The following is a 115,343-nucleotide window of genomic DNA, read 5'->3' on the forward strand; positions in this document are numbered from 1 at the left end:
ACAGAAAATCATAATCAATTGATGTTCCTGTAAATATCCCGTTTGTGATTTCTAAAAAGTATTTGTTTAAATCAGGGTCATCTAGAGTATTAGGGAAGAACCATCTTACATTACCTAATGTAAATTGGATGGATTTTACTTCGGTATCATTAGAATAATAATTACTGAATATTTTTCTTTTGTCAACGATTTCTTTGAATTTGAAAAGATCTCTTAACCTTGAAGGAAGAATGTCCTCTATATACAAAAGAATTCGATATGCAGAATTGGACTTTTCATAAAATTGGAAATTAAAATTAAGATAATCATCCTCTTCACTTAGAATTTCAAGGATATCGTTTTCATTAGCTGTCAAAAATCTTTTATACTCTTTATTAAATGTAAATTTTTTCTCATTGAATTTCTCAAAAGTATCGAAAAGGTCCTCGTTAGTGCTATTATTAAGTAGCTTGGGGATAATGAGGAAATTAAACCCATAAAAACCAAAAGACATGTATTTTTCGATATATTCTCTTCCCGCTGTAATTTTCAAGGCACATTCGAGGCAAACGGGGTTATTTCTCCATGCCTTACTTTGGTCAAATCCTCCACTAACAAATCCCCGCTTATCTACGGTATAGAATTCATAAGGTGTAACAAAACCATAAACTTCTCTATGTGTTTTGCAAATAGAACATATTTTATTATCGGCTTTGGAGATAATACCATATTTACTGTAAAACTTGGAAGCCCCATTGTTCTTAAGGATCTTACGAAATACTTCAAAATCTCCGACATATCTGATGAAGTCATTTTCTTCAATAATTAAGGTTAATATCGAGTTCTCCTTTGCATCGATAGAATTAAGTTTAGGTTCAAGATCTAAAAGTATTTTATCTTCATTCTCTTTTATACACTTTCCAAGAAGCTCCAAAAATTGGACTTCTTCATTGTCTAATATAGGCTTTGCTTCTTTCAAGGGCTTTGAAAACCAGCCTATAATCTTATTAGAAAACGTTTTTTTGAGTTCTGTGACTCGTGCAGTAGGAGTAATGTCTGGACCATTAGACGATCCTCTTTTATAGAGATATTTTACAATTTTTTCTTTTGAGTACTCTTGATGCTCGATTTCTTTAAACTCAAAAATGTTTTGGCAAGAGACCAACTTAATGCAAAATACATGTTTATAAGTTTCATTGCTTGCAGGATTTTCAACTAGAATTGACACAAAATCATTTAAATCCTTATTTTCTTTTTCGAGCGCATACTCACCAATTTCTTTCATCGCTTCGATCACAGAAATTACACCCTCTTAATATAGTATAATAGACCCAATGTTTAATTTATCACAATTATGCATCTTTGAAGTTTTCTCCATGATTTGTGAACCATTAGGGTTCATAGTTAACATATTATATATACATTTCTAAAAATTAATTATAAAAATATGTATATACTGTTAAATATCAACCGAAGCCTATATCGGAAAACATTTAACCCAATCCCACAATACTAAGCACTTAATGTCAAAGCTTACACTTATCTCCACAATCTATTCCCTTGAGCCTGTTATCATCTGCGTGACCAGGCTTTCCCCTTCAAAAATTATACTGCTGTCAGAGGAAGGGGCGCCCGATAAAAAGGTGCAGTCTGAAGAAATGATCGAAAAAACGTTTAAAAACGCGCTTGAGATTGAGAAAAAGTACACGTCTGTTTATGACACCGTGCGCGTAGCGAAAGACGTTGCTGAACTGATTGAACAGGAACATGACAGGGGTAACCAGGTAATTGTAAATGTGTCTGGTGGGCGGAAACCACAGGCTTTTGGAGCGCTTTTCGGGGCTTATGCAAGAAACGATATGGTGCAGAGAGTTGTATATGTGACCGAAGAAGACAGTTTCATGATTGATTTTCCGGTTTTGAGTTTTAACCTTTCGGAAACAAAGAAACTGATACTTGAAGAGATCCAGAAAGGAGTTTCTTCGGTTACCCAGATTGCGGTGACTGCCGGAATTTCTAAAGGAATGACTTACAACCATATTCGAGAACTAAAAGCAATGGGATATATAACCGATGGGGAAAATGGATACATTATAACGGACGCGGGAAGAATCGCATCGATTTGATTTTAAGAACCAATTGTAAAAATCATTTCGATTAGACCAGTCAGAGAATACCTTTTTTGATCAGATAAAACTTTCAACAGCCTGTTTTCTTACTATTCTCCCTGATCGTTCACATTTTTTCTCAAAAAATGAAACTCAAGCCTCTTAAAAACCCCAAACAGTAAAAGAAATTTTTAAAATAAATCGATTTGGGGAGAACTTTATTATTAAAACGGTTAAAAGTGTTAAATTCGTATCATGTCTGGGTAAATAGAACAAAATACTTGTGAAGAGATCCTTTTAACTGTAACGTAGACCAAAATTGTGTGAATGAGCTCCTGCAGAATTGAGTTGCAGGCAAAGATACAGGAATATAGGGGAACACCCGGGGAGTAAGGGGCAAGATGCAGTATGGGGGTATTGTATCGGGAAAGCTCTTTACTCCCTTCCACCTCTAACTTTTCTTCTATACACTTTTTATCCAATTTCTAATATTTTCTCATTTTTCTGGTTTCTATAAAATTTCTCGGACTTTTCCCTGCTTTTTTCCGGAATTAGCTCTATTTTTTCCAGTTTTTTTCCATAGCTCTGGCTCTCAAATCTGGTGGCATTTTCTCGATTGCATATCTGAGGGCGGTTCTGGGCATCTCTTTTTTGTTATTCATCACGTATTCAAATACTTCCTGCCTGTGGGGTTTGCTGGCTTCTTTTAGCATCCAGCCGTAGCCTTTCTGGACCAGGTCGTCTCTGTCTTTGAGCAGCAGGTCGGATATTTCAAAAACGTCGTCAAGGAAATTGCCTTTTCGGGCAGGCAGGATCAGGGTTACTGCAGCCGCTCGCCTTACCCACCTGTTGTCCGACAGGGCCCAGGTCTTGAGTTTTTCCACATACGCTGGAAATTTTTCTATAAAAGAGCCCACTGCATGGTTGCATAGGGTATCACACTTTGCCCAGTTGTTAACGTAGTTTTCAACCCAACGCTCAAAGGTAAAGAAATCGTCCTCAGAGTAATTATTTCTTACCAGGTAGGCCCACTCGGCTGCAATAAAGGCTTCCTCGCAGTAATCGGACCTAAATAGGTCCTCGCACAGGCTAAAGATCTCTTTTTTGTCTTTGGACTTTATTTCGTTAAAGTAATTTTTCGCAATTCTTCCCACAAGCGCAGATTTTACTCCGTAGCAGTGAACTTCTTCTTTGAAAAAGCGAGATGAGCTGGCTTTTGTTTTCTCATCCACATTAAGGGCTAGTTCCTCTCTTATCCTGGGTATAATATTGGGTTCCACAGTTCTCTATTTATTGAGAGATGTACTTATATTTTGTTTATATATATTTACATTTTATTCATCTTAATTTACAGTCCACTTCTTTATTACTTTTAAAAATTTTCAGAATAATTGCAAAGTATATATAAAAACAGAGCCTGAAAACATTTTTCATAAAGAAATTCAATTTCTATTTATGCCCAAAGTAAAAATTCGTCCTCAAGAACTCTTTGATGCCAAATGTTTCTTTGATATAATTACACGTACAAATCTTGAGTTCATTGAGTTTCCTATAAAAACACTTGATGAAGAAAGGTATTTTCTGGGGCTAAATGAAACTAAAAGAAAGGCTAATTTTGAATACAACTTTTCCATTCTCTATTACGGAAGACTTGTGGGGGCCTGCGGGATAAAGATCGACCAGCATAGGCCCTGGATAGGAGAAATCGGATACTTCATTGACAGGGACTATCAGGGAATGGGAATTGCAACCGAAGCTGTAAGACAGCTTGAAAAGGTCGGGTTTGAGCAACTGGATTTACAGAGAATTGTCATCCTTATGGACACCCGGAACCTTGCAAGCGAACGCGTGGCCCAGAAATGCGGGTACAAAAAAGAAGGCACAATGAAAAAAGTTCATCGCATAGGTGAAGATTATTACGATTGTTTCCTTTATGCGAAAATCAGGTAATGGAAAAATTATGCAGGGCGAAAGAAATTAAGATATGTCCGGATGGGTGTTCGAAAGTTAAAATCAAACAGTCTGGAATCGTCTGAAATCGTTTGGAATTGATTGGAATCAATGGAATCGTTTGGAATTATTTGGAATTGATTGGAACAAATTAAAATAAATTGGAATTATTTGGAATTGATTAACATAAATTGGAATTACTTGAAATAATAATTCAGTTCAACCTGTAAACCTGTAATAAGGGACGGAAAAAACAGGCAGGTTGCACAGGTCTGACTGAATCAGACAAGCCCGATAGCCTGTATAAGGCTGTTTCCATACCAGACAACCATCAGATTATTTGCGGTTACAAAGACCCCAACGGATTCTATAATATGTTTTGTGAGATTCCATTTTTTCCCCGACGATTTTATCATAGGGGCTGTATAAAAAAGCAGGAAAATAAAACCTACTTTTACAAGCAAAAGGTGGTATATCCCGTAGTTTTCCAGAATCATTGCAGGAACCGGATTATATTCTGTACCCTGAGATAAAGCACAAACAGTGGAGACCCAATCTCCAATTACATAGAAAAGAATAATGAAACGTATCTCGTAGAGGTAAGAACTGAACGAACCCCGAGTGCTGTAGACTTCCAACAAAGAACCTCCCAGAAATCCCCATTTTCCGGTAAAGGCAAAACTATATTATAAGATTATATATACGTAAGAAACAAAAACAAGAAACTAAAATAGAGCTTAATAATTTTTAGAAAAGTCATGTCAAAAATTTTTAGACAATTAGGGGCAAGAAAACGCGTTAAATGAATATATTAGCGAGCTTGTTACAGTTATTAGATGATTGCACTTAGATAATTGCACTTAGATGGTTGTATTCATAGATTTATTCAGTTTTATTATTTCGGTTACCATATTTTAAAAAAGCTAACTGTAAACTTTAAACAATTATATCTGAAAGTATATGTTAGTCCATTCATAGAAAACAAACATTATATTCTTTGAATAACATTCACAATCAATGAAATTGCTTGCAGATGGCAGCATTTTCATGCTAATTGAATAAAATCTTAAACTTTTGGCATTCCCATTCATAGTGTTCATGAATCTTTTATCCACATTTTCAGATAGATGGTAAAAATGACTCAAAATATGGAATTTCCAGGGAAGACTAATTCTCCTTCTTTGCTTGAACTGAAAAATGTAACCGTTGTCAGGGGTGGTAGAAAAATCCTTGATTCGGTGTCCCTGTCAATTGGGCAGGGAGAACATGTTGCGATTATCGGGCCTAACGGTTCTGGGAAATCTTCTCTAATCAAGACATTTACAAAGGAATATCACCCTCTTGCAGCAGCCGATGGGCTTGTTCTCAATATTATGGGCAAAGGGACCTGGAACGTCTTTGAGCTAAGAAAACTGCTCGGGATAGTTTCAGGGGACCTTCAGCAGACATACTTCCGTCAGGTTAGTGTGCTGGATGTCGTACTCTCAGGGTTTTTCAGCAGCATAGGAATTTACTATAACCATAAAGTTACCCCTGAAATGGAAACTAGGGCAAGGGAAGTGCTTGAGTTTCTTGAGATTTCCCACCTTGAAGACAGGCTGATGTCCGAACTTTCCTCAGGAGAAGCCAGGAGGGTACTTATAGGGAGAGCCCTTGTGCATGACCCCGAGGCTCTGATTTTAGATGAGCCTGCAAACAGCCTTGACCTCAAAGCTCTTCACAGCTTCCGCGAAATTATTCGGAAAATTGCCGGCTCGGGAAAGAGTATCATTCTCGTTACTCACACCCTTGAAGATATTATTCCTGAAATTAACCGTGTGATCCTCATAAAAAACGGAAAAATCTTCAGGGACGGGAAAAAGCAGGAAATCCTGACCGACGCCAACCTATCTGAACTGTTTTCCATGCCGGTTGAAGTCGTGAAGAAGAATGGTTACTACCAGGCCCTTATCTGAAGACCATGCATGGATTAGGCGACAAACTTGACAATATAAGAAAGTATTAACGTAGGCATCTCAAGAACCCAGGCATATCAACAATGCAAGAATATCTGTTGTATCCTGAAATGATTTCGCAGACTCCAAACTATTTGGAAGTCCAATACATAATACAATAACAGGCGATGCAAAAGTTAAACACTGAGTAAGTTCCAATTCCATTTTGGTATTTTGGAATGATTATGTAAAATGAAACAAATTCGAAGTTGGAGTGTTGTATCCTGAAATGATTTCGCAGACTCCAAACTATTTGGAAGTCCAATACATAATACAACCTGCTTTCGGCAGGTCGACATAAAAATCCATTCAATTTTTCTATTGATATCGTTTTTTTCAGAACTTTTGAATTTCCATTTAAATCAAAAATTACTAAATGTTAACCATGATATAATTAATATATATTTATAGTAATTGAGATAAAAGACAAACCCTGCTATATACATAGTCCGTATGATACTGGTTATTAACTGAACCTACAAAAAATAACAATTAAAGATATTTCAATGTTGGGATGTGCTTGCTGCCGAATGTAGGATACAATAACAGGCGATGCAAAAGTTAAACACTGAGTAAGTTCCAATTCCATTTTGGTATTTTGGAATGATTATGTAAAATGAAACAAATTCGAAGTTGGAGTGTTGTATCCTGAAATTATTTTGCAGATTCAAAACCAATTGAAAGTTTAATACACGATGCAACAGCAGGTGCTACAAATAGTTAAACACCGAGCAAATTCCAATTTTATATTGATACTTTGGAATGATCGTGGAAAAGAAACAAATTCGAAGTTGAGGTAGAACGGTGGGTCACATGTATACGATATATAACGCAATAAAATAAATTAAAAAAGAGAAATAATTTTGGGATAAAACAAAGTATTTTCTTGCAGAAAATGCATTCTATCGGCACAGAATCTTCCGGAAAAATGAAAAATGTCCAAAACCCAAAAAACACAAGACAGAACTTTGAATTGTATGAAGAAAACAGAAGCTTGAAGCTCATATATACATTATAATATGTGTGCTTCTGTCATCTAAGGGATAAAATCTAAAAAGAAATTACTCATCATTCGCTGCTGCTCTGTGAAAAATTTAGAATGTCAGGTAATCCCAGATTAAATCTATATTTCTCAAATCTTGAGGTTTCAATAATCTGCTGCTTTATGTAATATAACGCGCTCAGCAGGCTATCACTATTTTCAGATTCTATCTCTCCTGCATATGGGTGAATATTTTCTGCAAGGACATCCAGAAGTTTTGGATCAAGGTCATTTATAAAGTAAGTATTCAGAATCAGCAGGCTTGAGATCTGCTCATAGAAACTTACAAGCTCCTGAAGCCACTCCGGAACTCCGTAGTCTGTTGCGTATTTCTGCCTGTTGAGGAACATAAGGTAACTGAAAATAGTATTTATGAGATCCTCGGTTAGCTTGTCATCCGGAAATACAATTGGAAAACGGCTCAGGACTGTAGGATTTGTGTAACTCGAGAAGATCATTTCAGACTTACACACTGCGGGAAAGAGTCTGGCAATAGGACTGTTAAGAACGGCAGTAACATAAGGATATCTATCCGAGTCTTTGAGAACAATCCCACACCCTTTTCTAAACACATGATTTCCAGTTGCATCGTATGCAGCCTGTAAATGATAGCCTTCAGTTGCAATGATTTTAGGAGTGTTAAGATACTCCAGAAGTTTACTTCCATTTATACTATAATCTGCTACTTTAAGAGAGGAGGTATCATGACGAAACTCATTTTTGAATTCCATAATTCTCTCGTAAGCCTGAGGAAATCTTGTCTTTATGTCTTCAGGAGGAATAGCTCTGTATTCTTTCTTTTTACTCCCATAGGACAGCTCATAAGGCAGCATAAAATGGTAAGGTGAAGGGCGAAACGCAAATTGATTGGAAAATGCTCCTGATACATATGGATAGACAATTTCAGGTTCTGAAAATACAGGTTTACACAGGCCTTCGCAAAGATAATATGAGTCCAAACCGCCTTCCTCAGGAGAGAGAAGCCTATGCATCATAATGTTTTCTGTACTTACACCTGAAAAGATGCTTTCGGAGACATCTTCAAGTGTAACCGGGATTTCACAAATTTTTTCTACGATTTTGTTTTCTTTGAGTAACATCTAGCTTCCACTTCTATAGAAGTACATCGAGGATGTATCTTCTTTTGTATTTTAGGACTTACGTAGTTGAACTGAGGAATCAATAACATCGAACTTTCAATTGTTTAAATGACGGCTTTAACCACAAAGTCTATTGCATTTGATTTTATGCATCGATTGCATAAGTTCTATTTTTATTTTCAGGACTTGATTCTCAGGATGGCACATATCAATCGATGGCCATTTAAGGATTGCGGACTTTTAGACCCCTAGTAAAAAACTATAAAGCCCTAGTTTAAAATATATAGAATTATATTAGTTACTATATGGAGTAATAAAACAATATAGTATATAAACCTATTCTCAGTGAAAAATATACTATAATTATAATTATAATTATAATTATTTTTATGATGAATAAGCATTTTCGAGCATGAAAAGTATTTTCGACATCTCAATCATCCCCTAGTGTCGAGTCAACTACAAAATGTCGTATAAAACTGAGTGCAATTATTCGGGATCATCGAATTCTTGATGATTGACTCGACACTAGTGTCATGGCAACTTAATTATTGAGCATAATTTTTAGTAGTTTCTTGTCAGCGCACAATGATTCTGAGCTTTAAATGACCAATAACTAAATTTTCTTGACACTAGCCTAAGAGCCTGTCTTAAAATTAAATTTGATCTAGAGCTCATCCCAAAACCAGTTCCTTCTTAAATCAATAAAAGTTTCAGAACCGTATTTCATAAAGAGAAACTCGATCTATCGTTCAAAATTCGCGACTCAGGAAACCAATTTTGAGTTTTGGGATGAGCTCCTACAATTGGGATATGACTTATGCATTTGAACTGAAAAACGGTAGGATTAAACAGTTAAATATTTAAGATGTAAGTTTAAATCATAATATACAATGTAATTGATTTTAGACCTCGTGTGCATAAGTTCTATGAAATAAAGTACTCTCTTTAAGGTCAATGTGTACCTGAATTTTGGAAAATTCACGATATGAATTTAAAGTTACGTTGACCATTATCCAATTGTAGAAATGGTTTGAATTTTAAGACAGCCTCTAAGTGAGGAATCATGAGAAATCACACTGATTTTCATAATAATTTAGAACCGTTTATTTTAATTATGTTAGATATCCAGCTAAAAAACTAGTGTTGAGTCAATCATCAAGGATTCAATGATTTCGAATAATTGCACTCAGTTTTATACGACATTTTGTGTTTGATCCGACACTAGTGTCACGTCAATTCTCAAAGATAAAATAATTCTGAATCATTTTAACCAATTATATACGACATTTTAATGCTGACGCAAAATTAGTGTTATGGCAATTTAATTATTGAGCAGAATGTATAATAGCTTCTCATCAATATGTAGTGATTTAGAGTAAACATGTGACCAATAACTAAATTTTCAAGACACTAGGAAACCAGCTAATTTCAATATTGACTTTCTTCGAGTTTATTTCCCTGTTTTGATCATTTCTTGAACCATTCGGATGTTAGCTATACCCTTTTTCTTAAACTCGATCATCTTTTCCATATCATTTATTTTTGTTTCCATCCATTGTATTTTCATATCAATCTTCATTACTGCAACTTTCTTTTTCTGTTCTTCAGTCAAAAATCCCCAAATATCAGACATCGGCTCATCATGCATCATTGGATGTGTTCCTGTTGAATGCTCTTTAAACATGTTTAATACCCCTTAATTTATATTAACAAATCGAATGTTATAGATCTTTTTAATTTTTAATCTCTTATGAAATCAAAACGTTCTCGTTTCTGTAAACCTATAAATGTAAATCGAGATGAATAGTTGATTGCAGTAGTCATTTTAACGTTAACAGATTTCTTAACCGAATGCAAATGAAAGGATACTATTAATTTTACTATTAATTTTACTAGCAATTGACTGCCAGTAAAACAGTAAATATTTTTTTATTTGTTTAATCATTTTATTCACCCATTTTCTTGCTCGTGAATTATTGTTATGTGAATTACTGATTTTAGATAATATGTATGAGATAGGCTTCTTGCGAAACTTATCCAAATAAACCGCTTACTTTATTTTTTTACGCTGCCTTCTGCGGCTTTTGTTGGCTCGACTTTTTCTTTTGCATCTTCCTTTGTAGGCTCTACTTTCTTATTGTCTATCATATATTACACTCCTTTGTTTGTTTACTTGAATTGTTTTTAAAATGTTGGCCAATTTCACTTTCAATCATATTACTATTCCATTAAACGGTAAGTCGAGTTATGATCGATCACCGAAATACTCGACTCGACAATCTATATTGTATTTCAGCAATCTATTCTAGATACATTTAGGTCTATATATGTATATGTATTCACTAAATATCTTACTATTTGAATATATAGTATTGATATGTACTATAAACATTTGAACACGTATGTTGATTTTACATTTTGATCCCCTCCCTAAAAAGCTACTTGTTTTTTTTATATATACAGTTCAGTACTTATTTTGCCCTATTCTGAATTAATTATTCAACCCTCAATGAAATCTCACTGGAAAATATGTTAAACTTTACAATATTTTTTATTAGTTAGGTCCAGAATTTTTAAATAATTGTGGGATTCAGCCAAAATCATTGATTTTGTTGAGCTTGTACCCCCTACAAATTTAATAAATATGTAAAGTTGTTGCAAAAATCACCTTATTTTTGAAAGAGGGGTCGAAATGTAAATTGATGTATTTGTTCAAGGAAAATAAATTTGTGTCTAATGTTGACGTTATCAACATGGACATAGGAAAGAGAACATATAAGAAAATAGCAGAACGTTTTGGAGTATCAAAAAGATACATGTTGGCTCTTCGCTGTATAATATGGGTAAGTTATTATATTAGTAATATAATATAAATAAGTATTATATTAGTTAGTACAAATAACTGCAGGAGTTTGATATCCCATTTGCGAAAAAACATTTGAAATACCTTTGAATGTCAAAGACCCTTGGCAAATAACCAGTACTGAATTTGATTTAACATCTGAAAAACTTAATATTTGGATTGATTTTACACGTGGTTCCAAATTTCCCTGTCCTAAGTGTGGCAAACTAAACTGCTCAGCTTATGATACTAAGGAAAAAGTGTTACGGCACATTAACTACTTTCAATATTCTACATATTTACACTGTAGAATTCCAAGAATATAATGTGAAAAATGTGGAGTTCTCCAAATAAAAGTTCCATGAGCTCGCGAAAAAAGCAACTTTACTCTTCGAATGGAAGCTCATATCCTGGAGCTCTCAAAAAGAATGCCAGTGTTACAAATTGGGAAGTTGCTTGGAGAAAATGACACGAAACTTTGGAGAGTCATAAACCATTACACTGACAATGCAAGGTCTAAAGAGGATTTATCGGATGTATGTGTTGTTGGTATAGATGAAACTTCATGCAAGAAAGGACATGAATACATAACTCTTGTTGTTGATATAAAAGATTCAAAAGTAATATTTGCTTGTGAAGGAAAAGACTCTTCGACTATTACCAGTTTTAGCAAAGATCTGCAAGATCATAATGGAAACAAAAGCAACATTAAATCAGTATGTTGCGACATGTCTCCCTCATATATCAGTGGAATTTCTAAAGAATTTCCAGATGCAAAAATTACATTCGATAGATTTCATGTGATGAAAGCGATGAATGAAGGATTAAATGAAGTAAGGATACAAGAACAAAAAAAACCAAGGAACTCAAAAATACCAAATTCATATGGATTACGAACAAGGAAAATCTAACTGATAAACAGAAAAAAAAGCTTTTAAACCTCCAAAATAAAAAACTGAATACATTCAGAGCATATAATATAAAAGAAAGTCTTAGAAAGTTCTGGGAATGCAAAAGCCGAGAGGAAGCTGAACAATATCTAAAAAAGTGGTATTTTTGGGCAACTCATAGCAGATTAGAGGCAATAATTGAGGTTGCTAAAACCATTAAAAGTCATTGGGATGGAATTCTAAACTACTTTGATTCCAGGATTACTAACGGAGTTGTGGAAGGTATTAACAGTATTGTACAGTTAATAAAAAGAAATGCGAGAGGGTATCGAAACACTAAGTATTTTATTACTATGATCTATCTAAAATTAGGAAAGTTAGATTTCAAACTACCCATATGAAATGACGAAGAGCCCAAATCTTGAAGACCTTATGTTTATAGGGTCTAGCATATTTTTCCAAAATGAAACATGGAAAAACATTTGAATATTCGATAACAGTAAGACTTGAATCAAAGTTGCGCTGGCGCACCCCGCTGCAAGCAACGGGGTATGTTCGCGCCACCGCTCGAAATTCCGTTAAAGGAAATAATAACCCTAAACAGTTTAGTTTGAGCAGAAGTTAACAACCGAAAAATGGAATTGATAAATTATGGCTCTTCGCTATTCTCTATGGGTAAGATGATTTTCAATTCAAGACCGCATTGGTTTTTATGAGGACGTTATGCGGATCCCCACACAAAACAACGAAGAGCCTAAATTATATAATCATCAACGATTACCGGGGAAGTTTCCATCCCCACAGCAAGCTAGCGGGGTATTCGACTGAAATAAAAATTTAATAAGAATACCCCCGATAATACAGAGGGAAATGCAGGTATAAAACAGTCTTTAAATCCGTTTCCTGAGAGCCAGGACCTGAAATCCTGAACCTTCAAAAAATCAATCTTCCACTTCAAGAGACTGAATTATATCATGGACTGTAAGTTCTCCTTTATTCACACGCTGGACAAGCGGATAAATAAACGAACAATCATCGATTGCCGCCCAGCGTTTTTCTCCGACCTCTCTGATAACTTTATTCATAATGGCGCCACATGTTTTACAATATCTGCCTTCACATTCTGCTTCACAAGATTCGCATTTCATTGAAAATACCTCATAACTTAACAGCACTTGTCAGTTTTGTAGGATTACTACTCGGACTTTTATTAATGGCAATTATCAAAATTGAGTCGTTGGGGTGAGGTATTGAAAAACGTAAGCATCAGAACATCTAGAACATCTTATTGTATTTTTCCCCAATAAGGAAATGTGCTCGCTTTTCATATTTGATCAAAGACCCACCCTTACTATCAAATAGAAGCCTACTTGCTTCTTACTTACAGGCATCCAGAAGACCTTTCTTTTTACCTCCCCTCATTTCAGAGGGATGTATTTGCTCAACTTTAGCATCTTCTTTCTTTGGTTCTGCCTTCTTTTCTTCTGACATAGATTAACTCCTTAATCAGCTTATACCTTTGAAAAACAATATTTTTATCTTAGTTTTCAATTTCATGTTCAAGGACCTAGTGTTCAAGGATCCAGTTAACCTTTAGAGGATTTTCAGTTTTCTTTAGTTAATCCCCGGCGCCAAAAGCGGCTTTAAGTTTGAGTTCCTCTTCTTTGGAAAGGGATGTTCTGACGATTGTTGCATTGAATTTATTTAGTTTTTCAAGAGACTTGTCTTCAGTCCATTTTGAGATCAATAGGAAGAGAGCGGATCCACCTGGCTGAATGGTTTCGCCCACTTCTTTGATGAAGTCATCGTTGATTCCATAGTCGGACAGTTTACCAGTTATTGCACCAGTAACAGCACCGATGGCTAGTCCTAGCCAAGGCACCCAGAAAAGAAATCCTATCAGCATACCCCAAAATGCTCCACCCACTGCGCCTGCACCAACGAGGTTTGTTGCTTGTTTCACCTTTATTTTACCATCAGGTTTACGAACAACAGTGGCAGCATCAGCAAGAACCATCAGTTCTTCCTTTTTAAGCTGATGGATAGTTTCATCCATCTCAGATGCACCGGTCTCACTAGGAAATGCAAAAACAATTAAATCACTCATGTTCTAAATCTCCTTTTATTCTTGATTTATACAAAAGTATGATGTTGAATTTCAAAAAACACTACTTTTACACGCTGTGCTGTGCAGTTCCTTGCACTATAACCTCAAGTAACCCCTTATGCTCCGCCAGCACGACGTTTATGCCAGGAGGTTATAAATTTAAAGTTATTTCGTACCACACATGATATAACAGTACTTGAACATATAAATAGCCACGGATATTTTAAATTTATTTTAAATGAGAAAACAATCAAAATTTAGTGTCTAAGTTGTAATGCAAAATATGAAAGATGTAGCGAAAAATGTAGCTTCTAATCCGAATCTTTGGGAATCGCTACCGAGTCAATACAAAATGAACTATAAACCGTTATGATAGCAACATTTTAGGGTAAATGTCGCTACCCACAAAAATCAAATTGCGGGCGGCCACCTCACCCTAAACAGGCTGTCCGATAATTATTGATAGTAATAAAAAAGTGCTAAAAAGAAAGCAAATAAGACCTTTAAATCAAAAAAAAGAAGGAATTCTTTTATTACCGAAGGTAATTGTCGGACAGCCTGTAAAGGATGGGGTATGCTTCGGGCCGCCCGCCCGGTTTCTGGGGATAGTTAAGTATCACATTTACAAGACTTTCTTAATGCAGAGTTGCATTACCAACTTCTGTAACCGTGACGTTAAGAAACCTTACTTTACAAAGAAGCAACGGTACAGAAGTTTAAACGAAACCAAAAAGAGGCGAGGGTTCACTTCATCCCCAATCTAAAGAATGGGGTATTCGTGACCCTCTGCACTCCCGATGTAATAAATTTAGTTTTATTGAACAAATACATCAACATACATGTTCAAATGTTTATAGTATCCATCAATACTATATATTTAGATGGAAAGATATTTAGTGAATACATATACATATATAGACCTAAAGATATATAGAATAGATTGCTGAGATACAATATAAATTGTCGAGTCGAGTATTTCGGTGATCGATCATAACTCGACTTACCGTTTAATGGAATAGTAATATGATCGAAAGTGAAATTGGCCAGCATTTTAAAAACGATTCAAGTAAACAAACAAATGAGTGTAATATATGATAGACAATAATATGGTAAGTAGAGAGAATTCACACTTTTTGTCAGCAAGTACACTAAAAGGAGATAAGGTTGTCAATAGAGCTGGAGAGGATTTAGGACAGATTGAAGACTTTATGATTGATTTGGAAAATGGAAGGATAGCATATGCAGTGCTTTCTTTTGGCGGATTCCTGGGTATGGGCGATAAACGGTTTGCTATCCCTTGGCAGGCTCTTAAACTGAGGCTGTATGAGCATGCTTTCATCCTTGATGTTAATAAAGAAGTACTGGAAAAGGCAGAAGGCTTTGATAAGGACAAATGGCCTTTAACTTGTGAAGAGCTATCCAGAGTGTATACTTACTACGGATATCAACCTTATTGGCAGAAAGGAGTGTTTGAGCAACCGATAATTCCAGGAGAGACATCAGCAGAGAGACTGGGGTCGGTTCAGTGAATTATTGAAAATCATAAACATGAGATTTTCTCTACATTTTCTCAAAAATGGGAGATATACTCGTTTCTGATAGGACCTACGTTGAGGTCCAAAATAAAGCACGAGGATATCTGTCATAAATATTATAATTTAGACCATTTGGAGCGTCATGCTACTTGTTTTCCAGTTCAACTGCATAAGTCTATATCTGCAATTTAATAGTTAACTTATCGATTAAAATAACCAGTGGGGGAGTGAAATATACCAGGGTTGGTAGGACTTGCAATATTCTTTCTGATATTAGCAATGATTGCATATATATTGGGCGCAAGAGGAATTGCCGGGTTCTCTATGGAGATTGCAAAATGGCTCATCATAATCTTTGTCATACTTGCGATTATCTCAATTTTTTATGGGTGCATGTGACATTATATCGGTGAATACACGATGAAATAACCCAATTTATACAAATCTAGACTTTCAATTCATTATAAAGAAGTTAAGGATAGAAAAGTAAAGGGAAGATTTCTGTACTTTTCTCAAACCGCTTTATTAAATAAATTGTGCTCTTCGTTGTTTTGTGTGGCTATCCTCATAATATTCTCATAAAATCCAGCGCGGTCTTGAATTGAAAATAGTATTATCCATAAAGAATGGCGAAGAGCCAAAATTGTATATTCAGCCGGGGAAAAACAACCTCAATAGCCATATTTCATAAAATTCAATGGACAAATTTTTCTGATCCGTTTCCTTTAATAAATCAATATCATTCAACTTATTTTGGGTAGGCTGAATAATTACAAATTTTATTTAATTGAATTTATGCAATAGATCCGAATTGTCTAATTCACATATGGAGGGTAAAGAATGAAAACTAGATTAATAGTTTCTCTGATAGTGCTATGCTTAGTTTTTTCTCTTGGCGCCGCGCAAGCATCAGAGCCTGCAGGAAACATGACTGGAAATATGAGCAACGTGACCGAAAATATTAATGGAACCATAATTTGTAACATGACTGGGAATATGACCATGACCGGAATCATGACTGGGGCCATGACTGGTATGAGTAATATGACCGGGAACATGGATAACATGACTGAAAACATGGGTAATATGGCCGATATGGGTAACATGACTGGGAATATGACATGTAATATGACTGGAACCATGATCGGGAACATGGGAAACATGAACGATATGGGTAATATGACTGGGAATATGACATGTAATATGACTGGAACCATGATCGGAAACATGAGTAACATGACCGAGATGGGTAACATAACTGAAAACATGAGTAACATGACCGGTATGGGTAATATGACATGTAATATGACTGGAACCATGATCGGAAACATGAGTAACATGACCGGTATGGGTAATATGACATGTAATATGACTGGAACCATGATCGGAAACATGAGTAACATGAACGATATGGGTAACATGACTGGAAATATGACATGTAATATGACTGGAACCATGATCGGAAACCTGAATAACATGACCGAGATGGGTAACATAACTGAAAACATGAGTAACATGACTGGAGTTATGACCGGAAACATGACCGGTATGGGTAATATGACCGGTAATATGACCGGAGTCATGATATGTCATATGACTGAAAACATGACCGATATGGGTAATATGACTGGAAACATGACCGATATGGGTAACATGACTGGAAACATGACTGGAAACATGACTGGAAACATGAGTAACATGAATGACATGATCAGAAACATGAATGACATGATCAGAAACATGAGTAACATGATCAAAAGATAATAACTACATCGATGACAGTAAAGACGATACCGATGACTATGACAGCAGACAATAACGAAGTTACAGAAAGACAACAACAAGGATAAGATCTCTTAAGTTTCTTATTCTTATGCCACATTGAGTTATAGGATATTCGATGGAGACAAAATTGACTGGTAGCAAAAGCAAGATTTGTCCTCCGCAGGGCGATGAGCATAAAATCGCTCTTCCCGAGTTTCTTCAAAGATTAGGAGTTGACGAAAGCGGACTTCGCGAGCAGGAAGCTGCAAGGAGACTTCAGGAATGCGGACCTAACGTTCTCGAAGAAACAGGAAAGGAAAGCATATTAAGTAAGTATATGAGGCAATTTCGGAATTTTTTTTCAATTTTGCTGATTATAGGAGCTATTCTGTCTTTCCTTGGAGAATACCTTGATCCTGGAAAAGGGAATCTGTATATTGGAATTGCTCTTGGTGTGGTCGTAATCCTTAATGGAACCTTCACATTTGTCCAAGAATACCAGGCTGCAAAAACGATGGAAAGTTTTCGGCAGCTCCTTCCTCCCCGTGCAAAGGTTTTAAGGGAAGGTAAAGTCAGAGATGTTCTGGCTTCGGAACTTGTTGTAGGAGATATCATCCTTCTTGAGGAAGGAGATAAGGTCCCGGCTGACGGGCGCTTAATTGAGACAAACTCTCTGAAAGTTGATCATTCGACCATAACAGGAGAAGCAGAGCCTCAACTACGCTCTCTTGAATGCACTAACTCGAATATACTTGAGTGCAGAAATATGGTTTTTTCCGGGACGCTAGTACAAAGCGGGAATGGAAAGGCTGTCGTCTTCGGAACAGGACAGAACACCCAGATTGGAAAACTTGCAATACTCACAGAACAGATTTTGAGGGTAGACACTCCCATCCGGAGAGAGCTCAATCGCTTCATAAAAATCATCTCTACAATTGCGATTTTAATGGGAGTAACCTTCTTCATTCTTGCGTTTCTTATTCAGGATACCTTTCTTGCAAGCCTCATCTTTGCGATCGGAATCATAGTTGCAAATGTGCCTGAAGGGCTTTTGCCCACGGTAACTCTTGCTCTTAGCCTGGCTTCCAGGCGAATGGCTTCGAGGAATGCCCTTATAAAGAACCTCGAATCCGTAGAAACTCTGGGCTCGACTACTGTCATCTGCACTGACAAAACCGGAACTCTTACCCAGAACAGGATGGCAGTAAATTCTCTCATCGTCGGTTTTGAAAATTTAGTACCTAAAATAACTTCAGGTCTCGAAAAAAGGGTTGTAGAGCAGGAGACAGAAGAAAGTACAAAACAAGGCATTGCAGGAAAAGTTACGGGTTCAGGAGCAAAAAGGGTTTATGTTGTAGAAAGTCCCATATGGGATCCTAAAAAGGTACCTCCTACTTTAATAAGGGTTGCAGGGCTCTGCAATAACGCAAAACTTCGCGAATTACCAACTGGATACACTGGCGATCCTACCGAAGGAGCACTTCTTGTTTTTGCAAACAGTTTCCAGGACATAAAAACACTTCAAAGTGATTATCAAAGGCTGAAAGAGTTTCCTTTTGATTCACTTACCAAAAGAATGGAAGTTATCTGCCGCACTCCTGAAGGTAACCTTGAAATCTATCTTAAGGGAGCCCCTGAGGTGGTTGTGAAGATGTGCGGTTCAGTTAGAGATTCAGGTGAGGTTAGAACACTTATCGAAAATGATAAAAAAGAACTTCTGGACAGGCACCTGGAACTGGCAAGAAAGGGAGAACGGATAATTGCCCTTGCGTACAGGCAAGCAGAAGAGCAGAAAGAGTATACTGAGGATTTTATTTTCCTGGGATTTATCGGGATTGTAGACCCTCCGCGGCCTGAAGTCAGAGAAGCTATTGCAAAGTGCCATGCAGCCGGGATCAAGGTTGTTATGATCACCGGTGATCACCCAGTCACTGCAGAAGCAATCGCGAAAAACGTGGGACTTGTGGATTTTGGAAACCTTGAAATTATTACTGGAGACGAGCTGGAGTCACTCTCACGTACAGATCTTTCTTCAAGATTGAAAAATCCGAGCATTGTATTTGCCCGTACTTCTCCTATTCAAAAACTGAAAATCGTACAGCTTTTCCAGGCTGAAGGGGAAATCGTGACCATGACAGGAGATGGGGTCAATGATGCTCCTGCAATTAAGAACGCAGATATGGGGGTTGCAATGGGCAGCGGCACGGACGTAGCTCGTGAAGCTGCGGATATGGTGCTTCTGGACGACAATTTCGCCACTATCGTGAATGCTGTAGAGGAAGGTAGAACTGTTTTTGATAATATAAAAAAGTTCATTGTATACATCCTTGCCAGTAATATCCCTGAGGTTCTGCCTTTCATAGCCTTCGTTCTCTTTGCTCTTCCCCTTCCTATGCAAGTACAGCTTATTCTGGCAATTGATCTGGGTACGGATATGTTACCTGCCATTGCTCTGGGAATGGAAAAAGCAGAAGGAGATATTATGAAAAGGCCTCCAAGGGCTAGGGACGAAAAGCTGCTAACGCCTCAAGTGCTTTTAACAGCTTATGGAATAAAGGGACCTATAGAAGCTGCAGCAGGCTTTTTCTGTTATTTTGCCGTACTTTTTGAAGGGGGCTGGAAATTCGGCGAGCAACTTGCAAACAGCAATCCCCTTTATATGCAGGCGATTACTGCTTTCTTTTCAGCGGTGATTATCTGCCAGATAGCTAATGTTTTTGCTTCCAGAACCCGGTTTCAGTCAGTGTTCACAATGGGCTTGTTCAGCAACCATACGATTCTGTTAGGGATTGCAAGTGAATTACTGATTCTAGTTTTTATTATCTGGAATCCATTTGCCAATCTTATTTTTAACACTTCGCCCCTTGACCTCAGATATTTATTATTTGCTGTTCCTTTTGCAATCTTCCTGCTTGGAATCGATGAGTTAAGGAAATATTTGCTTAGAAAAAACGTGAGCTGGGCGGCTAGATTCTTAAAGTGGTAACTTAAACGATGACTAAGGATGAACTATAAGGCTTATAATGTGATATAGTTGTGGCTTTGTAGAAAACCTATCTTAATCAGCTGCAAGAAGCTGAAAATAAGTGAGTAAAACACATCGGACAATTCAATTCAAATTAATGGAGATTGGTTCTTTTAGAGGATTTCTACATACCCATTTTTTAAAAACTAAATCTTGAAGAGCAGAAGATATTTTCATGGCATAGTAATGCTTATTTTAGTTCAAAGCTGATAATTGTATATGGATATTCCAGAGAGAAAAGACCTTCTAGGAGCTAACCTTGAAGGAGCTGACCTTATAGAGGCTAATCTTGAAGGAGCTAATCTTGAAGGGGCTAACCTTGAAGGAGCTCAACATTTATCACTTGACCCGCTTTCTACAGTGAAAACACTTCATAATGCAAAATTAGACAACGAGCTCCTCATAACCCTAAAAAAGAAGTGCCCTGCCCTTTTTAAAGTATCTGATTGAGCTCCATCCCCAAACCAATTCTTATATCGCCCTTTGATTAATCAAGCTCTGGACCTACTGCTCTCAGCTGGGTCATTAGCATAAGTCCTAGTTTATTCCCTTAATACTTGTCCTAAACTCAAAAACCTAAAAGCTCACATTTCTTTGAGTCTCTTAATTCTTTCATCAATGGGCGGATGTGTTGCAAATAGAGAATTTGCATTCTTTGAGAGGAATGGGTTGGTAAAATAAAGATGTGAAACAGCCCCATTTACCTTCGTATTAACATTATTGGCCTTAATCTTCTCAAGTGCAGAAGCAAGCCCCATCGGATTGCGCGTAAGGTACGCCCCGCTTGAATCAGCAAGATACTCCCTCTGTCGTGAAACTGCAAGCTGAATCAACTGCGTGAAAATCGGTGCAAGTATAGCAAGTACAACGCCAATCACTATAAATATAACATTTCCATCTCTTCGGTCTCTGTTTCCACCTGAGAACCACAAGCTTCTAAGGAAAATCTGTGAAGCAATCACAATAATACCGACAAGCACAGCAATCATAGACGCGAGCCTGATATCATAATTATTGATATGCGACATCTCATGTGCAATCACGCCCTCAAGCTCCTCTCTGTTCATGGTCTTAAGAAGCGCAGAGGTCACAGCAAGAACAGCATGCTCAGGATCTCTTCCCGTCGCAAAAGCATTCAGGTTAACCTCATCAGCTATAATCACAAAACGTGGGGCAGGAATTCCTGCTGCAATCGCAAGCCCTTCAACCACATTCGAAAGGTGTGCATTTTCAAGTGGTGTCGGCTCACGTGTCTTCGTCACAGCAAGCACAATCTTATCTGAATACCAGTAAGAAGCAATTGTGCCAAGAGTAGAAAGAATCACAGCGATAATCAGAAAGACAAAAACAAGCGAAGGGTCATAAATCTGCGCGAATACATAGCCCAAAGTTACAAGGACAATGCTTACAATTCCAATAAGGATAAACGAATCTCTCTTATTCGCAGCTATTTGCTCTTCCATAGTTCGCAAAGATATCACACCCACAAAATAAAGAAAATGGAAAACCTTAATATTAGAACTGAACCTTGACAGGCTCTCTTTCCTTAGACTCAATCTCAAGATAAGTCCTTGTCTTCTTACTAAGGATTCCAGCAAAAATCGAGCCCGGTAGAGTAGTCACAAGGTTGTTAAAAATAAGCACACTGTCATTATAGTGTTGCCTTGCATAAGCAACCTTGTTCTCAATTCCAGAAAGTTCTTCCTGAAGCATAAGGAAATTCTGGTTTGCCTTAAGTTCTGGATAATTCTCGGCTATTGCAAAAAGCGACTTAAGAGTCCCGGCGAGCACATTTCCAGCTTGATCCTTTTCTTCAATTGTCTTTGCGCCCATCATCCTTGCTCTTGCATCAGACACGGCCTCAAAAATTGATTTTTCATGCGCTGCATAACCCTTCACAGTTTCAACAAGGTTTGGCACAAGGTCAGCTCTCTTCTTCAGCTGAACATCAATCTGAGCCCATGAATTATCTATTATGTTGGAAAGCACATTAAGTCTGTTGAAATAATACACAAAGACTAGCACAAATACAAGCAAAATGCCTAAAATAATATACCCACTCATATAATTACCTCCCAATATAAATACAACCTACTATCTGCTATCTACTACATCCCACTTTCGACAGGCAACTTGTTTTTTCATAACATTTTTAATGATAGTGTTTTTGCTGGAAAGCACATATCCCTGATACTAAACATTATTGCAAAAATGCTTCATTGCTTATATATGTCGTAAGATTCGGGTTATATATTTACCAGCTTCAAAACCAATACATATTTATATACTGTTTGAAAAGCGCAATCAGTAAAATATCTCAAAATCTAATGTCGACCTGCCAAATGTAGATAGAAAGTAAAGATAAGACGAAATAAAAAATATTATGACGAAATAAATAATATTATGACGAAATAAAAAATATTATCAACGGGCATACGAAAAATTCGCCGACTTACCATTTAGGTAACGATTCAGCCTGGAAAAAACAATATCAATAGCTGTCTTTAGTAATCTTTAATGGGTAAATTTCACTTGGTTTATTTTTCTCTAATTGCTGGCTATTGATCATGTTTTTGCATTTCCCATAAGTTCCATCAGTTATCAGTTAGTACTCAAAAGTATCTATTAAGTGCCCGCAACGAAATAAACTATGCAACTTATAATTTATTGTAACTTTTACTGGCGACCTATATAGTGAAAATCAAAATGTCCAATCGGAAATCTGCAGAGGTTATTCTGTGACGGGGCCTAAGTCAAAATCGAGATCAACAATGATTTTTGGTAGGCTGAATAGTTACCATTTTAGAAAGCTGGTCAAATGTCAAATAATGAGCTTCTCTAAGGTTAACTCCATTAAGGTTAGCTCCGTCAAACTTAGCTCCTTTAATATTCGCCCATCTAAAGTTAGCTCCATCGAGGCTAGCCTTTATAAGATCAGCTCCTTCCAGATTAGCCCCTGTAAAGTTAGTCCCTTCAAGGTCAGCTTCTTCCAGGTTAGCTCCTCTAAGCATAGCCCAATTAAGATCAGCTCTTTCAAGGTTAACTTCTCTAAGGTTAGCCCTATGAAGATTAGCTCCTCTAAGATTGGCTCCTTCAAGATTAGCTCCTTCAAGGTTAGACCATTCAAGGTCAGTTCCTTCAAGGTCAGCTCCTTCAAGGTTAACTTCTCTAAGGTCAGCTCCTTTCAGGTTAACTTCTTTAAGGTTAGACCATTTAAGGTTAGCTTCGCTAAAGTTAGCTCCTTCAAGATTAGCTCCTTCAAGGTTAGCTTCTCTGAGGTTAGCTCCCTCAAAATGGGATTCTTTCAGATCAGCTACTCTAAGGTCAGCCCCTATAAAGTTAGCTCTTTTAAGGTTAGTCTCTATAAGGTTACCCTCATTAAAATTAACTTTTTTAATTTCATGCATATAATAACCACTCCCCTTTATCACAAAAATTTTGTTGTCTTGTATCAAGTTTGAATGTATATTTCGAACCCCTGCCATTATAGGCAAATAATGCCTGATTTCAGGTTATTTTGTAGACTTTATGTCAGCGAAATAATCCTTTTGTGCAGGATCTTAACACAAGAGTGCCAGGGTTCGAAATGTGCATTTGAATAGAAATAAACATAATTATTGGGGTTCTACATAAACACAAGACGCTTATATAGTTTTTGTATGTGTTCTATATTTTTTAAATGAATGATAAATAGAACAGACATATACTCTCTCCAATATGTTTGAGTTTTTCTTCTTTTGTCTAATTGATATTCTGTTAAATAATCGTAACTATTCAACCTATATAATACAGAATCAATAGTCATCTTTGTTAAAACTCAATAGACAAATTTCTGCAAATTGATTTTATGGAACTGTTGGCGATTGACTGCATTTTGTCCTCTTATATAGGTTATTTCTTTGATTTCTTGCTTTCACTATAATCAATATCAATAGACATGTTTTGATATGCTGAATAGTTACAAATAATCAATCATTTGTATTCGGTCAAGATACGATTATAAGAAATGTGTTATTTTCGTCGTCATTTCTGTAAACTTATGTTATAAATCGAGATGAATAGATGATTGCAGTAGTCATTTTAACGTTAATAGATTTCTTAACCGAATGCAAATGAAAGGATACTATTAATTTTACTATTAATTTTACTAGCAATTGACTGCCAGTAAAACAGTAAATATTTTTTTATTTGTTTAATCATTTTATTCACCCATTTTCTTGCTCGTGAATTATTGTTATGTGAATTACTGATTTTAGATAATATGTATGAGATAGGCTTCTTGCGAAACTTCTCCAAAGAAACCGCTTACTTTATTTTTTTACGCTTCCTTCTGCGGTTTTTGTTGGCTCGACTTTTTCTTTTGCATCTTCCTTTGTAGGCTCTACTTTCTTATTGTCTATCATATATTACACTCATTTGTTTGTTTACTTGAATCGTTTTTAAAATGCTGGCCAATTTCACTTTCAATCATATTACTATTCCATTAAACGGTAAGTCGAGTTATGATCGATCACCGAAATACTCGACTCGACAATCTATATTGTATTTCAGCAATCTATTCTAGATACATTTAGGTCTATATACGTATATGTATTCACTAAATATCTTACTATTTGAATATATAGTATTGATATGTACTATAAACATTTGAACACGTATGTTGATTTTACATTTTGATCCCCTCCCTAAAAAGCTACTTGTTTTTTTTATATATACAGTTCAGTACTTATTTTGCCCTATTCTGAATTAATTATTCAACCCTCAATGAAATCTCACTGGAAAATATGTTAAACTTTACAATATTTTTTATTAGTTAGGTCCAGAATTTTTAAATAATTGTGGGATTCAGCCAAAATCATTGATTTTGTTGAGCTTGTACCCCCTACAAATTTAATAAATATGTAAAGTTGTTGCAAAAATCACCTTATTTTTGAAAGAGGGGTCGAAATGTAAATTGATGTATTTGTTCAAGGAAAATAAATTTGTGTCTAATGTTGACGTTATCAACATGGACATAGGAAAGAGAACATATAAGAAAATGGCAGAACGTTTTGGAGTCTCAAAAAGATACATGTTTTTTATTTTTGTGGATAGCGATATTTGCCCGAAAATGTTGCTATCATAAAGGTTTATAGTTTATTACAACGGGAGCGCAGAGGGTCACGAATACCCCATTCTTTAGATTGGGGATGAAGTGAACCCTCGCCTCTTCGTATTTCTCTTTGAATATCTAAACCATAGCTTCCTTTTATAGATACATCAAATCTGATAGGAAACCGAGGGTCAAAATTTCAATCACTTATGTTAAGGAAACCTTGTTAAAGGATACTTAATCATCTGTCTCCAAGTAACCGGGCGGGCGGCCCGAAGCATACCCCATCCTTTAGGGTGGGGTGGCCGCCCGCAATTTGATTTTGTATTGACCCCGTGATGGTTCCCAAAGATTCGAACCAGGAACTACATTTTTCGCTATATCTTTCAGATCTTGCATTATAAATTTCATATTTTTCGCTACATCTTTTATATTTTGCATTCCAAATTTCATATTTTTCGCTACATCTTTTATATTTTACATTCCAAATTTCATATTTTGCATTTCAAATTTCACATTTTGCATTCCAAATTTCACATTTTGCATTCCAAATTTCATATTTTACATTATAACTTCAGCACTAAATTTTGATCACGTGCTTCAGTTAAAATAAATTTAAAATATACATGGATATTTATAGGTTTAAATACTGTAATATCATGCAGGATATCCAGTGAATTAAAATTTATTACTTTCCTGCATAAAAGGCTCATATGGAATATTTGAGAAAGCTAAAATTGGATATTTTGGTAGCCAAATTCATAAATCACTTACATAAAAAATATGTAAAGGTAAAAACCATGAGTGAAACAGACAAAAATATTGCGCCGGAAGTTGTAGGCAAAACTGATGCAGCAATAAAAGACGAAAAAGTATCAAATCCAGATGTCAAAGTAGAGACATCTAAATGAAAGGTTCATATGGGATATTTGAGGAAGCTATGTTGGAATATTTGGGGAGCTAAATTCACAAATTACTTGAATAAAAAATGTGCAAATATGAAAACCATGAGTGAAACAGACAAAAATATTACGCTGGAAGTTGTAGGCAAAACTAATGCAGCAATAAAAGACGAGAAAGTATCAAATACAGATGTCAAAGTAGAGACATATAGATAATAGATCTTGTCCGTGAGTTATTGATTAAGACTTACGCAGTTAAGAAACCATAAACTTGAGGCCCTGGGTTGTTAAAGTAAAATGCTTTTTCAAAAACTCAGGTGTATCCGTTTCTTTAAGTTGCATTGATTAAATCTGAAAAACCAAGCACAATTTTCATCACATAAACAAGCCCACATTTGGAAAAATGTAGAGATAGTATTGTGTTTTTGTTTTTCAATAACTCACCCTAACGATCCTAGGAATAATAACTGATGGGAAAGCAAATGTTTGACAGAATCAAAAAGATGCTGAGTATTAAAAAGATACTGTGTGTTTTCGTGGTACCCTTTTTTGTAGTGTCAGTAACAGCTGTGGTAGTACTCTTATTGGCATATGACGGGGGGATAAAATTTGCCAAGAATATATTCTTTCATAAATTAATATGGCCGATTAATTGGTAAAATAATTCCTACATTTAAGTTTTTTATATACCTCAACAGTTTCTATGTTCAACTATTTAAGGACAACAACGTTTAATACCTGAAATGTTGCTATCATAACAGTTTATAGTCTCTTTTGTATTGACCCTGTAGCGGTTCCCAAAGATTCGGATTAGAAGCCACATTTTCTCTACAGTTTTCATATTTTGCATTACAGCTTAGGAACTAAATTTTGATCGTTTTCTTCATTTAAAATAAATTTAAAAAATCAATGGTTATTTATATATCCAACTACTATTATAGTTTACTAGTTATTCAGGATCTTTAAATTTATATCTTTAATGCATAAAAGGCTCATATGGAATATTTAAAAAAGCTTAAATGGGATATTTAGAGCTCTAAATTTAAAACCTGTCTACGTAAAAAATATATATATGTAATGAGCGAAACAGACAAAATTATTGCACCATAAGCAGCAGGCAAAATTAATGCATCAGCAGCAGGCAAAATTAATGCATCACTAAAAGAGACGAGAAAATATCAAATCAAGACATCAAAAAAGAAACACCTAAATAATAGGTTTTGGCCATGAGTATTGATTGTGAGTATTGATTAAATCTGAAAAATCGAGCACAATTTACATGTTGGGAAAATGTAAAGGGGTTCTTGTAAGGGGTTCTTGTGTTTAAGTTTTTCAATAAATCCTCCACTAAAAGTTTGCACTAAAAGTTTGAGTAGTAATCCTATAAAATTGACAAGTGCCGTTATTTTAGTTTGGAGCTTATCCCAAAACTTGATTAATCGTTTAAAATTCAAGATTCAGGGAATCATTTAAAATTCAAGATTCAGGGAATCATTTAAAATTCAAGATTCAGGGAATCGTTTAAAATTCAAGATTCAGGGAATCGTTTAAAATTCAAGATTCAGGGAACCAATTTTGAGTTCTGGAATGAGCTCAAAATTAAAATAAAAATTCAAGGAGTTTTATTCATGAGAAATCTAAAAATGTGTCCAAAATGCCACGCTAACCTGAAATTGTGCTCAGATGGCGAGACTCAGTATTGTAGTATTTGCAAGTACTGGACAAAAGTAGGTACTGCAAGACTCGATTCGATAATGATTTACGGATGAGGAGTCTGCATGAAGAATACTGAGATTTTTAATATCTGGAACTATAAAATTTTATATTTTTTAAAAATCCATTGACTGAAATTTCTTATGTATGAGCTCATCCCAAAACCAATTTTCTTAAATCAATAAAAGTTTTAAAACTATATCCCATGACAAGAAACTCTATCGATCATTCAAAATTCGAGGTCCAGGGAATATATTTTGAGTTTTGGGATGAGCTCTTGATCTGGAATTTTATCTTAATCTAGATTTTGGTAGTATCCGTGAGTTATTGATCTATTTTGAAAAAATAGTACTTCCCCTGCATTTGAGGAAAATGAAGAGAGATTATTATGCTCACTATTTGTAACTACTCATCCTGCAAGAATAAGTTAATTGATATCGATTTTAATGAAATTGATATGTTTGATTTTAGCCAAGGAGAATTGAAAAGACGCAATCAATAGCTAACAATCAAATATAATCAATTTCCCAAAATTTGCCTATTGAACCATAATAAAGATGGCTATTGATGTTGTTTCACTCGAGATGAATAGTTTCCACTATTTTAAGTAACTCGTGGGCACGACCAGATATCAAAACGTCTATAAATGATGTAAGTTTGGAGGGATTATTTGAATAAGCAATTGAGAGTATTATTTATAGGAACTTATGTTCCAAAAGAATGTGGGATTGCCACATTCACGTCTGATCTTTTAAATTCAGTTTTGGGAGAAAACAACGACGTTCATTGTGAAGTTATTGTTTTGAGTGATCCTTCTGAAACTTATAATTATCCGGAAGAAGTTGTTTTTCAAATTCGGAGGGACAGGATCGAGGATTATTACTCGGCTGCGGATTATATAAATCAATCTGGTGCTGATATCGTATGTCTTCAGCACGAATTCGGGCTTTTTGGTGGGGATGCAGGAGATTACATTTTTGCTCTTCTATCTGGAATAAATAAGCCTGTAATAACCACAATGCATACTGTAATCCGGGAACCTGACCCTGAGTACCGGGCGTCCACAGAAAAACTCATCAGGTATTCCGAAAAGCTGGTTGTAATGAGCCAGTCTGCAGTCAATATGTTAAAAGAAGTTTATAAAGCTCCTGAAGACAAGATAGAATTAATATTTCATGGAGTACCTGACTACCCATTTAACAATTGCAGTAAGTACAAAAAGATGCTGAATCTGAAAGGGGCTCCTCTTATCCTTACTTTCGGCCTGCTGAGCCAGAATAAAGGTATTGAAAGTGTGCTCGAGGCTCTTCCTGGAGTTGTAAGCCAGTATCCTGACCTTATTTACCTTGTACTGGGTGCCACACACCCAATGGTCAAAAAGATTAATGGAGAATCATACAGGCATTATCTTGAGAACAAGGTTTCCGAACTCGGGCTTGAAAACAATGTAGTATTCCACGACAAATTTGTCGAAAAAGAAGAACTCTGTAATTATATCCTTGCCAGTGATATTTACGCATCCCCTTACCTTTCCAGAGAACAGATAGTAAGTGGCGCTCTGACCTATGCAATGGGTATGGGAAAAGCAATAGTATCCACTCCTTACTGGTACGCCCAGGAAATGCTTTCCGAAAATCGTGGGTTGCTTGTAGATTTTGGAGACACTGATGGCTTTAAAAAATCCCTGCTATACTTAATTGAAAATCCAGAAGAGTGTAATGGTATGCGCAAAAAGGCATACGATTTTGGCAGAAAAATGACATGGAAAAATGTAGGTAAAGAATATAATACTGTTTTTGATAAGGCTTTAAAGAATTACAATACCCATCCTGGAATACAAAACAGATTTAATTTCCTTCCGATTCAGCTTCCTGAAATTAAACTTGATCATCTTAAGTTGTTGACCGATGATGTGGGCATTATCCAGCATACCAATTTTGGTATACCGGCTCGCCGTTATGGATACAGTACTGATGACGTAGGCCGAGCTCTTGTTGCACTGACACAGCTGATAGACAGCCAGAAAAAAGCCGAAGAGTTTAGGAGGTTAATTACCACATACATGAGCTTTCTTGAACATGCCCAGACCGACACGGGTCACTTTCATAACTTCATGAGTTATAAAAGGGAATTTTTGGATGAAAAGGGCAGTGAAGACACTTTAGGGCGTGCAATTTACGGACTCGGACATGTGGTGAGCTGCCCTTACCTGTCAAAAAATATACGTACCCTTGCAAATACCCTGATCAGTAAATCCAGGCAGGAAATCAAAAATTTGGGTTCTCCGAGAGCAAAAGCCTATACGATGTGCGGTTTGTATGAGATGCTCAGGGCAGGCGTGGATGCAGATGAATTTGAATCTGTATTCAACTCACGCAGGGATACAGTCAAATCCATAGATTCTCTTGTAGACAAGGATAACTTTGAATCCATATTTATCACCCATGCGGATTCCCTGGTTGATTTATATGAGGCTAACCATAAAGAAGACTGGAACTGGTTTGAGCCCACAGTTACCTACAGTAATGCAAAACTAAGTGAATCCCTTTTACTGGCGTATAATTACACTAAAGACAGAACTTACAGAAAAATTGGCCTTGCTACCCTGGATTTTCTTACTGAGATTCAATGGAGAGGCGACTTTTTTGATCTAGTTGGAAATCACGGTTGGTATTCCTATAATGGAAAAATACCGCTTTTTGACCAGCAGCCTATAGAGGCAGGTTACCTGACTCAGGCTTATATTTCAGCCTATGAGATTGCGCATGAAAGGAAATATCTGGAACTCGCAAAATATTCTTTTGAATATTTTCTAGGCAGAAACCGCTTGCGAACTGTTATGTACGATTACTCAACAGGTGGGGTCTTTGACGGACTTGGCAGCGATGGCATGAACTGTAACCAGGGGGCAGAATCCGTAATTTGCTTCCTTATGGCTTTGAGCTCTTTAAATAAACACACAAATGAACCCATCATTGTGGCGTTCCAGCCCAAAGTAAGTGATGGGGGTCTACAAAAGAAAAAGAGCCTGCTATCAATAAATCAGGAAGAATGAGGGAGATTATTATGTGGAAAGACCAAGGAGAACTATTCCAAAGGTATAAGAAAAATCCTATACTTAATGTTGAAGATTGGCCGTATCAGGCCCATTCAGTGTTTAACCCTGCAGCGGCTATAGTTAATGGTATAACTCTATTAATGGTACGTGTCGAAGACCATCGAGGCTTTTCTCACCTTACAGTAGCAAGGAGTAAGAATGGAATTGATGGCTGGGAAATTGACCGCGAACCAACTTTGTCTCCGGATCCTGTAAACTATCCTGAAGAAATATACGGCATTGAAGACCCGCGCATAACTTACATAGATGAGATAGGAAAATGGGCTGTAGCATATACTGCTTATTCAGATTCAGGCCCCTTACCATCTCTTGCCCTTACTGAAGATTTCCGAAATTTTGAACGAATGGGAGCTATCCTGCCGCCTGAAAATAAAGATGCTGCTATTTTTCCTGTAAGGTTTAAAGACAGATGGGCAATGCTACACAGACCAGTATCTGGTATGGCGGGTGCGAAGGCAAATATCTGGATATCTTTTTCCCCGGATATGAAATACTGGGGAGAACACGAGGTTCTTCTGTATGCTCGGGAAGGTGGATGGTGGGATGCCAACAAGATAGGTCTATCCCCGCAGCCACTCCTCACATCTGATGGATGGTTAATAATGTACCATGGGGTACGCCAGACAACATCTAAAGCAAGTTATCGGCTTGGACTGGCTCTTCTTGATCTCGAAGACCCCAGAAAAGTGCTCCACAGGTCCGAAGGATGGGTTTTCGGACCTCGTGAAATGTATGAACGCAGTGGAGACGTTAATGATGTTGTTTTCCCTTGCGGATGGGTCTTAGTGAATGATGAAATCCGTATTTATTATGGAAGTGCGGATGTATCAGTATCAATGGCCAGTGCAAAATTATGTGATATACTGGAGTATATACATGGGTGCCCTGAGACACAATGCCCTGACGAATACTGCAGATGGTTTGAAGAAAACAGGGGAATTTCAAATGATCCAAAAAAAGGTGATTGTAAATTAAAACTAAATTTGGGGATCTGAGTATTTTGGGGGTATTATTATAAGAATTTCAATGTTATCTCCTCTTTTTATCCCGCCTGCACAAAGGCAAAGGTGCGAAAGACGCAATAGAAGTTGCAAAAAGACAGGAATAAAACTTAGAATAGCCGGTTATATTGCGGATCAGGCCTGTTATGATGGAGCCTTCGGGCTTGATGTGGTTGAAGCCATGGAAAGCGGTACTCAGGTAATTGCAATGAATAGGGCTCAATGCCTGAGCTGATCTTGGATGGAGAAACTAAATTCTTGTCAACAGTGTTGATGAACTTCAGAGGCTGTGCAGAGGGTTGTTTCCATATTCCGCAAAAATGTAGGTAATGTGTAGAAAAACGTTCCTCTGTTGACAGGATAATAGATGATTACATCAATGTGTACGAAACAATTCTGGAGAAATGCAAACGTGAGTCCAAAATGCAAAAATGAGTCAGAAAGGCCCTGGGGGCACTATGAGGTGCTTATGCAGAGGCCAGGATATAAAGTCAAAATCCTTACGGTTTTACCTCATAGTGAAATATCACTTCAACGTCATTCCCACAGAAGCGAGCACTGGCACATAGTCAGTGGAAAGGGAATTGTAACTAAAAATGAAAGTGAAATCAAGGTTCTTGCAGGAGATTCTGTCGATTTTCCGGTAAACGAGGTACATCGTGTAAAAAATATAGACAATGAAAATCTCGTTTTAGTTGAGATAGCGCAGGGAAATTACCTTGGAGAGGATGACATCGTAAGACTTGAGGATAAATACGGGAGGATCTAAAAAAATTTGTATTTATGGGATTGTATTTTGGAAAACCTATATCACAAACTCCATATACATTTCTCTAATTCTATGTTACATTTTCTTAACTGACTCTGGTCCAAAATCTAGTGATTTTTGGACTGAAACACTGAATTTGTAGGAGAAAAACGTTCTTCAATCAAATATATTATTTGTTATCTAAAGACTTCAATCAGGAAGATATGTTCAAAGGATTGTAACCAATTTTAAAAATCTAGTGATTTTTAATTTTATGTTCATCACTAGATTTTACATGAAAGTACATGAGGACATCTTCCTCAAGTACTCTCTTCTTCCTTTTTTTCCATAATCGCGATTATCCCACTAATAATTTTTATGCGTTCATCAACCGAAAAGATTTCAGTCTCAACAATTTTCCTCTTATGAACTTCTCCTTTTTGATATCCTGTTTCATCTTGATACATCTCATCGTTTGTGATAAGGTGCCAAATTATCGTAACTATTTTTCTTGCCAACGCAATAATTGCCTTAGCATACCCAATAGACTTCATTTTCCGGTTAAAAAACTCTTTTAATCTGCTATTTTTCTTTCTTGCTGCTGCCTGAGCTATCTGTGTTAGAATCCACCTTGCTACTTTCGACCCTCTCTTTGTGATTCTCCCTTTGTAGTATTTATCAGCAGATTGATACACATTTGGAACTATTCCAAGCCATGAAGCAAGTTTATCTCCTGAAGGAAAATCTCTTAAATTTCCAATTTCAGAAATTAGAGTTGCTGCACCTATTTCTCCAATACCTGGAATTGACATCAAAATATCGGCTCTTCGTTGTTTTGTGTGGATATCCTCATAATGTCTTCATAAAAACCAATGCGGTCTTGAATTGAAAATCATCTTATCCACAGGAAATGACGAAGAGCCAAAATATCCATTTCACGCTTATGCTTTCCATAAGAATAAATGAAGATTTCTTTTTCCAAAACTTCTATTTCATCGTCAAGGTGCTTTATTAATTTAAGACATATTTGAAGCCTTATTGCTGCACTTTGAGATATTTCTCTATCCAGAGTCTCTCTTATCTGAGAACTTTTTTTACGAACGTTTGGAGAAAGGCTTTCTATAATTTGGTCAACAGTTTTACCTGAAGAGATTCCTGATAGAATTGCTACGCCATTTTTACCAAAAATATCTGCCAGTACATCATGTAAATTAAACATTTCAGATGTAAGAATAGCATGAGCTTCATTTTTTATATCTGTTCTTTTTCTAACAAGTGCTAAACGAAGTCGAATGTATGAACGAAATTCCCTCTGATCTTTTGGGAAAACTCTTGATGGCTGAATCATATTATTAAGTGCAAGTTGTGCAATAACTTCTGAGTCAATTTTATCTGTTTTTTTGTGTGTAAATGCCTTCATATCTCGAGCATTTCCAATTATAACAGGTAGATGCTTTATCAATGAATCATGAATAGGTACCCAAAAGTCACTGGTTGATTCGCATGCAACAACATCACATTCTTCTGATACAACCCAATTTTTAAGAGCTAAAATTCCTTCATCATTCCTATCAAAACGTTGTTGCTGTTTTTCACCCGACTTACTAAGAATAGTAGCAATTAAAAAACGTTTATGGATATCTAAACCACAAGATTTGTTTACAATTCCAATCAACTTAAATCACCCAATTTTTTGGGCAGTGGAATTGCCTAAAAGGCAATTTTGCATCCGTGATCAAAGTCACATTTAAGCCTTCGATGACAATTCACTGATTAGTTTTGGAAAGGTTTTTAAAACCAAATCTAGTACAACCTTCCTGCCCAAGGTAATGATGAAATCAATAGTCAAAAAAGGTAAGGTAAAGGTACTTTCATTTCTTTGTGCCTGTTATTCGAAGAATTTCATGTTTGTTTTGGAACTGAGTCAGGATTGTGGAAAGCTGCTATGCGAAAACAAAAACGGCTGTACTTGATCTCGGCACCTGAAAAATCTCCTTGAATAATTCTTTTTCCTGTGTATCTCAAGCCACTTTTATTCTTTTTATCGACATCTTCAATAGATCCAGCGGCTTCTATGTTTATTCCTTTTTTTCTTTAATCTCTATCTTTAATCTCTACTATCTTCAGTTCTTCTAACAGGCCGTAATCATAAACTTAGATATTTCCGTCATACATCCTGCATCCCTTACAATTTTATCTTCCAATTGATACACTTTAATACTTATACGTGAATTTAAACATAAATTATAACTGAATGGCAAAAGGTCCTGGGGGATTAAAATTTGGGAAAACATTTTGTCATAATTGCCGGAGAAGAAGCAGGCCCTAAATCAAATAAAATGGGCGGGATCTGGAATGTTATTCATGAAGAAGCACAAACCCTTGCTTCTCTTTTCGATTCAGGACAATTGGATACAAAAGAAGATAAAGAGATCCTTGTTGTGGGCCCTTATTATGCTCACAGAGGCGCGGACTGGAATCGAGGATTAAACCGGATTACGGAGATGGAGGAATTTGAATCCCTGAACCCTGGCGAAGAACTCCGGAAAAGCCTTGAATCCCTTGAAAACTCAGGTATCAAGGTATTTACAGGATGCAAGTTCGTGGGGGGAATGAAGATAGGCTATTTGCAGTTTCAAACCTCGGATTTTGGAAAAATACGTTGCATGTATCAGGGAAAGGAGATGAACCTTGAAAGCAAGATCAAATCCGAAGCCTATGAGCACCTTGGGCTTGATTCCCTGAAATATGAAAATATGTCAAACGGGCCTGAGTATACCCATTACCTATGCCTGTCCTATGCGGTTTCCGAACTTGTCAGGCTCCTTCTAAGCACAGCTTCGGAAAATTCCGAAACCACTGGTGCAGCTTCAACTCATAATTTTATTCCCTGCCCAGGCGTCTCTCTGCACTGCCATGAATTTGGGGTATTTTATGCGCCAGCCAGGCTTAAGAAACTTGGAATTCCAGTAAATACTGTTGCAACTCTGCATGCAACTCTACCTGGAAGGACTGCAGGATATAATACTATCCAGAAAAGAAGGAATAATGACAGCACATGGCCTTCAGGCGTGCCTGAAAACCTGGCTGCCCTTGAAGCGCTGGCTGCATATGCCGATACGGTCACTGCAGTAGGAGAATCGACCCGACAGGAAGCCAGGCTCTTTTACGGGATTAACGGAATTGTGATCCGAAACGGAATAACCATAGAATCCGACAAGATAAACTGGGACCTGAAAGAAAGCTCCCTTGAACGGATCCGAAAATTCCTTTCCGAAAATCTGTATAAGTACCACGGAGGGGAAAGGATAGAACCCGAAAAGATAATTCCGATTTTCACAATATCTCGCCTGGAAGTGGAAAATAAAGGATATCCGGACCTTCTCGATTCCCTTGTTGCACTTGAGCACATAATAAAAAACAGCATTCTCGAAGGACATATGCAGGAGGGAATCAGGGTAATCTGTTTCCTTGTTACAGCCGAAGGGTCCAAAACAAACCTTCCGTCAGGATTTCCTGTGAACCTGCCAAAAGAGGTGCTTGTAGGAAACGAACTGAGAATCCAGCAGATGATTGAGAAAAGGGGGCTGGATTTTCCAAAAATGGTACGGGGGAAACGCTCGGTTGCAGCACTTTTATACCCACAGATTCTTTCAAGCTCGGACGGAGGTCTGGGCATGGAAGTTGGAGAATTTATGGCAGGCTGCTGTGCAGGTATCTTTCCCTCGCGTTATGACCCCTTCCTGCTCACCGGGCTTGAAGCCGGAAAAGAAGGAACCCCAAGTGTGGTCAGTAGGGTATGCGGCTTTAGTGATGCCATAAAGACAATTGAGTCCCTTAAAGAAGCGCTTGGTGGAGTGATAGTAGTAGACAATATAGGTCTTTCCTATTACGAAACAGTCCTTGACTACGCCCTGGCAGTCAGTTATTTTACACGGAATTTCATAGAAGATAGGGTAAAATATAAACTTCTCTGCAGGGAAGCCTTCCTCCTTGCAAAAGATATGGACTGGAAAGCTCCTACTGAACAGTATTATGAACTGATAAGCGGGGCTCGGTTCTGCAAACAGGAAAAATGAATATCAGGAAAAATGAATATCAGGAAAAACGAATATCAGGAAAAACGAATATCAGGAAAAACGAATATCAGGAAAAACGAATATCAGGAAAAACGAATATCAGGAAAAACGAATATCAGGAAAAACGAATATCAGGAAAAACGAATATCAGGAAAAACGAATATCAGGAAAAACGAATATCAGGAAAAACGAATATCAGGAAAAACGAATATCAGGAAAAACGAATATCAGGAAAAACGAATATCAGGAAAAACGAATATCAGGAAAAACGAATATCAGGAAAAACGAATATCAGGAAAAACGAATATCAGGAAAAACGAATATCAGGAAAAACGAATATCAGGAAAAACGAATATCAGGAAAAACGAAAAGAAATATGGTGAGGTTTTCCTGAAATGTCAGAAATCAGAAAGCATTACTTTCTTTCCGAGTACTGTATAATTGCCGAAGAAAGAGCTAAAAGGCCTTCGGACTTTGCAGTTGCGGACAAAGACCGCGGGAAAAATGGATCTGAAAACTGCCTTTTTTGCGGAGGAGCCGAGGAAAATACTCCTCTTGCCACTGCTGTCTATAAAAATGGGAAAATCTATTCAGATACCCCTGAAAAAAGGGTACGCAACTGGGATTTCCGCTGCTTTCCGAACCTTTATCCTGCCCTTTCACCTGTGTCTGGGTCCCCAGAGCCGGAGAAAAGTGGGCTGCAGGCTGAACCTGGATATGGGTTTCATGAAGTTATCGTAGAGTCACCTTTGCATGGGAGAAGGCTTGAGGACTTTTCTAAATCTGAAATTTCAGAACTCATGCAGGTCTATAGAGACCGTACATGCAATTATGCAACCCGTGAAAATATCCGCTACGTTTCCCTGTTTAAAAATTCAGGGGAGAAAGCAGGGGCTTCGATTAATCACCTTCACAGCCAGATTCTTGCCCTGCCGTTTTGTCCTTCTCCTCTTGCAAGGGAATTGAAGGTTATCAGGAAAATAAAGAAATGCCCTTACTGTGAAATCTTTGACCTGGAAAAAGCGTCTCCCCGTTTAATATCTGAAAATAGTGAATGGATAGCCTTTACTCCTTATTCCTCAATGGGACCATTTGAAGTGTGGTTCCTTCCCAGAAAGCATGTCAGTTCTCTTGGCGGTTGCAGTGACCAACTTCTTTTTGCTCTGGGAGATATTCTGAAAGCCATTCTCAAAAGTTATGGACGAATTCTTGGAAAACCGCCCTTTAATTACATGTTTTACCAGCTTTCCGAATCTCCTGAATATCACCTGAACATCCGTTTGCTCCCCAGGATTTCTATTCATGCGGGTTTTGAGCTCAATACAGGAACTTATATTAATACGGTTTCTCCGGAAAGGGCAGCCTCTTATTTACGGGAAGACCTTATGCATGGAGAATGAGGCTTGTAAAACAAACTGATTAAGAGGATTCAAAAGAGTTATTTTTATTTATAGCTTAAATTATAACAAAAATTTACAGATATATTTATCTACCATTAAAAAGGAATAAAGTTAGTAAAATATAAAAAATACGATTCTTTATACAAAAATTATCTTCATGTCACGTAAATCAAAGTCATACTCCTTTTGATTTATACGACTCGTTGAAGGCTTAAGGGGTATAGAATTATAGACAGATTCTAGTAAGCTGGATTCAGTAAACTTAAGATAAGTATAACTGAACTAACTAATATACTTTTAATAAAGGATTAATCCAACTAATTAATATATACTTTTAATAAAGGATTAATCCAACTAATTAATATATACTTTTAATAAAGGATTAATCCAACTAATTAATATATACTGTTACCATAAATTCTTAATGTAACCTATTGATAAATTAGTATAAACTATTACTATAAATTACTAATATCATAAACCAGTAATATGACCGAATTCAGCAAACTAAAGAATGTAATTATTAAAAAGGCAAGGAGGAGCCTGCATTCTTCGTTACTCCTTAACTCCCATTTTGATAAAAAGGGATAAGTGAGCTTATGAAAAAGATTCGAATAGGAATATTTACCTGGGAAAGTTTGTATTCGATACGTGTAGGGGGGATCTCACCCCATGTGTCCGAGCTCTCTGATGCTCTTGCGGCAGAGGGGCATGAGGTCCACCTGTTTACACGAGGCCATGAAAACAAAGATGAGGTGATAAATGGGGTTTATTATCACAAAATTGCCTGTGATCAAAATGGAGGAATCGTTGAGCAGATGAACCATATGTGTGATGGTATGTACTGCCGGTTCCTCGAAGTGAGAGAAAGTGCAGGGGAATTTGATGTTCTCCACGGTCACGACTGGCACCCTGTAAATGTGCTTTGCAGGATAAAAACCCAGTTCGGACTGCCCTTTGTGATGACCTTCCACAGTACGGAATGGGGGCGTAATGGAAATCGCCATGGAGACTGGTGGGAGGCAAAGGAAATCTCACACAGAGAATGGCTTGGAGGCTATGAATCTTCGGAGATTATCATAACCTCGACCATATTGAGAGAAGAAATCAAGCATATCTACAAAATTCCCGATTACAAGCTCTGGGAAGTTCCCAATGGCATAAACGTGGGAAAAATAAAAAGACAAATCGACCCCGGAGATGTGAAAAGGCACTATGGTATCCATCCATGTCTTCCAGTGGTGCTTTTCACGGGAAGGATGTCCTATCAGAAAGGGCCTGACCTTCTGGTGGAAGCTGCTGCTAAAGTACTGAAGAAAAGGAATGCCCAATTTGTGCTTATCGGTGAAGGAGAAATGCGCTCTCAGTGTGAAAATCAGGCTAATAGGCTTGGCATTGGAAATTCATGCAATTTCCTTGGGTACGCTCCGGATAATACTGTAATAGACTGGTTCAATGCCTGCGACCTTGTGTGCGTTCCCAGCCGGAATGAGCCCTTCGGAATTGTGGTGCTTGAAGCCTGGGACGCAATGAAACCGGTAGTTGCAAGCGATGCAGTTGCCCTCGTAGAAAATTTCAGGACAGGCGTTATCGCACATAAAGAGCCCTCTTCTATTGCCTGGGGACTTAATTATGTACTTGAAGGGCTTGGCCACAATAGAATGGGAGAAAAAGGTTATGATCTTCTTAAAAAGCGGTATAACTGGAAAACCATAGCTGAAAAAACTCTCGAAGTATACAAAAAAGTAATCGAAAAACATGAGACTGAGGCAGAAAAAGTCATTTGAAGCTCAGGAATTCGAGATAGAAGTACCTTTAAATATTTAATTTTTTAACACATTTTTCAATAATATTTAATTTTTTAACCACTTTTTTCAATAATATTTAATTTTTTAACCACTTTTTTCAATAATATTTAATTTTTTTAATTGATTTTTGAGCTAATATTTGGTTTTCGACAAAGTATTGAGTGCTTTAAGTCTATTTATCTCAAAATTTACTCATTTTACTTCAAGATTTGCTTCTCATAAATTTTCAAAGGACTTCCGTATTCCTAAAAACTGGAAACGGAATCCTTTGTTTGTAGGAGAGTTTAGGCTATATCCTCTTCATCCTCTTCATCAAATTCCTTGTAGCTATCGCTTCCTACCATTGCAGCCGAGATGGAGTCAATTCCATCAAGCCATTCTGCGACAATGCCGTAGGGAAGATCGGCCATAACCTCTTCAGGCAGGCTTTTTCCTTTCAGTACGAGTGCACCGCATTGTGCAGTATAGTCAAGAGCAATCTCAAGATTGTCAGAGGATTCTGCCTCAATGGCTGATTTTACAAGCTCTGCAATATTGGCTCCCTCATCATAGTCGCCCATAACGTAGCATTCGAAGGCGATAAGAGCCCCCATCAGAGAGGTCTGGACAGAGTCGATCATAAGGTTGATATCTTCTGAAATTGGCTCGACATCGGAAAGTACAATGTCCCGGATCTCAGCCAGGATTTCCAGAGCTGTTTCTCTGGAGAGCATACCCTTATCAAAGCGTGCAACTACTTTCAGGCAGGCCAGAATCACATCATCAACCATATTTACGAATATTGCACTTTCTTTTCCAGATTCATCTTCCGACTCTTTAATCTGGAAACCGCTCTCTCTTGCCCGTCCGAGCCAGTTTTCCCAGCGCTTTTGGGTATAAAATTCATAGGGGGGGACCTGGTTCATTCCTTGTTCAGGCACTTATAACACCGCTTCTTACCTTTTTTATTTATTGATAATCAATCTTACTATTACTAAAATGTGTTTGTTTACATTCACCAGGATAATTTCACTTTTTTCAGGGAATAGTTGGCTTCACACTTGGAATCAAGGTTTTCGAGGACCTCTACAATTTTGCATTTATCGCCTTTTACGAGTCCCTCGGGGTGGCAGGTCTCATAAATCTCGCATTCTCTCTTGCCACATTTTGGAGGCTCATACATGATTCTTGCCCCGTCGACTGCTTTTCTTGATTCCAACGTAGTCAGGATAGGTGCCTTGCTCACATCGACGGCAAGCACGCCGCTATCATGCAGGAAACATTCATGGATATCTTTGTTCCTTATTCTTTCGACTCTGTACCTGCGCCCGGGTTCGAGGTTAAGACAGGTATTTTTCAGCCGGCATTTCTTACATTCAGGCATCTCACCTTTAAATATGAATTCCAGCCCTTCCCTTGCAAGCCGTGATCCGATAAGTGTTATTTTGGTATCGCTTTCTGTCATAATAACTCTTCCTTTTAATTGTTTTTGGGCCTGTGCCCCATTTATCGGGGTCACCTGGAGCTTATTCCAAGATAATTTGAAGTTCAATATCTGGTTTGATTTGAGATATTTCTTTAATTGGAAAGTTAAGTGATTACTTGATTGGAAGTTAAGTGATTACTTGATTGGAAAGTTAAGTGATTACTTGATTGGAAAGTTAAGTGATTGCCTGATTGGAAAGTTAAGTTATTACTTGATTGGAAAGTTAAGTTATTACTTGATTGGAAAGTTAAGTTATTACTTGATTGGAAAGTTAAGTGATTACTTGATTGGAAAGTTAAGTGATTACTTGATTAGAAGTTAAATGATTCCCTTATTGAAATTTAATGGACTCCAGATTAACCGAATTTTTTAACCGGTACAGGTTGTTGGATTTCTGAACTGAAACCCACCTTAAACTCTGGTATCTTGAGCAGGCATTCATTATTGGCTTTAGACTGAATAAGAATAACTTTTCAATTTATGACCTTTGTGATTCTTGCAACTTTCTCAGCCGCGGAGGGATTAAGGCCACTACCGAGAATTGTATAACGCTCAGGGCGAATGCTGTGTGCATGTAACAGGGCTTCAATTATATACTTATCTTCTATACCCAGTTCTTCGGCAGTTACAGGAGCCCCTATCTTTTTTAAGGCTTCCCTTATTTCCTGCCAGTTTCCTCCGTGGAGGTACATCATCATAATTGTCCCTACTCCACATTGTTCTCCGTGGAGCGCGGGTTTTGGAGCTATCTTGTCAAGTGCATGGCTAAACATATGTTCCGAGCCTGAAGCAGGTCTTGAAGAGCCTGCGATACTCATCGCAACCCCGTTCGATACAAGAGCTTTTACCACAAGCCTTGCCGAGGTCTCGTGCTCAGGCTTAATCGAATCCGCACAATCAATAATAACTCGGGCAGCCATACGGGAAAGTGCTGCAGCATATGCCCCAAAATATTCATTCCTGAGTCTGCTTGCAAATTCCCAGTCCAGCACTGCTGTATAATTGGAAATTATGTCTCCACAGCCAGCCGCAAGAAAGCGGAAAGGGGCTGCTGAAATAATCTCAGTATCTGCAATAACGGCAATAGGAGCCTGGGCCTGTGCAGACGTACTTATCCCATTATCCACAATTGAGGCACGGGAAGATGCGATGCCATCGTGGGAAGCTGCCGTCGGCACGCTAATAAAAGGAAGTTCAAGTCGGGTCGAAGCAAGTTTTGCAAGGTCGATAGACCTGCCGCTCCCAACCCCAAGGAGAAAAGTAGCCTCTACTTCAAGGGCCTTTTCCATAACTTTTTCGACCTCTTCCTTAGTAGCTTTGCACGTCAGAACCGTTTCCGCACTACAACAACCCGCACTCTCAAGGAGGTTACCGACTCTCTTGCCTGCAATATTCTTTGTAGTACTTCCGGTTACGATCAGCGCATTTCCTTTCAGTTTCAGGTCCCTGCAGACATCTCCAATTTCCTCAAGCACGCCATGCCCGACAAGCACATCTCTTGGAAGCTGCATCCATTTTGCGCTGTTTTTGTTAATGGTCAATTTCATACCTGCATCAGTATTCAATTACGATAGATTGTAAATTGGCTCTTATAAACCCGAATATACGTACGAAGTCATAAGTTTAGAGTATCAATAAGTTTAGATTATCATAAGTTTAGATTATCATAAGTTTAGAGTATCAGCAGACTGCGGCATATCAGGTACATTCAATTTCGTTAACTCATTAACTTGATTCTTTATAATCCCAGTCTGGAATATGTCTCAAGTCAGAGATTTATTAATATTTAAAAATGTTTTCAAGTCTGATATGTTGTTTAAAATGTTTTTTGGGTCTGAGATATTATTTAAAGTATTATTTGGGTCTGAGATCTTATTTAAAGTGTTTTTTGGGTCTGAGGTCTTATTTTAAGTGCATTTGAAGCATGAGATATCAAAACTCATAATTTATAATTCTTTACTCATAACTTATTTAAGACTATTTCCAGGTTTATATTAGAATAATCTTTATGTTTACATCATTATAAATTCTCTATTCTTATCATTATATTATGTATGACAATTTTACTACTAACATATCATAAATAATTATAAAAATACAGTAATACATCAAAGCTTATATAATATTGCTAACGCTTATTGGGTAGAACCCTTCGGAAAGAAATATCTTATATTAGAACGAAGATCGAGCACCGGAGAAGAACACTATCCTCTTGATTAAGGAAGTAAGTTCGGCATATACATTGTAAGTATTGATTGTATTAGGATATTGCCATTTTGAATGAGTGATAAGATGAGTTTTTCAATAGATAATATCTCACAGTTTATTAATACCTATTATCTTGACCCCATAAGAGGTGATGAAGGGTATAATACTGTAAATACCATTACCTGGGCAATAATACTGGGTATTTGTATATTTGGGGTTTTCAGGCTGCTCGAAAAGCTTGAGGTAAAAATAACCCCTCGCTTTATTGCATCTGTCCTGCCTTTCGTACTTGCAGGGTCTTCTCTGCGTGTAATTGAAGATTCTCCTGCAGGTATCTTCCACCCGCCATTTAGCTATCTTCTCATAACTCCCAATATTTATTTCCTGGTTTTTGCGATAACCATAAGCTGCCTCTGGATTTCAATCCGCATGCAGAAAGCAGGGCTTGTAAAAGATTTTCATCTCACTTTTGCAGGCTTCGGACTCGCATGGTTTTTCATAAATCTCGCTGTCCTCCTCCATTTCGATAATATAGTATACCCTTACGTTCCCGTATTCGTAATCGTGGCAGGAATAGGTCTAACCTTTATTTTTTATCTTATTGCCCGTCATTTCAAGTCCTCAATATTCACCAATCCCCTGAACCTTTCTATCCTGATGGCTCACTTGATGGATGCTTCTTCGACATACATAGGAGTAGATCATCTTGGATACTTTGAAAAACATGTAGTGCCCACCTATCTTATTAACTTGACTGGCACCGCATTGGTTATGTATCCATTAAAGCTTATTATCTTTGTAGGGGTTCTTTATGTGCTTGACACTCAGTTTGAGGATGACGAGCGTTCCTTGAACTTAAAAATGCTAATAAAAATGGTCATTTTGATCCTTGGTCTCTCTCCTGCAACCCGGAACACGATCCGGATGATGATGGGAATTTGAGATAAAAAGATATTTAGCAGGCATCATATGTATTTGGAACAGAATTAAATGAGCTGAGAATTACTGGTGGGGATAGGTATGGAAAGAGAGGACGATTATAATTCAGATGAGAGAAAAACAGGAGTACAGACTGCAGGAACTCCTGAAGGAGAGATGGGAAACAGGGGATATGCTGCAGAAGAGAAAGGTTTCTTTCCCGGAAGCAGCGCGGTCGAAGCCTGGCACGATAGCAGAAAAGACCCAAAAAAAGGGTTTACAGAATATCTGCGATTTATCTGGCCTTATGCACTTCTTATGGCCTTTATATTTTTTGTATTTTTAGGTGTAGGCTATTATTCAGCTGCAAGTTTTCCTTCTATGGCTGAGACTCTCAGAGAAAGTTTTAGCTCCCGCTTTGCGTCAATCATGACACTGAACCCTCTTTTCATAATGTTTACAATTTTTCTTAATAATGCATTTTTAAGCCTGCTTTTTCTGGTGCTCGGGCTGGCTCTGGGAATTCTTCCGGTAATTTTTATAGCCTTTAATGGATATGTTGTGGGGGTTATCGTTTATCTTATAGCTCAGGAAAGAGGAATGTTCTTTATTTTGCTTGGTCTTCTTCCCCATGGGATACTGGAACTGCCTATGGTCTTCCTTTCTGCAGGAATAGGACTTCGGCTCGGATACCAGGTATTTTCTGCCCTTATAGGTAGACCTACCCAGATAAAAAGTGAATTTAAAGAGGGGCTTACGTTTTATTTCCACTGGATCTTGCCTCTTCTTCTGGTTGCAGCCATAATTGAGACTTTTATTACACCTGTTATCCTCAGGTCGATTTAAGTAAGTGTCAAAAACTGAAGGAAACTCTGAATTCGGAAACCAACTGAAAAGTGTCAAAAACTATGGAAACTCTGAATTCGGAAACCAATGGAAAAGGTTCAGATATCTGTTCTGGTCTAACTTTTTCTGGCTTTAGAGCTTTCTTGCTTTCTTTCATTATATAAATGATTACTTATATTAGAAAGGGATTTTATAGGTAAAAGCCGTTAATGGGGAAAACCTCTCAGGATTTTTACTTCATAATATCTGGTGAATAGTCGTGAGACCTGTATTTCGAGGAATCTCTATCGAGTGGCAGGTTTCAAAATCATATCTTAAAGTCATACCTATTACCATTTCATTGAAAGGATTTATTTCCAAAGCCAAGGAACATTAAATATGATTGACAGGAACGAAATTAAGGAAATCGTTGAAGGCTACTATACCCACGCTGATAAGATAAAAGTCGGAACTATAGGCTCTCACTCAGGACTCGACATCTGTGATGGGGCAGTTGAAGAGGAGTTCAGGACTCTTGCTGTATGTCAGGCTGGCAGGGAGAAAACATACAGCGAATACTTCAGGGCTCAGAGAGACCTTTCTGGAAAAGTAATGAGGGGGATTGTTGACGAGGCCGTTGTTTTCAAAAAATACAACGAAATTCTCCTGCCTGAAAACCAGCAGAAACTGGTTGATGAAAATGTGCTTTTTGTCCCAAACAGATCCTTTACTTCATACTGCAGTATAGATGAGATTGAAGAGAACTTCAGAGTGCCTCTTGTGGGAAGCAGGAACCTTCTCCGAAGCGAGGAACGCAGTGAGCAGCAGAGCTATTACTGGATTCTGGAAAAAGCAGGGCTTCCTTTTCCGGAAAAAATCGAGTCTCCAAAGGATATTAATGAGCTTGTAATGGTCAAGCTCCCGCATGCAGTAAAAAAACTCGAACGGGGATTCTTTACCGCTTCAAGTTACAGAGAATATACGGAGAAATCCGAGGCTCTAATTAAGCAGGGAGTTATCACACGTGAGGCCCTTGAGAATGCAAGGATAGAGCGTTATATCATAGGTCCTGTGTTCAACCTTGATATGTTTTATTCCCCAATCGAGCCGAAAATGAGCAAGCTGGAGCTCCTTGGGATTGACTGGCGCTTTGAGACCAGCCTTGACGGGCATGTAAGGCTTCCTGCCCCGCAGCAAATGTCCCTGGCAGAAAGCCAGTTAACTCCTGAATACACGGTGTGCGGGCATAACTCTGCAACTCTGCGCGAGTCTCTCCTTGAGAAAGTCTTTCAAATGGGAGAAAAATATGTAAAAGCTACACAGGAACATTATTCTCCTGGAATTATAGGGCCTTTCTGCCTGCAGACCTGCGTTGATAAGGATCTTAACTTCTATATTTATGATGTGGCCCCAAGAGTAGGCGGCGGGACCAACGTTCATATGTCATTAGGTCATTCTTACGGCAACTCGCTCTGGAGAAGACCAATGAGTACAGGAAGAAGACTGGCCTTTGAGATCAGGCGTGCCCTCGAACTGGAGAAGCTTGACGCTATCGTCACATAAATTTATTAAGGCTTTCCGGCATTAGTAGATATTAACTATGAAGGTACCGTAAACTTTAAAAGTATCACCTGAATCTGCAAGCTTTAAACCGTGATACGAAAACATAATTATAAAATTTACCCGAACTTACAATTCAGGAAATCCAGACTATGGGCCGGGGAATATTTCCGTTCCCCCAAACCCGCTTTAATTCAAAATTGCATTTTAAATTACAGACCAGATGAGTTAAGGGTTGGAATCTGCGGACCTACTGGAAAAATAATTCAAAATTTTATGGTTCAGGTTTAGAATGATAGACCTGCTTTATATCGGATCACTTCACTTTACTGGAGGAAATTACAACTTGAGTCAGCCTTGTGTTAATATCGGCATGGTAGGACATGTCGACCATGGAAAAACCACACTTGTTAAAGCCTTATCAGGCGTTTGGACAGATACACATAGTGAGGAAGTAAAAAGAGGGATTTCTATCAGACTGGGGTATGCAGACTCCCTGTTCATGAAATGTCCCAAATGCCCTTCTCCTCAATGTTATACTGTAGAAAAGACCTGCCCTAACTGTGGAGAAAAGACGGAAGAACACAGGACAGTGTCTTTTGTAGACGCTCCTGGACACGAAACCCTGATGGCTACCATGCTATCAGGTGCTGCTATTATGGATGGGGCAGTACTGGTAATTGCAGCAAACGAAGACTGCCCGCAGCCCCAGACAAAAGAACACCTTATGGCCCTGGATATTATAGGGATTAAGAATATTGTTATAGTGCAAAATAAGATTGACCTTGTATCCAGAGAACGCCTTCTTGAGAACTATCGTCAGATAAAGGAATTTGTTAAAGGCACGGTTGCAGAGAATGCACCTGTAATCCCGATCTCGGCTCAGCAGAATATCAACATCGATATCCTTATTGATGCTCTGGAAACCGTGATCCCGACTCCTGTCCACAAAGTAGACAAGCCTGCCAGCATGTTGATTGCCCGTTCTTTTGATATTAACAAGCCAGGAGCTTCAATTGAAGAAATGCGTGGGGGAGTTATCGGAGGAACTCTGACTGAAGGAGTCCTTCACCCCGGAGACGAGCTGGAAATAAGGCCAGGAATCAAGGTTACAACCGAAGGCGCCACAAGATGGATTCCGATTTTGACAACGATTTCGTCTATCTTTGCAGGCGCAACAAAGGTAGAAGAAGCAACTCCCGGAGGCCTTCTGGCTGTCGGAACTTATCTTGACCCTACACTGACAAAAGGCGACTCTTTAACAGGACAGATTGCAGGCGCACCTGGTACTCTTCCTGAGACCAGACATCAGTTCGTCATGGAATTACACCTGCTAGAGAGAGTAGTGGGAGTTACAAGAGAAGAAAAAATCAATGAAATCAAAACCAGCGAACCCCTTATGCTCAATATAGGAACAGCAACCACAGTTGGTGTGGTTACAAGTGCCAGGAAAAATGAAGCGCAGGTGGCCCTTAAACGTCCGATTAGCGCAGCCATCGGGTCAAGGGTTGCTATCAGCAGGAGAATCGACTCTCGCTGGCGGCTTATTGGAGTAGGGGTAATTAAGAGTTGAAAGTTATAATTGATACTAATGGGTTCATGATCCCGGTCCAGTTCGGAGTGGATATTTTCGAAGAACTGAAAAGGCTGGGATTTGACGAATTTTTTGTTCCTGAGGCTGTAGTATTCGAGATAGAAAAACTCATAAAGCGGGAAAGAGGTTCGGACAGAACAGCTGCAAAGGTTGCCAGGTCCATGATGGACAGGTGCGAGCGTATAACTCCTGCTGTAGGTCCTGCAGATGATGTAATTCTAAGGCTGGCAAAGGAAATGGAGGCAGCGGTTCTGACAAATGATATCGGGTTAAAGCGCAGGCTTGCCGAAAAAGGAATCCAGACCATATCCCTTAGACAGAAAAATAAACTGGACTTTGTCTGAACTATGGTATTTTACCGGGCAGCATTAAATTGATTGTTTTTACGGGTGATTAGCAGATGTATAAAATGATGAAGCTCGTTGATACGGTCCGTATCCCTCCGACCCTTTTAGGGGAAGAGGTGACGCAAACTGTTAAAAACGCGTTAAGAGAAAAACTCGAGGGGCAGGTTGACAAAAAACTTGGTTCTCTCGTTGCTATTTGCAAGATAGTCGAGATAGGGGAAGGGCATATCCTCGTAGGAGATGGGGCAGTATATTACGATGTTACATTCGAGGCAATAATGTTCGTGCCTGAGCTCCAGGAGATTATTGAGGGCGAAGTTGTTGAAGCTGTTGGTTTTGGAGTTTTCGTAGGGATGGGACCAATGGACGGCTTACTTCACGTCAGCCAGATTACTGATGATTTTATTTCATACGACGCCAAAAATGCAAGGCTTGTGACAAAGAACGGAGGCAAATCCATTGCTGAAGGTGACCATGTAAGGGCCAGGGTTGTCGCTGTAAGCATCAACGAGAGAGAGCCTAAAGAGAGTAAAATAGGCCTTACTATGCGTCAGACTGCTCTTGGAAAGTTGCAGTGGCTTGAGGAAGCCCGTATAAAGAAACAGTCCAATGAAGCTGTTCCTGAAGGAACTGTCTGAAAAGGAAAAGGATTTGTATGGCAGAAAAAGTGTGTCGACACTGCATGAGAGTTCTGGAAGGACAAAACTGCCCTATATGTGGGACTTCGGACCTTGCAGAGGAATGGAGTGGGCTTGTAATTATTCTGGACCCTGAACGCTCAGAAATAGCAAAAAAGCTTGGGGTTGACATTCCTGATAAATTTGCTTTGAAGGTGCGCTGATTTGAGTGTTCACATTGAGCTTCCAAGAGAGCTTCGTCCACTGATGAAGAAGCCCCTGGGTATACTTTACAGGGGCAAGGGCAGGGATACTATAGAGAAATTTGAAGGAGAGCTTGGAAGCCCCACAAAACTTATATCCGTAGGGGATGTTACTACCTTCCACCTGCTTGAGGTCGGGATTATTCCGGATATCTGTATTGTGGACAACCGTACCAAAAGAAAGCCGGTTTCCAGTGATGTCTCAGCCCGGAATATGGACAAGGTATATAGTGAAGTATCTGTGGACAACCCTGCAGGAATTATTACTGATGAGTTAATTAAAACTCTTTGTGAGGCGTTTGCTTTCGAAAAGCCTCTCAGGATCTTTGTAAGGGGAGAAGAGGATCTGGCAACTCTTCCTGTAATCCTTCTGGCTCCTCTGGACTCTGTAGTCCTGTACGGACAGCCCGATGAAGGCGTGGTCTTTGTAAAGGTCACTGAGGAGAAAAAAGGGGAGATAAGAACTCTCTTTGAGAAACTCATCAGCAAAAATCAGAATTATGAATTGGATAAGCTACGGAGAATTTTAGATGGACATAAGAATTCTTAAAGACAAGAATAATGCACTTTTAAACCGAAGGGAACTGGATTTCATTGTGAAATATGAAGGTTCGACTCCTTCCAGAAATGACGTCAGGAATAAACTCGCTGCAATGCTGAACGCCCCTCTTGAACTGTTGGTAGTCCAGAGAATCAAAACCGAGTACGGAATGCAGGAAGGCAAAGGATATGCCAAACTCTACGAAAATGCTGACCGCATGAAGGAAGTAGAACTGGAATACGTCCTGAAGAGAAACACTGCCCCAGGAACGGAAACTGAGGGAGAAGAGGCTTAAGCGAGGTGCATATACATGGCAGTAAAAGATTACTATAAAGTCCAGGGCGACTCCGTAACCAGAATCAAACAGTTCTGTCCCAGATGCGGACCGGGTACATTCCTTGCCGATCACAAGAACCGCCTCGCCTGCGGGAAGTGCGGCTATACCGAATTCAAGAAGTAATCTACTTCAATAATTGATCTTACTTTTTTTCAATCCGAGCCGCAGGAATTTCCTGCGGTTCTTTTAATTTTCTAGTTCTTTCACCCGAGTCCCGTCTCGGGAGGACGGGACCGTTTCGCTCACTTCGTTCGCTCAAGCGGGGTAATTTATGAATACAAAAGTTTTGCTTCACGAGTCCCGCCTCGGGAGGACTGTGTCCTTTTCGCTCACTTCGTTCGTTCAAGAGGGCTGAATCATAATGAAGATGTTTAGCTGAGCCCAGAGATGGATGATTTTTTATTGAATCTATTTTCATTATAATGTCCAGGCTTAAGTTTTAAGGAAATAGTGAGTTATTGAGTATCAAATCAGTAACTATCTTCTGCGCCCGTATTTATAATAGGTATCGTATATAATTTAATGAATTTTAAATTAGCTAAATTTTACTAAAAGATTCCGAGGGCTTATGAATTCTCTTTATGCCAGAGCCTGGTATAGTAAAGCTCTTGCTTTTTTGAACTTGAAAAATCAGATTGGCGCAGAGAAAAATTTTGAGAAGGCGCTTGAGGCTTTTGATGCCGTACTTGAGGTTAATCCTGAGGATAGCATTGCCTGGCAGTACAGGGGAAATATACTTCGCTATCTGGACCGTCCGGAAGAAGCACTGAAGGCTTTTGAAGTGGCGCTTGATTTTGATCCTGACAATATTCCTGCCCGATACCTCAAAGGGCTTACCTTCGGATATCTGAACCTGCCAGAACAGGCGCTTGAGGCTTTTAATGGTGTGCTTGGGAGAGATGAAAAGCACATCGGTGCCCTGTACTACAGCGGGCTTGCTTTAAAACAGCTCTCACGAGATGAAGAAGCACTTGAGGCTTTTACCAGAGCTTCCGAGTTAAATCCTGAAAACCTGAAAGCCTGGTACTATAGAGGGATAACCCTGTCCGTGCTTGGGAAAAATGAAGAAGCACTTGAGGCTTATGGAAAAACTCTGAAAATGGAACCTTCGCATTCGGGAGCATTGGAAGGTGAGGCAAAAGCATACCTTGCCCTGGGCAGAAGGAGAGAAGCTTTGAGAACCTGTGAAAAGGCTCTGGAACTCGAACCCGCGTCTGCCGTGGCCTGGGAAACCCAGGGAAGAATTCTCGAAGGCATGGGGAGAAAAGAGGAAGCCCTTTCAGCTTTCGAAAAAAGCCTTATCCTTGAGCCAGGAAATGCAAAAAACAGGCTAGAAAAGGGCAGGCTTCTCGGACAGCTTGGCAAGCCCCAGAAAGCTCTTGACGTGTTTGAAGGTGTGCTTGAACTGGACAACTCTAGCATAGAGGCAAAAGCCGGTAAAGGAAAAGCCCTGCTGGCACTTGGAAGATACCAGGAATCTCTTGATGCTTTCAGTAACGTTCTTGAGACCGAGCCTTTAAGTCCGGAAGGATGGAAAGGAACAGGCAACTGCTTTCTAGCAATGCGGATGCCTTATGAAGCTTTGCAGGCTTATGAAAAAGCCCTCTCTTCCGGAACTGAAAATTGTGGCATTTTGAGCGGTCTTGGAGAGGCATATTATACGCTTGGGGATTATTCAAGAGCTCTTGAAAGCTTTGAAGAGGCTCTCATACTTGATTCCGAAAACCTTTTTTCCTGGAACGGAAGGGGAAATGCACTCTATAAGCTTGGAAGATACGGTGAAGCTCTTGAAGCCTATGAAGCTCTTCTCGAACTTGACTATGAAAGTCTACCTGCACGATATAACCGGGGTGTCACTCTCTCCCGACTCAAACATTATAATTCTAATTTTGATTCTGTTCTCGTAAGTCAGCACCAGACAGCTTTTAAAAAATATCTGGAATTGTCTGGTGAGCTTTCTGAAGGAGAAATTGGAGATGAGAGCTGGAAGTACAGGGGTTTTGCTTTTGCCGAGTTGGGAGAGTATAGTGAAGCTCTTAAAGCCTTTGATAATGCTGCAAAAAAGGAATCTGAAAATTCTTTTTCCCTGATTTGTAAAGGAATTACTCTTTTCTGCCTAAAAAATTATGACGAAGCTCTGAAAACGTTTGAGGGTGCCGAAAAGGATCTTTACGCATCTCTGGATGCAAAGAAATCCATAAAAAGTGAGGAGCGCAAAGAATCTGGAATTTTGAGCTCTAATGAACTAAATTTCAGGCTGGAAATTCTCTTGAATGCTAAAGGGCTTGCTCTGGACTCCCTTGGTGGGTATCAGGATGCTTTAAAAGCTTTTGAAAGCGCCAGGAAACTTTCTGAAGCTGAAAATATTGCATGTTCCGGAAAAGGCCTGGTTTTTGCGCATTGTGGAGAGTGGGAAAAAGCCCTGAAAGTGTTTGATAGAATTCTTACCCTCGACCCTCAAAACACCCAGGCTTCAGTCATGAAAGCTTTTACCCTCATAAAGCTGCAGGAGTTTGAGAAAGCCATTTCAGTACTTGAGGAACTGACAACTAACGAGATTAACTCGGACTTGCCTTTCTGCCTTCTGGGCTTTGCCTGTTTCAAGTTGGAAGATTTCGAAGGTGCACTCAAGGCGTACAGGAAGGCAATCGATATAAATCCAAAAAATTTCCACGCAAGAAACGGACTTGCAGAGCTTTACTTCAGACTTGGAAACAGCAGGGGCGCATTTAAAGAGCTTGAAGATTCAATTGCAGAAGCCCCTGAAAATGCATTCTCAAGAAACCTGAAAGGCCGGGTAGAACTTGAAGAGCAGGCCTGTGAGGAGGCACTTGAGTCTTTCAGGCGAGCTCTTGCCCTGGATACGGAAGACCTGAAACTGCTGCTCTGGGACGTGTATGCGAGGTATATGTATGCAGAAGCGTCTTTTGAGGAGAATAGTGCACGTTTCAGGTCTATGCTCCTTGCAGCTGCAGGAAAACTTGAAAAAGCAGCTATCCGGCAAAGGTCCGAAGATAATGAACTGAAAGCTTATGCCCTTTATTTTCTGGGGCTTTTTTACTGCCGAGCGCATTACTTCCGAAAAGCTGCCTCTCGGCTTGATGAATGCCTGAGATTGGATCCCCCAGACGAAGTAAAAAAGCCTGCAGACTTGCTCCTGAAAAATCTTCGTACAGGCCCTCTGAAACCTGCCTGGTGGAAGTGGTGGCTTGATGCAAAAACAAACCACCTGCTTAAAAAGCTTAGTTTCGGGTTAATTTTCCTCTTTATATTCGGTCTTCTGCTGTCCCATCCGGCAGCGCTATCCCTTCCAATTATCTCCTGGCCCGCGGCTTATATAAATCACCTTTTCTCTCTCACAGGGAGTATTTCATGGCCGGTTTACGGCAGAGAATACATGGTCTTTATCCTGTTTTTAGTTCTCATCCTGCTCCTCCCCGGTTTCAGGCAAGTCAGGCCGAGTGAAGACGAACTTGAGCCTCTTACGCCTCCATACCCTGATCTCGATATTCCTGAATCCATACTTGAGGAGTTTGGTGAAAAGCTTGAGAGAAGCCTTTTCTTTCCTGAACCTATGGAAGAAAGCGTGAGAAAACTCGGAGATTTTTGAAGCCCTGGAAAAAATAAAAGTACTCTTGAGCGAGCGAAATGAAATCCTGTAAGTATTATGAATTATCCCTCTTGAGCCCAGCAAAAAGGGCTTCACCCTCCCGAGGTGGAACTCGTGAAGCGAAACTTTTGTGTTCATAAATTATCCCGCTTGAGCGAACGAAGTGAGCGAAACGGCCCCGTCCTCCCGAGACGGGACTCGGGTGACTGGACTCGGGAGATGCAAACGTATATAAGTTCTCTCCTGTATTATCGAAGGCAGTGACAGCAAAAAGGACTGGAAGGAGACCGTAAGCCTTGAAAAACACGTTCATCCTTGGAATCGAGGGCACTGCCTGGAATCTGAGTGCCGCAATCGTTACCGAAACCGAGATTATTGCCGAGGTCACAGAGACCTATAAACCCACAGTCGGAGGGATTCACCCCAGGGAAGCAGCCCAGCATCATGCAAAGTATGCAGCCAGCGTTATAAAGAGGCTTCTTGCAGAAGCAAAAGAAAAGGGAGTCAAGCCTTCAGAGATTGACGGAATAGCTTTCTCCCAGGGGCCTGGGCTTGGACCGTGCCTGAGAACGGTTGCAACGGCAGCCAGAATGCTTTCCATATCTCTTGGCGTTCCATTGATAGGGGTCAACCACTGTATCGCCCATATCGAAATTGGGATCTGGAGAACTCCTGCAACGGACCCTGTAGTGGTTTATGTAAGCGGTGCCAATTCTCAGGTTATTTCCTATATGGGAGGGCGGTATAGAGTCTTTGGGGAAACACTGGATATAGGGCTTGGAAATGCCCTTGATAAGTTTGCGCGAGGGGCTAACCTGCCGCATCCTGGAGGACCAAAGATCGAGGCATACGCAAAAGACGCAAAGAAATTTATCCATCTTCCCTATGTGGTAAAAGGCATGGACCTTTCCTTTTCCGGACTTTCCACGGCCGCCAGCGAAGCCCTGAAAAAAGCGCCTATTGAGGATGTTTGTTATTCTTACCAGGAAACGGCTTTTGCAATGGTTGTTGAGGTTGCAGAGCGAGCCCTTGCTCACACCGGAAAAAAAGAAGTCTTGCTGGCAGGAGGAGTAGGGGCAAACACAAGGCTTCGGGAAATGTTAAACGATATGTGCGAAGCCAGAGGCGCGAAGTTCTATGTGCCCGAAAAACGCTTCATGGGAGATAACGGGACAATGATCGCATATACGGGGCTTCTAATGTATAAGTCCGGAAACATTCTTTCCCTTGAAGATTCTCGCGTAAACCCCAGTTACCGGACTGATGACGTGAAAGTGACCTGGATACAGGAAGAAAAGATGAAAAGGGTTCCTGAAATTTCCCCCGAAACTTCTCTCAAACATGGGGAAATGCTGGATAATGGGGCCGAAGCTATTGTTTACCTGGAAGAAGGGCCTGAAGGGAAGAAGGTACTTGTTAAGGAAAGAGTCCCGAAGGTTTACAGGCATAAAGAGATTGATGAAAGGATAAGGACTGAAAGAAACCGGACAGAAGCCCGTCTGATGTCTGAAGCCCGGCGACACGGGGTTTCTACGCCGATTATCTATGATGTGGAAGATTTCAAGCTCAAGATGCAGTATATTGATGGTGTTCCCATAAAATACCTGGTTACCCCTGACCTTTCTGAAAAAGTAGGAGAACTTGTAGGAAAACTCCACAGTGGGGGTATAGTACACGGGGACCTTACGACCTCAAATCTCCTGCTTGCAGGCGAGAGGCTTTATCTCCTTGACTTCGGGCTTGCGTATTACGATAAAGGACTTGAGGCCAGAGGGGTAGATGTCCATGTATTTTTCCAGACTTTTGAGAGTACACACCGTAACCACGAGGCACTTATCAAGGCTTTCAAAAAAGGGTACCAGAGAACTTTTATAGATTCAGAGGATGTACTCAAGCGTGTTGATGAGATAAAAAAGAGGGCTCGTTATGCATAAAATCGTATTTGTTACGGGAAATAAAGGCAAATTTGCCGAGGTAAGGGACATCCTCAAGGCTTTCGAAATTGAGGTAATTCAGGACAAAAACGGCTACCCTGAACTTCAGGAGGACGACCTTGAGCCCATTGCATCTTATGGGGCGCAGTATGTTGCAAACAAACTGAACATGCCTGTAATGGTAGATGATTCCGGGATCTTCATAAAAGCCTTAAACGGCTTTCCAGGCCCTTATTCTCGTTTCGTAGAGGATAGACTCGGAAACCCTAAAGTGCTTAAGCTCATGGAAGGGGAAACCGACAGGACAGCGTATTTTAAGACTGTTATCGGATACTGTGAGCCCGGAAAAGAGCCTCTGGTTTTCCCTGGGATAGTTGAAGGGAAAATCGCGTATGAAGAGAGAGGTACGGGCGGTTTTGGATACGACCCTATTTTCGAGTACCAGGGCATAACCTTCGGGGAACTCGGAGATGCCGAGAAAAATAAAGTTTCCCATCGTCGCAGGGCTATCGACAGTTTTCTGGAATGGTATAAGGGTAGACTTGAAAAAACCTGACAGTAAGGCATTAAGATTTGACAAAACTTAACCTCAAGAATTAGTAAACTGCAACCACAGAAAAGCTTACTGGAAAGACCTGAAGGTAAGGTTTGACAGCAAGTTTAAAAGTAAGATTTGACAGCAAGTCTAAATGTAAGATTTGACCATAATTCTGACAGTATGAATAATTAATCTGCAACTGCAGAAAAACTGACTGGAAAGGATTGTTTGTATTAATCCTTCCCTTTTTCGACTCAGTACCAAAATCCAGTGATAAACGTGAAATTGAAAATCACTAGATTTTATAATTGGTTATAATCCATTAAATACGTCCTCTCGATGGAAGTCTTTCGATATCAAATATTGAGTTTGATTGAAGAACGAATTCTTCCTGCAAGTTCATGATTTCAATCGAAAAATACAAAAATCACTAGATTTTGGACCAGAGTCCCTTTTTCCCACGCTTACTCATTCTTTCAGTTTATCTTTAAGCAGGCTAAGGGCTACACTGAGCTGGTTTAGGCCCAGTTTCAGAGCAATAGTGATAATCCTGTTATTTGAAACATTGCCGAACTCTCGTTTGATTGTAAATAAATCCATAATACACTGCTGATCCAGAACGAGTGGTCCATTGAGCAGATCTTTTGAGGTTGGGCCCTTCTTTTGGCCTTTAAACTCAACTTTTCTTGGTTCTATTTTTAGTCCGATGTCCGTTTTTGCAGCGCCTTCTATGGCTTCAGGGGCTTCTGTTTTTTCCCCATAAAGACATTCCATTTGCTGGATACAGTGAGCCAGGCAAACACTTTTTATAAATTCTTCAACTTCCATGCCACTAATGCCTGCATATTTCTTTATCTCGGCAAGCTGTTCTTCTGAAAAACATATACAGAGCAAGTTTTCGTTAGACTCTTCTTCTATCCCAAACCCTCCATGTATTTTTCATTATCTCTTGATTTTCTTTATTTTTATCCTTTGATGATTTATTCTTTTCTTCTTTATTGTTTATGTTTTAATCTATTCTTTGTCCTTCAAGTTTTCTCTTTATTTTATTGTTCTCAAAGTTGTCTGTTAATCAAAGACGACGTATTAATCAAATTTTGTCCATTAGTCAAAAGTGATTTGTTAACCAGGGATTATCTGTTTTAAAATCTAAGTAAAATTTTTTATTGTGTACAGCATGTTACTTCTTATATGAAAAATCTTGCCTCAGACACTACGGCTGCAGATACTATCCCACTAAAACTCATTGTATATCTTGGGCTGCTTGCAGTAGTGATGATTCTTGCCATTCAGGCCTGGCATACCGCGAGCCCTGTTCTGGAAGAGGCGCAAACTAAATCCCAGGTTGAGGCCGCTTCTCTGTCTATCCGTTCAATTCAGGAAGGATATGCTCGAGATTCTGTTGAGAGTCATAGTCCTGAAGGGACGATGTGTACCCTCAAATTTTCCTTTCCTGCTGCAGTCAGGTATATTAGCTTCGGAGTGGACCCTGATCCCGAATGCAATGGGCAACTGAACGATTCGGAATGGGTTACTGAAAACAACATCATTATCTACCAGTATAAAAACGGAGTTAAAAAGAGATTATTTATTGAAGGAAAGCCGGTACACTTTATAAAAGGCGAGCAGGATTCAGAAGGAATATGGATGCCTTCAGGAAGCCAGGAAAATTCTCTGACGCCGTTATCTCTTGAAAAAACGGGAGTTGTAATCGAGTATCCTGTTTCAGGAGAATTTGTGTTTGAGCTGGTCATGCAGAACGGGACACGGTATACCATGTCTCATTTTTGAAGGATGCTATGTAGTTCAGAAATAAAAGATCAAAAGTGAAACCTCAAAAGTGAAACCTCAAAAGTGAAAATCAAAAATGAAAACTTAAAAGTGAAGAATCAAAGGCGGGGAATCAAAAGTCAGATCTCAAAAGTCAGATCTCAAAAGTCAGATCTCAAAAGTCAGATCTCAAAAGTCAGATCTCAAAAGTGAAGAATCAAAGGTGAAAAATCAAAAGTAAGATCTCAAAAGTGAAAAATCAAGAGTAAGTAACCAACAAAGCTCTTGCCGGTGCGCCGTCACACCCTTCAATTTTAAGGGGTAGGCAGATGAAAAAATAGGTTCCGGCTTTTATGGAGCTGAGTTCAAGACATTCTACTATGTTCACATCACCTGAAAGAAGGATATGATGCGCAGGTAGAGTTTCGGAATAAAAATTATCCACAGAAAAACTATCAATTCCAACCGTCTTGAAGCCTTTTTCGACGATCCAGGCTGCTCCGCCTTCATCGAGATACGCAGAACCAGATTCTTCCTTCCCGAATTCCATGTTTTGAGAGTCTGACTCTTTACCAGGGGGACTAATCTTACCTGCACTGTTCGGTTTTCGGGAAAAAGCTTCTGTTTTCAGAAGTAGGATAGGGATATTTTCAGGAGCTCCCATGTTCCGGAAGGCCTTTTCAAGAATGTCAGCAGTCAGTTCGCCTGATTGTGATGAAAAATCGAGAATCAGGGCTGTGCCCATTAGGTGTTTGAGTTCCAGTTTGTCAATAGTCGGGCCATTTTTCAGGATATGAGAAGGAGCATCAACATGGGTGCCGGTATGACTTCCAAAACTTAACTTTGAGACAGCACAGCCTTCTTCTTCAAGAGTGCAGACCTTCTCAATTACAGGTATTGGGTCTCCCGGAAAAACCTGTGTAAAAGGAGAAATCGGGGTTGTAATATCTATAATTTTTCCGTTAATTGAAATCCTATTCACCTCAATTGGAATCTCTTCCACACTAACAGAAATTTCTCTATATCAATAGTAATCTTTTCTATGTTAACGCCTTATTCCATATAGATGATGGCTTTGTTCGTACATACGTCTATGCATTTCATACAACGTGTGCACTTATCTTGATCGATCTTTGAAATCTCGTTTTCCTCATAAATTGCGTCCACAGGGCAGACATCTTTGCATTTTCCACATCTTTTACAGCCAAAAACCACAACATATCCATTTTGTTCTGACATCAGTGTACCTTTAGAACCTTATGATTATATCAGTTTCTGAGAAAAGCTCCTTCTTTATAAAGGTGTCTCCATACTTTCAATCTGAAACCAAAAACAAGCCTTATATATAAAAAAAGAATATGCAAGTTCAGGTATGGAACAGTTCACTGAAGATGAAACCGGCTCTTTTTACAGTTATCTCTCTGAAGGGTGCAGACTCTGCCAGGAAGGTGCCAAAATGGTCCTTTTCGTAACAGGTCTTTGCCCCAGAAGCTGTTTTTACTGTCCGCTTTCCGATGAAAGGCAAGGAAAAGACCTTGTTTTTGCGAATGAAAGGCCAATAAATAGCGATGAAGATTTACTGAGAGAAGCTGAGCTTATGAATGCTCTTGGGACAGGAATTACAGGTGGAGAGCCCTTGCTGAAGCTCGAAAGAGTCCTGCATTACGTCCGAATGCTCAAAGCTTCTTTCGGAATAGAACACCACATCCATCTCTATACATCCCTGGCTCCTGGCAGGCAGATCCTTGAAAAGCTTGCAGATGCAGGACTTGATGAAATCCGTTTCCATCCACCGCAGGAATGTTGGGAAAATCTTAAAAACAGTCAATATGTAGGTGTTCTGCAAAACGCAAAGGAGCTCGGAATCAAAGCCGGAATAGAAATTCCTTCTCTAGAAGGAGCAGAAAAAGTTGCAGCTTTTGCCAAAGAAATGGGAGTTTTCCTTAACCTGAATGAACTCGAATTTTCGGATAATAACTCTGAAGCCCTCCTGAAAAATGGCTTTTGCCTTGAATCCGACACGTCCAGTGCGGCTGCCGGTTCATGTAAATTTGCCAAAATTGCCTTTGCGAAATGTAAAAAGACCCATTTTTGTTCCTCAATTTATAAGGATGCAGTCCAGCTCCGCAAAAGATTTCAACGGATCGCAAAGAACACTGCTAGGGAGTTTGACGAAATCACCGACGACGGTACTCTGGTATACGGTGTAATTGAAGGGGGAGACCAGGAACTTGCAGAAAAAACTCTGCAGAATATGGAAATTCCATCCGAATTGTATGAAATAAAAGATGGAAAAATCGAGATCGCATGGTGGGTACTTGAAGAGTTAAAAGAAGACATTAAAGAAGAACTGGAACCTTCCGGGTCAAGGCTTATTATTATTGAAAGATACCCATTTGAAGACGGGATGCTTGTTGAGCTGATTCCTCTTTAAGATTAGTCTCCGGGCAAATAAGTGGACAAGGAAAAATTCTTTCCTGAATTAATGGAGTGTCTTTAAAGTTAATTAGCTCCTGTAATAAATCTATTTTAAGGACAAATATCACCGGCACACCAATTTTAAAAAATTTTAAATAGTTATGGAGCCAACTCTATGTAAATTTAAAAATCATTACTTTTAATAAATCCTAAGTGTTTTCTTATGCCTTATCCGGTTGTACATGTACTATTCTTCGTATTCTGTATAAGTGCAGTAGCAGTCTTTGCTGCTGGCAGATCGTTTTTTCGAGGGGAACTCTCTCTTAAGGGTTCAACGAATTTAATATTTCTGCTGTCCGTAGGCAGTATCTGTTCCTTATTCCCGGATATCGTGGTTATTCACAGCTTGCTTGTAAACGGTAATATGGAGCATTGCTGGGCTGGCCCGATTCCAACACATTCACTTTTATTCAGTCTTCTCGCAGTCCTGTTCGGGATCGTTTCAGGATACGCTAAATACAGGGAGACTGGCAGGGCGATGTATCTGGGACTTCTTGCAGAGGCTGCATTTGTTTCTCACCTGTTGCTCGATGACATCAGCGAAGGCGGCTGTGAGTACCTTTATCCATTATACGAGAAAAAGATCAGTGTATTTTCAATGATGGACATAGGTTTTCGGGGGACCGGAATTTTTGATTACCTTATGGCATCTTTTGTATCGGTCTTTTTTGTTTGTTCTATAATAATGATGGCACTCTTTGCCCTGAGTAAGTACGGTTTTGAGCTAAACTACAAAGACGAAAAATAAAACAGTGAATGTATTAAAATCAGGTTTTAAGTTCACCTACGTCTTCAAGTTTTTTAACAACTCTTGCAGGATAGCCCAGGGCAAGACTATTTGGAGATATATCGCGGCTAACTACAGATCCGATACCTATTATTGAGTTATCCCCTATTTCAACACCCTGCGTGATTATACATCCTGGATTCACAGAGACTCCACTTCCGATTTTTATGGGAGCCATAGTTCTCGGGTATGCCTGTCTTGTAGTCAAACTTCCTCTAGTATGTGCAGATAATATGCACCTATCGCCGATTTCAGAGTAATCTCCTACCGTGATTAATTCAGGGTGTATCCTATCAAAAATCACGTCATAACCGACATATACATTCTCCCCGAGATTTACACCCCGCATCCTGTGTAATTTAGCTCTCCATGAAGGAATGGGAGCGCTTGAAGCAAGCCGTTCCAGAATCCAGTTTTTAAAATATTTAATGCCAAAAAGAAGTTTATTACTGTGATAATGGTCCGCGATTTCGCAAAAGGTTACTTGATCTCGATTAGACACTAAAGTAGTCGTGCGAATACCCCCATTTCCCTCTAAAATTATTTTATGCTATTTTCCGATCGATGTTATTTCTTTATCAAATTGTTTTATACCGTTTCTTTCTCAAATTATTTGTAATATTTTTATCAGATTTTTTATGCGATTTTTTCATTGGTGTTTTAGAGTCTATCCTAAAAGTGATTTTCTGCTGTAACTTTAACAATAGGCAATTATGTAAAACCGGAACGGATACTTTGATATTGTAGATCTATCATGATTTTTCAACATGCATTTCTGACTTTTCGGATAGGCTCTTAACAATATTGATAATATTAATAAATAAACGAATAAATATACGAATAAATAAATAAATAAATGAATATATAAATCTATAAATAAATTCATATAGTCAATAATTAATTTTGACGTTGGCAATCTGTTAAATACACTAATTTCCAGCCTGCTTAATTAACAGACTCCCAGACGACTCTTCTATTTACTGGAAATTTTTCATTAACTTTTGCTTCTGCTCACAAGCTTCATAAGCAGTGATTTTTTTAATTCTACCGCATCGTTAGGGCAAAGTTCGCGGCAGCAATAACAGTGAATGCATTTTTCCTCGTTAATTTTGAGTGCCCTGTTTATTTCCTCAATTGCATGCACTGAACAGTTTGAAACGCAGGCTTTGCAAAGTGCACAGTTTGAAGTGTTAATAATTGGCCTTACAGCTAACTGCTTTCGAAGGATTTTCTTAAGGAAAGCTGGTATATAAGCCGTAATTCCACCTTCAGGGCTTTTGAACCTGACCTTTACTTTTTCCAGAGGCGTCCCTACAATTTCAGGATGCTCGGTCCCGAATCCTCTTTCTAATGCAGCTTTATTTGTAGGGACTTTCAAGGGATCGATTCCTATAAGTTCGGAGGCTACAATATCCAGGGCTACGCAGTCATAACTTGCCATAATCACGCCTGAAAAGACAGGTGTACCATTGGAGGGACCATTTCCTTCCATTCCGACCACCCCGTCCATAACTGCAAGCTGGGGCTTGACAACAGAATATATATCAACAACTGCTTCCCCAAAACGGTGGCGGTCTTCCAGGAAATGAGCCTGTTTTCTGGTTTTTTGAGGTACGGCACCGAAGAAATTTTTGACTGCTCCTGTATACAATGTGAGTTCATGGGTCTTGAGCTTTGGAAGCGAGATTACTACATCTGCTTCGAGTACAGCTTTTGAGATGTACAGATGAGAAAACTGCCTTGCACCTGGAACATCAACCTCAACAAAACCTGAGGTCTCAAAATTGATAAGCTCAACTCCATGGTCGGAAGCAACACCCTCAATGCCGGACGCTTTAAGAGCCTGCGAAGTCGTAGTAAATCCGGGTTTTACAATGCCGGATCCATCTCCTATAACTGGAATGCCTCCGGCTTCTGAGACAAGTTCGCACATAGCGGACACTATCGCTGGATGGGTGGTAACGGCATCCTCCGGCGGCCGGATAGAAAGCACATTGGGTTTGAGGAGGACGCGGCTTCCAGGAGCTATAACTTTCTCAAGCCCACCTATCAGGTTTAATGCTTCCTTTACCGCTTCTTTCGCATTCGAGTATTCCTGGCATTCAACAATTGAGACCCTTGTATTCATATTCACACTTTTAAATTAGTGATAAAGTATAATTTCTCACGAAAGTCGAAGCAGGAAGTCCACTGCTTTAGCTGTTGGTAGTTGACAATGTTATGTGAAAGCAACCTGCCAGAAAGGTTTCCAGTAGTTTACAGGCAGATACTTGCTGCATACAAAGCCCTGTCTCGATTTTAGGCAAATCCCTGAAGTCCTGATTTTAGCCATATTTTAGCCGGTATAACTTTTTCTACAGGCTTTTTTTGCAATTTACCTGTTAATGTAGCAAACAGGCGGCGCGGCTCGTATATATTCTGTGTTATCTTTTATTCTACTGATATGCCTCTGGGCTTTTTCTATTGTCTCTCTGGACAACCCGGTGTTCTTTTCAATTGCCTGCAGGGGTAAATGGTGCTCCTGGGCATACAGTAGTTGATCCATGATCTGAATCGGCATGCGCCAGTAGAATTCCTCGTCAGTTGTGTAATGGCTCCAGGTATCAGCACTTGGAGGACGCTTTATGATCTCTTCATTAACATTGAGCAGCTTCCCCAGAGCATAAACCTGGACTTTATAGCAGTCCGCCAGAGGCTCAAGATCTACGCCTCCATCCCCATATTTCACAAACTGGCCAAGGACCATTTCGGTCTTGTTGGTCGTACCGCAAACTGCGTAATTCATCGTTTCGGCATACATATATTGAACGAGCATTCTGGATCTCTGTTTAACACCCTGCAATCCTATTAATTCAAGATAATCAGTCGCTTTTAGCCGGTACTTCCCAACAGTTTCACCATTTTTCACAAGGCGGATATAAGGAACATTTAGCAGTCCAGTGTTGAGAAAATCAGGCAGCATCAACGACGTTTTATGTATTCTGGCATCATACTCCGGGCAGGCTTTCTTTATAATCTGTTCTTTCTTATCATAGATATTAAGCGATCTTAGAATAGGAGAGATCGGCACTTCTTCATACGACACACCCAGGCTTTCACAGATCTCTGCTCCCAGAGTCTTGCTGGAAGGGGCAGATTCTTCTTCAGGAAGGAGAAGTCCATACACGTTTTCTTTTCCGAGTTCCTGTACACATAGGGTAAGTATCACTGCGGAGTCAATACCTCCCGAAACCCCTATAACGACTCCTTTTTTCTTAAAACCCGTTACCTGATCTCTAATAAAACCTCTGAGCTTTAAAGCTATATTTTCAATATTCCCATTGAGTTCTTCCATTATATTCATGCTCATTTCTTCTGTAATCTGCATAACATTACCCCCTCAAATAATCAGATTTTTAAAATTAGACTGTTCAAGTTCGACTGTTTAGGTTAGACTGTTCAAGTTCGACTGTTTAGGTTAGACTGTTCAAGTTCGACTGTTTAGGTTAGACTGTTCAAGTTAGACTGTTCAAGTTAGACTGTTCAAATTAACTGGTATGGTTTAATCTTTATCTTATAATCAGATTTTAACAAGTATTTTTTGTGATTTTTTTACTTTCAGTTCAAGCTTTCTTGCAGCCTCTTCTATCAATGGCTGTGACAGTTCCTGGTTAATTTTTTCAAGCCCTTCTTCCCTTGACATTTCCCCGCTTCGAACAAGCCCTGCTACGTCAAAGGCATATGGATGAAACCCATACTTCTCCATGTGATTGTAGCAGGCAAAGGAGTTCAACGTACAGTTAGTTGAATTGCTGTCACTGATTCCCGGAAGTTCCCACCCGACTTCCAGAAGGGTTTCAAGCACTTTGTCTTCACTGTAATCCCACAGGCACAGAGGATGCAGAATACTCGGAACGTTTTCACCTGTGTTCTCAAGAACTTCTTTTTTCAGGAGGAATATTTCATCCTTATCATCAATACCTATTTTCTGAAGCTGTTTTTCAAATAAGCTTCTAGACCACTGGATAAAATTGACTGATAGGTTGATTATGGGATTAGGAGACTGTCCAGCTGTAAAGGCAAATACAACGAAGGGTGCTTTTTGAATAATAGCCTGCTCTATCAATTTCTGTTTAATAATAGTGATGCAAACATTGCATATATCACTGGCTCGATATTTGGCAAACTTTGGAAATGCATCGTATGACTCTGCAGCTTTTCGGAATGTATCATAAAGAATTTCCTTTTCCATTGTCAACTGGAAATAATCGCATCCTGTGATCTTGCACATTTTTTTTGCATTTATTATTGCGTTTTCCGAAGTGAACCCGTTATCGAACTGCACAGCCAGTACTTTAAGGAAAGGATAGTCTTTTTTGAGCTTGTAGAGCGTGTAAGACGAATCTTTCCCACCTGAAAGTGCATAAATTATATCGTAGTTCCCCTTTCCCCCGTACTGCTTAAAAAGTTCTTCTATTCTGGCCAGGTATTCTTTTTTTTCCTGTGAACTAAGAGGAGTATATGTCTCACAGAAGTGGCAGAGGCCTGTTTCCTCATTAATTTGTATACCTGGAATCTCGGAATCCAGAACACACTTTTTACATACTAGCTTTGACATGTTTGTATTCCTCTATAATGGATCGATTGGATATCTTCCCATTCTCGCTCAAGGGAAGGTGATCAATGAATAGTATTTCTCTTGGGCACAGGTAGCCTGGCAGGCTATTTCGGCAGAACGCAAACAGCTTTTCAATTTCTGTCCCTGCTCCGGGTATGACCATGAGGCTAATTGCGGTCCCCATAAGCTCATGGTGCACAGGCACGACAAAAACTCTGGATCCTTCGTTATTTTCCTCTATATTTCTCTCAATTTCTCTTGGGTTAATGCGATGATCACCGATTTTTATAAGATCATCCTTGCGTCCCAGTAGTTTGATATATCCGTTGGGTAATTTCTGTGCGAGGTCGCCGGTATGCAGCCACCCGTTTATAATTCTCATTTCAGTGGCGATTTCATCATCCAAATAACCCAGCATAATGTTATCTCCTGTAGCAACCAGTTCACCCGTAATATTAGGTTTTGCTGGTCTGTACTCGGAATCAAAGACATCCAGTGTAACCCCTGGAATTGCTTTTCCTATAGTGCCAACGAACTCATCTACATCTTCTGCTGGCAGGTAAGCAAGCCTTGCCGTAGCTTCAGTTTGCCCATACATAGGCAGAATCTCCAGATCTGGAGTTAATCCCCTTATATCTTTTACAATATCCTTATCCATCCCTCCACCTGCCGATGCGGCGGTTCTAACGCCTGCAAAGACCCTTTTGAATCTATCCGGATATCGAAGGAGTATACGGTAGGTACTGGGTACCCCATAGAATATTGATACACCTGACCCTATAAGGTTGAAAACAGAGTCTATAAAATTCATATTTCCAATCCTGATTGAACTGCCAGATACCAGATGGGAGTTAATTATGGAATTCCCAAAAGCGTGATGTGGGGATATCACCAGTGCTCCTTTATCTCTGGAAGTTATCCTGAGTACCTTTATTATTGATTCTGCATTTGATGCCAGATTTCGGTCGCTTAACATTACCCCTTTTGGGGTGCCTGTCGTGCCTGAAGTGTAAAGAACCAGTTGTAGTTCCGGATTATTTTTTTCGACTTCAATCTTCTTGCGCAAAATCTCTCCAGAAGTATTGCCGGAAATAACTATTACAGTTCCAAAACGCTCAAAAAAATCCTCTCCAAATCTTGAGTACTGTGTATCGGTTGCGATGATATTGTTGACATGGGCAGCATCAAGGATTTTCTCAAGACTGAATTTGGGAAATTCTGTTGGTAGAGGAATTGCGATATTGACAGAGCGATATACCGCCATGAGTATTTTCACATACAGTATGCCTGATTCTGCCAGTATTGCAAATCGGCAGTGGTTAAAATCCATTAAAGGCGAAGCAATAGAGTTTATATCATTGTCAAGGCAGTCATAGGAAATTGAACTTTTTCCCTCTTCCAGGGCAATGCTTTGAGGAGTTTTTCTAGCGTACTCAGTGATATACGCATCAATTCGCATGACTTTTCACTTCGCCAGTTTAGTTATCATATTAGTGATTCCCTGCAGTGAATCAAAGTTTTCCGGTGTCAGCATATCTTCAGGAATCTCTATAGAATATTTTTCACAGATATAGTCCATAAGCTCAAGCAAGCCAATGGAATCTATAATACCGGTTTGAGTGAGAGAATCATTATCTTTCAAACTGCTGTTACTGTCCATAAAAGAATTAGCCTTTAAGTAACCGACTATATCATTCTTTATTTGTTCCATTTATTAATACCCCCAGCGTTTTTGTTTAGCGGACCAGTGATCATAAATAACGCATTTCTGCCCATAATGACGTGAGTCCCAAGAGATAATTACGTAATACAACTATATAAATAATTTGAGTCACTTCCTGGCTGATAAAAACGCTGGTGGAGACAAAATTCAAGTAAAGTCAATTGCTTGCATTCGGATTCATTGGATGATATCCTTTATTCACACACTAAAAATATATATTTAGTATATTCTCCATACAATCGGCTATTCATATGCGCACAGATAAACCCGAAAAATATAGAAAAATGTGCAGAATTTTAAACTACTTTTTTAAACTTTAAATTTCATAGAAAATCTTCAGTCCCAGTTACATTCGATTTTTTGAAGACGATTTATATCGATGATGTGCGATTCCGAACAGGTTACAATAGAGAATAAATATTTGTTGTCTATAATCCAAGTTAAATGATTAACACTGTTGAGGTCCAGTTCTCTATTAAAAATAAGATGCATCTTTTTGTTTGAAAACTTGGAATAGGCTTCTTTTAAAGTCCATATTTTTAAAAAATCGGTTTCATCTACAGTTTCGTCCATGAGTGAAGTTTTCTTATACAGGTTTTTAATAATACTTTTAAGAAACAGCTTTCTCACAAGTTCAATATCAATACCAACAGCAACCTTTGAGATTGCAAGGGCTGCAAGGCTCTCGGTATAAGATATACAAATGCATAGTTCATTGTGGTTAAGGACACAGACCTTCCCATTTTCGTTTTTGTATGTGGATATTTCGGAGGCGGATCGCTCATTAGCAACCTTGCATATGATATGTTTTAAAACCGTTCTGGAGACAATATATCTTTTCTTAAAGTGGTTTGTCTTCAACCTCTCGAGATATTCCAGTTCTATCCTGCTGAGGTAACTTGTGTTGAATGTATCATAATTATCCAGGTCAACAAGAAAAACAAGAACATCACTTTGTTGCCACAGGTAAGGGATATGTTCAAGAGAAACAGGGAAAGGCAACTTTAAATAATCGTTGTACATGTAGTCCACTTACATATGCTAGGTTTAGTATATAGTTTCCACGCTCTTCATGTATTGATATTTACTGAAGAAGGATTCAAAGGCTGGATCGAGAAAAACTCCTGCCCTACCTCAATCTTATCCGGAAAGTGCTTCTAGAGTTGCAGGTGCCGGGCCCAGCTTTGTAATTTCCACTTCTATGTGATGTATCTTTGTCGTTTATGCTTAGATTTATAGCTAAGTTTCGTATAAATTATTCCTAATTCTTTAACATACTTTACAGTTCTCAAACTTCCTTAAGCATCGAGATCGGAGAATTTTAATCTGAAAAAAACGTGGATTATTTACTGCCGCTGACAGTGTGCTAAAACTTATGTGTTAATATTAAATTTGTACTTTATATAAATAATTCAAAAAAGCAATCCTAAAATATATAAACGATAAGGATATAGGGTATTCGTTTCTTAGCGCCTCTACTCAGAGGTCGTATACTTTTTATAACTAAAAGAATAGTGAACAATATAATGCTAAATCAATATAATTCAATCATTAACTGAGGTGTCCGAAACTGCAAACTGCGGAAGAAAGGGTAAGAGCGAGATTGATCAAGTATCTCGGCAGGGATGAAAACGGGATACGCAAGGTTGTGCTCAATCTCTTCCTGACCGGAGACAAGTTCACCACCGGTGAAGTTTACGATTACCTGGATAAAGGAAATTTTGAGGTAAGCTACCGTGGAGTCTCGGCTATGGTCGGGCTTATGAATACAAGGCTCGGGATCTTGAGCATAAATGTCACCGGAGATCACAACGTCTATTCCCTGAAAGAAAGTTATAAAAACATTGTTGGCTCTGTGCTTGAAAACTATTGAGCCACTCTTCTCGCTATCTGTTTTTAGGTAACAATTTTGAAACTGCTTACTGATTCTGCTAAAGTAGCGAAAATAATGGAGTGACTGCAGGTTTTGAATCTTGCTTCGAGATACTATGATTTACTTCACGCAAAAACTGGGAAGATGGGAGAGCTGGAGGCTTCTAAAATTTAATTCAACAAAACGAGCTGTAGTGCATTCAATTTTTACGTCTGACATAGATTCTCAGTGTAAACAGCCGATTCCAACACTCAAAATCACTTTTCTGAATGCCATGTCCCGAGTAATCAATCGATTTTCTAATCACAAAAATAGTTTTTAAGTTTTACTAATTTGAGGACAAAATTGGTTTGGGGATGGACTCGACAAATAGAATTATTAAGCAAAAGAGATATTAATATCTTGGACAAGAGAATGCGTTAAGCTTTATTAAGCGAGAAATCTACGCGGATAGTCTTCAGATCTGGATATTTTCAGGAGGAAAACGCATAAAAAAATTAAATGTTATACCTGAGAGAAGGGGAATCTTTCGTGCAGGGCTCCGTCTTTTGAAAAACCGCATCTTCAGTGTATTTTATAATGAGTATGAGCGAAGGCTCCAGAGAAAGGTTCTGAATTCAGAAATTCCGCATCATATAGCTGTGATTATGGATGGAAACCGTAGGTATGCAGGGCAAATGGGAAAGGATTCAAGTTTCGGACATGTAATGGGGGGAGAAGCTACAGAAAGAGTAATTGAGTGGTGTTATGAGATCGGGGTAAAGCAGCTTACTCTCTACGCTTTTTCTACAGAAAATTTTAAGCGCTCCGAAGAAGAAGTCGACAAGATCTTCAATGTTATTAACGAAAATTTACTGAAACTTTACTCTGACCCAAGGACACACGAAAAAGAGACACAGGTTCGCGTCATAGGAGACAGGTCAAAATTACCTGCTTTTCTGAATGAATCAATTGAAAATATAGAAGAAGCCACCAAAAACTACGGAAAGTTTTACCTGAACGTTGCCATTGCCTATGGAGGCAGGCAGGATATCATTCAGGCAGTCCGCGATATTGCAGTCTGTATTTCCAATGGGAAACTCTCTCTTGAGGAAGTGAATGAAAGCCTAATTTCAAAACATCTGTATCCGGCCCCAGGGGTCTCGGTTCCTAATGTGGATCTTGTCATCCGCACCGGAGGCGATGAAAGGGTTTCAAATTTCCTTCCCTGGCAGGCTAACGGAAGTGAATGTGCAGCTTACTTCTGTGCTCCTTTCTGGCCAGAATTCAGAAAAATCGACCTTCTTCGCTCGGTTAGGGTATATCAAGCTAGAGAAGCCGAAAAAAAGCAGGAGCAATCATATAGAGTCTCAAAGGTTGTAAATTTCCTGAAAATGGGAACTCGTGAGGAAAAAAGCGAAGAGTTTGGGCAACCTCAGTCCATTTAAAAGCAAGCAATCTCATGAAATGTTCCGTAGTTGCAGCTATCTAAAAAAATAGCATAAAATAGTGCCATGTCAGTTAATTAACTTTTTTTCTAAACTATAAAGTGCAGGAACTTTAATATGAAACGAATCTCCATGTTTCGGAAGTTTCCTGCCTATATTGCTTCTAAAATAGCTGGTCTGACTTATTAATTTACTAGTAAATAACTTCTCTTCGAATACCGATATATTGATATTCAGGAGACGAGTATTTAAAGTGGGGAAATTTGGCTGTACCTAATTTTTCAGTTTAAAGACTTACAAGAAACTTGAATAAAATTATCATTGTATTAGGGACAGATTAATCCACTCCAGAGTTTGCCATTCATTAGCATGAAAATGCTGCCATCTGCAAGCACTTTCATTGGTTGTGCATGTTATTCAAAGAATATCATGTTCGTTCAGCATGAAATTTATGGAGATAGGTTTAGACCAGGGGAGTTAGAATGGATATTATTAACGAGTTTAATCTGCGTTCCGGCAGGACTTATTTTGAAAAAGTAGGGAAATCGAAACATGCCATATCTGTAAATTCGGGGCAAGTTCATCGTCAGTATCGTTTAAAACTATTGGAAACTGAGAAAATAACTGATAAAGAAACTGCTAAGGCATCTCTTTCAGGTTTGCAGGCAATAATGGCTCTCAGAATCTTTTTCAGGGAAAACGTAGGGATATCCAAAGTCCTTAAAGAAAGAATGCTTGTCTGGCAAGAAATAAAAGCCTGAAGAAAAGTTGGAGGGATTTTACTGGGAAAAGAAAACAAAAAACCTAACCGTCTGATAAATGAAAAGAGCCCATATCTCCTCCAGCATGCATATAATCCTGTGGACTGGTATCCCTGGGGAGAAGAAGCTTTTGAGAAAGCCAGAAAAGAAAATAAACCTATTTTTCTATCAATTGGATATTCCACCTGCCACTGGTGTCACGTAATGGCACATGAGTCATTTGAGGATGAAGAGGTAGCAAGACTCATGAACAGGGCTTTTGTTTGCATAAAAGTAGACCGCGAAGAACGGCCGGACATTGACAATGTTTATATGACAGTCTGCCAGATTATTCTTGGAAGAGGTGGCTGGCCTCTTAATATCATCATGACCCCAAACATGAAGCCTTTTTTTGCAGGAACCTATATCCCTAAAAATTCTCGTTTTAGCCAGACAGGAATGCTCGAGCTTGTGCCTCGAATAGAGGAAATCTGGGACAGGCAGCACGAAGAGGTCCTTGAGTCGGCTGATAAAATCACGTTTACGATCCAGAATATGATCTCAGAGTCAGCAGGAGAAGGCATAGGGGAGTCAATAATGGAGGAAGCTTATGAAGAGCTACTGACGTCCTTTGATAACGAATATGGTGGTTTCGAAAGAGCTCCCAAATTTCCTACTCCACACAAAATATTCTTTTTGCTCCGATACTGGAGACGTAGCGGGAACCCTGAAGCTCTTCATATGGTTGAATATACCCTGGAAAATATGTACAGGGGAGGAATCCATGACCACCTGGGTTCGGGTTTTCACCGTTACTCTACAGATAATACATGGGTTGTCCCTCACTTTGAAAAGATGCTATACGACCAGGCTCTTATTGCAACTGCATACACTGAAATTTATCAGGTTACCGGAAAGAGACTGTATAAGGAAGCAGCAGAAGGAATTCTTGACTATGTGTTAAGAGATCTGATATCTCAGGAAGGCGGATTTTATTGTGGGGAAGATGCTGATGTAGAAGGGGAAGAAGGAAAGTACTATCTCTGGACTTTAGAAGAAGTCCGAAAGGTTCTCAGTCCCGAGGAGTCAGAACTGATTACAAAGGTGTTTAATCTCAGTGAAAAAGGTAACTTTGAAGAAGAAATAAGAGGTAAGAAAACCGGGACTAATATTTTTTATATGTCTCGTTCTCTCGAATCGCTTGCTGTCGAACTGAATATTCCTGCTGACGACGTTGAGAGCCGGGTAAAAATGGCTAAAGAAAAACTCCTGTTATCCCGAAATAAACGTAAAAGACCTGCAAAAGATGACAAGATTCTAACTGATTGGAATGGACTTATGATTGCAGCTCTTGCAAAAGGTTTCCAGGCCTTTGGCGAGGAGAGATACCTGAAAGCTGCCGAAAAAGCTGCGGATTTCATTCTCATGAAACTTTACAGTCCCGATGGGCGATTGCTTCATCGATATCGAGACGGAAAATCCGGTATTTCCGGAACGGCCGATGACTATGCATTTCTGGTCCATGGACTCCTGGAACTTTACGAGGCAGGATTTAAACTGGATTATCTTAAAGCAGCCCTTTGCCTTAACAGAGAATTTCTCAATCACTTCTGGGATCCCGTTCAGGGGGGATTTTTCTTTACTGCTGACGACAGCGAGTCACTTATTTTCAGGAAAAAAGAGTTTGCGGATGCAGCCATACCTTCAGGAAATTCTATTGAGATGCTGAATCTTCTGAGGCTTTCCAGAATAACTGCAGATTCCGAGCTGGAAGATAGAGCTCAAGGGCTTGAACGCGCTTTTTCAAAACTCATCAAAAAAATCCCCTCCGGGTATACGCAGTTCTTATCAGCTCTTGATTTTGGTCTGGGCCCAGCTTATCAAGTTGTAATTGCCGGAAAGCATGAATCCACGGACGCTGGACAGATGCTCGAAGAACTCTGGACGTACTTTATTCCTAATAAAGTGCTGATATTCAGACCTGAAGGAAAGGATCCCGAAATTACAAAGCTGGCAAAATATACGGAAGAACAGGTTCCTATAGATGGAAAAGCTACTGCGTATGTCTGCCAGAACTTTCAATGTCAACTTCCTACTACTGAGGTCAATGAGATGTTAAGAATGTTAAATGTGTGACTGCAATTGAAACTGAAAGCTTTAGTCAAATGAGTTATTAAAATTAAAATTAAAATTAAAATTAAAATTAAAATTAAAATTAAAATTAAAATTAAAATTAAAATTAAAATTAAAATGGAGAGATGGAAATTGAAAGAATACACACTTGAAGAACTTGCAGAGTATAATGGTAAAAATGGAAAGATTTATGTTGCCTATCAGGGCCAGGTCTATGATGTCTCAGACAGCTATTTATGGGAGGATGGTATACACCAGGGACTTCACGATGCCGGAAAAGACCTTACTGAAGAAATAGACGAGGCACCTCATGGGCCTGAAATGTTTAAGGACTTTCCTGTTATCGGGACTTTGAAAGAATAAAGTGGTTTGAACTACACATCTCTTGGTTAGAAATATGTTGTTGAGTGTTTGCTCGAAAGGTATAAAACTGGCATATCAGAAAAATATAAAACTGGCATATCAGAAAAATATAAAACTGGCATATCAGAAAAGTATAAAACTGGTGTATCATGAAGATTTAGACTGGTGTGTTATGTAAAAAATATTTTTCGAATAATTTTTAAGGGCTGCATTAAGTATAATTGATATAAATCCATTCTTTTTTCCATGTTAATAGGACTCACCGGTACGCCAGGGACTGGAAAAACTTCTGTAAGTAAGTTTCTTGAAAGAAAAAGGCACTGGAAAGTAATCCACCTTAACGAAATGATCAAAGAAGAGCATCTTTACACCGAGATCGATGAGGAAAGGGATGCGGTTATTGCGGATATGGAACTTGTCAGACAGCGTCTTAAAGAGATGATTAATGGAAAGGAAAATGAGCTAATAATTCTTGAGAGTCATCTTGCCCATTACATCGCAGATATCGTGATTGTACTTAGGCTGTATCCTGCTGAGTTAAAATTAAGGCTGGAAGAGCGTGGCTATTCGGAAGAGAAAATAAGGGAAAATATTGAGGCCGAAGCTCTCGATGTGATCCTGGTTGAAGCCTTTGAATGGTGTAAGAATGTTTTTGAGATAAATACAACAGGAAAGAGCATTGAAGAGACAGGACAACACATAGAAAAAATAGTAGATCATATTTTAAGTGGCAGTGAAGAAGAATTGTTGGACTATAAACCCGGATCAATTGATTGGATTGATCTTGTTCCTTAATTGTTTGGAACTTGATTATTTCTGAATTAAATAGAGGAGGAAATTGGTAAGGGATGTGGGGACTGGATCCCCGGAAGATTAACACTTCCTTTTCCCTTAAATTGCTCCGTTACAACAGGCAGGACAATCGCCTGATGAACATTTTTAGCATCTGACTTTAATCTTAACGATTGCACAATCGGTTTTTCCATCCTTACCTTTTACACAGTATTTGAAACTGTCAATACAAGATTTTTTGCAACTCGCTGGCTTTGTGTAGCAGAATTTACCGTTACTCTTCATACATACCTTGCCGCCCAGTTTGGTAGTAAAGCATCCTGTAGATGTAACTTTAAGGTTGCATCCTTTGTCATTACTCAGCACGTTATAGCAACAAGACTTGCATTTACAATTGAATGTATCGTTTATTGCATCTGTTTTACACTTGTTCTTATTGCATGAGGTGTTGAATGCGGCTGCTCCTGTCATTGACATGACAAAGAAGAGCAACGTAAAAATACATATTGTCTTGAATAAAGTTCTTCTCATTTTATACCCTCCATAGTATACACTCAACCATAAAATATTCAAAGATATCGATTTTTAAGTCCGATTTTCACTGGTGATGAAAATATACTCTTCCGGATTAAAACCCCCGATTTAGCAGGGAGATATATTTTCATATGATTGAGTGATCTTTCTATGCTATTTCTTAACAAACAGTTAAAAAATAAACAGTCTATTGTATGTTTTTATTTACCTCTTACTTCTTCGAAAATATAGGTACTCTTCAATGTGCTCAGTATTAGCATCAATTTCAGTAATTAACCTTATATGTCAAATTAAGGTTAAAAATTAAAACGCAGTATTACAAAACACATAGAAAATGATCCAACATCTTTGCGAAAAAGTTACAAGAGTTCACAATTAGAAATAGTCACTCCTTTTATTAAACATTTTCTCTTTAATTTACTTGCAACTGTTGACTGTGTGGACTTATTAAAAAAAGTCACAGAGTGTCAGCAATACCTGGATAGAGACAAATAGTTATGTGTAGACTATGCAGTTGTCACCGAATAATCTACACACAGATTTGAGATAATGAAATTATGTATCTATTCCTGAACTGCAAATTTGAAGTTATATTTTCATCATTCCTAAAGAGAACAGAAAAATGGAAAGAAGGTTGAAATAATAATGGAAGATGAAATATAAAGAACAAACAAAAATAAGAAAGACTAAAAGTAAGAAAAATAACAACTGAAGAGAAGCTATACTGAATCTAGAAAGATTTCAAAGTGATTATACAAACGTCATAAGAGTAACCACTTTTATAAGGAAGAATTGTTATCGCTGGCTGAAACGTTCCTGAGGCGGGTTACTCCGTCTATTTCCTTTATCACTTCGACGACTGACTTTGGAACAAGGTGTTCCCATTTTTCCCCTGCAACCATTCGTCTCCGAATCTCAGTTCCTGAATATCTTTCCCGGATATAAAGAGGAGATTGTTTTACGCAAACTCCAGCCTCTTGGAAGAGCTGAATAACCAGCGGATTATTCGAGTATACTACTTCAAAATGAGGCGTTCGGGACGCAACGTGATGGACCCAGATAGAGTTATACTTGATATCTTCAATAGGAAGAACATAGTGTCGGATTGGGAGATTTTCAAGCGCGTTGTACACCATCAAAACCCTTTCTCCTGCCGTAAATGGGTCAGTTGATTCGTGACTTTTCTGAGCACTTCCTATGCCTACAACCAGCTCATCAACTTCTTCCGCAATCTGCTTGATTATGGTATGGTGACCAAAATGATACGGTTGAAAACGTCCAATATAAAAAGCTCGCGTCATCCCGTATTTCAACCTCCAACGATACACTTGTTATTTATTCTCTATATATTCTGATTTCATACAGTTTCGTCACGGATTTCTGATTTCATACAGTTTCGTCACGGATTCCTGTCTCAAAGCTGAACTCTTTGCAGACCTCTTTGAAATGTTCAGCATTATTTTTGCGCTTCATATCAATAAGCTTTCTTACAAGCTCAAGGCCAGGCTTGGGATCTTCCATGATCTCCATTTCTTCGCGGACCATATCGAAGTATTCCTCTCCGATATCTGTCCTTATAAAGACCGAGTTCCATCCATCCGGAGCACCAACGGAGCCTACAGAAATGTCGGCAAAGACTGAAGTGTAATCACAGCAGTGATGGCAGGGGTTTCTGGCATATTTGGCTACATCCTTAATAGGCACGGAGTGAACCTCGCCGTCACTGGTGTAGACCCAGAATTTACCTTTAGTGAACTCCATCTTTCTGACGTCTTCGATCTTGACTTTCATAATCTCCGGGATTATTTTATCAAGCATTACGTCATGATAAAAACTTTCCATACATAGTAATCCGATGATAAGCACAATTTTCTCGCTTACATTTTCCCTGATCAGCCGCGCAGAATGGGCCTGGCAGGGCACCCCGACAACTGCAATCCGATCATATTTTTCAAAGGCTTCCCGGAGCGCTGCGACAACCGGGTCAGAAGTGTACTTGGTTCCTCTTACCTTCTCAACGTCTTCAGCACTTGTCAATAAAACGACTTCTGGTTCCCATTTTTCGTTTCGAGTAATTCCTACTGCGCAGTCGATTTTGTCCTGCTTGAAAAGAGACTTAAGGATACCACTGGTAACTCCTCCATCCTGGCTGCCAGCATTTTCCCTGGACTTTGCGGCAAAAAACGTGCGCACATTTGCAAGCTCATTCTCAATGAAGCCATCTACTACTGGACAGATTCTGCTGCAGGTTAAGCAACCTTCGCAGACCAGATACCCAGCTCCTTTTTCATACAGGCTCAGATCGTTTGGATCACGGATTTCTGCCGCCTTCTTTACAGTTACAGCTCCTATAGGACATACGGCCTCGCATGCTCCACAGGCTGCGCATACGTCATGTTCAATGACTTCTGCAATCTTTGGTGGCAATTAGTTACCTCCAACACCTTGATATTCTTGCCTTACCGGCAAGATGTTTTTTAAAAATATAATAAGAAAAAATTAAAAAAAATTATGCAAGATGTAATAAACTTACATCTTTGCAATGATTTCTTTACCTATAAGTTTTATTGCTTTCTCTTTGTCAGGACCTATTGGAGATCCGGCGACAATCTGGGTAACTCCGATTGTCTCAAGGTCCTTGATTCTCTTCATGCAGTCATCAGGAGTTCCGCAGATAGAGAAGGCCTCGATCATCTGAGGGGTAACAAGTCCACCCATAAGAGCCCCGAAGTCTCCCTTGGCGATAGCTGCACCGATCTGGCTCTTGGCTTCGACAGGAATTCCATGTCTCGCGAGAACAAGGTCAGGGGAGCCTGCTACAATGAAAGCAACCACTACTTTTGCGGCATTGACTGCTTTTACAGGATCCTTATCAATTGAGAAACAAGCGTATGCTGTAATATCAACTTCGTTTGGATCACGGCCGGCTTTTTCGGCTCCCTTCTTAATCTGTTCTACAGCTACTTCGAAATCTTTCGGGTGGGAAGCATTAATAAGGACTCCGTCTGCGATCTCACCGGCAAGTTCAAGCATCTTGGGGCCCTGAGCACCCATGTATATAGGGACATCTCCAGCTTTGAAAGCGAGCTTGGCACCTGCAAACTTAATCATTTCTCCTTCCATAGAGACCTTCTGGCCTGAAATAAAGCCTCTAATTGCCTGGATTGCTTCTTTGGTGGTTGCGAGAGGCTTTTCCCATGCAATGCCCATGGCATCGAAGGTCGCTTTGTCTCCAGGCCCAAGGCCGAGAACTGCCCTTCCGCCTGAGATCTCGGCAATTGAGGCAATGCTGGATGCAGTAATTGCGGGGTTTCTGGTGTAGGAGTTTGTAACACCGGAACCGATCTTGATACTGTTTGTGTTCAGGGCAAGAACGGTAAGAGTGGAGTACACATCACGGTTGTTGTAGTGGTCAGTGATCCAGACATGGTCGAATCCCTGCTGTTCTGAGAGCTTTGCGTAATATGCGATCTTTAAGGCGGGATCGCTCGGCACAAATTCGATTCCGAACTTCATCTCAAGTTACTCCTGATTACTGTCTATTAATTAAATGGGTCGTTTTTTGTCCCCAAAATATATTTTTTAAATAATAATTAATATCCATTATAATAGACATTAATTATAAACCTTATATGATTTCACATAACAGTATTTAAGAGTCTATATATAATTAACTGTATTAATCAAATTATATAAAAGCATCTTCATAAAAACGGTTTATTATTTGTTCTTCCTCAGTATTTTTCAAGCCTAAATCAATAAAGAAAGATAATCATACCTGGAACTTAAGCACTTATGCTGCAAATCAAGTGTAGTAAACGTCATAATTACTGTTTTATTTTTAAAAAGCTATGGGTTTTATGCTATTGTTTTGTGCTTCAAGTGCGTAAGTCCTAATACCTTAAAAACTTTTCCAGAAACTGGCACTTGAAACCACAGTTTCGAACTGTACTGACTTGAATCATGAACAGAAACTGGGCTTTTTCGAAGAAAACTATTCTTTCAAATTGGCCAAAAGGTTTATATTGGAAAATGCCATGCAACGAAAATTCCGCAGCGATCAGGCGAATATTAACTGTATGAATTGTGCAAATGAACTCTTCGAGGGGTTCAACTTTGACATAAGAATAACTAATGTCTTGAAAATATAGTTATTGGTTACATGTTAACTCTGAATCGCTATCTGTTGATGAAAAGCTATCAACATTTATGCTCAATAATTAAGTTGCCATAACACTAGTGTCGAGTCAATCCTCAAGGATTCAATAATTCCGAATAATTGCAATCGATTTTATACGACATTTTGCGGTTGACCCGACACTAGAGGAAAGCGCTGAAAATGAGATCAACAATTCTCATTTTACGCTGGCATTTTTTACTGTTGAAACAACATATCTTTCTAGCTGGCAAGGTCTGAGTTGCAATGAATGCATTTAGAGTTACGCATTTAGAGTTATGCATTTAGAGTTATTCATTTAGAGTTATTCATTTAGAGTTAATCTCATTTATGGGGTTCAGTTTCAAGCTATTTGCGTTTATGGCTGGTTCTTGTCAGTAATTAGTCTGTTAATAGTTTAACACATAAATAAAATCAACATCAAAATCTATAGGATAATATGGTCTTTGTTTCAGAGATTCTTCGGTATATTTTATAAAATCATTTTTATTATTTTTATTTAAACTACTTATTTAAATTCCCTTTGTAATATTTTACTTCTCTGTTCCTTAAACACCTGAAATATCCTTAAATAATTATGTACAATATAAATTTATTTAATATAATACCAAAAATATTTTATAATAGGATCACATAACCAGGAGTGTCAACTCAGAAATTCAATAATGATAAATCAAAACTTTCTAAAAAAGAGAGTTGATCTGGCTAAAGGCCGTATTAGATAAAATGATATTGACCAGAAGGCTACTATCCTGTGGTCAGTAGTGGTTTTAATTTGTAGAAGCCAAAACTTCTAGTTTCCGGCCACCTCCAGTGACTAATCCCTATACGTTATTGGAGAGTGGATACTCTGTGTGCAACGTGTCCGCCCCACTAAATCGCAGAGAACCGAATTGGATAGGTTCAAAAAATATTACGCAGACGTAATAGGAATCTGAATACCCGTATAGAGCCGGCCTGATCAGAGAGTTCTATTCAAGAATTCAAAATCCCTACCTGATTAGATTAGTTCGGAAAAGTAAGTATTACGAGTACGTAATATGAAATTTTGAGAATATTTGGGAAAAAAGTACCTTACTGTATGTTTTTTGATTTCACTTAATCCCTATAAAAATCCAACCCAAAGGTGATACGATGCAAAAAAGACAACTAGGAACCCTATTCCTGGTAACATGCCTTATTTTAACAACTGTACCGGCTGCGTTAGGCGCTCAGAGTACAAAGGTAGTAACTGTTGCTGGAGACGGAAGTGGAGACTACAATTGTGATGGAAAAGCCGATGATGTCCAGATTAACCAGGCCCTTGAATTTGCTGCACAAAACCCGGGCACAATTGTCCACCTTAAAGGCCCGTTCACATATGATATAAGCGATTCTCTCCGGATTGGCAGTAACACAGTCCTTGAAGGAGATTCCGGTACAAAGATTAAGCTTGCCAAAGGACTACCAGTCTGGGGTGGGCGTGAGAGCAGTATTTCAGAGAAGAAAGCCATGCTTATGGTTAGAGGCAGTTCTGCAAGCGGTGTTACAATAAAAGGCATAACTGTTGATGGCAGCCAGTCCGACTATTATTCTGGTGTCAGGCTCGGAACCTCCTGTTATAACATGGCAACTATAGTAAACTGCAACGGATTAACAATTCAGGATGTTACGTTCCAGAATGGATGTAATGATGCAATGCTCATTTCACAATCCAACAATGTAGTGATAGATTCCGTAACTGTAAACAAATGTGGACACGATGGTGTATATGCCTATCATGTAAACGGCATCACAGTTAAGAATTGTAACTTTATCAACCGGACTAATTCGTCCGTTAGATTCGATTCCGTTACCAACGGGGTCATGAAAAACAATGAATGTACTACTTCCGGTGGTGGATACGCAGGTCTGGAACTACAGGGAACTCTTAAAAACATAGAAGCTTCTGGCAACTATTTCCATGACTTACCTGCCCCTGCAGTGGTGCACTTAAATACAAAAGAAACTGGTGTAAATATCCACGACAACAGAATTGAAAACTGTGGATAAGATATTTTCTTATTGGGAAACTCTCAGTTCGTCAACTGAGAGTCAATCCAATTTATTTTCTTAATATAAGATCAGGATTAATTCAGGATTAATTCAGGATTAAATAAGATCATGAGTTAAAAATTGGCTGTTTTCCTGTGAACTTCTAGATTTCTATTATCTTGTACTAAAGATATCTGGCTTTTTTACATCTAGATTAACAGCTTTTTCTTGTAATATTCCTCTTTGTTCGAGATCATCTATTTTGTTCGAAATCACCTGTTTGTTCGAAATCACCTGTTTGTTTGGCGTTTGTTTTGTTTCAAATCACATAATACCTGTTTTTGTTTTCTTGAGTGCGTCACGTTTCCGGACGAATGCTTCATGACGTCTCATACTTACTCAGTTTTTGGAACTTAATAGGTCGGCTTCTCAATAATATCTAGATAAACTTTTCGGTGAAGAGACTTTCAATATATCCTTGATTTGCGTGGCAGTTAATCCTGAAAAAGGAAAATACAATCCTCGGAGACGGAACAATTTGCTTATTCCTCCCCCCGATAGCGCTATACAGAAGACTTAAGCTGTAAAGGGAAAAATTAAAAAAATTCAAGCATATAACTATTCAGGCATAAAATTATTTACCCGAAAGATATACCAACATATAGATATATTTGCTTATATACATAATTTTACTTATAATTCGGAGGGGGACATGCAAGAAACCGAAGCCAAACCTATACGAATTCTCGGAATATCCGGAAGTCCCAGAAATATGGCAACCGATTTTCTGGTCCGGGAAGCACTGAAAATTGCGGAAGAAAAATATGGTGCAGAAACCGATTACTTTTCCGCAAAAGGGAAAAAGCTGAACTTTTGCATCCACTGCGACTTCTGTTTAAAAACAAAGGAAGGCTGCATTCACAAGGATGATATTTCAGCCGAGCTATACGACAAAATGATCTGGGCAGACGCCTGGATTATCGGAACTCCTGTTTATCAGGGAACACTGAGCGCTCAGACCAAAACAATTATGGATAGATGCAGGGCTGTAGTTGCCAAAAACCCAAAGGTTTTTTTGAATAAAGTTGGAATGGGCATTGCAGACGGAGGAGATAGGATAGGGGGACAGGAACTGGCAATCCAGGCAATCCTGAACTTTTATGTAATCAACGAAATGATACCTGTGGGAGGAGGCTCTTTCGGAGCTAACCTGGGGGGGACATTCTGGTCGAAGGACAAAGGGGAAGAAGGAGTCTCAGAAGATTCCGAAGGCATGAGAAGCCTTAGAAGAACTCTGAAAAAACTTGTCCAGACAACCCAGCTTGTAAAAAATACTTCTTCGGGAATGGAATCCAAACCCCAGTCGTCTGAAATGCAAAAAGAAGAAAGCAAATGATGTAAATTTTGGAAGATGGATTTTCAGGATTCAGGTTAATCAGGAAGATAAATAATTCCATGATTTGTCAGAACCAGTTAAGGAGGAGTTATTTTGGTAGAACCATTAAACAAGAACATCAAGCGAATAGCATGGGGAATAACAGGTTCGGGAGACCAGATGATTGAGACCTACAGCATTCTGGTGGACATTAAAAACCGAACAAATGTTGAAGCAATGGTTTTCCTCTCTAAAGAGGGCGAGACCGTAATGAAATGGTATCATCTCTGGGATAAAATCCAGAACGACTTTCCTAACTTCAAGGTGGATGCAGGCCCTAACTCCCCGTTCATTGCAGGCCCATTGCAGATGGGATACTACGATTTCTTATTGATCGCCCCGGCAACTGCCAATACCGTGGCAAAAATTGTGTATGGGATTGCAGATACTCTTGTTACAAACGCAGTTTCTCAGACTGGGAAAGGACAAACACCTATTTTTATCCTGCCTGTAGACCAGAAAAGAGGGAGTGTAAAAACCTCTGCGCCAAGTGGCAGAGCCTTTGAACTTAATATGCGCGAAGTAGATGTTCAAAACTCGGAAAAACTTGCACAAATGGAAAATATCACGGTGCTTGAGAGCCCTTACGAGATTTATGACATATTCGGGCTTGAGCGACCTACTGAAGATATAATCCTGAAAGTGAAAGAACGAAAAAAGAAGAAAACTAAGGAAGAAACCAAAATATAAAAACTTTAAAACTCGGGTAATCTGAAGAGATAAGTTATCAGAGGGGGTAAGAGGTATGAAAAGTACGTATCAAAATGTAGTAGAGGAAGTAAAAAATCTGAAAGGAATTGAAGAAGCCGTAGCTCTGGCAATTGAGAGGGAAACAGCGGCAAGAGACTTCTACTTTAGTAAAGCTGCTTTAATGGACAAACCGAAATTTAAGGAACTCTACGAGTATCTGGCAAATGAAGAGGTAAAACATCTTGGCTATCTTGAAAAATATCGGGATCAAAATGAGCTGCCTGTAACCAGTACGGAAATTCCGAGTAGCCAGTCTTTCACCCCTGAGTTTGATATGGGGCGCATAAAAGGTGGAGAGATTACGCTTGGAGATGCGGGAATCCTTGTTGCAGCTCTCAGGCACGAGAGAAAAAGTGAAGATTTCTATCTGGAAGTCGCAAAAATGGTCGATGACGAAAGCCTGAAAAATTTCTTCGAGATGCTGGCAGGTTACGAAAGAAGTCATTACGAGTTAATTGACCAGTTCCTGGAAGAGATTACCAGTTTCCGGATGCAGACCTGAAAAACCAGACGAGATGCGAATATGGATGCAGAAGAAACAGGTGGAGTCGTTGAACTCTCCAGTGGTGTATACTGGGTAGGAGCAATTGATTGGAACGGAAGAGATTTTCACGGATTTACAACTCCCGGAGGGACAACCTACAACTCTTACCTGGTCGTTGGGGAAAAGACCGCACTTATAGATACGGTAAAATCTCCCTTTGCAGGGGAGATGCTCAGACGCATTAGTCAGGTTATAGACCCTTCAAAACTCGACTACATTGTAGTAAACCATATGGAACTTGACCACTCAGGTTCTCTGGCAGAGCTTAAAAAACAAACCGATGCTAAAATACTCATTACAAAAAAGGGCGTTGATATCCTTAACGGTTACTTCAAGGGCTCGGGTAGTGAGAACTGGGACCTTGAGGTTGTGAAGACAGGCGACCAGCTGGATCTGGGTGGCAAAACTCTTCTGTTCCTGGAAGCTACAATGCTGCACTGGCCTGACAGTATGGAGACTTTTCTGAAAGAAGACAGGATCCTCTTTTCAAACGATGGTTTTGGGCAGCATATAGCAACCTCAAAAAGGTATGATTTCGAAGTGGGAGATGTCCTTCCTGAGGCAGCCGAGTACTACGCAAACATTCTCATGCCTTTTCGTCTGCCGCTTCTTCGTTATCTTGGGTTATTAAACAAGTTGGAAATAGACCCCTTGCAGATAGCTCCTTCTCACGGAATTCTATGGAAACGGGATCTGCCGAAGATCCTTGAGGCTTACAAATCGTGGGCTGACGGAGAGGTAAAAGAAAAAGTGCTTGTGATATATGATACCATGTGGGGCAGCACAGAAATAATGGCAAACGAAATTGTCGAAGCTGTCCGAGCCGCAGGTGTGGAGGTAAAACTGCTGAATCTTCGAAAAAGCTCGAGGAGTGATATCATGAAAGAGATGCTTGATGCAGCCGCCTTTGCAGTAGGTTCACCGACTCTTAATAATGGGCTCTTTCCAACGGTCGGTGACTTCCTGGTATATCTCAAAGGCCTGCGCCCCCAGAAGAAAAAAGCTGTGGCATTCGGGTCCTATGGCTGGGGAGGAGGAGCAGTAAAAACCATAGAACAGGAACTAAAAAGCGCAGGAATTGAAGTGATTGGTCCCGGGTTGCAGGTAAAGTACAGACCATATGAAAAAGAACTGTTGAACTGCAAAAAGCTTGGAGAGCAGCTTGCAGCTACCGCAAAAAAGTATTAAATTATTTTATCTCGGCTCTCCATTTAACATTTTTTTCTTAGCGGTTTTCATTTTTTGACTCCATTTTTTGAAAACCTTCCGGAAAGGTTTTCAGCCTCAATAGCCGTATAGCCTGGAATTTTTGCCGGACTTTCTGCAAGAAATACTTTCACTCTGCTAGGCTGAGGTTAATAAGTACTGACGTAGTTTTTGTAAATAGAGGTGAATACAATGGAGGAAATATTCAAAGGATTGATCGAGCGTGCTCAGTATTATGAGCAGTTTGAAAGTTACAGAAACATAAATCCCTCAGTACAGTTTGAAGATATGTCTATACTTAAACAAAAGGCACCAGTAATGAGTATATAAAACAGGATTATTGACTACTATCTTGGAAGCGCTTGAATCATATAATCAAAAACTGCGGATTGAAAAGCTGCGAATCAAAAACTGTGAATCAAAAACTGCGAATCAAAAACTGCGAATCAAAAACTGCGAATCAAAAACTGCGAATCAAAAACTGCGAATCAAAAACTGCGAATCAAAAACTTCAAATTAAAAACTGCGAATCAAAATGATGTAAAACCTCTAAAGAACTAAAACCTCTAAAGAACTGGAATGTTGAGAAGTAAGTTTCAAAATAAGTCAATTGAAGTGGATCTCAAGAACAGATCATACAAGTAAATCTCAAGAACAGACCAACTGAGACGTAAACTTCAAGAAAAGTCAGAAAAAAATCGAAAACACGAAGAAATTCCGACGAAAATTAAAGGCGGAGAGAAACTTACTTTTCAACCGGTTCCATTTAGACCTGCGATTTCTATCCCAATTCCACAGGACAAATTTTGAATTCAATTTTTTATAACCATTGAAAACAATAGAAATCAGTCAAAATAGAAAACAAGATTGGGCGACAAATTTAAACTGGAACGTTTTCTTGAAACCGGAATATTGCCCTTCTAACTTTTTGGTATCTGCTGTAATCACATGTTACTATTTTTTCCTGATCTTTGTCGTTAAGTGTATTATTCTTTAATGAGTATCACTCTCGCCGGAGCTCCGTCCGTATCTATACGGAGAGGCAGACCTACGAACGTATATTCCCCTTCAGGAATGCCGGCAAGGTTGAGCCCTAAAAACAAAGTCGTATTATTTATAAGCAGTTCACGGACCTCGTCGTCCCCATCGGGTTTCTTGATGCTCAGGTAATCAAATCCCAGTGTTTTGATTCCGGCATTGACGAGGTATTCAGCTGCGTCCATTTTAAGGTGTACATAATTCTCAAGGAATTTCACGTACCCAAGGGCCGAGTTTCTGGTCTTGAGAAGCACTATCTCTTCAGGCCCGATTTCAAACTCTTCAAGATCCTGACTGTGAATTTCACTTTCCACAAGCGTGAGATCAAAAACCCTGCATTTTCCATAAAAATGATCAAGAGGCAGGTCAGCAGTGCTTTCTCTACCATTTCTTAGATGCAGTTTGGATTCTACATGAGTGCCTGTATGGCTTCCCATAGTCAGGATAGACTCGTTTACCTTATCCCTTGGGACGGAGGCATACCTCTTAATAGAAGGTCTGGGCTTTCTCGGATATACAACCATTTCTTCCGTAATAGGCAGTGAGATATCGAAAAATTGACGCAGAATGAAACCCCCATTCATTCGTTAGCGATAAATCCGTATTTAAGTGCAGTCATTTTTGATAAAAATGTAACTGCGCTTTATTATAAAAAAGGGTTTAAAACATTAAAAACTCTCCTCTGGCAGGAGGGGTCTATCCTACCCGGTTGAACTAATTTTACTAGGTTGAACTGGTTTTACCAGGTTAAACTAATTTTACCAGGCTTAGCTGATTTTACCAGGTTTAACTGGTTTTACTAGTTTGAGTTGCACTGATCCTGTATGTTGTTCCTCACATATTGTTCCTCACATATTCCGCAACCGCGTTTCCGACTTCCATTGTGCTTGCCGTCCCTCCGAGGTCAGGAGTGATGATTTTCTTTTGGAGTACATTGGTTATTGCCTCATCGATAATTTGAGATCGAGGTTCTCCCATCCATTCGAGCAGCATCTTTACACAGAGGATTGCAGCAAGCGGGTTTGCAATGCCCTTTCCGGCAATGTCAGGTGCGCTCCCGTGCACAGGTTCGAAGAAGGCATATTTCTCCCCTATATTGGCGCTTGGGACAAGGCCGAGACTTCCTACAAGGGCTGCGCACATATCACTCAAAATATCTCCAAAGAGGTTCGTTGTAACCACAATGTCATACCTTTCAGGGTGCATAATAAGGTTGTAAGCCATCGAGTCAACCAGCATATCCTCATATTCCACGCCGTTAGCACTGGCGGTTTGCCTGCAAACATCGAGGAAAAGCTTGTCGGATTTCAGGACATTGGATTTATGGACAATAGTCAGCTTGTTCTTTCTTTTCTTTGCAAGCTTACAGGCATATTCTGCAATCCGCTCGGAACCTTTCCGGGTGACAACTCTTTTCGTCCAGGAGATTTCGGGCCCTATTTCTTCAATTCCCGAGTACAGCCCTTCAGTGTTTTCCCTGACAATAATAAAATCGAAATCGTTTCTCCCGGTAACTCCTGTTATACCGGGCAGAGGTTTTACAGGCCTGACATTAGCATACAGATCAAGTTCCTTTCGTATAGTCAGGAGCACGCTTTTGTAATTCGGGTCCGGCACAGTAGTAATTGCCCCAAAAAGGACAGCATCGCACTCTTTTATAGTTTCCAGATCATCATTTGATATTGCAGTTCCTGTCCTTTCCCACCGGGTATAGCCAAGCTCCAGGGGTACTTTTTCAAACTCAAGCCCGAAAGCATCAAGGACTTTAACAGCCGCAGGGATTACTTCCCTGCCTATACCATCACCTTCGATTACAGCCAGTCTCATATTAACTGCATCTTAGTTAGGGGTATATGAATCTGGCGTAACTTTTTGAGACTTCCAGGATTTGTCAGATCCAGAGCAGATGTTCGGCAAGGATTTTTCCACCAATCCCGATGAGAATAAGTCCTCCAATAATCTCGACTTCGTGCTCAAAAAAATGACCTATTCTGTACCCCAGGACTGCTCCGCAAAAAGACATGAAAAAGGTCACACAACCTATTATAATCACAGGTTCAAGGATAGGAGTATTTAGAAAAGCAAAGCTAATTCCCACGGCAAGGGCATCTATACTTGTAGCGATTGCGAGCATCAGAAGCACCGGATAATTGAGGGAATTTATCTTCCCATCCGGGTCTCCGTAAAGAGCCTCATAAATCATTTTGCCTCCGATAAAGGCCAGAAGCCCAAAAGCAATCCAGGGAGCATAGTTTGATACAAAGCCACTTACTGCGCTCCCTCCAATCCAGCCCAGCACAGGCATAAAAGCCTGAAATCCTCCAAAAAAGAAGGCAAGCTTCAGTGCATCCTTTAGTTGAAAAGGCCGTATAGTAGTGCTGCTGGACATGGAAACTGCAAATGCATCCATTGAAAGTCCGAGCCCTAAAAGGAAGTTAGTCAGGAAAGACATTAGGTGAACTCCAGTTTCGTTTTATAAATGAGATTTTTCTTCATTTTATAAATGAGATTTTTCGGGATAGTTAAACTTTTAGTATATAATTTAGGGATAGTTAATGTTTTTACACCTGATTTATGAATAATTAGAGCTTTAAAATATAATTTATGGATAATTTGAGATTTTACACCTGATTTAGGGGTAATTAGAGCTTCAGTACATGAGTACATTTGAGACTTGAAATCCTCAAAATATCTGTATTCCTGGTTATTACCCTTTTAATGATCCAATAAATATACAATCAGATTTAAAACTATGTCTTCTGTGCAGGCAACTAATGAAAAATACTTTTTGAGAGTATAAGGGATAATAGATCTCATCAAACTTCAGGCAGACTAAGCCCTAAAGGTCTGCGTAACATGATTAGAAGAGACAGTGTTTGAATTAAACTACTGTATGAATATTTTCACTTTGCTCATACCTTAGTTCTGCTCATACATATTGGCAATCCCTGGCAGCACTTCGGTTAAATAAATCTGCTCACATCTTAGTTCTGCTCACATCTTAGTTCTGCTCACACCTTAATTTTAGATTTTTCCTTAACCACTGTTTTTGTTTTATTGCCCGATATTCCTGCCCTTACTTTTCTATATACCGTATATTTACCGTTGCCTTCATAATAAATAGCATATTTATACTGATCTCCATCAAAAAACTTAAAGCCTTTTCTATAAAACGCCGGATATTTTACAACACGCAGCGGATCAAGCGAATAACGCTGGTATATGTTGCTGTCAGCGAGAGTTTTAACCAAATCTGGTATCACATTCACCTGTTGATACTTCCCTTGAATATTACGTCCAATGATTGTGTTATAAGCAAGTGAAGCCTGTACCGCAACCTTTACAAACACAAACTTCAGCAAGAAAACCCCCACAACGAATCCAACAATCCATACAATCGTGAGCAAAAGCATAGCATTACCCCCAGGCTTAATTTTGTTATGTAATAGGCTACCCGTTTCCGATTACATGAGTCACTTAAATCTTTGATGTTCCCCTCAAATCTCCTCAATTACGAGCGTCGCTAGTAAATGATCCTTTAAAAGGATGACCTTCATAGATTATAACTTTTTCTAAATTTAGTCAAGAATTTCTATTAATACTGAACTTATGTATATATAATAAAAAATCTTATGATTTAGACATAAGAATATAATTAATAAAAGTTGATCAGATTCTTACACAAAAGATTGTTACTGACAAAAAAATAACATGAGTCCTGCTCTTTCCCCTGACACGACAATTCATAAGTGCGTGTTACTTGCGTGTCTTATATCGGTTCTTCCTCATTCCCTGTGGATAAGATTATTTTCAATTCGAGACCGCATTGGTTTTTATGAAGACATTATGGCTCTTCGCTATTCCGTATGGATAAGATGATTTTCAACTCAAGACCGCATTGGTTTTTATGAGAATATTATGAGGATATCCACACAAAACAACGAAGAGCCCTTATACTTCTTGCAAGATCAGTTTCGGATTTATCAATAGTTGATGAAAATGGGAAGATAGGAGCAGGCAGCACTACTATTCAAAAAAAGGTATAAAATAAGTAAATTGAATTTCGCGCAGGCAGTTTTTTCAATTACCAGTTTCCAGTGTAAGTTTCCTCAAGTAAACTTAGCAGGCCTGCAGTTTAATTTGTGAACACTATTATACCTGGCTATTTAGATCCTCTGAACCCTGCCTGAGGCTGTTTACAAGTTTTCGGATAGCTTCAGCAACCTGGTACTCCGATGCACCCCAGTGAACTACAGCTCCATCAAAGCCCGAAATCTTTACAAGCCCTGAATTTTCAGACCTGCAGCAGCGAGTAATAAAGGATTTTGAGGGCACAACTATTTCGGACTTGAAAGGACAGATGTTTATAAAAGAATACTCTAATTCAGGAAAACGCATCTCAAAAAGAGTCTTTGAAATCTCGCATCCTACGAGTAAATGTCCATTTTCTGTGAGCACATCCGAATCCAGGCACTTGCCTTCGAGTCCAGACGCGCTGCATGGAAAAACCGTATTTTTTCCTTCAAAACGCCTGAGGTCAATTACCTTTTCAGTAAACCTGACCTGGAGGTCCCCGAAAATTCCACTGGCTTCGAGCCTTCTCACAACAAGAGAAAGCCAGGACGGATAAGGGGGAGCAACGTCAAGGATTTCTAGCTCAAGAATGCTTGAAAGGTCAGGGGCATGAACAAAAGTAACATGCCTATCCATACCTGTAAAAATTACCGTGTTCACTTTGCCGGTACAGAGCTTTTCTGCAGTCTCGATCAGGAGTGTGCGGTTTTTTATGTTTAATTCCCTGTCATACTTTACCACCTCTTCTCGTGAGGCTATTTTTTCGAGAGCTTCAACTTTCCTGAGCAGTCCCTCTCCGCTTTTTTTTACGTGATAAACTGCATATTCGTAGTTGCCTGTCTGAGGATTTTCCTTTTCTGTAATCAGATAGTCAGTAAGAAAATAGATAGGCTCTTCAGTGCCCGGGCAGAAGGATTTTGTTACTCCCACATACTTATACTCATCAGGAAAAAGCATAGATATCGGTTGTTTTGGATGATTTTTTGGGTTGTTGATTCTATAGTCACAAGGCTAAATAATGCAGCTACTCAACTGAGATAAAATGAACTTTTTATTGCAACAATTACAGGTGTGACCATAGGTTACTGTTCTGGATTTCCGTTCTGGATTTCCGTTCTGGATTACTATTATTTTAGTAATTATCAAATTTAATTCATTTCCGATATGTTTCCGGTGTACATTTCGGTGTACTTTTCGGTGTACATTTCAGTGTACTTTTCATATTTTGATATTTACAGGACTAATTATTCTTTTTGCTCACCCTGGATTTTTTTTCTATGGGCTACAAGCCCGCCGTCAGCAAGTATCTGGAGAAGGAAATCCGGCAATTTGTTTCCCCTGAATGTGCCTTTATCCGAAACTGTAACCTCGCCTTTTAGCAGATCAACTCTGACCTCATCGCCCTCCTGGCAATCTATATCGGCTTCAATAAGAGGTAACCCTACATTGATTGCATTTCGGAAAAAGATCCTCGCGAAAGATTTTGCGACAACGCAGGCTATACCTGCATGTTTTAAAGCAAGGGGAGCCTGTTCTCTTGAAGAGCCGCAGCCAAAATTGCTGCCTGCTACAATAATATCCCCTGGTTTTACTTTTTTTGCAAACTCGGGGTCAATGCCTTCCATTGCATGAGCTGCAAAGACCTGCATATCTTTGGTTCGCAGGTATTTACCAGGAATAATTACGTCTGTATCGATATCGTTTCCGAATTTCCAGATTCGGCCTATGATAGGGTTTTTCATCGCAATTCACCTGCGAAGTAGGTTTTTTTAATAGTATATCTAGATAGCGGGAAAATAAAATAAAAGTCTGCAGACCTTACCTAAAAATAAAGTTGAAAAGATATAACCTAAAAATAAAAGCAAAGGAAAAAGAAGTAGAAATAAAGGTGAGTGGAGTGAGTAATAGTACACTCCGTAGCTTATACCTTTACTTCTTCTCCTTTTAATACGGCTTCTTCACTTACTTTCACTTCTTTTGTCGTATCTCCATAGCTCACTACATAGGGTCCTGAAGGTGCGGTATCAAACTTTGTTTCGCCTGTACTCGGACCATCGGTCGAATAAGGCACTGTAAATTCATACCTGCCCTGTGAATCTGCAGTTGTTGACTGTGAGTATCCAAAGGTCCTTCCCTGATTTGTAAGAATTGTCGTGTTTATATTCACGGTTTCATTGGGGGATGCCGTGCCTGTTATATTTGCACCCTTGACGTACTCGAAGATCTTGACATAGCCGGTATCTACTTCAGAGAGTTTACCTCCGTAGAAGTAATTGTATACCTGTTTATACCCGGCCTCGTCAGTTTGATAGGCCTCAGTCTCGTGGACCATACGGTACTGTTTCAAGCCATTTCCGTCAAAAATATGCAGTTTTGCTTCCATGGAATTAAAATATCGGGTAGAAGGTATGTTCTGATATTGGCTACCTGTCCAGTAAGCCTGATAATACCCATCAGTATCAAGAGTCCAGGCAGGCATTGCCCCGAATATTTCTGTAGCCATTCTGGCATCAGACATTATATATCGTGATCCTGCTTTGTCGGACCTTGGGTCTATGGCTTCAAGTATTGCACTTGCTTCTTTTTCAGATGGAGCTGTGAAGAAGGTTGCTGCACCTGGTTGGTTTGTCTCGTTAATACTTGCCCTGCGACCTCCTATTCCTGCCTGGAACGGGTTCGCATTCGGCATCCTGTGCCCTATTGTCTCTATATAGTGCCCGTAGTCCCACCAGGACATAACACCATATGCAGTATCAGGATAATTGAAAAGTTCTCCGTTTATCGGGGCTTCATAAGTGGCATTGTAGTCCATCCCAGGGTCCGGGGTGTTTGAGCGAAGCCAGGTACAAGCTTCCATCCAGGGCTCATTGGGCTCATTTGAGCCAACTGCATATAGCATTGCATATGCATATACCGGATAAATTAGAAATACCGCTATAAGCAGGACTGCTAGAATCTGCTGTACTTTGAAGAATTTCAATGCCTCTGGAATATCTGCGGGTGACTTTACAGTACTTTTGAACTTCTGGTCAAGTTCACCCCATTTTACTTTTTCAAGTAACAATCCTCCCAGATATGCACTCAGGATTGAAACGTTTATTGAATAGTAATATGCAAAACGGTTCTGGCCGTAAATTGCAAGGAGAATAAAGAAACTCCAGACAAGAAGCAGAAATTCCTGAGGCTTTGGTCTTCTAAACAGATTTGCAGCCAGAATAAGCATTCCTAGAATAGAAGCGAGAAATCCCGTAGTAGTGAAATTTGAGAAAGCTTTAGAAAGGGTAAAGACACCACTACTGTAAAATATGGAAGTAGCTTCACCAATTGTCGAAGGCCCTCCCTGTTGAATCCCAAAAACAGTGCTCGGAGCGTTTATAATCAGGGAATAAAGGGATGGAGATAAAACCTTGATACATATAAGCCCGAGAATACCAGCTCCGAGGATTAGCAGAGGGTAGTAATAAGCCGTCATTTGCTTTCTTTTGAATTCCCTTTCAATAAGGCTCAAAGCCGCAAAACCTGCCATTGTCCCAAGGGATGTGATAACATGGAACCAGGAGTAATAGTACAGAGAAAACCCCATGTCAGGGTGGACAAAGGGAAGGATAAGGATTGTACTTACTAAGCAGGTGACTATGCCTGTAAACCCAAGGTAGTCGCTGGATTCATTCCGGAAATTGTCCAAGATATACTGGAATATAGCGTAAACAAGTACAATTAATAAGAATAGCGAGCCTCCTGGCCAGCAAAGCTGGTAGGCTGAATACATTATTCCAGCCATAACCGAGTATATAAAAGGTTCTTTCAGGACATTGAATTTCTTATTGAACACATCTTCAAAATGAAGTTTTTTCTCCTTTGCTGAAATCAAGGCCAGCATGAAAAACATCATGAAGAAAGTACTGAATAGTGATTCAGCGACATGATGGTCTGTAAAACCAATCAGTGAACGGGTCAGAAACTGCCCTGGAGCAAATGCTATCAGAATCGCAGCCAGAATCCCGGTTTTATGCCCCCCAAGATATTTTCCAATGTAGTAAACCGGAATGACAGCAAGGGCTCCGAGCACGGCAGGAAAATAAGCTCCTACTGTATAAACCAGTTGAGAACTGGGATGTCCCATTCCAAGAATCAGGGAGGTTATGGCCATCATTTGGTCGAACAATGGGCCGAAATGTATGTAACTCCCGTTAGGATAGTTGGTCATGGGATTGAAAAACATCCTGTGTGGGTAATTTTCAAGCAGGACGAATAAGGTACGCATATGGTACCAGGCATCGTTGGTCGCAAACTTTACGGATCCATCGGATAAGAACACCGAATCTGAAGGAAGTGTTCTGACCCACAGAGATATAAAGCCAATTATCGCAACTGCCAAAGTATAAGGCCAGCTGGATTTGATTTTGTTTTGAAATGATGATACAGGATGATCCTGAGAACTCATAATAATCCCCTTTAAGAGGTAAGTTTTTTCAATTAAATATATAATTTGTGGAAGAAGAAAATCAAATAGATAATATTATCCTATGCAGGCAAATCAGTCTGATTAGTTATAATCCTGCTTATCCATTTTCGGAAACTTCATGCATTTTTCATATTGAGTCGTCAGAACAGTCTTCAAGAGGTTCAGTATTCCTGGAGGAGAGTTACTTTTCTTTCCCGACTACAGTCTCTCTACAACTGTCTACTTCGAAACATTAGTAAGTCTTCTAAGACGCTGCAATGTTATTGTTCCACTTTAAGAGGCCCTTTGACATATAAAATAACTTTATTAATAGTATATAAAAGTATATGTAACCTGTGAATATATAAAAAACAATCATTCTGGAAAGGTGGAGGCTACTTCAAAAATATCTATAGAACAATCATTTCCAAAAAAGATAAAAATAAAAATAAAGACATCAAATAAGGTAAAATGAATAAAATAAGGTGAATGAATAAAATAAGGTGAAATGAATAAAACCTGACTTCCGCTTTTTTAAGCGCATAAATTCAATTTTTCCATAATTTCTTTTTGCTTTCTTGTGAGTTCTGTAACTATTACCTCTCCATTTTGCAGTTCTACTTTTCTGATCTTCTCAAGCTCTAAAAGTAAACTCTCTACTGTATAATCCTCAATAATTTTTGTTTCCTTCATCATACTCAGTAGCTTCATTCTAATAATTAGTCCGATAAAGCAGACAAAAATGAATCCCTTTGTTGTTGAATCTTTGTTTGTGTTTAGTGGAAGCGACTGAATATCATTTTTCATTACTTTGAATCCTTTCTCAACAATATCTCTTTCTCTGTAGTAAGTGAGACATTCTACCCAATCACGTTCTCCATAATAAAAAAGGAAAAACTTTCCCATTCTGTTTATTCTCTGCGATACTGCATTTTTCTTGATATTGATTTTGAAATGGTCATCTATCTTTTTCCACGAATAGAAACTTGCCATTTCCCTTGCTCTCTCTTTGAACACCTCTGCCGCATTTCTCCATCCTGGTATTGCTGTTTCTTCCAGTTTTTCCTTCATATCATAAAGACGGGAGTAAAATGTGCTTTTTTCTTCCATTTCTCTCTTTGGATCATAGAAACAGTATCCATTGATCTTGAATTCCTTTTCCTCAAGAGTCACTGGCTTTACAAATATTGGTTTTTTGTGAAACTTATGAAGATATTCCGGACTTTCGATGTCTTTTTGTACTGAACTCATAAGCTCTTTGACACTTTTAAGTGCCATTGTAGCTGGCATAATAAAAGGAATCTTTTCCCTTACTAATTCCTCAATGTTTCCCTTGCTGAAAAAGCCTCTATCCATTACCAGTGTATAGTTTTCCATTCCATGAGCTTCTATCTTTTTTAGAGTATTTTTAAGAGTTGTAACGTCTACAATACTTCCAGGATAGATGTCATACATCACCGGAATTCCTTTTTCCTTATCCATAATCATGGAGAGATTTATTTGAGGAAGATCGCAATTGTCTCTATTGTATCCGTATTCAAGAAGATTAATTAGTTGTGAGTAGCTCGATAAACTGGTAAGATCGTACATTAATGTGCGTTTTGTCCCAAGATTTCTAAACATTTTACCCATAAACATGGATGGAATGTCGCTATTACCTACTTTTGCAAGTAGATTACTGATGTTTTGACTTTTCAAGGGTAACTCAGGCCACTGGAGAGAAAGAACAGAATTCTCATACCAGGTTTTAAGGTTATACATAGCTGTAGGACGAATTACACGATTAAGTGCTATTGAAAGTATCATGTTCCTGTCTTTTTCATTGAACAGATCACCAAGATATTCTTCAATTTTGAGTTCTTCTACTATTTTCTGTAATGGAAGGAACTCACCATAGTTATAAGCATTTACAGGTTTGCTGGAAACGAAAGAAGTCTCATCTTGCACGATTTCATCGGAAGAGTTTAATGCGTCACGAACTCTAACAGGTTTACCGTTTATGTTTCTGCCAACATATTTGGATTTATGGCGAATTTGTTTCTTTTCCTTATCGTAATAAGGAATATCTTCGTACCAGTACTCAATTCCATTTATTTTCTTGATGCGGAGGATAGACTTCATGCGCTTATATAATAAGCGCATAATAGTATAGATAGTTTTTGAATTGTTGTTTGGAAATGAGTAAGTTAGTATGCATCTGCACACGAATTAAATGAGCAAAATAGGGATACAAAAAGTATGCGCTTAAAATTTGGGAATTAAGGATAAAACAAGGTAAAATGAATAAAATAAGGTAAAAGAAATAAAATAAGGTAAAAGAAATAAAATAAGGTAAAAAAAATAAAATAAGGTAAAAGAAATAAAATAAGGTAAAAGAAATAAAAATGTGAAATTAACTAACTGTATTATTCTTATACTGTTCAAACCTTTATTTCTTCTCCTTTTAATACATCTTCTTCACTTACTTTCACTTCTTTTGTCGTATTGCCATAACTCAATAAATATGGTCCTGAAGGTGCAGTATCAAATTGTGTTTCGCCTACAATCGGACCTTCTGTGGAGTAAGGCACTGTGAGCTCGTACTTTCCCTGAGAGTCTGCAGTTGTTGACTGCGAGTATTCAAAGGTTCGCCCCTGATTTGTAAGAATTGTCGTGTTTATATTCACGGTTTCATTGGGGGAAGCCGTGCCTGTTACATTTGCACCTTTAACGTACTCGAAGGTCTTGACATAGCCTGTATCTACCTCCGAGAGTTTACCTCCATAAAAGTAATTGTATACCTGTTTGTACAGTAGCTCATTGGTTTGGTAGGCCTTAGTCTCATGAATCATACGATACTGCTTCAAGCCATTTCCGTCAAAAATATGCAGCTTTGCCTCCATTGTATTAAAATATCGAGTGGTAGGCAGGGACCTATACTCTTTATCTATCAAGTATACCTGGGTGTACCCTTTATTATCAAGAGTCCAGGTAGCAATTGACCAGAATATATCTGTAGCCATTCTGGCATCAGACATTATGTATCTTGCACCTGCTTTGTCGGGCCTCGGGTCTATGGCTTCAAGTACTGCACTTGCTTCTTCTTCAGATGGGGCTGTAAGAAACGTTGTAGCACCTGGTCGATTTGTCTCGTTAATGCTTGATGTGCGGCCTCCTATTCCTGCCTGGAACGGGTTCGCGTTTGGCATTCTATGCCCTATTGTCTCTATATAGTGCCCGTAGTCCCACCAGGACATAACACCATAGGCAGTATCAGGATAATTGAAAAGTTCTCCGTTTTTCGGAGCTTCATAAATGGCATTGTAGTCCATCCCAGGGTCCGGGGTGTTTGAGCGAAGCCAGGTACAAGCATCTTCCCAGGGCTGGATAGGCTGCCCGTATACCATTTTTGTATATGGAATTGCAGATCCATATACTGGATAAATTAGAAATACCACTATAAGCAGGACTGCTAGAACCTGCTCTACTCTGACGAGTTTCAATGCCTCTGGAATATCTGCGGGTGACTTTACAGTACTTTTGAACTTCTGGTCAAGTTCACTCCATTTTACTTTTTCAAGTAACAGTCCTCCCAGATATGCACTCAGGACTGAAACATTTATTGAATAGTAATATGCAAAACGGTTCTGGCCATAAATTGTAAGGAATATCAAGAAGCTCCAGACAAGAACCAGTAATTCCTCGGGTTTTGGTTTTCTGAATTGGTTTGCAGCCAGTATAAGCATCCCGAGAAGAGACGCAAAAAATCCCGTAGCAGTAAAATTTAAATAGACTTTTTCCATAGTAAAAGTGCCATATGGTAAGAATATAGACGAAGCTTCTTCTATTGTGGAAGGTCCTCCCTGTTGAATTACGAAAACAGTGTTTGGTGCATGTATAATCAGGGAATACAGTGATGGAGATACGATTTTTGCAATTATAAGCCCGAGAATTCCTGCTACGAGGATTAGAAAAGGGTAATAATAAGCTTTTATTTTCTTTCTTTTGAATTCCCTTTCAATGAAACTCAAAGCCACAAAACCCACCATCGCTCCAAGAGCGGTGACTACATGGAACCAGGAGTAATAGTACAGAGAAAAACCCATATCTGGATGGACAAAGGGGAGGATGAGTATTGTACTTACCAGGCAAGTGACTACACCTGTAAACCCAAGGTAGTCGCTGGACTCATTCCGGAAATTGTCAAGAATATATTGAAATATTGCGTAAACAAGAACGATAAATAAGAAAAGCGAGCCTCCTGGCCAGGAAAGCTGGTACGCTGAATACATGATTCCAGCCATAACTGAGTATATAAGAGGTTCTTTCAGGACATTGAATTTCTTATTGAACACATCTTCAAAATGAAGCTTTTTCTCCTTTGCTGAAATCAAGGCCAGCATGAAAAACATCATGAAGAAAGTGCTGAATAGCGATTCGGCAACATGATGGTCTGCAAAGCCAATCATTGAACGGGATAGAAACTGCCCTGGAGCAAATGCAATCATGATCGCAGCCAGAATCCCAACTTTATGTCCACCAAGGTACTTTCCTATGTAGTAAACCGGAATAACAGTTAGGGCTCCGAGCACGGCAGGGAAATAGGCTCCTATAGTGTTAACCAGTTGAGAACTGGGATTTCCCATTCCAAGAATCAGGGACGTAATAGCCATCATTTGATCAAACAATGGACCAAAATGTATGTAACTCCCATTAGGATAGTTGGTCATGGGATTGAAAAACATCCTGTGGGGGTAATTTTCAAGCAGAACGAAGAGGGTACGCATATGGTACCACGCATCATTGGTCGTGAACTTCACAATTCCGCCAGGAAAAATTACATTGTCTGATGGGATTATTCTAATCCATAGAGACACAAAACCGATTATCGCAACTGTCAGAGTATAAGGCCAGCTGGATTTGATTTTATCCTTTAATGACGATACAGGACGATCCTGAGAATTCATAGTATCCCCTTTATAAATTAAACATTATAAATTACGGTATAATTATGAAAAAGAAAATTAAATAGATTGTATTAATTCTATGTAACAGTTTATAATTCTATCCCATTTCTGATCAGGAGCTTCGTAGTGCTTTCTCTCTCCGAACTGGTTGAGAATAGCTTCTCTGATAGAATCGATATCCGCAGGGGGTACGAAAAAAGTGCCTTCATAGTTAGCCATTGATTCTTTTAAGCCACCTACTTCGGAAACAACAACAGGCTTTCCAAAAGACATGGCGATATGCGCAATTCCACTCTGAGAAGCTCTCAGGTAAGGCAGGACTACTACATCGGCAGCACTGAAATACAGGTTTACTTTCTCGTCAGGAACATATTCGTCTACAAGTGTAATCTTATCATGAAAAGGAGAAGCTTTAATCTGGTCAAGTAATTCCTTGCGGTCTTCCCAGATTTCCCCGACAATCAATAACCGGCTTTTTTCGAGAATTTTAGGGGGCAGTTGTTCGAAGGCCCTGATGAGGTAGGGAGTTCCCTTATATTTTCGAATTAACCCGAAAGAAAGTATAACGAAATCGTCCTTTATCGAGAGATTTCTTCTTGCTTCTTTTATGTCAAGCAATTCTCCGTACTGGTCATAAAGTCCATGTGGGATCACATGAATTTTTTCAGGGGAAATAGAGTATCTTTTTGCAACAAGCTCTTTATCGGACTCGGAATGAGTAATATATGCATCAAGGTTTTTACGCAGCAGTTTTCCTGTTATTTTTGAGTATAACCTGATTGGAAGTATTGATTCTTCAAAAGGATCTACAACTTCATGAAATTCTATAATTATTTTAGGTTTATTCAGAAAACCTGCAAATATCTTTAGCAGAAGCTGCATATGCGCAATCGAGGAAGTCCACCACTGCAAAACTATAATATCCGGTTTTTGTGCCTTAAGAAAGCGGTATGCTTGAATCCAGGTCAGTGGATTGTTATAGTCCATGCCGTTAAAGACAGGTATCCCGGGTGAAAAATTCAGGTCAGAAATATTCTTTCCAACATGGGATTTTCCGGGAAACAGAAAAGTTGGAAGCAACTGCCGAAAGCAAACTACTGAGACGTCTTTTTCCACAGACATGGCATTTGCCAGACGGATAGTGTAATAACTGATACCGCTCAAAAAACGTTTCGAAGGTCCGACTATGCAAACGCTTTTATTAGATGTCATTTGCCTAAACTATCACAGTATCTTTATATTAAACTAATGCATTACTCCACATAGATTCCAGTATAAAAGAGGTTCAGCCTTGAAAATAGCCCAGATATGTCCCCGTTATTCTCCTGACATAGGTGGAGTGGAAACTCATGTCAAAGAAATTAGTGAAAGGCTGGTTAAAGCAGGGCACGATGTGGAGGTTATAACAACCGATCCCACGGGACAATTGAGAAAACAAGAGATAATAAATGGAGTAAGGGTTATAAGGTTCAGATCTTTTGCTCCGGGAAATGCGTACTACTTCGCTCCTCAAATCTATACTTATCTCAAAAAGCACGACTACGATATAATTCATGCCCATAGTTATCATGCTTTTCCTGCATTTTTCGCATCATTAAGCAGGCACAGCGGAAAATTTGTGTTTACGCCGCATTATCACAGGCACGGCCATACCGCATTCCGCGATTTACTGCACAAGCCGTACAGGCTTTTTGGAAAGATTATCTTCTCCAGGGCAGATTCCGTAATATGTGTCTCAGAGTATGAAAAGAAACTTGTAGAATCCGATTTTGAGGTTGCCGCAAAAACCGTAAAGATCCCTAACGGAATAAACCTTACAGAGTTTGAAGGTTTGAGGCAGCCGGAAAAAAGCTTAAACAGGAACGCTGAAAGAGAAAAGATTCTTCTCTATGTGGGCCGCCTGGAAGAATATAAAGGGGTACAGTACATTATTCAGAGTTTGCCTGAACTTCAGGATTTCCGGTTGAGAATCATTGGAAAGGGGCCTTACGAAGCTGAGCTTCGCAATATGGCTAAAAGTTCAGGGGTGGAAGCAAGGGTTGAATGGTTAAAAGATCTGTCAAGAAAAGAACTTCTTGAACGCTATGCAGATGCGGATATATTTTTAATGCTTTCTTCTCATGAAGCATATGGAATAACGGTTGCTGAGGCACTGGCTGCAGAAATTCCCTGTATAGTGGCAAAAGGGAGTGCACTTGAGGAGTTTGTTGACGGAAGAAACTGTATTGGGATTGAGAATCCGGTTTCAAAGGAGAAGGTCGTAAGAGCATTGCAAGATTTAATGGAAAATAAAAGAAGACAAAGTAAGAACGAACAAGAAAAGGTAGACGAGAAAAATTATGGCTTGTATTCGATAATAGACTGGGATGAAGTAACTCAAAAAATAATAACGGTCTATGAGTCAACTTTTAATCAGTAATACCTAACGGAAAGTTTTCCATGAAAGAACAGCTTGTATCCATAATTTTACCGACTTATAACAGGTCTGAATTGATAAAAAGATGCATTAATTCAGTACTGAATCAGACATATACTAATTGGGAGTTAATTATTTCTGATGATGGTTCTAAAGATGAAACTCCTGTTGTTGTTAGAGAATGTACAAAACTCGACCCGCGTATTAAAGCCAAAATAAATGAAGTTAACCACGGAACTCCGAGCAACCGGAATATTGGTTTATCTTTAGCCAAAGGGAGCCTTATTTTCTTCATAGAAGATGACTTAATTCTTTTTCCTGACTGTGTTGAAACCCTGGTAAATACGTACAATTCGCTTGTTTCATCAGGAATTAAAGTCGGAGCAGTGGTTCCAAAGTTACTTGAAGATAACCCGATTTCACACATTAATGCCGACCTTCATAAAAAAGAAGCTACTGAAAAAAAATTGCCCTTTGTTTTTAATAAGTGGACAGGCGAAGTATATAATAATTATACTGAGGACTTTAACGAAGTTCAGGAAACTGTCACGGGTCACGCGTGTTGTTTGTATAATCGGAGCGCCCTGGAAGAAATAGGCGGCTACGAAGAAAAAGCATACAAAGGCACATACAGCAGGGAAGAAACCGACCTGAACTTCAGGCTGCGCAAAGCAGGTTATAAATTCTTTTTTCAACCAAAAGCCGCATCTGAACACCGAAAAATAAAAACAGGTGGGTCAAGGCAGTCAAATGAGTTTAAATTTTATTATTATCACATGCGAAACCATGTTGTATTTTTGATCAGGATTTTTGGGATTAAAGCAATGTATATGGTGCCTTGTTTTATAGCAAACGTTGGGTTCAGGTTGCTTAAAAATTTATACAAAAAACCGTGACTGTAGTATATTCTTACACTAATACAATCAGATCTTACACTAATACAATCAGATTAAACAGCACGACTAATTATAAATAAACAAAAATGGAATAGTGAAGGAAAAATATGAAAACATTATTTTTTCGATTCAATCTCTCACCCGATTCAATCTCCCACTCTGGTTGAGATTTTTTGGGTTGTAGTGCCATTAATATTTCCTTTTTGTGGCCAGAGGCTCAGTTAATATCTAAAAATCTTTAGGGTCAAAACCAGGATAGTTATTTTTGGGAGCTTTTTAAGGATATAAGGTAAGTTATTTGGTCTTATGTGATTTAAACAAAAACCCAAATATTGAATATATAGATTTTTAGGTTTAATCCCGTATTTGTCAATATAAAATTTAGAAATCGTTTCTGCCTCTTTTTCAAGAGTTGTTTTTGAACCTGTTCCAGATGACAGGGAAGAACCACGAACCATAAATTTTGTAAAACTTCTGTTTAGCCGTTTAACATTACATTGATTTCCGACTCTAATAAGATAATCATAATCTGATGCATACCTGTAGGTAAGGTCAAAGTATCCAACTCTCTCCACAACTGTCTTTTTTAAAAAAGTAGAAGGTTGATTGATACAACGACATCCACGGCTTAAGACGAGGAAATCCAGGTCAAATTGAGGTAAGTATGAGGTATATTGGAACTTTCCGTTTTCATCAACGTTATCAATATAACCATATATAACGTCTACATCCTTGTTTTTTCTAAATTCCTCAACAATTACTGAGAATATTTCAGGGTTATATTCATCGTCAGTGTTTAAGCAAGCCCATATATCTCCAGACATTGCTTTTATGCCTTTATTTATGGCATCATACATGCTTTTGTCTTTACCGACAATTAACTTAATATCAGCTTTGTGAGAGTCCCTGAAAGTGTTAATAATATCAATAGTCTTATCCTTACTCCCTCCATCGACAATGATCTGTTCTACTGAAAAATCACCTTTTTGATCCAGATGAACACTTTTCAGGTTATTCAGGATATATTCTTCAGAATTAAAAGACGGAGTTATTATTGAGATTTTCATTTTTTTCTTCACATCCACTATCAGATAAAGGGTCGTTCCTTCAAAGTTTTCCGGCACTCATTGAAAACACTTTTAGTTCCTTCCCTCAAAGATATTCTATCTTTCCAGCCCAGGCTGTGAAGCTTTATGACATCAAGAAGTTTTCGTGGAGTTCCATCAGGCTTTGATGCATTTTACACAATTTTACCTTTTTATGCTGTGCCAGTTCAGCTAATTACTTTATAATGAATTTTCCCATCCCAGTGTTGATAAACTCCTATATTTCATTAGAGTTATAATTTTCTATCAAATATATATGTGCTTCAGCCATATCATTTGCATACATAACTTTTCTTAATTGGAAACCTGTTTCCTAGAAAACCTGTTTCCTAGAAAATAACTGGAAGACCCCATAATAATAACTTATAATTTAAAATGTTAGGATATTATAGATTCATAAACGTTAAGTGTTTCATTTGTAGTTCTATTCCAACTGAATTTTTTTTCCTGTTCAAATCCCTTTGATATCCAGTGAGATCTTATATTTGGGTTCATTAATGAATCTATTGAACGAATTAAATCATCCTTTGAAAACGGATCGAATAATATTCCTCCTCCTCTAACCACCTCAGGAATTGAACTGGTCTTGCTTGCAATTACCGGGCACCCTAAAGACATAGCTTCAAGGGGGGGAATACCAAACCCTTCATATAAAGAAGGATAAATTAAACAGAATGCATATTTGTACAAAGATGCCAAGAATTCATCAGAACCATCTACTTGAATAACCTTACTCGAAAGCTTGAGTTTATTAAGTATACCCAGTTCTGTTTCATTAAATTTGCCTCCTCCAAAACAAACGAGATGAAAATCATCTGCAAAACGAGTGGCATAAACATCCAGCAGCATTAAGAAGTTTTTATATCCATCTCGCTTTCCTACGTATAAAAAGTAGGGTTTCTTCATAATATCTTCATTGACAATTCTTCCAGGATCAAGAAGCATAGATCTATTAAGAGAACTTCCATGATAGACTACCCAGATATTTTCTTCAGGAAAATCATAAAACTTGAGTAAGTCCTCTTTAGTATTCATAGAAACACAGATTATTGCGTCAGCAGAGTTAATTGATAATTTTTTGTACTTCATTTCAGGATCATTTTTACTATATTGGTCACTATATAACTCATGAATCATATCGTGTACTGTTAATACTACGGGTGATTTTTTGAACCTGCTTAAATCTCCCCTGTAATAAGTTGGATGAAAAATATTTAAATTTGAAAAATCATCATAAACGTGATTAAACCATATTCTGTTCAATGTGTCGAATAAATAACCGCTACCTGGAAAAGGAAACGTTTTATACCCGCGATACCGTCCAAAATTCTCTTTATTCTTCTGAAATTCATACTCATTAATGTGAAAACCTTCAAATAAATTGACATTGATTTCATTCTTCATAGAGAGACAACTTATCATCTCATAGAAATATCTGGAGATTCCTCCATAACGTTGAAGTTGAAATATTGAGTAATCATATAGTACATTCATGTTTTCACTTCATAATTTGATTTTGGAGTAAGTAGGTCATAGTCAAGAATGCTATGTTTACAACTAACAATTCGAAGACATCTCATGAAGACAAAGTTTTAATCTGGATATAGTTAAAGTTCAGTATTTGACAATATATGCATATCCTTCTAATGTCGTGCCAAGCATCAAAAATTGAGTAATTAGGAAATTGAAATCTGTTTTATTTGATATTATTTTTTTTGCATGAATCTAACTTTAATATACAGTCTATGGCCTTTTTTTATGAATGAGCCTATCTCAAAATTCTTAATTGCTGGAAGTTTTCAGAATTTTTTTTCATGATCATGAATTTAGTTGATTACTCGAAATACAAAGTCTAAGAAGCAAATTCTGAGTTTTGGAATGGGTTGATAATAACTGCTCAGTTAGAAAATACCCAAACCAAAAATAGAAAATGGCTCTTCGTTGTTTTGTGTGGCTATCCTCATAATATTCTCATAAAAACCATGTGATCTTGAATTGAAAATCATTTTATCCATAGAGATAGCAAAGAGCCAGAAATTAAGCTTGAATGTGCTTTTATAATCACTCATTAATTTTCTCTTCACAAAACTCTTTTCCTTTCTCAGCGGCTTCATTTCCAGGGCTGAGTTTCAGGGCCCGTATATAACACTTGAAAGCCTCACCGTACTCAGCAAATTCGCAGAGCAAATCCCCTCCGCTAAGAAGAGAGTTGAGGTGTTCGTGGTCGTTTTCAAGAGCGTTCCTGAAGGCATTAAGGGCTTTTTCCTTTTCTCCAAGCTCAAGAAGTGCGTTGCCTTTCCAGTACCATGTCTCAGCATTGTCAGGCTTCATAATAGGTGCTTCATTTCGGGATAAGAAACTGAACCTGGGAACCTTGCAGGCCCAGTCCGAAGCTTTCCCGGGTTCGATTACCAGGGCTTCGTCAAAAGTCTCAAGAGCTTTTTTTAGAAGCCCCATCCTGAAATATACTATGCCCTGGCTAGTCAGGATTTTGGAGGATTTCGGGTCAAATGCAAGCGCTTTTTCGAAAGCTTCAAGGGCTTCTTCGTTCCGGTCCAGAGCTGAGAGCACGAAACCCCGGTTGGACCACTCGGTAGGGTTTTCAGGCTTAAGTTCAAGGGCGGAATCAACAATCTCCAGAGCTTCTTCATATCTTTCAAGCTTGAAAAGAACCATCCCGTAACATGATATGGTCTCCAGGTTTTTATCAAGAAACTCTTTCCCTCGGGCCTCTTTTCCTTTTTCGAAAAGCATATCTGCCATTTCTTTCCAGGCATCAGCTGCTTCTCCATAGGCAGCAAGTGCGTCTTCGAACTTCCCTACCTTAAAGGAAATTCTGCCTTTTTTGCAGTTTTCTTCTGCCGACCTGTTAAGCTCCTTAAGGGTATTTGCCGTTTTTGTCGTTTTTGTCAGTTTATCAATTTTTGCCGTTATTGCCATTTTTACCATTTTTTGCCTCTTTTATGTCTATGTTCACAGCTACTTAAAATAAGTATGAGATTAATAATTTGCATGAAAATACTGCTATCTGCAAGCACTTTCATTGGTTGTGCATGTTATTCAAAGGAGATCATGTGCGTTTTTTAAAAATCATTTTTGGACAGGTTCCTTTAGTTAAGCAGAATTTAGAATACGGTAATTCAGATCAAGAATACGACCCTAATTTGATAGATTCTGCTAAAATACTGTATTTTATTGCAAAAAACACATTGTTTTGACGCATTAACCTGGGGTAAAATGAAATATGTCAGTAATCAATAAACACAAGAACTAAATTTGAATTGTATAAAGAAAACAGAAGCCTGAAGTCCATTTATATATTATAAAATTATATAATTGGTCATCGGTTAAGGAATTTTCTTGTCTGAAAGCTATTTATTTTACATTAGAAGCCGGCCAATATTATAGATTACTCGCAATAGAAAAGCACAGGATGAAGAAAAAGAGAGTACGACTTTTCAGTTTTTCTTTCTGTTTTTTCTTTCCATTTTTTCTTTCCGTTTTTTCTTTCTGTTTTTTCTTTCCGTTTTTCTCTGATTGTGAAATTTGGAAAAGCTTTTCCCTTTCCAGGTATAATTCTCTTTTGATACTTCTGCCCTAAGGTTAAAGGTGAAATAATGGATTATATGCAGCATTCCTGATTTCTCAGTTTTTTTCTCTAAAATGAGCCTGCTAAATTCCATCCTGCTGTATGAGATACCTGGGGTAAAGGTCTTATTTTCAGTTGCGGCAAAGATTTCGAACATTTTCATTTTATATGGAGATTATCAGATTTCAAACAGTTTGAAATTTAGAAAGCTCTTGAGTTGAAAAATGGAACATTAAACAGGCTGGAAAAGTCTATTTATTGGGTATAGAGTTTCATTGAAATATTTATATATTAATAAACTCAAAAAATACCCGTAATTAAGAGAGTAGGGAAATTCATCGCAACACTTATACATGTCTTATGACATTTACTCGCAGGTTCAGATGATGAAAGCAGTACTAGGCTTAGAAGACGGAACAGTTATTAGGGGCACCGGTTTTGGTGCCGAAGGCACAGCTTGCGGCGAACTTGTTTTTACCACTCAATTCACTGGATATGAGGAGGCTCTAACAGATCCTTCTTACAAGGGTCAGATTTTAATGTTTACTTACCCCCTTATCGGAAACTACGGTGTCAGCGGGGAGCGCGTCCAGTCCGATAACATGCATGCGGAAGGGCTTGTTGTAAGGGAGGCCTGCAAAAAGCCCTATCATTATAAATCATCCCGTTCGATCCACAAATTTTTAGAGGATGAAGGAAAGCCGGGGATTGAAGGCGTGGACACCCGGATGCTCACTATCAGAGCAAGGGAGCGTGGGACCATGAGGGCAGCCCTTATCACAGGCAGCGACGACGGGGAAGAGGCTGTTGATGTAGCAAGGAACTCTCCACAGCTCACGGATGAGGAACTTATCTCCCTTGTAACCTGTAAAGAACCATATTTCATTCCCGGAGCAGAAGGTGCCTGGAAAGGAGGCAGCAAACGCAAACATGCGGTTATAGTTGACCTCGGGATAAAACGAAATATCATAAACAACCTTCACAGGCGGGGAATTGACCTCACTCTGGTTCCTGCAACTGCAAAACCCTCGGAAATTGCAGGTTACGAACCTGACCTCCTTTTTATCTCAAACGGGCCAGGAGATCCCGAAAAAGCAACGGATGCGATCAATGCCGTAAAGGCTTTTGCAGGTACGATTCCGGTTTGCGGGATCTGTTTCGGGCACCAGATTATCTCCCTTGCTATGGGAGCAAAAACCTACAAGTTGAAATTCGGGCACAGGGGAGGAAATCAGCCAGTAAAGGACCTGATTGAAAACAAGATTTTCATAACTTCCCAGAACCATGGGTATGCAGTTGATGCGTACTCTCTTGACGGCACAGGGCTCTATGTAAAATACCTGAATGCAAATGACAAAACCGTAGAAGGGGTTTCCCACAAAGACCTGGATATTTTCAGTGTACAGTTCCATCCCGAAGCCCAGGCAGGGCCTATGGATACCGAGGAAACGTTCTTCGGCAAGGTTGTAAATGTCCTCGGAGGTGAGATTTAATGCCTAAACGTGAGGACATAAAGAAGGTTTTGCTTATAGGCTCAGGGCCAATCACTATAGGACAGGCTGCGGAATTCGACTTCTCAGGCAGCCAGGCCTGCAGGTCCTTAAAAGAGGAAGGGATAAAGGTTGTCCTTGTAAACTCAAACCCTGCAACCATAATGACCGATCCTGAAATGGCTGATTCGGTCTATATCGAGCCCCTTGATGCCAAGATAGTAGAAAGGATTATTGAAAAAGAGCGCCCAGACGGGATTATTGCAGGCATTGGAGGACAGACCGGCCTTAATATTACCAGTGAACTTGCAGAAAAGGGCGTATTTGAAAAATATAATGTCGAGATCCTGGGGACCCCTGTTGAAGCCATTAAAAACACTGAAGACAGGGAACTCTTCAAAGAGACCATGCTCAGGATCGGAGAAAAGGTTCCTTTAAGCCGGGCAGTTAATTCTTTAAAAGAAGCCGAAGACGTTGTCGAGGAACTCGGACTTCCCCTAATTGTCCGTCCGGCTTACACCCTCGGTGGTGCAGGAGGCGGAATTGCCCGCACAAAAGAAGAGCTGCTTGAAATCACGGAACGCGGGCTCAGGCGCAGCCGCATCAACCAGGTGCTCATTGAAGAAAGCGTGCTTGGCTGGGCAGAGGTCGAATATGAAGTCATGAGAGATGCAAACGATACCTGCATCGTGATCTGTAACATGGAAAATATTGACCCCATGGGCGTGCATACAGGAGAATCGGCAGTTGTTGCCCCTTCCCAGACTTTAAGTGATGCTGAGCACCAGATGCTCAGGAGTGCCTCAATCAAGATTATCCGAGCTCTCAAAATCGAAGGTGGGTGCAATATCCAGTACGCCTTAAAAGAAGGCGATTACCGCGTTGTCGAGGTAAATCCGAGGGTTTCAAGGTCATCAGCTCTTGCATCCAAAGCTACAGGTTACCCGATTGCCCGCGTAACTGCAAAAATCGCAATCGGAATGGCGCTTGATGAGATCATAAACAATGTTACTAAGAGCACCCCTGCCTCTTTTGAGCCTGCTCTGGACTATGTAATTACCAAAATTCCCAGGTGGCCTTTTGACAAGTTCACAACCGCAGACAAAACCCTGACTACAGCCATGAAAAGTACGGGAGAAGTCATGGCAATTGGCAGGACTATTGAAGAGTCTCTGCTAAAGGCTTTTAAGTCCCTGGATATCGACAACCAGTTAGGAAATAAGCACTGGGACGAGCCTGAAACTAAAACTCTCCTCAAAACCCCTACAAGTGAACGCCTTTTTGTTATCTTTGATGCACTTGAGAGGGGCATGTCGGTAAAGGAAATTGCCGAGCTTTCGAGCATCAACCCCTTCTTTATCTCAAAGATAAAAAGGATCGTGGATATGGAAAAGCGCATAAGGGCAGAAGAACTCACTCCTGACCTCCTGCGTGAAGCAAAAAGGATGGGTTTCCCGGACACCCGCCTTGCCGAGCTGACTGACAGGACCAGGCAGGAAATAAGTGACCTAAGACATGAAGCCGGAATCCTGGCTACCTTCAAGATGGTAGATACCTGTGCAGCCGAGTTTGAGGCAGCAACTCCTTATTACTATTCTACTTACGAAGACGACTGCGAGACAAATGCCACAGATAAGAAGAAGATTCTTATCCTTGGTGCAGGCCCGATAAGGATTGGACAGGGAATCGAGTTCGATTACTGTACTGTGCACGCAGTTACTGCTCTTCGGGAAGAAGGCATAGAGACCCACATTATTAATAACAACCCCGAAACCGTATCTACCGACTTCGATACCTCAGATAAGCTCTTTTTTGAACCTCTGACCCTTGAGTATGTGATGAACGTAATCGAGCGTGAGAGACCTGATGGAGTCCTTGTGCAGTTTGGAGGGCAGACTTCGGTAAACCTTGCAATTCCCCTTAAGCAGGAATTGAAGCGCAGGACCGACCTTAATACCGTGATCCTGGGGACGGACCCTGATGACATGGACCTTGCCGAAGACAGGGAAAAGTTCTATATCCTTATGCAGGAGCTTGGCGTTCCACAGCCTGAAGGCGGATATGCAACTTCCCATAAGGAAGCAATTGAGGTTGCGAAGCGGATCGGCTTCCCTGTACTTGTGCGTCCTTCTTACGTGCTCGGCGGGCGGGCAATGGAAATCGTATACGATGAAATCGACCTTGAACGCTATATGAAAGAGGCAGTCAGGGTCTCTCATGAACACCCAATACTGATTGATGATTTCCTTGAGGCAGCCTCTGAAATTGATGTGGATGCAGTCTGCGACCAGAAAGATGTGCTTATTGGCGCAATAATGGAACACATTGAGGAAGCCGGTGTTCACTCCGGAGACTCGGCCTGTGTAATTCCACCCCAGAGTCTTTCGCCTGAGGTTCTTGACCAGGTAAGGGACTATACCCGCAAGATAGCTCTTGCCCTAAAGGTCAAAGGGCTGATTAACATACAGATGGCAGAGAAAGGCGGGAAGGTCTATGTGCTTGAAGCAAACCCGCGTTCAAGCAGGACAATTCCTTTTGTTTCAAAAGCCGTTGGAATCCCGCTTGCAAAGATTGCAGCCAAGGTAATTGCAGGACACAGCTTAAAGAGCCTTGGATACACGGACGAGCCAAAACCCAACCATGTCTCAATTAAAGAAGTCCTCCTGCCTTTCGATAAGTTACCAGGTGCAGACCCTGTACTCGGCCCGGAGATGAAGAGTACTGGCGAGGTCATGGGGATTGACTACGATTTCGGAAGGGCATATTATAAGGCAGAGCTTGCAGCCGACAATGTGCTGCCTCTTACAGGAAAAGTCTTCCTTTCCATAAGGAACGCTGACAAGACCGAACTCGTGGACGTTGCAAAGAAACTGCAGGCAGCAGGCCTTGAACTTATGGGAACACAGGGCACTGTAAACTATCTTGCACAGCACGGGGTCTTCATGGATGTCGTGAAAAAGGTCCATGACGGAAGCCCGAATGTCATAGATATGATGCGCAGGGATGAGGTTGACCTTATTATCAATACCCCAACAAGCAAACAGTCTCGCAGGGACGGTTCAAGGATCAGGCGGGCTGCGGTTGATTTCAAGGTCCCGTACATTACCACAATGCAGGCAGCAATAGCCGCAGCCGATGCCATTGAAACTATGAAGAAGGGCGAGGAACTTACGATCAAGTCCATCAATGAGTACCACAAAGAGATGGAACAGTAAGATAAATCAAGGAAAAAGAGCTGTCAGCAGGTAACTCTTTAAGGGTACCTGTTGAAGAGTACTGCTCAATTCAAAACATCGGCCAACAGAAAATTTACATGTGAATCACAGCCGGCAGGGTGGCTTTCCATCCTCCGGCAAAACATAATCAGTTTTTGAATCTACCAGCCGCTGGCTGTTAAATATACAGGAATTAGATATCCTGTTGCCAAAATTATTAAACTTATTAACCTTATTAACCCTAGCGAACTTACTGAACTTACTGAACTTACTGAACTTACTGAACTTACTGATCCGTTAACACGTAAATCTATTAACAAGTCAATCCGCAATGTATCAATCCATTAGCGTGTCACTGGATTGGCATGTCAATCTTTTGGTTCTTATCATATCATATATCCGTTATCCGTTAAACAAGGGGTAGTAAAAGCATGGCAAAGAAAGTTGCACTTGCATATTCAGGAGGGCTTGACACCTCGGTGTGCATCCCCATCCTCAAGGAAAAGTACGGTTACGACGAAGTAGTTACAATTTCAGTCGATGTCGGGCAGCCTGAAGAGGAAATCAAGCGGGCAGATGCAAAAGCAGAGAAGATCAGCAACAAGCATTATACGATTGATGCAAAGGAAGAGTTCGTTAACGATTACGTCTTCCCCCTGATCAAAGCCAACGGAAGCTACGAAGGCTATGTAATGGGAACCTCAATTGCCCGCCCGTTGATCGCGAAAAAAGTGGTCGAGGCTGCCAGGAAAGAAGGAGCAGTAGCCCTTGCCCACGGCTGCACAGGAAAAGGCAATGACCAGCTCCGTTTTGAAGCTGTTTTCCGCCAGACTGACATGGACGTTATCGCTCCTATGCGGGAAATGAACCTGACCCGCGAGTGGGAAATCGACTACGCAAAAGAGCACGGAATCCCGGTGGAAGTCACAAAGTCCAAGCCCTGGAGCGTTGACGAAAACATCTGGAGCCGCAGCATTGAAGGCGGCAGGCTTGAAGACCCATCTTTTGTCCCGCCGGAAGAGATATTCGAGTGGACAACCTCGCCTGAAAAAGCCCCTGACCAGCCCAGGATTGTTGACATCGGTTTTGAAGCTGGAGTTCCGGTCTCCCTTGACGGCGAAAAAATGAGCGGCTACGCCCTTGTGAAGAAAATGAATGAAATCGCAGGCGAAAACGGCGTTGGTCGAACCGATATGATTGAAGACCGCGTGCTCGGCTTAAAAGCCCGCGAGAACTACGAGCACCCGGCTGCAACTGTTCTTCTGGCGGCCCACGCCGACCTTGAGAAACTCGTCCTGACCCGCAGCGAACTCAAGTTCAAGAAGATCGTGGATGACCAGTGGTCCGAACTTGCCTATTACGGGCTTGTGGACGAGCCGCTTTATGCCGACCTGAACGCTTTTATCGACAAGTCCCAGGAAAGGGTTACAGGTACAGTGAAAGTCAGGCTCTATAAAGGCGCCCTTACGATCCTTGCCCGCAGTTCGCCGAATGCCCTTTATTCCGAGGACCTGGTTTCGTTTGACAGCCAGACCATTGACCAGAAGGATGCAGAAGGGTTTGCGAAGTATCACGGGTTCCAGGCCAGGATGTACAGGAAAGTGATGGATAAGCAGTGAATTTTTGTCTGTTCCTTTTTAAGGAATAGGCTTCTTTTTCTCTTTTTTGAGATATTTGACTTCAATCCAATCTCGTTTTTTAATTTATTCTGAAGAAGTTAGTCAATATGTTTTTTAGGTAGCTAAAGTATTCATTTATGAAAACAAATGATTTCCGGAACGAATTCTTAAAACTTAAAGCAGAGGCATAAACGTAAATTTTCCGGAAAGT

91 protein-coding genes and 3 pseudogenes (1 of these 94 running past the window's edge) are annotated in these 115,343 nt (G+C 39.3%); 53 read left to right on the forward strand and 41 right to left on the reverse strand.

All coding sequences use genetic code 11. From position 1 onward, the window contains the following. Positions 1 to 1,276: the 5' portion of a TIGR02556 family CRISPR-associated protein gene (locus MSVAZ_RS03260; protein ID WP_048117993.1), read on the reverse strand. 593 nt of this gene lie to the left of the window's left edge; the window shows 1,276 of its 1,869 coding nt (coding positions 1–1,276); it begins with the start codon at positions 1,274 to 1,276; its stop codon lies beyond the left edge, outside the window. A 226-nt stretch (positions 1,277 to 1,502) separates the two neighbouring features. Between MSVAZ_RS03260 and csa3 the strand changes: the two genes are divergently transcribed. Further along, complete coding sequence (gene csa3, locus MSVAZ_RS03265) at positions 1,503 to 2,105, forward strand: CRISPR-associated CARF protein Csa3 (RefSeq protein WP_048117996.1); 603 nt, start codon at positions 1,503 to 1,505, stop codon at positions 2,103 to 2,105. A gap of 539 nt (positions 2,106 to 2,644) precedes the next feature. Here csa3 and MSVAZ_RS03270 read toward each other — a convergent pair. After that, positions 2,645 to 3,367 carry a DNA alkylation repair protein gene (locus MSVAZ_RS03270; protein ID WP_048117999.1) on the reverse strand — a complete coding sequence of 241 codons (723 nt, stop codon included), beginning with the start codon at positions 3,365 to 3,367 and terminating at the stop codon, positions 2,645 to 2,647. A gap of 175 nt (positions 3,368 to 3,542) precedes the next feature. Here MSVAZ_RS03270 and MSVAZ_RS03275 point away from each other — a divergent pair, with 175 nt between their 5' ends. Next, complete coding sequence (locus MSVAZ_RS03275; protein ID WP_048118003.1) at positions 3,543 to 4,037, forward strand: GNAT family N-acetyltransferase; 495 nt, start codon at positions 3,543 to 3,545, stop codon at positions 4,035 to 4,037. A 281-nt stretch (positions 4,038 to 4,318) separates the two neighbouring features. Here MSVAZ_RS03275 and MSVAZ_RS03280 read toward each other — a convergent pair whose 3' ends face one another. Continuing rightward, positions 4,319 to 4,675 (reverse strand): hypothetical protein, encoded by a 357-nt coding sequence (locus MSVAZ_RS03280; protein ID WP_048118007.1) that lies wholly within the window; start codon positions 4,673 to 4,675, stop codon positions 4,319 to 4,321. Positions 4,676 to 5,164: 489 nt separating this feature from the next. Between MSVAZ_RS03280 and MSVAZ_RS03285 the strand changes: the two genes are divergently transcribed. After that, positions 5,165 to 5,992, forward strand: coding sequence for an ABC transporter ATP-binding protein (locus MSVAZ_RS03285; RefSeq protein ID WP_394297473.1), 828 nt, complete (start codon positions 5,165 to 5,167; stop codon positions 5,990 to 5,992). A gap of 1,107 nt (positions 5,993 to 7,099) precedes the next feature. On the opposite strand, the gene MSVAZ_RS03290 is transcribed toward MSVAZ_RS03285, so the two are convergent. Together MSVAZ_RS03290 and MSVAZ_RS03295 are read right to left on the reverse strand one after the other, a co-directional pair. After that, positions 7,100 to 8,173 carry a hypothetical protein gene (locus MSVAZ_RS03290; protein WP_048118017.1) on the reverse strand — a complete coding sequence of 358 codons (1,074 nt, stop codon included), beginning with the start codon at positions 8,171 to 8,173 and terminating at the stop codon, positions 7,100 to 7,102. Positions 8,174 to 9,626: 1,453 nt separating this feature from the next. After that, positions 9,627 to 9,860, reverse strand: a complete 234-nt coding sequence (locus MSVAZ_RS03295; protein WP_231592404.1) for a hypothetical protein — start codon at positions 9,858 to 9,860, stop codon at positions 9,627 to 9,629. A 1,265-nt stretch (positions 9,861 to 11,125) separates the two neighbouring features. Here MSVAZ_RS03295 and MSVAZ_RS21740 point away from each other — a divergent pair. Together MSVAZ_RS21740 and MSVAZ_RS03300 are read left to right on the forward strand one after the other, a co-directional pair. After that, positions 11,126 to 11,344, forward strand: coding sequence for a transposase family protein (locus tag MSVAZ_RS21740; RefSeq protein WP_394297474.1), 219 nt, complete (start codon positions 11,126 to 11,128; stop codon positions 11,342 to 11,344). Positions 11,345 to 11,413: 69 nt separating this feature from the next. Beyond that, positions 11,414 to 12,309 (forward strand): annotated as a pseudogene (locus tag MSVAZ_RS03300) (ISL3 family transposase). A 540-nt stretch (positions 12,310 to 12,849) separates the two neighbouring features. Here MSVAZ_RS03300 and MSVAZ_RS03305 read toward each other — a convergent pair. After that, entirely contained in the window at positions 12,850 to 13,056 is a 207-nt protein-coding gene (locus MSVAZ_RS03305) for a hypothetical protein (protein WP_048118020.1), read from the reverse strand. 470 nt (positions 13,057 to 13,526) lie between these two features. Beyond that, positions 13,527 to 14,015, reverse strand: coding sequence for a DUF1269 domain-containing protein (locus MSVAZ_RS03310; protein ID WP_048118022.1), 489 nt, complete (start codon positions 14,013 to 14,015; stop codon positions 13,527 to 13,529). 1,091 nt (positions 14,016 to 15,106) lie between these two features. Between MSVAZ_RS03310 and MSVAZ_RS03315 the strand changes: the two genes are divergently transcribed. From MSVAZ_RS03315 to MSVAZ_RS20720, 5 genes are all read left to right on the forward strand, one after another. Beyond that, positions 15,107 to 15,544: a PRC-barrel domain-containing protein gene (locus MSVAZ_RS03315; protein WP_232316202.1), complete on the forward strand. Its 438-nt coding sequence runs from the start codon at positions 15,107 to 15,109 to the stop codon at positions 15,542 to 15,544. 249 nt (positions 15,545 to 15,793) lie between these two features. Then, positions 15,794 to 15,949, forward strand: coding sequence for a DUF1328 domain-containing protein (locus MSVAZ_RS19130; protein WP_048118026.1), 156 nt, complete (start codon positions 15,794 to 15,796; stop codon positions 15,947 to 15,949). A gap of 441 nt (positions 15,950 to 16,390) precedes the next feature. Further along, complete coding sequence (locus tag MSVAZ_RS18675) at positions 16,391 to 17,314, forward strand: hypothetical protein (protein WP_052727863.1); 924 nt, start codon at positions 16,391 to 16,393, stop codon at positions 17,312 to 17,314. Between the two features lie 136 nt (positions 17,315 to 17,450). Next, the gene (locus MSVAZ_RS03330) at positions 17,451 to 20,300 is read left to right on the forward strand and encodes a cation-translocating P-type ATPase (RefSeq protein ID WP_048118029.1); all 2,850 of its coding nucleotides are present in this window, start codon (positions 17,451 to 17,453) and stop codon (positions 20,298 to 20,300) included. Positions 20,301 to 20,558: 258 nt separating this feature from the next. After that, positions 20,559 to 20,789 (forward strand): pentapeptide repeat-containing protein, encoded by a 231-nt coding sequence (locus tag MSVAZ_RS20720; protein WP_048118033.1) that lies wholly within the window; start codon positions 20,559 to 20,561, stop codon positions 20,787 to 20,789. 134 nt (positions 20,790 to 20,923) lie between these two features. Here MSVAZ_RS20720 and MSVAZ_RS03340 read toward each other — a convergent pair whose 3' ends face one another. The 3 genes from MSVAZ_RS03340 to MSVAZ_RS03350 form a co-directional block, all read right to left on the reverse strand. Beyond that, positions 20,924 to 21,802, reverse strand: coding sequence for a M48 family metallopeptidase (locus MSVAZ_RS03340; protein ID WP_048118036.1), 879 nt, complete (start codon positions 21,800 to 21,802; stop codon positions 20,924 to 20,926). A gap of 52 nt (positions 21,803 to 21,854) precedes the next feature. After that, the gene (locus MSVAZ_RS03345) at positions 21,855 to 22,403 is read right to left on the reverse strand and encodes a LemA family protein (RefSeq protein WP_048118044.1); all 549 of its coding nucleotides are present in this window, start codon (positions 22,401 to 22,403) and stop codon (positions 21,855 to 21,857) included. A gap of 701 nt (positions 22,404 to 23,104) precedes the next feature. Further along, a complete protein-coding gene (locus MSVAZ_RS03350) occupies positions 23,105 to 23,746 on the reverse strand; it encodes a pentapeptide repeat-containing protein (protein ID WP_048118046.1) in 642 nt (213 codons plus the stop codon). Positions 23,747 to 26,144: 2,398 nt separating this feature from the next. Here MSVAZ_RS03350 and MSVAZ_RS19985 point away from each other — a divergent pair. The 6 genes from MSVAZ_RS19985 (at position 26,145) to MSVAZ_RS21020 (ending at position 32,934) form a co-directional block, all read left to right on the forward strand. Next, the gene (locus MSVAZ_RS19985) at positions 26,145 to 26,342 is read left to right on the forward strand and encodes a hypothetical protein (RefSeq protein ID WP_156150945.1); all 198 of its coding nucleotides are present in this window, start codon (positions 26,145 to 26,147) and stop codon (positions 26,340 to 26,342) included. Positions 26,343 to 27,961: 1,619 nt separating this feature from the next. Then, positions 27,962 to 28,102, forward strand: a complete 141-nt coding sequence (locus MSVAZ_RS20725) for a hypothetical protein (RefSeq protein ID WP_197078817.1) — start codon at positions 27,962 to 27,964, stop codon at positions 28,100 to 28,102. Between the two features lie 614 nt (positions 28,103 to 28,716). Next, the gene (locus MSVAZ_RS03360; protein WP_048118052.1) at positions 28,717 to 31,101 is read left to right on the forward strand and encodes a glycosyltransferase family 4 protein; all 2,385 of its coding nucleotides are present in this window, start codon (positions 28,717 to 28,719) and stop codon (positions 31,099 to 31,101) included. An 8-nt stretch (positions 31,102 to 31,109) separates the two neighbouring features. Then, positions 31,110 to 32,159 (forward strand): glycoside hydrolase family 130 protein, encoded by a 1,050-nt coding sequence (locus tag MSVAZ_RS03365; RefSeq protein ID WP_198146834.1) that lies wholly within the window; start codon positions 31,110 to 31,112, stop codon positions 32,157 to 32,159. Between the two features lie 31 nt (positions 32,160 to 32,190). Continuing rightward, complete coding sequence (locus tag MSVAZ_RS21015; protein WP_048118058.1) at positions 32,191 to 32,400, forward strand: hypothetical protein; 210 nt, start codon at positions 32,191 to 32,193, stop codon at positions 32,398 to 32,400. 177 nt (positions 32,401 to 32,577) lie between these two features. Then, entirely contained in the window at positions 32,578 to 32,934 is a 357-nt protein-coding gene (locus tag MSVAZ_RS21020; RefSeq protein ID WP_048118060.1) for a phosphomannose isomerase type II C-terminal cupin domain, read from the forward strand. Positions 32,935 to 33,233: 299 nt separating this feature from the next. Here the strand turns inward: MSVAZ_RS21020 and MSVAZ_RS03380 are convergent. Both MSVAZ_RS03380 and MSVAZ_RS03385 read right to left on the reverse strand, forming a co-directional pair. Next, positions 33,234 to 33,734 (reverse strand): annotated as a pseudogene (locus MSVAZ_RS03380) (transposase); the annotation flags it as partial. Between the two features lie 110 nt (positions 33,735 to 33,844). Next, positions 33,845 to 34,588, reverse strand: a pseudogene (locus MSVAZ_RS03385) (IS110 family transposase); the annotation flags it as partial. A gap of 607 nt (positions 34,589 to 35,195) precedes the next feature. Between MSVAZ_RS03385 and MSVAZ_RS03390 the strand changes: the two are divergent. The 4 genes from MSVAZ_RS03390 (at position 35,196) to MSVAZ_RS03405 (ending at position 40,179) form a co-directional block, all read left to right on the forward strand. Then, positions 35,196 to 36,992, forward strand: coding sequence for a glycosyltransferase (locus MSVAZ_RS03390; RefSeq protein WP_048118063.1), 1,797 nt, complete (start codon positions 35,196 to 35,198; stop codon positions 36,990 to 36,992). Next, a complete protein-coding gene (locus tag MSVAZ_RS03395; protein ID WP_048118066.1) occupies positions 36,989 to 37,375 on the forward strand; it encodes a hypothetical protein in 387 nt (128 codons plus the stop codon). The genes MSVAZ_RS03390 and MSVAZ_RS03395 overlap by 4 nt, the downstream gene beginning before the upstream one ends. A gap of 12 nt (positions 37,376 to 37,387) precedes the next feature. Further along, complete coding sequence (locus MSVAZ_RS03400; protein ID WP_048118069.1) at positions 37,388 to 38,392, forward strand: galactose-1-phosphate uridylyltransferase; 1,005 nt, start codon at positions 37,388 to 37,390, stop codon at positions 38,390 to 38,392. A gap of 599 nt (positions 38,393 to 38,991) precedes the next feature. After that, on the forward strand, positions 38,992 to 40,179 hold the full coding sequence (locus MSVAZ_RS03405; protein ID WP_048118071.1) for a glycosyltransferase family 4 protein: 1,188 nt from the start codon (positions 38,992 to 38,994) through the stop codon (positions 40,177 to 40,179). Positions 40,180 to 40,484: 305 nt separating this feature from the next. Here MSVAZ_RS03405 and MSVAZ_RS03410 read toward each other — a convergent pair whose 3' ends face one another. The 3 genes from MSVAZ_RS03410 to MSVAZ_RS03420 form a co-directional block, all read right to left on the reverse strand. Then, positions 40,485 to 41,120, reverse strand: a complete 636-nt coding sequence (locus MSVAZ_RS03410) for a DUF2150 family protein (protein ID WP_048118073.1) — start codon at positions 41,118 to 41,120, stop codon at positions 40,485 to 40,487. 74 nt (positions 41,121 to 41,194) lie between these two features. Further along, complete coding sequence (locus MSVAZ_RS03415; protein WP_048118076.1) at positions 41,195 to 41,644, reverse strand: UPF0179 family protein; 450 nt, start codon at positions 41,642 to 41,644, stop codon at positions 41,195 to 41,197. A gap of 494 nt (positions 41,645 to 42,138) precedes the next feature. Continuing rightward, positions 42,139 to 43,212, reverse strand: a complete 1,074-nt coding sequence (locus MSVAZ_RS03420) for an NAD(P)-dependent glycerol-1-phosphate dehydrogenase (protein WP_048118079.1) — start codon at positions 43,210 to 43,212, stop codon at positions 42,139 to 42,141. Between the two features lie 745 nt (positions 43,213 to 43,957). Here MSVAZ_RS03420 and MSVAZ_RS03425 point away from each other — a divergent pair. From MSVAZ_RS03425 to MSVAZ_RS03495, 13 genes are all read left to right on the forward strand, one after another. After that, positions 43,958 to 44,815: a DUF63 family protein gene (locus MSVAZ_RS03425; RefSeq protein ID WP_048118082.1), complete on the forward strand. Its 858-nt coding sequence runs from the start codon at positions 43,958 to 43,960 to the stop codon at positions 44,813 to 44,815. A gap of 78 nt (positions 44,816 to 44,893) precedes the next feature. Next, the gene (locus MSVAZ_RS03430; RefSeq protein WP_048118085.1) at positions 44,894 to 45,637 is read left to right on the forward strand and encodes a stage II sporulation protein M; all 744 of its coding nucleotides are present in this window, start codon (positions 44,894 to 44,896) and stop codon (positions 45,635 to 45,637) included. Positions 45,638 to 46,015: 378 nt separating this feature from the next. Beyond that, positions 46,016 to 47,179, forward strand: a complete 1,164-nt coding sequence (locus MSVAZ_RS03435; protein WP_048118088.1) for a formate--phosphoribosylaminoimidazolecarboxamide ligase family protein — start codon at positions 46,016 to 46,018, stop codon at positions 47,177 to 47,179. Between the two features lie 343 nt (positions 47,180 to 47,522). Then, on the forward strand, positions 47,523 to 48,749 hold the full coding sequence (locus MSVAZ_RS03440; protein ID WP_231592407.1) for a translation initiation factor IF-2 subunit gamma: 1,227 nt from the start codon (positions 47,523 to 47,525) through the stop codon (positions 48,747 to 48,749). Continuing rightward, entirely contained in the window at positions 48,746 to 49,114 is a 369-nt protein-coding gene (locus MSVAZ_RS03445; protein ID WP_048118095.1) for a DNA-binding protein, read from the forward strand. Before MSVAZ_RS03440 ends, MSVAZ_RS03445 begins: the two co-directional genes overlap by 4 nt. 56 nt (positions 49,115 to 49,170) lie before the next feature. Then, positions 49,171 to 49,755, forward strand: a complete 585-nt coding sequence (locus tag MSVAZ_RS03450) for a DNA-directed RNA polymerase (protein ID WP_048118097.1) — start codon at positions 49,171 to 49,173, stop codon at positions 49,753 to 49,755. 17 nt (positions 49,756 to 49,772) lie between these two features. Next, complete coding sequence (gene spt4 / locus MSVAZ_RS03455; RefSeq protein ID WP_011305323.1) at positions 49,773 to 49,958, forward strand: transcription elongation factor subunit Spt4; 186 nt, start codon at positions 49,773 to 49,775, stop codon at positions 49,956 to 49,958. 1 nt (position 49,959) lies between these two features. After that, positions 49,960 to 50,547 carry a GTP-dependent dephospho-CoA kinase family protein gene (locus MSVAZ_RS03460; RefSeq protein WP_048118100.1) on the forward strand — a complete coding sequence of 196 codons (588 nt, stop codon included), beginning with the start codon at positions 49,960 to 49,962 and terminating at the stop codon, positions 50,545 to 50,547. After that, a complete protein-coding gene (locus tag MSVAZ_RS03465; RefSeq protein WP_048118103.1) occupies positions 50,528 to 50,833 on the forward strand; it encodes a 30S ribosomal protein S24e in 306 nt (101 codons plus the stop codon). Before MSVAZ_RS03460 ends, MSVAZ_RS03465 begins: the two co-directional genes overlap by 20 nt. A gap of 15 nt (positions 50,834 to 50,848) precedes the next feature. Then, positions 50,849 to 50,998: a 30S ribosomal protein S27ae gene (locus MSVAZ_RS03470; protein WP_048109017.1), complete on the forward strand. Its 150-nt coding sequence runs from the start codon at positions 50,849 to 50,851 to the stop codon at positions 50,996 to 50,998. 445 nt (positions 50,999 to 51,443) lie between these two features. After that, positions 51,444 to 54,485, forward strand: coding sequence for a tetratricopeptide repeat protein (locus MSVAZ_RS03480; RefSeq protein WP_048118110.1), 3,042 nt, complete (start codon positions 51,444 to 51,446; stop codon positions 54,483 to 54,485). Positions 54,486 to 54,781: 296 nt separating this feature from the next. Continuing rightward, a complete protein-coding gene (locus tag MSVAZ_RS03490) occupies positions 54,782 to 56,419 on the forward strand; it encodes a bifunctional N(6)-L-threonylcarbamoyladenine synthase/serine/threonine protein kinase (protein ID WP_048118115.1) in 1,638 nt (545 codons plus the stop codon). Further along, positions 56,412 to 56,975: an XTP/dITP diphosphatase gene (locus MSVAZ_RS03495; protein WP_048118117.1), complete on the forward strand. Its 564-nt coding sequence runs from the start codon at positions 56,412 to 56,414 to the stop codon at positions 56,973 to 56,975. The genes MSVAZ_RS03490 and MSVAZ_RS03495 overlap by 8 nt, the downstream gene beginning before the upstream one ends. A 450-nt stretch (positions 56,976 to 57,425) precedes the next feature. Here the strand turns inward: MSVAZ_RS03495 and MSVAZ_RS03500 are convergent, their stop codons facing one another. Then, positions 57,426 to 57,851 (reverse strand): hypothetical protein, encoded by a 426-nt coding sequence (locus MSVAZ_RS03500; protein WP_232316203.1) that lies wholly within the window; start codon positions 57,849 to 57,851, stop codon positions 57,426 to 57,428. A gap of 297 nt (positions 57,852 to 58,148) precedes the next feature. Here MSVAZ_RS03500 and MSVAZ_RS03505 point away from each other — a divergent pair, with 297 nt between their 5' ends. Then, positions 58,149 to 58,748, forward strand: coding sequence for a hypothetical protein (locus MSVAZ_RS03505; RefSeq protein ID WP_048118119.1), 600 nt, complete (start codon positions 58,149 to 58,151; stop codon positions 58,746 to 58,748). 238 nt (positions 58,749 to 58,986) lie between these two features. Here the strand turns inward: MSVAZ_RS03505 and MSVAZ_RS03510 are convergent, their stop codons facing one another. Further along, positions 58,987 to 59,730 (reverse strand): cyclase family protein, encoded by a 744-nt coding sequence (locus tag MSVAZ_RS03510; protein ID WP_231592411.1) that lies wholly within the window; start codon positions 59,728 to 59,730, stop codon positions 58,987 to 58,989. A 50-nt stretch (positions 59,731 to 59,780) separates the two neighbouring features. After that, positions 59,781 to 59,966, reverse strand: a complete 186-nt coding sequence (locus tag MSVAZ_RS19145; RefSeq protein ID WP_082091017.1) for a DUF362 domain-containing protein — start codon at positions 59,964 to 59,966, stop codon at positions 59,781 to 59,783. A 133-nt stretch (positions 59,967 to 60,099) separates the two neighbouring features. Here MSVAZ_RS19145 and MSVAZ_RS03515 point away from each other — a divergent pair, with 133 nt between their 5' ends. Further along, the gene (locus MSVAZ_RS03515) at positions 60,100 to 61,161 is read left to right on the forward strand and encodes a radical SAM protein (protein ID WP_048118121.1); all 1,062 of its coding nucleotides are present in this window, start codon (positions 60,100 to 60,102) and stop codon (positions 61,159 to 61,161) included. Between the two features lie 207 nt (positions 61,162 to 61,368). After that, the gene (locus MSVAZ_RS03520; protein ID WP_048118124.1) at positions 61,369 to 61,953 is read left to right on the forward strand and encodes a metal-dependent hydrolase; all 585 of its coding nucleotides are present in this window, start codon (positions 61,369 to 61,371) and stop codon (positions 61,951 to 61,953) included. Between the two features lie 19 nt (positions 61,954 to 61,972). Here MSVAZ_RS03520 and MSVAZ_RS03525 read toward each other — a convergent pair whose 3' ends face one another. The 7 genes from MSVAZ_RS03525 to MSVAZ_RS03555 form a co-directional block, all read right to left on the reverse strand. Further along, complete coding sequence (locus tag MSVAZ_RS03525; RefSeq protein ID WP_232316204.1) at positions 61,973 to 62,494, reverse strand: acyltransferase; 522 nt, start codon at positions 62,492 to 62,494, stop codon at positions 61,973 to 61,975. Between the two features lie 492 nt (positions 62,495 to 62,986). Next, positions 62,987 to 64,120 carry a DUF362 domain-containing protein gene (locus MSVAZ_RS03530; RefSeq protein WP_048118131.1) on the reverse strand — a complete coding sequence of 378 codons (1,134 nt, stop codon included), beginning with the start codon at positions 64,118 to 64,120 and terminating at the stop codon, positions 62,987 to 62,989. Between the two features lie 246 nt (positions 64,121 to 64,366). After that, positions 64,367 to 65,359 (reverse strand): NAD(+) synthase, encoded by a 993-nt coding sequence (gene nadE, locus MSVAZ_RS03535; RefSeq protein WP_048118134.1) that lies wholly within the window; start codon positions 65,357 to 65,359, stop codon positions 64,367 to 64,369. Positions 65,360 to 65,551: 192 nt separating this feature from the next. Continuing rightward, positions 65,552 to 66,589, reverse strand: a complete 1,038-nt coding sequence (locus tag MSVAZ_RS03540; RefSeq protein WP_048118137.1) for an adenine nucleotide alpha hydrolase family protein — start codon at positions 66,587 to 66,589, stop codon at positions 65,552 to 65,554. Then, positions 66,570 to 68,048 (reverse strand): class I adenylate-forming enzyme family protein, encoded by a 1,479-nt coding sequence (locus tag MSVAZ_RS03545; protein WP_048118140.1) that lies wholly within the window; start codon positions 68,046 to 68,048, stop codon positions 66,570 to 66,572. The genes MSVAZ_RS03540 and MSVAZ_RS03545 overlap by 20 nt, the downstream gene beginning before the upstream one ends. A 6-nt stretch (positions 68,049 to 68,054) precedes the next feature. Further along, positions 68,055 to 68,300 carry an acyl carrier protein gene (locus MSVAZ_RS03550; protein WP_048118143.1) on the reverse strand — a complete coding sequence of 82 codons (246 nt, stop codon included), beginning with the start codon at positions 68,298 to 68,300 and terminating at the stop codon, positions 68,055 to 68,057. 348 nt (positions 68,301 to 68,648) lie between these two features. Further along, a complete protein-coding gene (locus MSVAZ_RS03555; protein WP_048118146.1) occupies positions 68,649 to 69,335 on the reverse strand; it encodes a 4'-phosphopantetheinyl transferase family protein in 687 nt (228 codons plus the stop codon). A gap of 580 nt (positions 69,336 to 69,915) precedes the next feature. On the opposite strand from MSVAZ_RS03555, the gene MSVAZ_RS03560 reads away from it, so the two are divergent. The 6 genes from MSVAZ_RS03560 to MSVAZ_RS03585 all read left to right on the forward strand — a co-directional run bounded on the left by MSVAZ_RS03560 (position 69,916) and on the right by MSVAZ_RS03585 (position 75,643). Beyond that, positions 69,916 to 70,185: a DUF2551 domain-containing protein gene (locus MSVAZ_RS03560; RefSeq protein WP_048109002.1), complete on the forward strand. Its 270-nt coding sequence runs from the start codon at positions 69,916 to 69,918 to the stop codon at positions 70,183 to 70,185. A 548-nt stretch (positions 70,186 to 70,733) separates the two neighbouring features. After that, the gene (uppS, locus tag MSVAZ_RS03565) at positions 70,734 to 71,612 is read left to right on the forward strand and encodes a polyprenyl diphosphate synthase (protein WP_198146785.1); all 879 of its coding nucleotides are present in this window, start codon (positions 70,734 to 70,736) and stop codon (positions 71,610 to 71,612) included. A gap of 482 nt (positions 71,613 to 72,094) precedes the next feature. After that, on the forward strand, positions 72,095 to 72,373 hold the full coding sequence (locus tag MSVAZ_RS03570; RefSeq protein ID WP_048118152.1) for a hypothetical protein: 279 nt from the start codon (positions 72,095 to 72,097) through the stop codon (positions 72,371 to 72,373). Positions 72,374 to 72,472: 99 nt separating this feature from the next. After that, complete coding sequence (locus MSVAZ_RS03575; protein ID WP_332310034.1) at positions 72,473 to 74,488, forward strand: thioredoxin domain-containing protein; 2,016 nt, start codon at positions 72,473 to 72,475, stop codon at positions 74,486 to 74,488. A 129-nt stretch (positions 74,489 to 74,617) separates the two neighbouring features. Next, a complete protein-coding gene (locus MSVAZ_RS03580; RefSeq protein ID WP_048118158.1) occupies positions 74,618 to 74,848 on the forward strand; it encodes a cytochrome b5 domain-containing protein in 231 nt (76 codons plus the stop codon). Positions 74,849 to 75,094: 246 nt separating this feature from the next. Further along, on the forward strand, positions 75,095 to 75,643 hold the full coding sequence (locus MSVAZ_RS03585; protein ID WP_048118162.1) for an adenylate kinase family protein: 549 nt from the start codon (positions 75,095 to 75,097) through the stop codon (positions 75,641 to 75,643). A 1,310-nt stretch (positions 75,644 to 76,953) separates the two neighbouring features. On the opposite strand, the gene MSVAZ_RS03590 is transcribed toward MSVAZ_RS03585, so the two are convergent. The 3 genes from MSVAZ_RS03590 to mer form a co-directional block, all read right to left on the reverse strand. Then, on the reverse strand, positions 76,954 to 77,475 hold the full coding sequence (locus MSVAZ_RS03590; RefSeq protein WP_048118165.1) for a nicotinamide-nucleotide adenylyltransferase: 522 nt from the start codon (positions 77,473 to 77,475) through the stop codon (positions 76,954 to 76,956). An 85-nt stretch (positions 77,476 to 77,560) separates the two neighbouring features. After that, complete coding sequence (gene fpoF, locus MSVAZ_RS03595; protein WP_048118169.1) at positions 77,561 to 78,601, reverse strand: F420H2 dehydrogenase subunit FpoF; 1,041 nt, start codon at positions 78,599 to 78,601, stop codon at positions 77,561 to 77,563. Between the two features lie 102 nt (positions 78,602 to 78,703). Then, entirely contained in the window at positions 78,704 to 79,690 is a 987-nt protein-coding gene (gene mer / locus MSVAZ_RS03600; protein ID WP_048118172.1) for a 5,10-methylenetetrahydromethanopterin reductase, read from the reverse strand. Positions 79,691 to 81,485: 1,795 nt separating this feature from the next. Between mer and MSVAZ_RS03605 the strand changes: the two genes are divergently transcribed. The 6 genes from MSVAZ_RS03605 (at position 81,486) to MSVAZ_RS19990 (ending at position 86,629) form a co-directional block, all read left to right on the forward strand. Next, a complete protein-coding gene (locus MSVAZ_RS03605; RefSeq protein ID WP_048118175.1) occupies positions 81,486 to 82,382 on the forward strand; it encodes a right-handed parallel beta-helix repeat-containing protein in 897 nt (298 codons plus the stop codon). A gap of 694 nt (positions 82,383 to 83,076) precedes the next feature. After that, the gene (locus MSVAZ_RS03610) at positions 83,077 to 83,760 is read left to right on the forward strand and encodes a flavodoxin family protein (RefSeq protein ID WP_048118178.1); all 684 of its coding nucleotides are present in this window, start codon (positions 83,077 to 83,079) and stop codon (positions 83,758 to 83,760) included. 93 nt (positions 83,761 to 83,853) lie between these two features. Continuing rightward, positions 83,854 to 84,489, forward strand: coding sequence for an archaeoflavoprotein AfpA (afpA, locus tag MSVAZ_RS03615; RefSeq protein ID WP_048118180.1), 636 nt, complete (start codon positions 83,854 to 83,856; stop codon positions 84,487 to 84,489). 55 nt (positions 84,490 to 84,544) lie between these two features. After that, a complete protein-coding gene (locus MSVAZ_RS03620; protein ID WP_048118182.1) occupies positions 84,545 to 85,051 on the forward strand; it encodes a ferritin family protein in 507 nt (168 codons plus the stop codon). A gap of 21 nt (positions 85,052 to 85,072) precedes the next feature. Beyond that, positions 85,073 to 86,281 carry an FprA family A-type flavoprotein gene (locus MSVAZ_RS03625; protein WP_048118184.1) on the forward strand — a complete coding sequence of 403 codons (1,209 nt, stop codon included), beginning with the start codon at positions 85,073 to 85,075 and terminating at the stop codon, positions 86,279 to 86,281. Positions 86,282 to 86,491: 210 nt separating this feature from the next. Then, positions 86,492 to 86,629, forward strand: a complete 138-nt coding sequence (locus tag MSVAZ_RS19990; RefSeq protein ID WP_156150947.1) for a hypothetical protein — start codon at positions 86,492 to 86,494, stop codon at positions 86,627 to 86,629. 656 nt (positions 86,630 to 87,285) lie between these two features. Here the strand turns inward: MSVAZ_RS19990 and MSVAZ_RS03630 are convergent. The 10 genes from MSVAZ_RS03630 to MSVAZ_RS03680 form a co-directional block, all read right to left on the reverse strand. Continuing rightward, positions 87,286 to 87,921: a cyclase family protein gene (locus MSVAZ_RS03630; RefSeq protein WP_048118186.1), complete on the reverse strand. Its 636-nt coding sequence runs from the start codon at positions 87,919 to 87,921 to the stop codon at positions 87,286 to 87,288. Between the two features lie 250 nt (positions 87,922 to 88,171). Next, on the reverse strand, positions 88,172 to 89,164 hold the full coding sequence (locus MSVAZ_RS03635) for an isocitrate/isopropylmalate dehydrogenase family protein (RefSeq protein WP_048118189.1): 993 nt from the start codon (positions 89,162 to 89,164) through the stop codon (positions 88,172 to 88,174). Positions 89,165 to 89,228: 64 nt separating this feature from the next. Then, positions 89,229 to 89,789 carry a manganese efflux pump MntP gene (locus tag MSVAZ_RS03640; protein ID WP_048118192.1) on the reverse strand — a complete coding sequence of 187 codons (561 nt, stop codon included), beginning with the start codon at positions 89,787 to 89,789 and terminating at the stop codon, positions 89,229 to 89,231. A gap of 559 nt (positions 89,790 to 90,348) precedes the next feature. Further along, positions 90,349 to 90,750: a hypothetical protein gene (locus MSVAZ_RS03650; protein WP_048118198.1), complete on the reverse strand. Its 402-nt coding sequence runs from the start codon at positions 90,748 to 90,750 to the stop codon at positions 90,349 to 90,351. A 739-nt stretch (positions 90,751 to 91,489) separates the two neighbouring features. Further along, positions 91,490 to 92,368, reverse strand: a complete 879-nt coding sequence (locus MSVAZ_RS03655) for a DUF7714 family protein (protein ID WP_048118200.1) — start codon at positions 92,366 to 92,368, stop codon at positions 91,490 to 91,492. 287 nt (positions 92,369 to 92,655) lie between these two features. After that, positions 92,656 to 93,153: a homoaconitase small subunit gene (hacB, locus tag MSVAZ_RS03660; protein ID WP_048118202.1), complete on the reverse strand. Its 498-nt coding sequence runs from the start codon at positions 93,151 to 93,153 to the stop codon at positions 92,656 to 92,658. 179 nt (positions 93,154 to 93,332) lie between these two features. After that, on the reverse strand, positions 93,333 to 95,855 hold the full coding sequence (locus tag MSVAZ_RS03665) for an oligosaccharyl transferase, archaeosortase A system-associated (protein ID WP_048118204.1): 2,523 nt from the start codon (positions 95,853 to 95,855) through the stop codon (positions 93,333 to 93,335). 534 nt (positions 95,856 to 96,389) lie between these two features. Continuing rightward, a complete protein-coding gene (locus MSVAZ_RS03670) occupies positions 96,390 to 97,976 on the reverse strand; it encodes an IS1634 family transposase (RefSeq protein ID WP_048118206.1) in 1,587 nt (528 codons plus the stop codon). Between the two features lie 299 nt (positions 97,977 to 98,275). Beyond that, positions 98,276 to 100,801, reverse strand: coding sequence for an oligosaccharyl transferase, archaeosortase A system-associated (locus MSVAZ_RS03675; protein WP_048118209.1), 2,526 nt, complete (start codon positions 100,799 to 100,801; stop codon positions 98,276 to 98,278). A 57-nt stretch (positions 100,802 to 100,858) separates the two neighbouring features. Then, a complete protein-coding gene (locus MSVAZ_RS03680) occupies positions 100,859 to 102,013 on the reverse strand; it encodes a glycosyltransferase (RefSeq protein ID WP_048118211.1) in 1,155 nt (384 codons plus the stop codon). A 79-nt stretch (positions 102,014 to 102,092) separates the two neighbouring features. Here MSVAZ_RS03680 and MSVAZ_RS03685 point away from each other — a divergent pair, with 79 nt between their 5' ends. Together MSVAZ_RS03685 and MSVAZ_RS03690 are read left to right on the forward strand one after the other, a co-directional pair. Further along, complete coding sequence (locus MSVAZ_RS03685) at positions 102,093 to 103,220, forward strand: glycosyltransferase family 4 protein (RefSeq protein WP_048118214.1); 1,128 nt, start codon at positions 102,093 to 102,095, stop codon at positions 103,218 to 103,220. Between the two features lie 20 nt (positions 103,221 to 103,240). Continuing rightward, a complete protein-coding gene (locus MSVAZ_RS03690; protein WP_048118217.1) occupies positions 103,241 to 104,113 on the forward strand; it encodes a glycosyltransferase family 2 protein in 873 nt (290 codons plus the stop codon). 221 nt (positions 104,114 to 104,334) lie between these two features. On the opposite strand, the gene MSVAZ_RS18680 is transcribed toward MSVAZ_RS03690, so the two are convergent. From MSVAZ_RS18680 to MSVAZ_RS03705, 3 genes are all read right to left on the reverse strand, one after another. After that, complete coding sequence (locus tag MSVAZ_RS18680; protein WP_198146786.1) at positions 104,335 to 105,198, reverse strand: glycosyltransferase; 864 nt, start codon at positions 105,196 to 105,198, stop codon at positions 104,335 to 104,337. Positions 105,199 to 105,597: 399 nt separating this feature from the next. Next, positions 105,598 to 106,713, reverse strand: a complete 1,116-nt coding sequence (locus MSVAZ_RS03700; RefSeq protein ID WP_048118220.1) for a glycosyltransferase family 4 protein — start codon at positions 106,711 to 106,713, stop codon at positions 105,598 to 105,600. A gap of 567 nt (positions 106,714 to 107,280) precedes the next feature. Then, positions 107,281 to 108,168 (reverse strand): tetratricopeptide repeat protein, encoded by an 888-nt coding sequence (locus MSVAZ_RS03705; RefSeq protein WP_232316206.1) that lies wholly within the window; start codon positions 108,166 to 108,168, stop codon positions 107,281 to 107,283. Between the two features lie 1,026 nt (positions 108,169 to 109,194). On the opposite strand from MSVAZ_RS03705, the gene carA reads away from it, so the two are divergent. From carA to MSVAZ_RS03725, 3 genes are all read left to right on the forward strand, one after another. Beyond that, positions 109,195 to 110,301 (forward strand): glutamine-hydrolyzing carbamoyl-phosphate synthase small subunit, encoded by a 1,107-nt coding sequence (gene carA, locus MSVAZ_RS03715; protein ID WP_048118225.1) that lies wholly within the window; start codon positions 109,195 to 109,197, stop codon positions 110,299 to 110,301. Then, entirely contained in the window at positions 110,301 to 113,513 is a 3,213-nt protein-coding gene (gene carB / locus MSVAZ_RS03720; RefSeq protein WP_048118228.1) for a carbamoyl-phosphate synthase large subunit, read from the forward strand. Before carA ends, carB begins: the two co-directional genes overlap by 1 nt. Positions 113,514 to 113,944: 431 nt before the next feature. Then, positions 113,945 to 115,132, forward strand: a complete 1,188-nt coding sequence (locus tag MSVAZ_RS03725) for an argininosuccinate synthase (RefSeq protein ID WP_048118231.1) — start codon at positions 113,945 to 113,947, stop codon at positions 115,130 to 115,132. Positions 115,133 to 115,343 lie beyond the last annotated feature (211 nt).

The sequence above is a fragment of the Methanosarcina vacuolata Z-761 genome (assembly GCF_000969905.1).
Lineage (GTDB): Archaea > Halobacteriota > Methanosarcinia > Methanosarcinales > Methanosarcinaceae > Methanosarcina > Methanosarcina vacuolata.

Bases quoted from the DNA above. Each gene is read 5' to 3' on its own strand.
- csa3 (WP_048117996.1), top strand. From the start codon at position 1,503: ATGTCAAAGCTTACACTTATCTCCACAATCTATTCCCTTGAGCCTGTT.
- MSVAZ_RS03275 (WP_048118003.1), top strand. From the start codon at position 3,543: ATGCCCAAAGTAAAAATTCGTCCTCAAGAACTCTTTGATGCCAAATGT.
- MSVAZ_RS03285 (WP_394297473.1), top strand. From the start codon at position 5,165: ATGGTAAAAATGACTCAAAATATGGAATTTCCAGGGAAGACTAATTCT.
- MSVAZ_RS03290 (WP_048118017.1), bottom strand. From the start codon at position 8,173: ATGTTACTCAAAGAAAACAAAATCGTAGAAAAAATTTGTGAAATCCCG.
- MSVAZ_RS03295 (WP_231592404.1), bottom strand. From the start codon at position 9,860: ATGTTTAAAGAGCATTCAACAGGAACACATCCAATGATGCATGATGAG.
- MSVAZ_RS03305 (WP_048118020.1), bottom strand. From the start codon at position 13,056: ATGAAATGCGAATCTTGTGAAGCAGAATGTGAAGGCAGATATTGTAAA.
- MSVAZ_RS03310 (WP_048118022.1), bottom strand. From the start codon at position 14,015: ATGAGTGATTTAATTGTTTTTGCATTTCCTAGTGAGACCGGTGCATCT.
- MSVAZ_RS03315 (WP_232316202.1), top strand. From the start codon at position 15,107: ATGATAGACAATAATATGGTAAGTAGAGAGAATTCACACTTTTTGTCA.
- MSVAZ_RS18675 (WP_052727863.1), top strand. From the start codon at position 16,391: ATGAAAACTAGATTAATAGTTTCTCTGATAGTGCTATGCTTAGTTTTT.
- MSVAZ_RS03330 (WP_048118029.1), top strand. From the start codon at position 17,451: ATGGAGACAAAATTGACTGGTAGCAAAAGCAAGATTTGTCCTCCGCAG.
- MSVAZ_RS20720 (WP_048118033.1), top strand. From the start codon at position 20,559: ATGGATATTCCAGAGAGAAAAGACCTTCTAGGAGCTAACCTTGAAGGA.
- MSVAZ_RS03340 (WP_048118036.1), bottom strand. From the start codon at position 21,802: ATGGAAGAGCAAATAGCTGCGAATAAGAGAGATTCGTTTATCCTTATT.
- MSVAZ_RS03345 (WP_048118044.1), bottom strand. From the start codon at position 22,403: ATGAGTGGGTATATTATTTTAGGCATTTTGCTTGTATTTGTGCTAGTC.
- MSVAZ_RS03350 (WP_048118046.1), bottom strand. From the start codon at position 23,746: ATGCATGAAATTAAAAAAGTTAATTTTAATGAGGGTAACCTTATAGAG.
- MSVAZ_RS19985 (WP_156150945.1), top strand. From the start codon at position 26,145: ATGGAATATTTGAGAAAGCTAAAATTGGATATTTTGGTAGCCAAATTC.
- MSVAZ_RS20725 (WP_197078817.1), top strand. From the start codon at position 27,962: ATGAGAAATCTAAAAATGTGTCCAAAATGCCACGCTAACCTGAAATTG.
- MSVAZ_RS21015 (WP_048118058.1), top strand. From the start codon at position 32,191: ATGTTATCTCCTCTTTTTATCCCGCCTGCACAAAGGCAAAGGTGCGAA.
- MSVAZ_RS03395 (WP_048118066.1), top strand. From the start codon at position 36,989: ATGAATATCAGGAAAAATGAATATCAGGAAAAACGAATATCAGGAAAA.
- MSVAZ_RS03400 (WP_048118069.1), top strand. From the start codon at position 37,388: ATGTCAGAAATCAGAAAGCATTACTTTCTTTCCGAGTACTGTATAATT.
- MSVAZ_RS03405 (WP_048118071.1), top strand. From the start codon at position 38,992: ATGAAAAAGATTCGAATAGGAATATTTACCTGGGAAAGTTTGTATTCG.
- MSVAZ_RS03415 (WP_048118076.1), bottom strand. From the start codon at position 41,644: ATGACAGAAAGCGATACCAAAATAACACTTATCGGATCACGGCTTGCA.
- MSVAZ_RS03420 (WP_048118079.1), bottom strand. From the start codon at position 43,212: ATGAAATTGACCATTAACAAAAACAGCGCAAAATGGATGCAGCTTCCA.
- MSVAZ_RS03425 (WP_048118082.1), top strand. From the start codon at position 43,958: ATGAGTTTTTCAATAGATAATATCTCACAGTTTATTAATACCTATTAT.
- MSVAZ_RS03430 (WP_048118085.1), top strand. From the start codon at position 44,894: ATGGAAAGAGAGGACGATTATAATTCAGATGAGAGAAAAACAGGAGTA.
- MSVAZ_RS03435 (WP_048118088.1), top strand. From the start codon at position 46,016: ATGATTGACAGGAACGAAATTAAGGAAATCGTTGAAGGCTACTATACC.
- MSVAZ_RS03450 (WP_048118097.1), top strand. From the start codon at position 49,171: ATGTATAAAATGATGAAGCTCGTTGATACGGTCCGTATCCCTCCGACC.
- spt4 (WP_011305323.1), top strand. From the start codon at position 49,773: ATGGCAGAAAAAGTGTGTCGACACTGCATGAGAGTTCTGGAAGGACAA.
- MSVAZ_RS03465 (WP_048118103.1), top strand. From the start codon at position 50,528: ATGGACATAAGAATTCTTAAAGACAAGAATAATGCACTTTTAAACCGA.
- MSVAZ_RS03470 (WP_048109017.1), top strand. From the start codon at position 50,849: ATGGCAGTAAAAGATTACTATAAAGTCCAGGGCGACTCCGTAACCAGA.
- MSVAZ_RS03480 (WP_048118110.1), top strand. From the start codon at position 51,444: ATGAATTCTCTTTATGCCAGAGCCTGGTATAGTAAAGCTCTTGCTTTT.
- MSVAZ_RS03495 (WP_048118117.1), top strand. From the start codon at position 56,412: ATGCATAAAATCGTATTTGTTACGGGAAATAAAGGCAAATTTGCCGAG.
- MSVAZ_RS03505 (WP_048118119.1), top strand. From the start codon at position 58,149: ATGAAAAATCTTGCCTCAGACACTACGGCTGCAGATACTATCCCACTA.
- MSVAZ_RS19145 (WP_082091017.1), bottom strand. From the start codon at position 59,966: ATGTCAGAACAAAATGGATATGTTGTGGTTTTTGGCTGTAAAAGATGT.
- MSVAZ_RS03515 (WP_048118121.1), top strand. From the start codon at position 60,100: ATGGAACAGTTCACTGAAGATGAAACCGGCTCTTTTTACAGTTATCTC.
- MSVAZ_RS03520 (WP_048118124.1), top strand. From the start codon at position 61,369: ATGCCTTATCCGGTTGTACATGTACTATTCTTCGTATTCTGTATAAGT.
- MSVAZ_RS03530 (WP_048118131.1), bottom strand. From the start codon at position 64,120: ATGAATACAAGGGTCTCAATTGTTGAATGCCAGGAATACTCGAATGCG.
- nadE (WP_048118134.1), bottom strand. From the start codon at position 65,359: ATGCAGATTACAGAAGAAATGAGCATGAATATAATGGAAGAACTCAAT.
- MSVAZ_RS03540 (WP_048118137.1), bottom strand. From the start codon at position 66,589: ATGTCAAAGCTAGTATGTAAAAAGTGTGTTCTGGATTCCGAGATTCCA.
- MSVAZ_RS03545 (WP_048118140.1), bottom strand. From the start codon at position 68,048: ATGCGAATTGATGCGTATATCACTGAGTACGCTAGAAAAACTCCTCAA.
- MSVAZ_RS03550 (WP_048118143.1), bottom strand. From the start codon at position 68,300: ATGGAACAAATAAAGAATGATATAGTCGGTTACTTAAAGGCTAATTCT.
- MSVAZ_RS03555 (WP_048118146.1), bottom strand. From the start codon at position 69,335: ATGTACAACGATTATTTAAAGTTGCCTTTCCCTGTTTCTCTTGAACAT.
- MSVAZ_RS03570 (WP_048118152.1), top strand. From the start codon at position 72,095: ATGGATATTATTAACGAGTTTAATCTGCGTTCCGGCAGGACTTATTTT.
- MSVAZ_RS03585 (WP_048118162.1), top strand. From the start codon at position 75,095: ATGTTAATAGGACTCACCGGTACGCCAGGGACTGGAAAAACTTCTGTA.
- MSVAZ_RS03590 (WP_048118165.1), bottom strand. From the start codon at position 77,475: ATGACGCGAGCTTTTTATATTGGACGTTTTCAACCGTATCATTTTGGT.
- mer (WP_048118172.1), bottom strand. From the start codon at position 79,690: ATGAAGTTCGGAATCGAATTTGTGCCGAGCGATCCCGCCTTAAAGATC.
- MSVAZ_RS03605 (WP_048118175.1), top strand. From the start codon at position 81,486: ATGCAAAAAAGACAACTAGGAACCCTATTCCTGGTAACATGCCTTATT.
- MSVAZ_RS03610 (WP_048118178.1), top strand. From the start codon at position 83,077: ATGCAAGAAACCGAAGCCAAACCTATACGAATTCTCGGAATATCCGGA.
- MSVAZ_RS03620 (WP_048118182.1), top strand. From the start codon at position 84,545: ATGAAAAGTACGTATCAAAATGTAGTAGAGGAAGTAAAAAATCTGAAA.
- MSVAZ_RS03625 (WP_048118184.1), top strand. From the start codon at position 85,073: ATGGATGCAGAAGAAACAGGTGGAGTCGTTGAACTCTCCAGTGGTGTA.
- MSVAZ_RS19990 (WP_156150947.1), top strand. From the start codon at position 86,492: ATGGAGGAAATATTCAAAGGATTGATCGAGCGTGCTCAGTATTATGAG.
- MSVAZ_RS03630 (WP_048118186.1), bottom strand. From the start codon at position 87,921: ATGAATGGGGGTTTCATTCTGCGTCAATTTTTCGATATCTCACTGCCT.
- MSVAZ_RS03635 (WP_048118189.1), bottom strand. From the start codon at position 89,164: ATGAGACTGGCTGTAATCGAAGGTGATGGTATAGGCAGGGAAGTAATC.
- MSVAZ_RS03640 (WP_048118192.1), bottom strand. From the start codon at position 89,789: ATGTCTTTCCTGACTAACTTCCTTTTAGGGCTCGGACTTTCAATGGAT.
- MSVAZ_RS03650 (WP_048118198.1), bottom strand. From the start codon at position 90,750: ATGCTTTTGCTCACGATTGTATGGATTGTTGGATTCGTTGTGGGGGTT.
- MSVAZ_RS03655 (WP_048118200.1), bottom strand. From the start codon at position 92,368: ATGCTTTTTCCTGATGAGTATAAGTATGTGGGAGTAACAAAATCCTTC.
- hacB (WP_048118202.1), bottom strand. From the start codon at position 93,153: ATGAAAAACCCTATCATAGGCCGAATCTGGAAATTCGGAAACGATATC.
- MSVAZ_RS03665 (WP_048118204.1), bottom strand. From the start codon at position 95,855: ATGAGTTCTCAGGATCATCCTGTATCATCATTTCAAAACAAAATCAAA.
- MSVAZ_RS03670 (WP_048118206.1), bottom strand. From the start codon at position 97,976: ATGAAGTCTATCCTCCGCATCAAGAAAATAAATGGAATTGAGTACTGG.
- MSVAZ_RS03675 (WP_048118209.1), bottom strand. From the start codon at position 100,801: ATGAATTCTCAGGATCGTCCTGTATCGTCATTAAAGGATAAAATCAAA.
- MSVAZ_RS03680 (WP_048118211.1), bottom strand. From the start codon at position 102,013: ATGACATCTAATAAAAGCGTTTGCATAGTCGGACCTTCGAAACGTTTT.
- MSVAZ_RS03690 (WP_048118217.1), top strand. From the start codon at position 103,241: ATGAAAGAACAGCTTGTATCCATAATTTTACCGACTTATAACAGGTCT.
- MSVAZ_RS03700 (WP_048118220.1), bottom strand. From the start codon at position 106,713: ATGAATGTACTATATGATTACTCAATATTTCAACTTCAACGTTATGGA.
- MSVAZ_RS03705 (WP_232316206.1), bottom strand. From the start codon at position 108,168: ATGGTAAAAATGGCAATAACGGCAAAAATTGATAAACTGACAAAAACG.
- carA (WP_048118225.1), top strand. From the start codon at position 109,195: ATGAAAGCAGTACTAGGCTTAGAAGACGGAACAGTTATTAGGGGCACC.
- carB (WP_048118228.1), top strand. From the start codon at position 110,301: ATGCCTAAACGTGAGGACATAAAGAAGGTTTTGCTTATAGGCTCAGGG.
- MSVAZ_RS03725 (WP_048118231.1), top strand. From the start codon at position 113,945: ATGGCAAAGAAAGTTGCACTTGCATATTCAGGAGGGCTTGACACCTCG.